Consider the following 100,159-nt stretch of genomic DNA (forward strand, 5'->3'; position numbering starts at 1 on the left):
AAGGAACAGAATGTAGAACCAAAAAATAAAACATTTTCGAGTATCCACATATTAGAAATGATAAACCAAACCTTTGATTTTGTGAATATTCCATTGCATCAATCTGCTTAGCCTGACGGCTATGCCCTGAAGGGGCGGCATATTTGTGGAGTGTAGCAAACCTGGAAAAAAAGTGGCATAGAGAAAAGAAATGTCATTTAACCATCTTTTATCTGACTCAAAAGAAAAATAGCTTTTTGCAATCGCTTAATTAAAGTGAGTTAGATGTTTGCATATAAGGCAGTCCTTCCTATAAACATTACAAGACGAGCAGATTAGCCAATAATCTCTCTTCTGCCTTCTGTCTCGCAATCTTCTGTCTGTGGTTACATTTATATAAAAATAGCCCTATTTATTGTTTCATAATTCACTACATTTATAGTTCAGACAGGAAATATTGTTAATCTTATTTTTCTGAGTTATGAAGGAAATTATTTCTACAACTAAGGCACCTCAGGCCATTGGCCCCTACAGTCAGGCAACCATTGCCGGTAATATGGTTTTCATTTCCGGACAAGTACCCATTGATCCCGCATTGGGGAAACTGGTTGATGGGGACATTAAAGACCAGACGGAACGGGTTATGAAAAATTTACAAGCCATTCTTTCAGAGGCCGGATGTGATTTTTCGAATGTTGTGAAAACCACCTGTTTACTGAGCGACATCAATAACTTCAAAGCCATGAATGAGGTTTATGGCAAATATTTCCCCGAAAATCCTCCTGCCAGAGCAGCTTTTGCTGTTAAGGATCTGCCTTTGGGAGCATTGGTGGAAATTGAAGCCGTGGCTGTAAGGAAATAAATCCCTTTTGGACACAGCAACAAGATAAAACAATCAAAAGACCTGCAAAGAAGATAAATAAACGTTACCTTTAAGGAAACAGAAAATATCTCACATGCAAGTAACGGTAAACAGAAAAAACTTAGTATTTAACCCTGACCCGAGCAGGGTTATTGCCCGTTTTTTGTTTACTGGTGAAGAGAGGGCATTAAATACCATCCAGTCCATCCTGGCAATGTCAGAAAAACAAGTGTTATTGACATTAAATCAAACGCTTAGAGACTATTCTATGCGTCACAGAAACATTTCCAGAATTTTTGAGAAACACTTTAATAAAATTGCAAACCTTATCAAATCACTGGATAAAAATCCGGATGAAATAGATTACTCAAAAAAAATCCTTATAGGCTCCTATTTTACCATGGAGTACTCCATTGAATCGGCTGCATTTTTTAATCCATCAATGGTAGAGCATCCTGACCAGACTGATATAAAACCTGGCTGCAAAAGAGTTATAATCAGCTTTCGGGCCACCGGAGAGGGACACATATCATCTATTGTGTTCAGAACCGGAATCCTTGATAAATCCAACAACCTCACAGTGGAATCTATTGGTGATATGCTGGAAGAAGCAGAACATATCAGACGGCATGTTTATGATAAAAAATCCTTTAATCACAAACTGGAAGAAATGCAGGAGATTCACGGCCTTATTCCTCCTGCTTTAATATTAGATAAACTCCCCGAAAAATTCACTTATGGTGAATTGCGAAAATGTATTTACGAGTCCAGAAAATCAGTCCATTTAACTTCTGATAAAGAATTCCTTTTTAACCAACTTACATGGTTGGCCTCCTCTCATTATGAATTACAGTTTTCGCTGGATACCAATATTTCAGAAAGGGTTATTTTCCCTGTTTCTGTCAATGAAAAAAATGGAATTGAAGATGCTCGTTTTGTAAAATTCACGGATGAGGACAACAATACCATCTACTACGCCACTTACACCGCGTATGATGGAACAACAATTCTTCCAAAGCTGCTTGAGACTGAGGATTTCTACCATTTCAGAATAAGACCTTTACATGGTGAAATAGCACAAAACAAAGGAATGGCTCTTTTCCCCAGAAAAGTAAATGGCAAATATGCCATGCTTTGCCGGCTGGATGGGTTTAACAACTACATTGCATACTCGGAGAACATTACCGTTTGGCGAGAGGCCAACATCCTCCAGCAGCCCCAATACCCCTGGGAGCTTATCCAGATTGGAAATTGTGGCTCCCCCATTGAAACAGAAGAGGGGTGGCTGGTCATTACTCATGGCGTGGGGCCCATGCGCGAATATTCATTAGGAGCAGCCTTGTTTGACCTTGATAATCCTGAAAAAGAAATAGGAAGATCAAAAACTCCGCTTTTAATCCCAAATACGGAAGAAAGAGAAGGTTATGTTCCTAATGTAGTATATTCCTGTGGTTCAATGATACATAACGATGAGTTGATTATACCTTATGCTATGTCCGATTATTCATCCACTTATGCTTCTGTAAATTTGAAAGAACTCATTAGCGAGGTAAAAAATTCATAATTGTTTTTTCTAACTATTATGTGCAGCTTTCTTTGCCATAAGAAATGACGCTAGCCCTCTCTGTTTCTACTGCCATTAATCTTCTCTTCATTTGCTACTGACTCCTGAGTAGCGAAACCTGCTTTACCAAATCTATGTGTGAAAGATGTAACTTATTATCATAGAAATGTAATACTCCTGAAATAGGATAGACTTATTTTTACAAGACACAATAGTCCGTCAAATTTTGTAACGAGCTTTTAATTAAATATTTATACACTGAAGGCTCTTTGTGTTAACACCTAATTTATCAGCGCATTGTGTTTTATCTTAAAGCTAATATCTAACGATCTATTGATTCAACGAACCAACCAATAAAAAATAATATCATGAAAAACTTACTTTATATCATTGCCGCTTTGCTCATGGTAATTTGGGGAATACTATTCTGGGGTTTACATTCTTCAGGCCCTGTTCATCTTATTCTTGCTGTGGCAGGAGTCGTTGTACTGGTCAGGGTTATTTTCAACAAACAACTGACTCACAAAAAAATCAAGGTTCGGTAGCGTTAGGCTATCAAAGAAAAAAAAACCAAAGACCCAATTCCGCTGTGAAGTAGAGAAAAAAATATTAACTGAAAAATAATTTTAAAGAGGTAATCCCAGCTATCATATGGGCAATCTTTTCCAGAAAGGATAGTAGAACTTATACCCGGTTGTATGTTAACAAAAAGGAAAAAGACTATTGTCGTAATAGTAGCTCACCCCGATGATGAAACACTTTGGAGTGGGGGAACAATCTTAAGTCATCCAAAATGTGATTGGTTTATTGTTTCCCTGTGCCGTGGTAAAGATCCGGAGCGTTCCGCTAAATTTTTCAAAGCATTGGAGGCATTAAATGCGGTGGGCATCATGGGAGACCTCGACGATGGCCCTGAACAGCAACCATTAGATTTACAAGCGGTTGAGAAAGCTATTCTTAATTTGTTACCGTTGAAACATTTCGATATGATTATTTCCCACAGCCCGTCAGGTGAATATACAAAACATCTCCGCCATGAAGAAATTGGCCGGGCCGTAATTAAATTATGGCATTCCAATCAAATCGCTGCCAATTGTTTGTGGGCATTCGCATATGATGATGAAAATAAAAAGTATTTACCTAAAATAATTGAAAAAGCCTCGGTAATTACCAATTTTTCCCATCAAATATGGACAAAAAAATATAATATCATTACCAAAATTTATGGTTTTGAGGATGATAGCTGGGAAGCACAAACCACTCCAAAAACAGAAGCGTTTTGGCAGTTCGGTAAACCTTCAGAAGCCATGAGTTTGCTCAAAACAGTGAAGTAGAAACATCCGCCAGCGACGAAAAAAATTTGATAGTATTTCGACACTAAAAACGCAACCCGTATTTTATCGTTTCAGTAAAAAATCAAAATCTATGAAAGTACTTGTTCTGTATGATTATCCGCCATCCCCCGGAGGTCTGGCCACGCAGGGCGATTTGCTTTACAAAGGGCTGCTTGAAATGGGGGTTGATGTTCATGCTGCACATTTTGAATCGGCACAGGAAAAATAATGGTATTATCGATGGTTTAAGCCCGACGCTGTGGTTGGAATAGGCTACTGGGGACATACGCCACAACTGGTGCTTCACCCTCAGCGCTACGGTATAAAAGCCGTTCCCTGGCTGGTAGCCGACGGATTTATTGCCAACTATCAGGAAATTTTGAATGCCTTACCGCTTATTCTGGTTACATCTAACTGGGTAAAGGAAATGTATGTGCGCGATGGGATTAATCCGGATATCATTGAAGTACTACCGGTAGGCTGCGATACCGATTCTTTTAAGCCCTTCAGTAAGGACGATCCAAAAATACTTGCAGTAAGAGAAGCGTTGGGAGTTTCTCCCGATCAGCTCATGGTACTCACCGTGGGAGGTGATGCTGCTTCAAAGGGGGCACAGGAAGTAATGCAGGCACTTGCCATAATAGATACTAATGCACCCGATTGGAAATATGTTTGCAAAGTTTGGCCTCAACCCCGCACCAAAGCACAAAATCTGGCCGATCTGGAATTGGCAGAGCGGCTGGGAATTGAGAAGAATGTCACCTATGCAACCAACACCATCTCCCGCACTTTTATGCCTTACCTTATGGGAGCATGCGATATTTATGCAGCCCCCGCCAGACTGGAAGGTTTTGGAATGCCTCAGGTTGAAGCCGGTGCATGTGAAAAACCCGTAATTGGCTTAAAAGCCATGGGAATGCTTGATACATTAGTACATAAAGAAAACCGCCCTGCTTGCTAAAGTTGCCCGTAAAATCGTCGTTAATGAAGTTATTATCGGTGAGGAATCAGGATTCGAAGAAAAACACAAGATGTTGTTTAAGACACCCCGCATTGTTGATTACCGGGCCAATGTACAGGATATAGCAAAACATTTGATGACGCTAATGAATGATAGTGCTTTAAGATTGAGTATGGGAAAAGCGGGAAGAAAAAGGGTGGTGAAAAAATTCGATTACCGAACTGTTGCCAAACGTTTCATTCAAATTGTAAGTGAAAGACTGGAGATTGATTGAAAAAATACCAGAATTAAGGCTATCAAAGAAGATTGATCTATGTTATGTTAAAAAACAATCAAGTAGAGATCGATGACGCGCGTAACGCAGCGATAAAGGTTCTGTTACATAATGCGCATGGCCCGTTTCATGGCCTTCCACGAACAGCAGGTTGGGGATATCCCGAACCCTATACCCGTGATTTGATGTTTGCTCTTTTGGGCATCGCGGTTTCGGGAAAGCAAGAGCTCATGAACAGTATGCGTAATGTATTGCTGGCACTGGCGAAAAATCAAACCAGGCATGGACATATTCCATCATTGGTGCATGATGCCAGAGATTTGGGGGCCAGTGATACAACCCCATTGTTTTTACTGGGGATTGGTATTTTCAGGAAAATTACAAATGAGAAAAAATTCCTGCAGCAAGCCACAGAAAAAGCCTTGCAATGGATGGAATATCAAAGTCCTTCGGATCGCTTTTTGGTTGCCCAACAACCTACCAGCGACTGGCGTGATGAACAATGGGTAACCGGTTATGGTTTTTTTGTTAACACTTTGACTTATAGCTACCTACGCTTGCTTAACCAAGACGAAAGAGCAGACCAATTGAAACACGACATGGGAAGATTCACCATTACCAACGGCATTATGCACAAACATGTACATGAAGGGCTTGTGGTTAAGTACAAGCCCTACTATGCATTTTGGTCATATAAAATTTTCAGCAGTGAACGTTTCGACCTTCTGGGAAACAGCCTGGCTATTTTGTCTGGATTGGCTTCACCAACCAGGGCAAATGAAATGGTAACATGGATAGAAGAAGAGTGTATCAATATGCGCAAAAATGAAGAACTTGCCAGTGATTTGCCTCCCAATTTCTTCCCCTATATCAACCCCCTTGATCCCGACTGGCATGAACGATACGAACAATACAACAAACCCGGTGAATATCATAACGGAGGTATCTGGCCATTTATCTGCGGGTTGTATATTGCAGCCCTTATTGCAGCAAAAAGATATAGGTTGGCAGAGAAAAAGCTAATTGCTCTTACCCAAACAATAAAACTTTCAAAAAGCAAATCACTGAAATTCGGATTTAATGAATGGATAAGAGCCCAGGATGGAATGCCCATGGGCCAGGACTGGCAAACATGGAGCGCCGCCTTGTATTTGTATGCTGCCAAATGTGTTGAAACAAAAAAAGCACTTTTTTTTGATGATGCATCCATCAATTCCGGCATTTGACTCATTCATCCAATGGTTTCATGCGCCAGATGCATGATTCTTGGGATGTATAGAAAACAACTTCAACAAATTTGCAAAATATCCTACTCATAGTGGCTCCGGTCATAAACATCCCGTACACAAAATATTGATGACTCTGGAAACTTTTAAACCTCTTCATAAGTGTGAATTATGTAAGATAAAAAAACAATCATGTAACGAGTTCCAGATTCCTTATCTGTAAGTTTATAAAATTGTGCATCAGATATTTTATCTCTCCCCCATAAGCAGGAATGCATTAATCGAACAAGGATGACGCCGGGAGAAAAAATATCGATAAAGATCCCAGAAGACCTCCTTTGATTCCGGAGCATAAAAGGTTATTGGGTTTTGAACTAACAACAGCCACGTTGCAACCGGAATACCCTTAAGCCGGTACCGCAGTTACATTGTAATTAAACTAACAACTATCAAAATGAAAGCAATTGAAAAAATTAAAGCAAACGTTGCTATACTTTTGTGCCTGTCCTTATTAATGATAAGCGCACTCAGTTATGCTCAACAAACAAAGAGCACTTTGTTTAAGAAAGCCGACAAGGCAATGCTTGATGCAAAATTTGCACGGGCTGACCTTCTGGTTCCGGATGAATACAATAAAGGAATTGAATACTACAGGCAGGCTGAAAAACATTTTGCCGACCAAAAAAGCGTTGAAAAGATTGAAGAATCACTTGTTGAAGCTGTAAACCACTTTAACCGGTCTGCAACCTTTAGTGTTTCAGCCAAATCGGTATTTGCCAGTTCACTCGATGCTCGTTCCGATGCATTATCGGCAGGAGCTGACAGAAGTGCAAAAAAAATGTGGAAAGAGGCTGAAGACGTTTTTAACAGAGCAGCCAGAGAACTGGAAAAAGGTGACCGGGATGACTCGTACAAGTATTCGACCGAAGCAGTTGAACTGTACCGGAAAGCAGAATTAACTTCTATAAAAACCGACTTGCTTGACGAAACCCGCGTTTTGCTGGAAAAGGCAGATGACAATAACGTTGATCGCAATGCTCCGAAAACCTTGAAAAAGGCTGAAACGTTGCTGGCTGAAACTGAAAGAGAACTGGAAACAAACAGGTATGATATGGACTATCCTCGTACGCTGGCCAAGCAAGCCAAATATGAGTCCCAACATGCTATCGCACTTGATAAAACCATATCTGAAATTGATGACAGAGATATGAAAATGGAAGATGTCATCCTGCAATATGAATTACCACTAGTCCGGATTGCTGAAAAAGCCGGTTTTGTAGCTCAGTTTCATAATGGAATCGAAAAACCTGAACAGGAAATCATCGGATATATTTCGGAGTTGCAACTTGACAACCAAATGATTATTGCCGAAAATATAGCTATAAAAAATGAAATCAAAAACCTGAAAACGACTGTCGAATTATTGAAAAGTGAAAACTTAGCACTCAATACCGAATTCAATGAGGAAATCGACAAGCGTACAGATGAAATGAAATCGCAAATGATGGAGTTTGAAAACGAAAAGGCGAAACTTGACGCTAAAATAGATAAACAAACAAAACTAAATCAACAGTTTGAGAACGTCTATCTGATATTTGACAAATCAGAGGCATCGGTATTTCGATCTGGAGATGAAATCGTTATAAGGCTGCATGGGTTTGGTTTTGAAACCGGCAAATCGGAAATAACTCCAACAAATTTTGACTTGTTAACCAAAGTGCAGAACGCAATTAAAATTTTTCCGGAAAGTAGCGTAATTGTGGAAGGATATACCGATTCATTCGGAGGAGATGCCTCCAATTTAATGCTTTCCCAGAAGCGGTCAGATGCGGTCACCCAATATTTGAATGCCAATTCAGATATCGAAGAAATCAGTAGAATCAGTTCTGTAGGTTATGGAGAAATAAACCCTGTGGCCAATAATGAAACTGCAGAAGGAAGAAGACAAAACAGACGAATTGACATAAAGATTCTGCCAGAAATGTAAGAAAAAAAGCCATAGGGGTAACTCTGAAAAAAACAGGTTTCTCCTATGGCTTTTGTAGCTAATGTTGCTCTTTCCTCCTTAAAAAAAAACAATGGGATGAGAATTTTGAACAGGGGAAGGAGAGATATTTAAGAAGTAACGAATATTATCTAAATTTTTTAACCATTTCTGCATTAACAATCATTATCGTCATCATTGGTGTTGGAGTTTTACTTTGGCTGATTAACCGATTCATACCCATGCAACCCACAATTAAAGGGGTTTTGAATGTCGTTGTCATTCTCATTTTAATAATTTGGTTATTGAACGTTTTTGGAATTCTTGAAAGTTTGCAAATTATTAGAATTTAGCAGCGGTTTTATGAAATGGTAAATGTGGGAAGAAATTACACTCACAACAAAATAATCCTCATTATGACTAATCAACAAAATAAACTCGATAATTTACGGCAAGCAGCCGAGTTGTTGTTAAAAACGAAAGTAGCAGTTTCAGATCCACCTCTTTCCGAATCTGCCTCCCTGAAAATCCTTCATGAGCTGGAAGTACATCAGCTGGAACTGGAAATTCAAAATGAGGAACTGATAATCGCCAGGGAGAAAGCCGAAGAAAGCGAAAGACTGAAATCATCATTTCTGGCCAACATGAGCCATGAAATCAGGACACCTATGAATGGCATCCTGGGGTTTACTGAAGTATTAAGAAATTTCAAGTTGGACGAAAATGAACGATATTACTATTTAGATATTATTGAAAAAAGCGGAACGCGTATGCTCAATATCATTAACGATATTTTAAGTATTTCAAAAATAGAATCTCAGCAAACTGAAGTCTCTAATTCCGAGGTAAATGTAAACGAGCAGGTGGAGGATATTTATCATTTTTTCAAACTGGAAGCCGAACAAAAAAAACTAAAATTATCTTTCCATACTGAACTTCCCACAAACAAAGCATTTTTCTTGACAGATAGAGAAAAAGTCTACGAAGTGCTTACCAACCTGGTGAAAAATGCAATAAAATTCACCCAAACTGGCTCAGTTGATTTTGGGGTCTCTCTCAAAGGAGAATTTATAGAATTTTATGTCCGGGACAGCGGTCCCGGTATCCAGTCAAAACAGCAAGAGAGCATATTTGGCCGATTTATGCAAGGCAGCAGGAATTTAAACCAAATCCAAGAGGGGGCAGGCCTGGGATTATCCATTTCAAAGGCTTACATTGAGATGCTGGGAGGAAAGATTCACGTTGAGAATAACTCCGCACATAATGGTGATAATACGGGGGCCACCTTCTTTTTTACAATTCCCGCCACTCCGGTAAAGAATAAAAAAGCTGTAAATTCGGTCAATAAACAAGAAAAGACAGTGGTTAGCAAAAAACCTTATGTTTTGGTAGTTGAAAATGATGAAATATCGAGAATGCTGCTTTTTACCATGATTGAAGATATTAGTAAAGAAATTTATACAGCTACAACCGGAGTTGAAGCAGTTGATATATGTCGGAAAAATCCGGAAATCGATCTGGTGCTGATGGATATAAAAATGCCTGAGATGGATGGCTATAAAGCCACGCAAAATATTCGTAAATTCAACAGGGACATAACAATAATTGCTCAAACTGCCCATGCCCTGTTAGGTGACAGAGAGAAAGCCATTGCTGCAGGTTGCAATAATTATATTTCCAAACCTATACACAGCGCAAGTTTAAGAAAAATGATAATCGATTGTCTTTCAGAGAAAAATAAACTCTAAAACGCATTAGCCGTTAACCACAGAACCATGAAAAATTCACTTTACTCATTGCTTTGTTTCTGAATATTGCATGGGCCATCGGGTGTCTGGGATACAACAGCGGAGGACTCATTCACATTTTGTTCGTAATCGCTGTTATTGAAATGATTTTAAGATTTATTCAGAACAGAAAATCCTACTTACTGTGACCGTAAATGAAATAAATATTCCTTTCTACGTAAAAGCGATTCTGGTTATAATGGGGCTACTGGCCTTTTTCTTTACACTTTATATTGCTCAAAGCATTATAATACCACTTGTCTTTGCAACCATCCTGGGCATAGTACTCCTTCCGGCATTAAACCTGATAATCAAGCTGAAAGTTCACCGGGTGGTGGCCATCGCAAGTGTGATGTTCCTCACTTTTTCAATCATTGCTTTGTTTGGAATACTCCTATATTCTCAGGCAAGTCGATTCACAGAATCATTACCCAAACTGGTTGATAAGTTCACCCAAATACTCAATCAGCTCGTCTTCTGGATATCCGGTTACTTTGATATTAGCGCCTATGAAATTACCCAATGGATTACAAAAACAAAAAACGAACTCATTGGGAGTGCAGAAATCGGGCAAACATTAGTAAGTGTCGGCAGCATACTGGCTTTTTTGTTTTTGATTCCGGTATATGTATTTATGATTTTATTTTACCAGCCATTGCTCGTTGAATTTTTGCACCGACTGTTTGGAGAAAACAACAGAGACAAAGTGAGCGAAATCATTAGCCAAATTAAAACCCTTATTCAACGTTACCTCCTCGGATTGTTATTTGAGGTAATAATCATTTCATTTTTATATACGATTGGCCTCCTGGTTTTGGGCATTGAATATGCTTTAATTCTTGGGATATTAGGGGCTTTGCTCAATTTAATACCTTACCTGGGTTCGATCATTGCTGCTTCTATGCCAATGATAATTGCTATTGTAACTAAGCCATCCCCATGGTTTGCAGTTTTGGTTTTAGCGCTTTATATTTTCATTCAGTTTATTGATAACAATTTTATAGTTCCCAAAATAGTTGCCTCAAAGGTAAAACTTAACGCGTTGGCTTCCATTATTGCGGTTATTACATTTGGTGCCTTGTGGGGCATCCCGGGTATGTTGGTTGCTATTCCTCTGGCGGCAATTGCAAAACTTATTTTTGACCAAATCAAACCATTACAACCATGGGGGTTTTTATTGGGCGATAATCGACCCGATTCATAAATGAGTTCGATCATTATCTAAAAAACTTCTGAAAGGGAAAACCGAAATATATTCGTGTACCAATCAACGCAATATATGTGAATAATGTAACTCTTATCAGGAATTCTGTAAAACAATCAATAATAAACTCTCCTACCTTTATTCTGTGGAAAAGAAGACACCATTTAAAAAAGTGACAATAAGCCCCCTCGTTGTAAAAGAGCAGGTAATAAGACTTGGTGAAAAAACATATAAAAAAACTCAGGAGGCCAATGTTTTTTTCGTCGGGATAGGTGATTTCATTTTGTTTTTCTGGCAAACAATAAAAGAGACTTTTTCTCTTAGTTTTGAATTTAACGAATTCCTTCGTCAGTGCTTCCAAATAGGAAATAAGACTTTGCCGCTTATTTCAGTAACGGGCCTAATCATGGGAGGTGTGCTCACAATACAATCTCGCCCTGTTTTAGCCGATTTTGGAGCTTTATCCCTACTTCCCGGAATGGTTGCTTCATCAATAATACGGGAAATGGGCCCGGTTATTACTGCGTTAATATGTGCTGGCAAAATAGGATCCGGCATGGGGGCCGAGCTGGGGTCAATGAAAGTATCGGAACAGATTGATGCTATGGAAGTCTCTTCCACTCATCCCATTCGTTTTTTAGTGGTTACAAGGGTTTTGGCTGCTACGTTAATGATACCAATATTGGTTTTGTATGCCGATGCTCTTGGAATTATGGGAAGCTGGGCTGCTGCAAACATCAAAGGGAGTGTTTCATTTGTGCTGTTTTTTAATCAGGCATTCAGGGCGATCGATTTTATAGATTTTTTCCCTGCTCTGATTAAAACGTTCTTTTTCGGCGCTGCCATTGGCCTTATGGGGTGTTATAAGGGCTATTCTGCCGGACAGGGAACAAAGAGTGTAGGCATTGCAGCCAATTCAGCCGTTGTACTTTCTTCCCTGCTGGTGATTATTATTGACCTGATTGCTGTTCAGATTACCGATATGCTTTTATAGAAAGAAATAGTAAATGACAAACAATAAACCCGTAACACCGGAAAGTCAAAATACTTTTAATTCGGTTATTGAGATCAATAATCTTAGTAAAGGTTTTGCTGAACAGCAGGTGCTAAAGAACTTGTCGTTAGAGCTTCATAATGGTGAAAATCTGGTAATACTTGGGAAATCAGGCTCCGGGAAATCGGTTCTTATAAAATGTATTGTTCGTTTGCTTAACTCCGATTATGGAACCATAAAGGTATTAGGGGAAAACGTAAATGAATTAAAAAGTAAGGGCCTGGCAGCGTTGAGGAAGAAAATTGGCTTCCTTTTTCAAAGTGGCGCCCTTTATGACTCTATGACCATTAAACAAAATCTTGAATTTCCTTTAATCAGAATAAAAAAAAAGCTGACTAAAATGGAAAGGAACAAAAAAATAGAAGAGGTTTTGGAAAATGTAGGATTGGCCAATACGCTGGATAAAATGCCATCCGAACTTTCGGGGGGCATGCAGAAAAGAGCCAGTCTGGCGCGTACCATCATCGTGGACCCTTTGATTATGCTCTACGATGAACCCACAACCGGCCTTGATCCTGTTACTTCAGACGGCATAAGCGCATTGATTAACGATATTCAAAAAAAATACAAAACATCATCTATTATTATCACACACGATATTGAATGTGCCCGCGCAACTGCCGACCGAATTATCATGTTAAAGGACGGCGAGGTTTACCTGGAAGGAACCATTGATGATTTTGAAAATTCAACCGATGAGTTAATCCAGTCTTTTTTTAAGGAATAAAAGATAAACAATGGAAAATCATACACCACGTTTTAAAGCAAGATTAGGTATTTTTATTGTCCTGGGAATGGCCATTTTTGTAATTGCCATTTTCATCATTGGAAAACAACAAAATTTATTTAATCCGGTATTTAAAATCACCACCAGGTTCTATAATGTAAGCGGGCTTCAGGTTGGAAACAATATACGCTTTTCAGGTATTAATGTCGGCATTGTTGATAACATCAGAATAACCAATGATTCAACGGTGCAGGTCGATATGCTTATCCGAAAAGATGTGCAGCAATTTATAAAGGCCGACAGTTATGCCAGTATTGGTTCTGAAGGAATTATTGGCGACCGGATCATAATTATTACACAGGGAAGCACAAACGCCCCCTTGGCCAAAGATGGACAAGAGATTTTATCCCAAGAACCATTTGAAACCGATGACATCATGAAGAGTTTAAAAATCAGTGCAGAAAGTGCCGAAGTTATTACATTTCAACTTGCCGAAATAATGACCAATATTAACCGTGGAGAAGGAATGCTTGGAAGATTGATAAAAGATTCGGTAATTGCAGAAAATGTGAATATGACCATTGAAAATTTCAGAAAAAGTTCTGAAGGATTGGATGAAACGATTGAAGTTACAAAAGAAAATGTCTTTGCTTTTATGGAGAGCTTACAACAAACTGTTGCCAAAACTGAAGTTGCATCCAATCAGCTCGGAGAAATAATGATGAAAATTAATAATGGACAAGGAGCTATTGGAATGTTGATTCAGGATACATCTATTGTAAATAATATTGATGAAACCATTATTAATCTTAAAGAAAGCAGCATTCGTCTCAATGAAAACATGGAGGCGCTCAAACATAATTTCCTCTTCAGAGGATATTTCAGGCGACAGGCCAGGGAAAAAGAAAAAATGCAAGTAAAAACCGATACGGTTATACCTTTAAAGAACAAGTAGTTGAAAGAAAAAAAGACCAAAGAGACTAATAACTCAATGGACAAAGCTTCTGATATTAAATCCGGTAAGTTTCCCATTGTTGGCATTGGCGCCTCGGCTGGAGGACTGGAAGCATTGGAGCAGTTCTTGAAAAATGTTCCTGAAAAAAGCGGAATGGCCTATGTTGTTGTGCAACATCTGGATCCGACACAAAAAGGAATGCTTCCTGAGTTGCTACAGCGAATATCAGGCATGCAGGTGTTTCAGGCCGAAGACCTGATGCCGGTAGAGCCTGATCGCGTCTATGTGATTCCGCCAAACAAAAATATTTCCATCTTCAAAAGGGTACTCCACCTGTTTGAACCTGTCGAAAACCGTGGACTTCGTCTTCCGGTAGATTTTTTTCTGCGTTCGCTGGCCGATGACTGTAAAGAGAATGCGGTGGGAATTATTCTCTCCGGAATGGGCTCCGATGGATGCATCGGAATCCGGGCAATTAAAGAAAATAACGGAGTTGTTTTGGTACAGAAACCCGAAACGGCCAAGTTTGACAGTATGCCGCGTCATGCAATCGATTCAGGACTGGTTGATATCATTGCTCCTCCGGAAAAACTGGTCCGCGAAATCATTCATTTCCTAAATCAAATACCTGAAGGCAAACCAACCCGCCACACTGCAATAAAAGATCATAGCGCCTTTGAAAAAATTATCATTTTGCTGAGAACACAAACAGGCAATGATTTTTCTCTCTATAAAAAGAATACAATCTATCGACGCATTGAAAGAAGAATGAGCATCCATAAAATTGATAAAATAGTTTCGTATGTCCACTTTTTACAGGAAAATCCAAAAGAAATACACATCCTTTTTAAAGAGTTAATGATTGGTGTAACAAAATTCTTTCGGGACACACCGGTTTGGAAGCACTTACAGGAAAAGGCGTTTCCGGCTCTTATAGACCAAATGAAACCCAATTCGCAACTGAGAGCTTGGATCCCCGGATGCTCAACCGGAGAAGAAGCCTATTCGCTTGCCATATTGTTTAAAGAGGTTTTGGAGAAAACTAACCCACATGCCGGAATATCATTACAGATTTTTGCCACCGATATCGATAGTGATGCTGTTGATACTGCCCGTAAAGGCTTATTTACAGATAGAATTTCTTCCGATGTTTCTCCCAAAAGACTAAACCGTTTTTTCACCAAAACAGAAGAGGGCTATCGCATTAGCACAGAGATAAGAGAAATGGTTGTGTTTGCTCAACACAACATCATAATGCATCCCCCCTTTACCAATATTCATTTCATTTCATGCCGGAATCTTTTAATATACATGGACTCTGAGCTTCAAAAAAAACTATTGGGCTTGTTTTATTACAGCCTTAATAAGGAAGGGCTTTTGCTTCTTGGTACTTCTGAAACCCTTGGTACACAAAACCATCTATTCAGACCGGTGGACAGCAGTCTGAAAATTTTCAAGCGCTCCGGCACCAACCTCAATCCGCTATTAATGGATTTTTCATCTTCTTTTGCCCGGCCTGCAACAGGTTATTTTGAAGACACCAAACCCGAAAGACCAGTTATGAACATTCAAACACACGCCGATCAACTTTTACTAAGCCAGTTTGCGCCAGCCGGTGTGTTGGTTAACGATAATGGCGACATCCTGTACATTAGCGGACGAACAGGTAAATATCTGGAACCGGCCGTGGGCAAAGCCAACCTCAATATTTTTGCCATGCTGCGACCGGGTTTTCAGAATGACTTCGTTATGGCCTTTCGTAAAGCGGTAATGAAGAAAGAGGCAGTGGCATTACATCATGTAAAGACAAGCACCAACGAAGGCTTAATAACATTAAATGTCACTATCCACTGGATTCAAAAACCTGAGCTTTTATATGGCAAACTGATGATCATTTTTTCTGAAGTTGCACTTCCTGCTGAAATAGCTCCACAAAAGAAGAAAGTAAATGAAAAAGCAGCCAGTGCCAGGGAAAAAGAACTTGAGCAAGAGCTGCAACATACCCGTGAGCAAATGCAAAACATAATGGAAGAGATGCAAACATCGCAGGAAGAGCTTAAATCTACCAACGAAGAGTTGCAATCTACCAATGAAGAGCTACAGTCGACCAATGAAGAACTCATGACCTCGAAGGAAGAAATGCAAAGCCTCAATGAGGAGCTTCAGACGGTTAATGCCGAATTGATGGCCAAAGTGGAGGACTATTCCCGGGTCAATAACGATATGAAGAACCTGCTCAACAGCACCGATATTGCAACTTTATTTTTGGATAAAGAACTCAATATCCGCCGATACACGAACCAGACAACCAAGATATTTAAACTCATAAAAAGCGACATTGGAAGGCCATTTACCGATCAGGTTTCACAACTTATTTACCCTAACCTGGCTGAAGATGCACAGGAAGTATTGAGAACCCTCATTTATGTTGAGAAACAGATTCCAACCAAGGATGGAAGATGGTTTTCTATTCGTATCATGCCCTACCGGACTCTGGACGATCGAATTGACGGACTGGTAATAACGTTTATTGATATTTCGGAACTGAAACTGGTAGAAGAAAAATTACTTACAATGAATCAGGAAAACCAGCTGCTTATTGACACTTCGTCCAGCGTAATTCTAAAATTGTCAGCCGATTGTAAAATTTTGGAGTTTAATTCAGCAGCCGAAACCTTTTTCAATACGAAACGCGAGAAGGTAAAGGGTCATAGTTTTTTGGAACAATTCATTCCGGAGAATTCACGCCAAAAAACAGAGAAAAAATTGGCCGATCTATTGGCCAAACCGGGAAGTAACAATCTTCAAGTCAGGGTAATTGCAGCCGGAAAGAAAGAAGTGGATGCAGTATGTTCGATGAACGTATTATTCAATCGTTCTGAATTATCCTCAGCAATAATTACAATCACACAAAAACAAGAAAGCTATGACAAGTGATGAAACAGATTTCAGGGATTCAGGCAAACTGAGGGAGAAAGCAGAAGAGCAACTGAAAAAGAACCAAAAAACAGCTTATGCATTGTCTATAGAAGCCGATGCAGGTAAACTTCTGCACGAGTTACAGGTGCACCAGATTGAATTGGAGATGCAAAATGAAGAATTGCAGCAGGCTTATGAAACTGCAGAAAAAGCCCTGAGAAAATATACCATGCTGTTTGATTTATCCCCCATGGGGTATTTCTCCCTCAATCCTGATGGTGTTATCTGCGATTTAAATTTCACAGGGGCCGATATGCTTAACGAGCGGCGTTTTTCCTTAGTTAACAGCAATTTCAAACTTTTTATTACCGAAGACTCAAAGACTGTATTTACTGATTTTTTCAAAAGAGTATATACCAGTAATGCAAAAGAATCATGCCAGGTAATGCTTGGCTATGACAATAAATCTCTTTGCAGGGTATATATGGAAGGGGTTGTTACCGAAGATGAACAAAACTGCCTTTTGTCAGTGGTGGATATTTCTAAGTTTTCAAGAGATTAAGTGATTATTGCATATAATCTCTTGCAGGAAAACATCAACGACTGTGTTATTATCATTTTGATCCATCCTGAAACAAACCATCTTATGATTCATACCCAAGCAAAACGCAATCCTCACAATCCAGGTACAGAAATTTAAACATAACCTGAAAACCTGAAAAGAAATATAATTTTGTATGATAGCTGCGATTACCATTGATCCGGTTCTTTCCAAATTTGTAATTCTCTCCCTGATTATTCTAGTGGTAGGTTTTCTGATGCGGATTATTAAACAACCGTCCATCGTAACTTACCTTATTGTGGGGGTGTTGGTTGGACCATTTGGATTAAAAATTATCGCCGATGAAATCCTGATTACCGATCTGGGTTCTCTGGGACTTGTGCTGCTTTTATTTTTTGTTGGCATGGAAATCCATTTGCCCAACCTGGTTACAAACTGGAAAGTATCTGTTATTGGTACTTTCGTTCAAATTGTGGTGAGCATCATTATCGTTTGGTTTCTGGGGCAAATATTTGAATGGCAAATCAATCAGGTCATTATGCTGGGGTTTGTCATAAGCTTAAGCAGCACCGCAGTGGTAGTTAAACTTTTACAGGAAAGAAATGAGCTATTTTCAAGAGCAGGGCAAAATGTTTTAGGTGTACTTATTGCCCAGGATATACTTATTGTGCCGATGCTGATAATACTTAGTTACCTGGGAGGTGATAAACCCGGAGCGGCAGAAATGCTAAAACAAATAGCGGGAGGAATACTGATTATTGGCATAATCTTGTACATCCTTAAGAAGAAAGAAATTAAGCTGCCTTTCAAGAAATACATCGAAAGGGATCACGAAGTGCAGGTTTTTGTCGCATTTTCTTTGTGCTTTGGTTTCTCCATCATAACAGCATTATTTGGTTTGTCGTCTGCCCTCGGGGCATTTATTGCCGGAATCATCTTATCTGCCACAAAATCTACCGCCTGGGTGCATCACAGCCTTCATGCATTTAAGACCATGTTCCTGGCTTTGTTTTTTGTTTCAGTAGGAATGTTGATCGATTTGCAGTTTTTAAAAGAAAATGCAATTATTATAAGTTCTCTTGTACTTATGGTTTTTGTTGTCAACAATACCATTAACATACTAATAATGCGTATCTTTTGCAAAGACTGGAAGATAAGTGTTTACGCAGGTGCCCTGCTGTCACAAATTGGTGAGTTCAGTTTTATCCTGGGATCCACGGGCTATTATTCCGGTATAATTGATTTTCGAGACTATAAACTGGTAATAAGCATTATCGCCATAACCTTATTTCTTAGTCCCTTTTGGATAAATCTAAGCAGAAAAATGATGAAAATTTAACCGGAAAAAGGACATTTTCTTTTTCGGGATTAGTTATTTCGGGGATAGAGCCGTCCGCCAAACAAACCTTAACTAAAATCATGAAATTCTTCATAAGCCTGCAATACAGTTAAATGAGAGATTAAATACGCCAGAGAACTTTCCGCACCCTGATTGCGATTTACTCCATAAACTTCAAAACCGTCACAGCACCCCTGAGTTTCAAAATCGTACAAGCTCAACCGCAAATCGTTTTCACCCAAAAACCATAAGAAAGAGGTGTAAAGCTTATTCAGAAACTCTTTGTCTTTGGTTACATGAAAAGCCTGATGATACATTAACACCATTGCCATAGCATCTACAGGCTGTTGTGCAAACACTGAACGCTCTCCGTCCTTTTTGTACCACTTCTCGTTTCCGATAACAGACAGGTAATTCTCTTTGAGAGTATGATCTGTAAGAAACTGCATAGATTTCATGGCCACTTCCAATACTTTTTCTTCGTTCAGGATTTCGGCTGAATGCAGCAGGGCCAAAGGCAACATTCCGTTGTCGTAGGCAAGTAGTGATTCGAACCATTGCCAGTCCGGCGACTGGTTATCGTCGAATTGTTGAATCAGCTTATGAGCCATGTTTCGAAGTCGTTCTGTCATGGAGTCATCTCCAGGACTGGTTCTCAGGTAATAACAAATTCCGATCATCGTATTGGCAATACTCCTGATGGATTTCAATTTTTCGAAATTGGGAGCAGCATTGAAAAACATCAGACGGCCGGTTTGGTAATAGGCATCATTTGGAGCGTTGCCCAATAAATAACCGAGGGCCCAGATGGTACGACCGAAAGAATCTTCAGAGCCTACTTCATCAAGGTAATCTCTGCTAAAGCTCAGAAAATTCCTGAATGTTCCATCCTTATTTTGCATATAATGGATATAACTTAAATAAACCGGCGATAATTCAAGAGACCGAAAATCTTTGATTTGCCGGTAAGCCATCAAAACCATCAGCAGTGCCCTGGCATTGTCATCCAGACAATAGCCTTCTTTCAGGTTGGGAATTCCAAACTTTGCATGCTGAATAATACCGGTATCATCTGTCAGCCTGTTTATATGCGCTAAAGAAAAGGGAGGAAGAATAAGCAAATCCAATATGGTATCCTTTCTCTCCAATTCTAAAGTTCCCTGCAATACCGCTTGTTTCGCTGCAGCAAGGTATTTTTCCCCGGTTTTGGGCCATGTTATGTTTCGGCCATATTCACCGGCTCTCGCTTTCAATTTTTTTAATTCCGCAGGATTGTCCAAAAGCTCTGTTAATATCGAACTAAGCTCGTCCGAATTCCCGAAACTGAAGAGCCTTCCTCTTCCCTCTGCCAGCAATTCAGCTGCATGCCAGTATGGAGTTGATATTACTGCCGACCCCACTCCTACTGCATAAGCAAGTGTTCCACTGGTAATTTGAGCCTCATGCAAATACGGGGTAATATATATATCCGTAGCCGACAAGTATTTAAATAAGTCTTTAACATCTAAAAACTCATTCAAAAAGAATACATTTTTATCCAGCTGAAGGGTTTTAACCAGGCGCATTAAGTAGATGCGATATTCTTCACCTGAATGTCTCAACACATTGGGGTGCGTTTTCCCCAAAATCATATAGAATACATTGGGGTATTTTTCTATAACCCCGGGCAAAGCTTTGATTACCGTCTCTATGCCCTTGTTGCGACCGATAAAACCAAAAGTTGTAAGTACATTTTTGTGCTCAAGCTTAAATTCTTTCTTTGACTTTTCTGCACTGAACCGTAAGTCAGGTACACCATGGTCAATGAAGGCAATTCGCTCCTCCGGAACATCATAAATATTAACTAAAAAGTCAATGGCCTTATGGCTCATCACCACAATTTTGCCGGCCATTTTGCAAATTTCCTGCAAAACGGCCTTTTCATTATATGAGGGTGATTTCAGGATTGTATGCAGCGTAACAATCAGAGGTATTTCTAACCGATGCAGTAAAGGAAGAATATATACTCCGTTTTGTCCGCCAAAAATGCCAAATTCATGTTCAAGAATGCAAACTTCAGCACCACTATGATTAATGAACTTCACCGCCTGAATATAATCTTCCTGATGTTCCTGCCTGATGGTCAGTTTTACCTCTTCGGGATAGTCATAAACATTGGAAAAATCGTTCAATGCCACCACAAATCCGTCATTGGTATTCTCTTTTCGGCCATTTACTGAAATCATCGAATTAAAAAGATCATGAGTAAAGGTTCCGATTCCACATTCGCGCGGTGGATATGTTCCGAGAAAAGCTATCTTCATTTTCTAATAGTTTAGTAATTTTATTTTAATCATGATACAGAAAATAAATCTCTGAATCATTTACATTCCTGTTTCTCCCGAAGCCCGTAAACAGTCCTGAAATGGTAGCCATAGACTGCAAAAGTGATGGCATCCGCAAACAATCCGGGTTTCTTAAACAGAGTCCAGAACAGTAATTTCCAAAATTCAATCCTACCTTTGTTTAGTATACCAATGATGTACATCGACTTCAGGAAGGCACTTATCAGTGAGAAGTTTATCCTCTTTGCCATTTTAGAGTTTTGTTGATAATTTACGAACATTTGCCTGACTCTATGATAGTAAGGCTCGGGGGCATAGATATTCCTGATTATTTGTTTATAACCTCTTATTAATTCGCCATAATCCATTTTAGGAATAAAATTCATCGATGAATCCGTATTGTTCCCCGATGCCTCGGTGGTCAACCTTTTTTCGGTCTCCAACCGTTTATATAACTTTGTGTTTTTGGGTGCATTCAACAGTCCTACCATAGCTGAAACAATACCACTTTTCTGAATAAACTCAACCTGCCGCTGAAAAACACTGGGCGTATCACTGTCAAAACCAATAATAAAGCCTCCGGAAACCTGAAGCCCGTTATTCTGAATGTTTTTCACACTTTGCAGCAGATTACGATTTTTATTCTGAACTTTATGACAGGCATGGAGCGATTCTTCATCCGGAGTTTCTATTCCGATAAAAGTAGATGTTAACCCCGTTTCAACCATCAGCGACATCAATTCCGTATCGTCTGCAAGATCAATAGAACTCTGAATATTAAACACAAAGGGATATTTGTGGCTTTGCATCCACCTCTTAATGGAGGGAAGTAAATTTGATTTTATCTCACTTTTATTGCCGATAAAATTATCATCTACAATGGAAACCGATCCACGCCACTTAAGACGGTACAACTCATCCAATTCCTTAATGATCTGGTCAGAATCCTTCATTCTTACCTTATGTCCAAGAAGCGATGTTATTTCACAAAAATCACATGAAAACGGACACCCTCGTGAAACCTGAATGTTCATAAAAACATACTTTTTCATCTGCAATAACGAAAAATCCGGAATGGGTGAAAGAGAAAGATTTGCAAATTGATCGGTTTTATAAACCTTAGCAGGAGTTCCATTTAACAAATCATCGAGAAATAATGGTAACGTTATTTCAGCCTCATTTAACACAAAATGGTCTATTATAGGATAGTTATTATACTCCTGCGTAAAAAGGGGGCCTCCGGCTACCATTTTAGTCCCTTGCTCCTTACATTTAAGCATTATGTCTTTCACCGATTTCTTCTGAATATACATGGCACTGATAAAAACATAATCTGCCCATTTAATATCAGCAGTCTCAAGTTCGGAAACATTCAGGTCGACCAGCTTTTTCTGCCACTCCCGGGGGAGCATTGCCGATACTGTAATTAATCCAAGAGGTGGAACCGCTGCTTTTTTCGAAATAAACTTAAGGGCATGTTTGAAGCTCCAAAAAGAATCAGGATATAACGGATATACCAATAGTATTTTCATAAAAGATCTATTTTTATCTGTCAATCAACTTCCATTTCCCAAACTGACAAAGGACTGCCAAAACAACTCCGAGACAAAAAAATTACAGGCGGTTTAAAGGATACTTTTAAAAGCAATTAGGGAGAGGATAATACAACCGGAAGATCTCGTGAAATATACCATGTAGTTGAACAATAATATCAGCTATCTGATTAAATACGGTTATATCTCGTTGCACAACCACTTAATGGAGGAGGTTACAAACACCTGCACTCTACCCCTGAATAACCCCATTTCATTAACCGGGATTTTTATTCAATATGGTTAAAAAGAACCTGTAAAAATACTGCAATGAATTTTCTATAAATTACGGCAATCAGAGAGCTATTACTATTACATAATTCCTGCTAAAGATTACATTATTCACACATCCTCAAGAGTATCCCGACTCCTGTTTTTGAGATTTTTGAAGCCGGACGGGGTTAAACCCGTTATTTTTTTAAATTGATTCGACAGGTGTGCTACACTGCTATAATGCATTTTAAAAGCAATTTCGGAAAGATTAAGGTCGTCATAAACAATCAATTCCTTTACTCTTTCAATCCTGTGTTTCAGATAAAATTTTTCAATGGTGGTATGCTTTACCTCCGAAAACAGATTAGCCAGATAGGTGTAATCGTAGTTCAGTTGATCTTGTAAGTAATCGGAAAGATTTACCTTTAATTGTTCATCTTGGTTATGAACCAGTTCAATAATGGTAATTGCTGTTTTCTCTACAAGAATATCTTTCCTGCTTTTCATCAATTCAAGCCCGGCCTTTCTTAAGGAGCTATCTAATTTTTTTAATTTTTCTTCAGGCACTTCTCCTTTAGTATTTGCTTCACCAATTTTCACCTCGTAATAATCCTGTCCGATTTTATCCAGTTCACTCTTAACAACCATCTGGCAACGAGTGCAGACCATATTCTTGATATATATTTTCATTGGCCACAGAAATTTCTTCTTTAATCAACCTGCCTGGATAATTAATTAAAGATACGATTTTTGTGCTGCTAATATCAATCTGATTTTAATAGTGTTTCCCGCGGCATTTCAAAGACATCAAGTCCATAAAGAGAAGTTGGCTACTTACAGAACCCGTAATTGACCTGCTCAGTCACATTTGTAATATGACTGGATCTGGGAAACGGATTTTCAATCCATGACTAAAGAGGGTGTCCAAAAAGCCAAGGTATTTATTGGCCTGAGCATCTAAAAATTTTAAAGATTTTGACAGAGAGATCCTTCACTACGTTCAGGATGAAAAAATACTCGTGTTTTCAGACTTTTTGAACATCTCCCTCCAATAAAGAAATGCCTCAGCTAAGCTGGATTTGTAATTCGGCCGGCCGTCATTTGCGAATTTTTAATCCGCATTGTATACAATCTCAGATATTATTATCACCCTCAAAATTCAGCAATTGGATAATTAACTACATTTTAACAAAACGTCCTGCAAATGCAGAACCATTTACTTCTAACCGAATCACATAAACACCAGGAACCAATGAGGAAACATCCAATTCATTGCAAACACCCTCATAAGTTTTTGATTTCCCTTTACCGGCTATATTGGTAATAACTGCATACCCGCCATCAAATCTGTCACCTACATTAATTTTCAAAACATTCCTGACAGGATTTGGAGATATAATCAGTTTCCTGACTTTTAGATCATCCCTCACACTATTGATTACGGGATTGAACAACCACAAATAGGCCGCTTCAAAATCACTTGCCCAGGTAGCCTCGTTGTGACCACCCCCTGAAATCACTTTAGACGAAACATTTTGGAACCCCTGGGTATTCAAATTATTGTCCATGTCATTCATTGGGCCAATGTATTGCTGCCCTTCATTTTCTCCCGCATTTTGGTAGAAGCGGATATCATGCTGAAAACCGGTCTGTATAAGGTAATTATTGAGAACATCTGTTTTGGCCCAATAAGCCGGGGAAAAAAGACCTGCTTTGCTGAATACATTCTGGTATTTCAAAGCCCCGTATAATGAGATCACACCGCCAAAAGAGCTACCCATTATGCCTGTATTATCGCGGTCTGAAAGCGTCCTGTAGTTGGAATCAATAAAAGGCTTTAGTGTTTCTACTATAAAATCGATATAGGCATCTCCGTCACCACCCGGAAACCCCAGATATTCTTCTGCCCGGTACTGACTGTTATCAATACCCACCACTATGGGTACCTGGTATCCCTGGTCTGCCAGTTCATCGAGTGTGTCGTCAACTTTCCATTCTCCGGCAAAGGCTAAAGACGAATCGAAGAGATTCTGACCATCATGCATATAAAGTACCGGGTAGTTTTTATTACTGGTGCCATAGTCTGGTGGAAGATATAAAGAAATACGGCGATATCTATTAAGCTGAGGCATATAGAAGTCATCGGCCATCACCATTACATTATCCGATACAATTGACGGTTCAGGGGGATTATCGGCCCACATTTCAACAGTGACTAAAACGGTTTCGCCATTTCCAAAAGAGAATGTCCGGTTTGCTATTTCCTCCCCATTGGCACCTTTCTCCACACTCGGCCAGTTGCCACGGGTAAATTTATATTCTATCACATCGCCATTTGAGAAGCCTTCAAGAGTAATTTCCCATTTATCATTGGCATTTTTGTGAAGCATATAATTCGTGTCACCCGGATTCCATCCGTTAAAAGAACCGGCAATATAAATATTATCCCCAGCGGGAGTATTCGATGGTTGAGAGTCAATTACAAAGGTAACCTGCGCTTGCATAGATATGAAAACCATGCAAAACATTAAAGTAAAAATTTTTCTCATGACGGGACTTTTCAGTTAAACTTGTTTGGTTGCTATGAAGGTATCAGTATTTTTCCAAAAAATTCATTTTTCACTTTATTTCAGACCAATAAATCTCTTTCATCACCTCTATTTTTTGGGGATCCTGCAGAAGTGACTGGTCAGAAAACATCATAATGCCAGATGAGGGCTGCCTGGCTCCTTCCATCATAACCTGCCGGAATTCATTGGCAGTGATAACCCCCGGACTATTATGGGCCTGAACAATTGGCCAGATCAGTGGGGCATTATTTTCACCTGCATTGGTAAGATCCCCCAGCCATTTCACATATTCCCCACCCCATTCGACTGGTCTTCCTTTCATTTTGTGAAAAAGCATCGGCGATAAAACATCGGCAAGTTTGGCAAGTTCTGCCACATCGATTCCAAGATTACGGTATAGTGCCGAATCGTGGTCTGCCGGATACCACGAAGCATAGAAGACGCCTAATAAAGCCTCCGGTTGTTTCTTTTTCACTATTTCCCGCATATCTTTAACCCAGCCATTTAACACGCCGTTTCTCCAGCTTCTCCATTCATCATCAGCATTATTCAGTATCCATGCGGCTTTTTCCGGAATACGGGAACCGGGAATGTCATGTCCCAGATTTTTTTCAAACCTATCCGTACACCTGTTGCAAAAACAGGTCAACGGTAATATAGGATCAGATGTTTCAAACTGTGCATGCCAGTGCAGATAATCCAGAAATATGCCATCCACATCAAATTCACTAAGAATATCATTAAGTTGGTTGACCCTGTAAGTCTTAAATCCCGGATCAGTTGGACAGATGCCCATAAACCAGTCTGCCGGTGGTTCTTGTTCCCCCTTTTCATTGATGGGCCATGCTTCAGGATTATCCTTAAGATAATTTTTTCCGTTAAGCGCAGGAAATTCTACATAAACACGGCAGCCCTGCTTTCGGGCGGTATCATAAAACTCCCTGGTTAAGGAAATACTCCTAACAAAAACCGCATTCATCCCCAGGGAATCGAATGAGTAACCAGCATCTAAAAGTGTTCCCGGATTGCCATAGACACCTTTAATAAAGGGAAGTGAATCGTTTTGCGCTACCACTGAAGTGCATGAGAACACGAATACAGCCAACACAAGAATAAAAATAATTTTCATGTCCTTTGCCTTTTAGAGGATTTGACCAGACACATACAAAATCAAGCAACTTTCTTAAATAGAGGCATGTGTTGTCAAATATAATGTATTTTTCTAAAATGAAAAGAAGGACTAAAAATTCTCAGGACACTTTTTTAATAATCTAAATGTTGATATTGTTTGATAAAGCTTGGGCGAAATCAAATCAAAAAATCATGTTGGTTCCCTTTTAATATATTTCTATTTAAAACAAATTATTAGTAGCAAGAATAATCACTGCCAGAATTAATACAGCAATACCCCAGTTAAGGTTATACCTTGCTTTTCTTGATGCCTTCTGCCATTCCCCACGGAATATGCCCCACAGGTTTCCTACTACAATTGAAAGCGCCACCAACAATGGCCAACCTACTACAAGTCCCAATTCCCCTAAAGTGGATGCTCCAATGCCATAAGCATAAAAGCTTCCGATCCACATGAGAGACATGCCTAAAATTAAGCTCCAATTCATGTTTTTATGATGGTTAAGCAAATCAGCTAATTGCCTATCCTTGATCATGATATACAAACAATACGCCATATTAACAATCCCCCCCATTGTAAAAAATAAAGACCAGATTACATTACCCGCAATGGTCTGGTCAACCCCCTGCTCTATGGCAATTGCTGTGATGTCCTTACTGAATGCAGCTCCAAGGTTGGGTAAACAAGAAGTAATGCCTGAAATAATGGCAATGGTAAGCCCTTTGGAGGTATAACTTTTAATCTTGGCTTCCTTTTCTTTTTGCGAAGAAGCTTGGGCGCAAAATATAATTCCAATAACCGAAACAATGGCACCAAGCAGTATTAGTAACCCTTTTAGTTCGAAAAAGACCGAGGGGGCAAAAACCAATGCAGGGACAAGCGTTCCGGTTATGGCATTAATGCCCATAATAATAGGGTAACCAAGGGCCATACCCAGCATGTGCATGGCCTTTCCAAAAAGTATAGCACCAATTCCCCAAAGGAACCCAAATAAAGAAACAAGCAAAATTAGATTTAGTGGGATCAATACTATTATTTCAATAATACCATCAATTGTAAGTAAGGCAAATGCCCAATTCACCAACACCATTGCCAATAATGAAAAGGCGAACCAATTATGGCCCCATGCCCACTTTTTGGTATAGGTCATCGGCAAAAAAAAGGAGCCTTGTAACAAACCTGCAAGGACTACAATTAACAATCCTGATAGAAATTCCATGGGAGATAGTGTTTATTGCAATTGTTTAATCTTTTCTTAAAGAAAAAAGGGCTGTGCCAGATATTGCAACTGGCACAGCCCAGTACATATTAATTATACCCGGGATTTTGGGTTATATTGGGATTTAAATCAATTTCTGATTGAGGTATGGGTAACAAGTAATTGCGTTCCGGATTAAAGTCTCGTTGTTCTACAATGATACGATCTCCTTCCCAGGTAACTTCTCCGGTGGTGTGATCGACGGATCCCAACCTGGTTCCTAAAACCGGTCCATTCAATGCTTCTTCACCGATATCCCAGCGTTTAATATCAAAATACCGCAATCCTTCAAATGCGAGTTCTATACGTCGTTCATTACGTACAACTTCTTCTGTAAGATTTACTTTTGGAGGCATATCTACACTATTCCTGGAACGTATCATATTAATGTATTCCAATGCTTTGTCTTGGTCTTTCCCTGTATACAGGGCGCACTCAGCAAAAGTCAGGTACATTTCAGCCAGGCGGAAAACCATAAAATCTCCCGATTGGTTCCAGGCATCGGTATATGGTTCCACGTATTTTCGCACGGGCATGCGGGTGGGGCAGTTAATCGGGGCACTACTTTTGTCGGGGCCACTAAAGGGATCGAAATAATCCCCGTAATAGGGGGCTCCCGGGTATAAAATCGTCATGGCCAGCCGGGGGTCCTTATTTTCAAAAGGTTTATCTTCATTAAAAGGAGTTCCGTCAATGGATTCATAGGCCTTTACCAAATCCCATGATGCTTGAAGAGCTGCCCAACCTCCCTGTGAATTTGGCAAACAGGTAAGGGAAGCAATATTATTGTATTTGTCCGGAACGAACTGAATACTTAAAATGGCTTCTTTGTTGCTGCCTTCGCTTTCTTCCAGGAATAACTTGTCATAACCATTTTGGAATAATTTATAACATGACATGTCAATAACTTTTGCAGCAGCCTCCTGAGCCTTTTCATATTCTCCCAGGTATAACTTAAACCGCGCTTTGAGTGCCAATGCAGCACCTTTAGTAACGTGTCCCTTAGAATCGATTACATTTTGAATTGGTAAGGCTTCTCCCGAAATTATAGCATCCAATTCATCAAAGATAAACTTAGTAACTTCTTCCTTCGGAGTTCTGGATAAAGCGGCCTTATTGATATCGGTAATTACCTCGGTAACTAAAGGCATATCTCCGTAGTGAATGACCTTATTGAAATAATCATAAGCTCTTAAAAAGCGAACTTCCGCTTTATACCTTGCTTTTTTGGCTTCATCCATCTCTATGTTGTCAATACGTGCCAAAAAATCATTGTACTTTCGAATTCGGTAGTAGGTAAACCATTTACCTGAATTACCGTCTGTCCATGTTCCCGTTCCATCAGTAGGTGTTAAGGAACCATTGCCAAGTTTTTTGGCGCCGTAATTGTATTGTTCATATCCATTATCAGAGGCACCGTCAAAAAACAGGATGTTACTCCAGCCTTCCCATCCTCTGTAACAGCCCGTTAAAGCAAGGTCTGCATCTTTTTCAGATTTCCAGAATGTTGCTTCCGACATGTCCCCGTTTGGTGCCAGGTCAAGATAATCATCATTACATCCTACAGCAAGCAATGTAACTATTAGTGTATATATAATTTTTTTCATGAGTATTGTTTTTTAAGCTAAAATGTATTTAATGAAGAGCTTAGTAATCGCTATGCCTGAATTAGCTCAAACCAAATTTTACCAGTCCTTCGTATTTCCATTTGACTTAATTTTGTTAATTATTAAATTACCATGTGGGTAAAAACCTCTCTTCTACTCAAATTAGAATGTGACATCAATTCCAAAAAGGAAAGTACTTACCTGTGGATAAGAATAACCAGCATAGCCGCTACTTACTTCCGGATCTGCATCATCCGAAAAGTTTGTAATGGTGAGTAGGTTTTGTCCGTTAAAGTAAATCCGTGCTTTCTTTACTATATTTTTGGTAATTGATTCCGGGAGGGTATAACCGATAGTAATGTTTTTCATTCTCAGATAATCAGAGCGCATGACACTAAAAGTACTTAAGGCTGAATTAATTGCATAACCATTGGGAAGTATTCGTGGGTAATAGCCTTCATTTACGACCCTCCCGTTTTCAACGATGGTCCGGTCCAGATGTTTTTCCTGAGCATTAGCACCATCTATTAATCCCCACATCAACTCCCGGTTAAAAGTACGGTACACATCGGCTGCTCCCTGGAAAAGGGCGTTAAAGTCAAAGTTTTTGTAATCAGCCTGCAGGGTAAACCCATAGGTATATTTGGGCTGCATGGTTCCGATTACGATTTTATCCTCTGAATCGATAACTCCGTCATTATTCTGATCTTTATACCTGAGATCGCCTGCTTTTTCCTGACCAGTTCGATTGGGTAACTCAGCAGCTTCCTGGTCGGTCTGAAATTTACCAATATATTCATAGCCGTAATAGGCTTCCCAGGGATCACCTTCTCTTCTGATTAATCCTCCGGTTGAAGGATTGGGATAAGTTACAACTTCATTTTTGTTATAAGTTCCATAGGCAGTAATACCATAGTTAAGTGCACCAAAATTACCGTTATGGGACATTTGTAATTCAACACCTTTATTGCTCATGGCACCTATATTAGAGACAGGTGCACTGAGACCATAAGGTGATGCAACAGGTATTCTGGTAAGGATATCCTCTGTAAGGCGGTCATAATAATCAAAACCCATGGTGAAGAGACCGTCAAATGCAGCGGCATCAAAACCCACATTCCATTCTGTGGTTGTTTCCCAGGAAATATTGGGGTTGTTGGCCGTTGTTTGAGCGGCACCATCCTGCATGGCATTTCCAAAGGGATACCCTTGTCCGGCACTGATCGTACTCAAATATTGGTAACTAGCGGTTCTGTGGTTTCCCAATTGCCCCCAGGATCCGCGAAGTTTCAAATTATAAAGCCAGTCTGCACTGGCCAGAAAAGATTCTTCCGAGACTCTCCATCCGGCACTAAAAGCTGGGAAAAAGGCTTCTCTGGCATCGGGCGCAAATTTAGAAGATGCATCCCGTCTTAACGTGGATTCCAGGAGATATTTCCCCATGTAATCGTAATTAAATCGTCCGAAATAGGATCCTAAAGCGGTTTCTTCAGACCAACCTTCTGCATTCATCCCTTCCGTTGAACCTGCATTCAGGTCAGTTAATGCATTTGAAGGGAAATTTTTACGGTATCCTTTTGTGGTATGGGAGGCATATTCCTCTTTAGATGCTCCAATCATGCCCTTTACAGAATGGTTGTTGAACTTTTTTTCATACGTCAGGGTTCCCTGCAAAGTTGTTGTAATTGTTCTTCCCAGATAATCTTCTTTGGAATTGGGGCCTTGTTCAATTCCTCCGGCATAAGTGATACTTTTTACGTGAGTTCTTCCATCATCGATGGAATAATCCACTCCTGCCATTGTTTTAAAGGAAAGCCCTTCTGCCAGAAACATTTCTAAAAAAGTACTACCTAAGGCATGTGAGTACATGGAAACCCCTTGTCCGCCAGCTTCAATCCATGCGATGGGGTTCCCATCCACATGTGATTTAATAAATTGACCTTCCCCATTTTTATTGGCTATTCCGTTAGGAATTCTGTTGGCTTGCCGGAAAAACTGATCAACGCCAATCCCAACAAACGGATTTGTGGGTTGCACGATTTCCCGGCGTGACAAGCTTGAATTAATGCCAAATTTCAACCAGCTTGAGAGGTCACTATCAAAATTTATTCTGGCAGTGTAGCGGTCCTGATTGGTGTTTTTTACCAGTCCTTTTTGATTGTAATAACCCAAAGAAATCATGTACCGGGATGTTTTACTACCTCCTCTGATACTCAAATTGTGGTTATGTGTAAACCCGGAACCTTGAAGTAATAAATCGAGCCAATCGGTATTAGGGGCTTGCCCTAATCTGAATGCTTCTATTTCTTCATCTGAATATTGAGGTGATTTCCCTTCATTAGCCAATCCCTCGTTTAATAACTTGGCGTATTCATAGGAGGAAAGATGGTGGGGTAAATTAATTGGTTCCTGAAATCCAACATAGCCGTTGTAATTGAGTTCAGGCTCTCCCTTTTTCCCTCTTTTGGTTGTAATCAGAATCACTCCATTAGCCGCACGAGTACCGTAAATTGATGCAGCAGAAGCGTCTTTAAGAGTTGTGATACTTTCAATATCTGCCGGATTTACGTCGCTCATTGTGGATTCAAGTCCGTCTACCAAAACCATTGGGTCAGAGTTGTTCATGGTACCCACTCCCCGAATCCGTATTGTAATTCCTTCCTTTCCAGGCTGACCAGTGTTTTGGGTAATGGTAACTCCAGGCATACGCCCCTGCAATAAACTGGCTACATTATTGGCAGGCTGACCTTTAAGTTCATCTTCTTCAACTGAACTCAAAGCACCTGTTAAATTCAATTTTTTCTGCGAACCATAGCCCACAGCAACCACCTCATCAAGACCAATGGCATCATTTTCAAGATTTACATCAATTACTCTTTGTTCACCTATAGGAATTTCCCTGGTTTTCATCCCTACAAATGAGAAAACGATGGTTTTTGCTTTGGAGGTTACATCCAAAGTGTACTTTCCGCTGCTATCGGTGATAGTTCCGATTGTTGTTCCCTTGATAAATACAGAAACTCCAGGCAATGTATTACCTGTTTCGGCCTCAGTGACAGTTCCGGTAAGGGTTATAGGCTGAGCATGTAGGAAGCATGTTCCTGCGAAAAACACCAGGAATGTCAAAAGGACTTTCCTGAGAATTTTGCTTTTCGATTCTTGATTTTTTTTCATAAGTTTGATTGTTTATGTTTAACAATTGCCATTTTTTGGCAGTTAACTGAACTGCATGATGTTGCAAGCATCATGTCTGTTTTTATCACCGGCAAATGTTCGTGCATTTGCCGGTTTTTTTATGGATTCTTTTTTTTGTACCTTTTTCAGCTTGAAGCACCTGTTGTTTGACACCCCTCAAAAACGAGTAAGAATTGTTAATCTTTTTTATATTAATTTCAGGTTTAAAAGTAATGGTTTTGGTACTCAGCATTGATGAACTATTTTCTCCTATAACTGAACTATATTTTCCAACAACAATTTTTTAGGGGTAAAATATGTACAGTTTAGAGGTCTTTGGAATGCTGTGTTTTTAGGGGTGTTGTCCTTTTTTATGATGCATTCAGCTTTTGAAGACACCTGCTTTCACCCCCCGGTCTCCTGGTTGAATTTTAAAAAGCCTACCACTTAAAGGGTGTTCTTTAATTTTTTTTTCGGACAGGCCCTCCCGCGCAGTTGTGATGTATAATGTTTTCATATCCTTGTCTCCAAATGCGCAGGAAGTAACATTTGGGGCAGGCACTTCAACCTTTTGTATTGGGATCCCGTTTTCAGGATCCCATTGGATTACAGCGCCGCCGCCCCAGTGAGCTACCCACAGCAGGCCTTCTGAATCAATAGTCATCCCATCAGGAGCTCCAAGTGATTGTGAAACATTAACTGCTTTTCTGCGATTGGAAAGATTTCCGGTTTCCGGGTCATAGTCATAAGCGAAAACGGCATACTCAGGAGTGTCGATGTAATACATGGTTTTACCATCGGCCGACCAGGCTATACCGTTGGAGATGGTAATATCAGATTGTTTACGAATAAGTTTTAGGTCTTCATATAAGTAAAGATTTCCAGCTCCTTTAATTACGTCTTTATTCATCGTTCCCACCCAGAAGCGTCCCTGCGGATCGCATTTGCCATCATTGAACCGGTTATTATCCATTTCAGGAGGATATTGTGTCAGCTGAATTAATTGGCCATTCTGCTCCATCGCCCAGATCCCTGTTTCCAGTGCGACTAGTACAACAAATTTTCCTATTGCCGGCACAACGGTTCCAATCATGCTCCCCATATTAAAGGTGGAGTTTTGACTTTTTCCAGGGTCATAACGATGAAGTTTTTTTCCTGTAATATCTATCCAATAAAGGACATTTTCATTGCAATGCCATATCGCCCCTTCTCCAAGGGTTGCTCCGGGGGCATTCTGAACAACATTGATTTTTCCTTCCATTATCACCTTTAAATTTGCAGGCATGCAAAGCCCAAAGAAAACTTAGATGCCTTCAGAAATTAAAAACTTATTCTTAATGTTTTTAGCTGTCCTGCAGAAGAGCAGACCTGCCTCCGTCAATCAGATAAGTACTTCCCGTAGCAAAAGCTGCATACTCACTGGAGAGGAATGCGCACCACCCACCAATTTCTTCCGGGGTGCCCAGTTTGCCTGCAGGATGCATGTTTACAGTTCTTTGACGCTCAGCTGAGGCATTCGGGAAAGATTCAAACCATTTATTATTGCCAGGGGTATCTATAAACCCGGGAGCAAGCCCTAATACTCTGACCGAAGGCCCCCATTCAATGGAAAGAGATCTGACAAGTCCGGTGAGTGCGGTCTTTGTAACGTTGTAAGGAAAACAACCAGGGATGGAGGCATAGGCATGATTTGAACACATAACAATGAAAGTACCAGTATTAGCTTCCAGGTGTTTTTGTGTATAGTTGGCCAGTCTCCAATGAGAAGCCAGATTTAATTCATGATTGTAGGTCCATTCTTCCTCTGTACAGCTCGATGCCCCTTTAAAGACATTCATCCCGGCATTGGAAACCACAATGTCAATTCGTTTAAATTCCCGGGCAACGTTATCAACAAAGGTTTTCAGTTGCTCTTTTGAAGTAACATCTACACTTTCGTAGTAGGATTTTTGTCCTGATTTATTGACACTTTCAAAAAAGGCCTCTGCTTCAGGTGTTTTTGCGGATTCTTTGGCACATCCGGCTATATGGCAACCGGCTTTGGCCAGCATTTTGGCCACTCCGGCACCAATTCCGCTGGAAACACCCGTGACCAGGGCGACTTTATCGGTTAGATCTATTGTTAGCATGTTTGATATTTTTTGGATTAAATAAAGTACAATTGGGAAAATCTTAAAAAGCAACCTAAAAAAACATTAGGGGAATCAGATATAAAACGCTTTTTTAGGGGTGCGAATACCAGGATGCTTCTCCATTTCTAATTCAATTAGATCCACTCCGAGGCCTGGTCTTTCGGAGAGAACCAGACAACCGTCTTGAATATCCATCGGGTGACTAATTATTTCATCGCGCCAAGGAACATCATTGAATATAAATTCCTGCCGGAAAAAATTGGGCACCGCTGCGCATACTTGAGCACTTGCCAGTGTAGACAACGGTCCATTGGGATTGTGTGGAGCCAGCAAAACATTGAATATTTCAGCCATGGTCGCCATTCGTTTCATCTCCGAAGGTCCTCCACAGCGGGTGATATCCGGCATGATCACATCTACAACATGTTTCTCCAGCAAGTCACGAATCCCATGCCGGGTGTAATGCCGTTCTCCTACACAGATAGAGACTTTCGGATCAATACGTTCACGAAAAGCCCGCAAGGTATTGGCATTCTCAGGTCCTGCAGGTTCCTCATACCAGGTAATGTCCAGCTGGGCTAATCTTTCGGCCATGGTCACTGCTGTTTTGTAGTTGAGCATGGCATGGGTTTCGATCATCATATCCGCATCGGGACCAATTGCTTCACGCACCGCCTCACTAACTTTAAAGGCCCTGTCCTGCTGAGCCTTAGACAACCCCAGATCGACATTAAGATCTTCACCGTAAAGATAGTTTACATGGGCAAACGGATCAAATTTTACACCTTTAAAGCCTGCGTCCATCACTTTTCGAGCTTGCCTGGCGTAATCCTCTGCATTGTGACCGCCTCCGGTAAACCAATAATTGGCGTATAATCTGATTTTTGTCCGGAATGCCCCGCCTAGTAACTCATACATAGGCACTCCAAGTTTTTTTGCTTTTAAGTCCAGCAAGGCCATGTCGATACCCGAAATGGCACACATGCTGGCTCCAAAGGGGCCCACCCAGTTCAGATCACGGTACAATTTAGTCCAGATAAAATCGGTCCGCATGGGATCCAGACCAATTATCCTTTGGCCTGCTTCAATAGCTGCGGCTTCGACAATTTGACTCCCTGGCCAGTTAGTGGCTTCACCTACTCCTGTTACACCTTCATCTGTATATATTTTAAGGAGGGTCCAGTTGTACTTTACTCCCTCAACTAACCAAACTTTTACATCTGTTATTTTCATCAATATTATTTTTTGTTTTTAGGGGTCTTATGAAATTTTTCTTACGGGCAAAAAATGTTCTTCATTTTGAACAGATATTTAAACCGTTGTTCTTTACTCGCTTCATTTCTTTTTGGGGAAAGGTAGCCTAACCTCAAATGTGGACAAATTGGGTTAAAGATTTTTAGGATGTTGGGCTATCAGGGTAGCCCTATTTTACATGATTCCAAATTTATTCCAGGCATCCACAGCACTCATTCCATCCTGAATAGCCTTTAGCACGGTCTTTTCGCCCCGTGCCTTTTCAAGTGCTTTCATAAACACTTCCTCTTCTGCCTCCTGTGGTACCACACATACACCATCTATATCTCCGAGGATGATATCCCCGGATTTGATACGTACCCCATTCATCTCAATGGGCACCCGATAATCAATCACCTTTCCCCGAGGCGCCTGATCCTGAGCATAGGGACCATAAGAGAAAACCGGTAATGCAACATCGTAAATACCCTCCGTATCGCGTGAATAACCATTTACCACCGCCCCCATTCCGCCACACATTTTAATGCGGGTAAGCATTAGTTCTCCCATCAATGCATAATTTGGGGAGGAGCCCGAGCATATATATATTTCACCGGGTTTAATGTCGTCAAGGGCTTCGAGCATTAATCCAAATGGTTTATTCATTAAAGCGTTCTGAGAGTTTGGGGTGAGTTCTTCAAAGCAATCCGCTTCAAGAACTGTCATGGCTCTTCCTACTACATTCATATTTTCCTTCAATGGTCGGATTTGTGGAGGTAAAAACTGATGCTGGAAGCCCATTTTATCCATAATATCTCCAACTACGGCTGTGTATAACTCTTTTCTGATAAAGTCGAAAAGTTCATTGTCGTTTTTCCAGTATTTATTCATTACTTGTCATTATTTCAATTTTTACAGTACCTTGAATGCGATCTCCTTTTTTCAATGGTCGGTCCCATTGTTTGGCATGACTTCTGAAAAAACGCTCTGCACCCGGATTGTCATACTCAGCAATCAGAAGGTTTGAGCCTCCGGTTTGCATCCAACATCGAATATGCTGAAGTCCTGCTCCCTTAAGTCTTATTCCGGATTTTGACGCATTAAGAAGACTCGCTTGAAAAATATTTCTTTTTGTAGAACGAAAATCATTGGTGCCATAACTGGTTTGATCATTTTTCCAGCTCCAGGAGGGGCTTTGGGCAGGGCCCGCCAGACCGCATTCGGGGTTTTGGTTAAATGCAGAAGCCATTCCCTTGTTTCTGCCAATATGATTCTCCGGGTAGACCGACCACAATCCATCTCTTTTCCAGCTTAAAGATTGTAATTCTTCTGCCAGACTAAGTCGAATACCCCATTGACGAGGATTTAAGGCTTCTGTTATGACATAATCGTAAACAATAGTCATAAGTCCTGATGGAAAAATGGTGATCACCATTTTTCCATTGGCCTTATCGTATGATTCAGTGATATTAATTCGAACCTGTTCTTTAGATCTGTCAACGGTGAATGATTGAATATTCCGGTGGCCTGCACCAGGTGAAAAAAGTTCAAATTCTGGTGTATCTTTGGTCATCTGAATGCCGTCACCTTCTCCGGTTAACGGAATCAGCATCAATTCCGGCAGATCTTTTAGAATTTGATCACCGTTTTTATCCAAGATGGAAAGGCCACCATCTTCTATTTTAAGAGAAAAGTTGTTGCTCTCTGTTATTTGGTCTTTTGATTTGAATTTGGTGTTATTCTTTTGAGTCCACAATATTTCCGGCTTATTTGAGGAAAACAGGTATTGATCAACAGGAGTATCTCCATCCTTGAACACATCGATTGTCAGCTGCTCCAGTTCTTCTCTGATCAAAGGGAGCTGGAATTCTTTTGTTTTGCCGGCTTCCAGAGAGATATTCAGGATGCCGCTTTTTTCAGCGTTTTTCCATTGAATTTTACATTCACTAAGGTTAGAAAACAGGTAACGGTTTTCCACCTGAAGCCTAACCGGCTCCTTCTGATTTCCGGAAAGTAAATGAATTTTAACAGGAGAATAAACTTTCTTCATGTGCCAGAATTCCGGTTTTTTTCGGCGCCAACCATCAACTGGCCCCCAGGTTCCATAACCTACAGGTTTTCCTGATGGGAGGAAGAAGGTATCATCAATTCCTGCCCAAAGAGCACCACCTAAGACGGCTTCGGTTTGGTGCATCTTTTCCCACATCATCATAAAGCCTTCCCCCCAGAAATCACGCACCCCGGGATCGGTTATTAGTTCAATACGGTTGTAGGCATTTAGGTGACAGTATTCATCAAAGGTGATTGGGCGTTTTTGTTTGGCATATTTTGCCGGACCATCAGGTCCGCAATAATGATCGTTGTTAATCTCAAGATAGCCATTATCCATGTTTTCCGACCACATGCTAAACACCCTTGGACGCGAGGGATCGGCCGTCTTTACCAAATCGGCGGATTGTTTGTATAATTCTTCAAAGTTATGTGACTCATTGGCTAAAGACCACATAAGAATACTTGGATGTGATTTGTCCCGTTCAATCATCTCCAAGGTAGGTTGGAGAATTGCTTCAAAGTAGTTGCTGTCGTTAACAGGGCCCTCGTGAGCCCAACAAAAAGGAGCTTCTTCCTCCACAAACATGCCCAATTCATCACAGGCATCTAAAAGTTTCTGATTGGGAGGGTAGTGTGAAGTACGAATGTAATTAACATTGCCTTCTTTGAATAGTTTTACATCATTATACCAAATATTTCCGGTTAATGAACGGCCACGCTGGGGGTGAACTTCATGTCGGCAAACCCCTTTTAGTTTTATGGGGTGATTATTCACAAATACTTTGTTTTTGCGGACTTCAATTTGTCTAAAACCAAAGCGCTTTGAGATTTTAGTTTGTTCTTTGCCATTGGTTTTAACAGAACAATTCAGATGATATAAATTGGGGTGTTCGGGATCCCACTTGGCCGGATTTTTTACTTTCAACTTTACAGTTACGGCATTGTTCCCGGGTGACGCAAAGATCTCAGCCCGCTTTTCTCCTTTAAGGGGAACCATGTTGTTTTCAGCATCAGTGAGTGAAAAATTGAGGGTTGCCCGCTGATCATTGCGGCTCTCGTTCGAAAGTTTAAGGTCAGCAATTATGGTAGCATCTTCATAGTTTTCGTCAAAAACCGTTTGCACATGAAAAGAGGCAAGGTTTACCTCAGAAAGTGCCACCAGTGAAATAGGGCGGGTTATACCCCCCAATGGATGTACTGCATATTGAGATGCCGATGAGAGAGTGTCAGCCAGGCTCTCACTGCGAACGGCCAAAGCAATGGTGTTTGTTCCCCTCTTTAAGGCGTCGGTTACATCTATTTCGAAAGCGGTAAACCCTCCAAGATGGTTGCCAACTTTTTGTCCGTTAATCCATATTTTACAATCGCTGTATACGGCTTCGCATTTAAGTTTAACTCTGTAACCATCCCAGGAATCGGGAAGTTCAAATTGTCTGTGGTAACCAGCATATTTACCCGTGTCCACTTGAAACCCCTGCATAACCCATTCTCCGGGCACTTCAATTTCACTCCAGTGGTGAGCACTTTTTTTCTTCCAAAAGGCTTGTTCTGGTGAGGCATTGAAATGCCAGCTTCCATTGAGATCAACTTTTCGTTTCTCAATTCCTTGAACTTTCTTTGGTAGCGGGCTCCAGCGAATTGTCTCAGTTTTTTTGCGATCAAAAGAATATTGAGCCTTGACCATTGAGGTGCTTACCAGCAAAATGACTAACAGCTTTATGATTTTCATTTTAAAAAGTTTTTGTCTGGTTAATTTTTATTTTTTTACTAACTGAAGCTTGACAGAGGATTTAAACGTACTGCCTTCTTCAAGTTTTTCTCGTTCATCACTATAGTGCCCCCCAAAGAAGAGATCTCCTCCTCCTGTTGAATAGCCGGCTACTAAAAAACTGATATTATTGGAGCCATTGACAAAGGATCTGAAAGCTTGTTCGCCATTCGACAAAACGGTAATTCCCCTGCCATTTGAATTTGATAAAGCTGCCCAATAAACATTTTCCCTGGTTGCCCTGAAATCATTTGTTCCCAGTTCAATAGCATCAAATCGCCAGTCATTTACCGGTTTTTTGCTATAAGCTTCCTGATGCAAGGCTTTTTCTCCAAAAGGAAGGGCAGTGCCGTTTGTTCGTCCTATGTGGTTTTCAGGATACCAGCTCCAAAGGCCGCGTCGGTACCATTGAAGTTTATGAGAACTCCGGGGCACAGAAAAAACCAGCCCCCATTGTCTGGGATTCATTTCTATTTTTGAGGTCATTTGGTAATCCACTAAAAGCTGACCATTGTTCGTAAATGAAAAATTAATTTGACCTTCTGCCTGATAAAAATTCACCTTTACTGATACCTTTACGGAGTCGTTTTTTTGATACCATTTGACCTCTTTCACTTTTTTCCCTGAACAAACGGAGTTGTGAAGAGGGATTTCAAGACTATGTTCGGTATTGCATGGACCTGTTTTCAACTCAAGCATCATTAATTCAGTTCCTCCATTAAGCACACTTTCTCCATTCACCTTTGCGCCCGAAACAATACCGGATTTGAGATCGAAGTCCCAGCTAAAATCCTGCCCCTTAATGGTTAGTTGATCATTATGCTCATTTACGTCCAAATTAGAGGAAGTCATTTTCTGGAAGGGAAAATCATCCCGTTTTACATCACCAATTTCGATAGCGCAAGCTTCCACTTCTATATTTTGCGGAGATACGAAACGTAGGGTAAGAATCTTTCCGTTCATATCCTCAATTTGTGGATGAATACTCAGAATTCCACATTTTTTGGGCGGCAAATTCATTTCGGAAATGCCTTTTTCTTTTCCAATTTCCCAATGAATTTGACATTCATTTAAGTTTGTGAAGTCAAACCGGTTTTCCACCTGCAACCTAATGGGCTCGCCTTGTGAGGGAACAGGAATTTGGCGACTGTGAATTTTAACAGGGGAATAACTCTTTTTCATATGATAATACTCGGGTTTCCTGCGCCGCCAGCCGTCTATTGGTCCCCATTCTCCATAGCCTACGGCGCGGCCGTCGGGCAAGTAAAAGACGTCATCAATTCCCGACCAGATGGCACCTCCAACACAGCCTCTGCTGTGATACATGTTTTCCCACATTTTTCGGAATCCTCTCCCCCAGGCATCACGCACCCCCGGATCAGTTTTGATTTCTTGTCGATTGTAGGTATTCAGATGTGCATATTCCCCAAACAAAAGAGGCCTTTCAAAATCTTCAGCAACCCGAGGGCCTGAGGTACCTGGGTAATGAATATTGGCTACCGGCATTTTTTTACTGCCATGATTGTTGAACGCTCCATAAGCCTGGTCATGAAAAGTGGTGGGCCGTGTAGGATCTTCTTTGGCATAAAAGTCTGCCAATTTTGACCAGTTGTTGGTCCACATGGATTCATTAGCCATTGACCATAGGATTATACTGGGATGGTTTTTGAAAAAAGCCAAATTTGCGCTGGCAATTTCTTCAAAATAGTCATAAAAAGACGACTCTTTGGGGCTATTTTCTATCCAATGCTTGTTTGCATGGTGTCCTACCCAACTAATTGGATTCTCAAGTTCAACGTACAAACCCAAACTGTCGCACCACTCAATAAATTCCTTTGACGGTGGATAATGAGAAGTTCGAATATAATTAACATTGCCCTGCTTGAATATTTTGGCATCTTGTTTCCACAATTCCGGTGTAAGGCTTCTGCCCCGGAGGGGATGTACTTCATGCCGGTTTACTCCTTTTAATTTGACCGGAACACCATTTACAAAAAGTTGGTTTCCCACTACCTTTATTTCTCGAAACCCAACATTTTTCACTATGGTTTCAGAACCACCTAAAGAATTCAGTGTGATTTCAACTTTATATAAATTAGGATGTTCAGCATCCCATTTCAGAGGATTGTTTACCGGCAGTGAAAATTGAATGTCTTGTTGCTTTTTGCCATTCAAAATAATACTTTTCCGATTTCCAGGCAATTTAACACTCTCTCCATCAGGATCAAATAAACGCAAGCTCACTTCAGCTTTGTTAATCCTTGCGTCGTTTTGTAGATTGGCCGAAAGCTTTAATTCAGCATCCTGGTATTGTTCATCTAAAGACGTTTCTATTGATAGATCAGACAGATGCAGTTCCGGAACGGCATACAAGTATATTTTTCTTAAGATACCCCCTAATTGATGAGCGGCATATTGAGTACCTGACATAAGAGTGTCTGCCATTGTCTCTGCAGTTACCGAAACAGTAATTCTATTGCTTTTACTGATTTTAAGAGCGGAGCTGACCTCTTTTTCAAAAGCAACCAAAGGCCCTGTATGAGAACCAACACTTTTACCATTAATGACTAAATCAGCTTTACTGAAAACAGCATCACAGCGCAGGAAAATCTTGCTGTTTTTCCATGTAGAGGGTACGGTAAAGGTGCGGGAATAAGTTCCGGCTTCTCCATCCTTTACCTGGAATCCTTGCATGGTCCATTCACCTGGAACCTGAATTAGAGACCAGTCCTCTGCCTCAGCCTTGACCTCAGCGGGAAATCCCATATAAGACGAATGAAAATGCCATTCACCGGTTAAGTCCAGTGTTCCAGGGCTAACAGATGAGCTGTTTGGAACAACAGTCATTTGTCCCTTACATACGGAAAGCATCACCCAAAGTAGCAACAAATAGGATATTCTTCGTTTTGTATTCATGGTATTTGAAATTTAACTTATCAATTTAATTCCTGATTGTATTACAAGCGGCTGCTTGTCATCTTTATCCTTTAATGATTATCAATTATGTGTTTCAAAATTACAGTGTTTTGAAATAAATCATTTGAATCATTTTATCTTTGAATTGAACTAAATTTGCCAAGATTGGGATAAATGAGTAAATTTTATTCAATTTGAGTTTTAAGAATGAACAGACTTAAGTATTTAAAGGATTATCATGCAAGCAAAATATCATAAACTCACGAAACAATTACATCAGTCGATTGCCATCCGAAAGGATACCCGAATGGCTTTTTTCGATCATTGGCATTATCACTCTGAGCTTGAATTGGTTTATATACTACAAGGAAAAGGCACTCGTTTTATAGGTGACGATATTTCTCCTTTTAATAGCGGGGATCTGGTTCTTTTAGGTGCTGGATTGCCACATGTTTGGAAAAGTGATGACGTTTATTTTGAGAGCAATTCCAAAAATAAGGTAAGCGCCATTGTTCTGCATTTTGGGGCTAATTTCATGGGAGAGAACCTGTGGGAATTGCCTGAGATGAGCTCCATAAAAGAACTATTTCAAATTTCTCCAAGGGGTGTTTGTTATCATTTACCGGAGGGACATACCGTAAAAATGCAACTAAAGAAAATGCTTAATCAGTCTCCTTTTACCCGATTATTGAGTTTGCTCTCCATTTTAAATAAACTTGCCAGGATAGATAAAAGATCAGTTTTGTCAGGAATTCCCTTTGCCGAACATTATCAAAAACATCAATCTAACCGAATTGATAAAATTTATGACTATATACTTTCTAATTTTGACAATGACATAAAACTGGAAGACCTTGCTCTAAAGGCTAACATGACTCCTGCGTCTCTCTGTCGGTTTTTTAAGCAAAAAACCCGCAAATCCATAAGTGAATGCATCAATGAAGTTCGGATTGGTTTTGCCTGTAAGTTATTGATTGAAGACAATTTTTCCATCTCTGAAATTTGTTTTCGTTGTGGTTATAATAACCTTTCCTACTTTAACCGGCAGTTTAAAAATATTATTGGATTAACTCCTGGAAATTATCAGAAAAAGAAGAGTTTGTTTGAAGAGACAAAAAGTAAGGACTAGTATTTGCACAGGCATGCAGATTTAAATTCTGTCCTAAACATACTATTATCACCATAATTAAATTAAACTGATTAGATTTTTTGGGCCAAACTAAATAAACTCCAGATTAAAGGAAATAGCTCTTATCAAAACAGCTCTTTTTCTTATTGTTTCAGATTCAAATCTCCTCCACTCCTGCTTCGTAACAGCGTCGTAACAGCTGCACTATAAAGTCATATTAAATTCATTATAAAGTCGTATTAAAGTCGTATTAAATTCAGTTTTTATTGAATTTAGTTTGACTTTGTAATGACTTATTAATAACTTGAAAACTAATTTGTAGTGGGCTTGCCACGAAGTTGTCACGAACCTGATCAGAAACTGGCAGGTGACAAAGCATTTTGAGAAAGAAAAATATTAAATAACCTAACAAACTAAACAATGGCACGACTAAAACAAGGCATTAACGGTCCAGGACAGGGAAGAGTTGGCAATGTTATTATGTATGAAATGTATGGTAAAACCTACCTCCGCTCCCGCCCGAACCGGTACAAAGACAAAAAATCGGAAAAACAACTGGCACAGCGTCAGCGGCTCACACTGGCACAAAACCTGGTACGGTATCTCAATCACCTGATACGCATCACCATGAAAGACATTTCAACGGGACGATCCACCTACCACACAGCTGTTTCAATGAACCTTAAAGAAGCCATTGAGGGCAATTATCCCGATCAATTTATCAATCCGGAAAAAGTTGTTCTCAGCAAAGGAGACCTTACCACCCCCGAAACTGTGAGTTTCAAAAAGACCGATGAAGGAATCCTTGTGGAGTGGTCTGCCGAAAACAAGAGGGTTGGCTCCAATCACCCATCTGACAATTTAATCTGGTGCATGAAGGACTTAGAGTTATTGGTCCATGGAGATTATCAGATCACCACCATAAAAAGACACCAGGGAAAGGCTTTATTGCTCACTCCCATCTCCCGGGAACCGGTGGAACTATGGATCATGTTCCGCAGTGCAGACGAAACGATGATAAGTGACACCAAATGGGTGGGAACGATTGATTAATTAACCGGTTGGCTTGTAATATTAGCATTGAAAAGAATTTGAACAGAGTTAGTTCCTCTGCTGTTATGGTCTGAGAATAATCATTAAGATAAAGCGTTTTGGGGTTCTACCCCAGTATTAAGTATACCTGAATTCTTAAGTCTGGCAAACAATTAAGGACGGGTCTGGTTATTAAAAGGTCAATACAGCAACTTACGATTAAAAAAACTATGAGAAAATTTTTCAAAGTCGTCCTTTGGGTCTTTATTGTAATTTTAATTCTGGCCGGAGGCATTGCCTACTATGTAAATGAACAAATAGGGAGCATTGATTCTCTGGAGGAGCGAAATGCCAAATATGCCGGGTTAAGTTATTACTCTGCAGAAAAGGGAGAATTTATCAGCCCAGAAAAGCTTCCTTTTTTTCCGGAAAAAGTCACAGGAGGTGATCCCGGCTTTGCAAGGTTTTTAAAAACCTCCCCATATGCTCCGAAACATACACTCCCCAAGAATAAATTATCCAAAAGTGATTTTTCAGAAATCCCTTCTGATTTTGCAACTTATTGGTTGGGGCACTCCACAGTGATTCTTGAACTGGATGGAAAGCGGATCTTATTCGATCCGGTTTTCAAGAACGCAGGACCCCTACCAATCATAACCAGAAGGTATGATGAGTCCCCCCTTCCGAGGGAAGAACTACCGGAGATTGATTTGGTCATCCTCACACACGACCATTACGATCATCTGGAAACGGCCACCATAAAATTTCTTGCAAAAAAAGATGTAGATTTCATTGTTCCATTGGGCGTAGGTGCCAGACTGCAAGGTTGGGGTGTTTCTCCAAACAACATCACAGAATTAGGCTGGGAAGAGGAAACGATTTATAAATCCTTAAAAATAACGGCCCTTCCGGGCATTCACTACTCAGGAAGAAGCAATTCAGACCGTAACCAAACCCTCTGGGCATCTTATGCCATTAAAGGTAAGGATAAAAACATCTTTTCCAGTGGGGATACTGGTTACGGTAAGCACCTGAAAGAAATTGGAGACCAATACGGTCCTTTTGATATGGCATTTGTGGAAATAGATGGTTGGAACAATGGGTGGCCATTGACCCACCTGTTTCCCGATGAGGCTATTCAATTATGTAAAGATGTGAATACAAAACTGATGCTCCCAACTCATTGGGGCACTTTTGATTTAGCTCTGCATCCCTGGAAGGAATCGATTCAAATGGTAGCTGACAAGGCAGAAGAAAATGATATTGAGCTGGTCACTCCCCTAATGGGTGAAAAAGTAATTCCCGGGGTGACTCCAACATCTAATTGGTGGGAGACTGCTTATGGGGAGTAGTAAAAAAGCCACCCTTTAAAGGATGGCTTTTCCCGAGGAGAAGTGAGGGAAATGAACTTCAAGCTCTAAAACCTTCACTTTCAATACTTTATTTTAGCAAAAAGGCAAGTCCACTGGAAATCCACCAGGATTATGTTAATTATACCTCTTATGTTCACTTCGAAATGAACTCTATTTCACTTCAAATATACGTTTTTTTTCAAAAAAGGATTCGAACCTAAATTGAGAAAATATGTCAAGTTTTTTGTGCAAAAAACTTGACATGATTTAAGTGGATTTATTAAGTCAATTTCATCACTTAATCAAATTGAGTTATCTCCTTTCTATGATGAATTATGGCGTGATCTTTTATAATTTAATATCACTATTATCCGGAGAAACTTATTTCTTGAAAAAAGATTGCTTCCCCGAAGGGTTCCCGAATAGGCGGGACAGGCTCAATTGCTACCAATGACAGATTTTTGTAATAAGCAAGAAGCTAACCCCGGGTTTTCCACCCGGGGTTATTCAAATTGGCCCCTTTCAGGGACCTACCAGTTCTGTCATGTACGCCTTATGCCCCAAAATTTAATTGGGGTAGCCACTCGCAATGACACCGTTCTACAGGCTTCAACCCTCAAAATCCTGCAATGTCCAGTCATTGCGAACGCAGTGAAGCAATCTCATTTTTTTAACCAAACACCACTACCAATGATTTAATATAGAATAAGATATCGCTATATACTAAAAATAGTACATGCTTATATACTAAATATGGTCCGCGATTTAATTTGAAAATACGGGCACCCCTGCCAGGGCTTAGATTGTTTATTTCCTGTGTATCATATTTTTCTTTTTTCCTTGTTCTTTTTGGCATTGCCCCAAAAATAACCAAAAAGGTCTAGTCCGCTTTATCCTATCTGCCCGCCAAAGCCAAAATTTCCGGCCATTACGCAAGGCCTTGAAAGTCGCCCATTTTGGCTTCCCGCCATCCGCCGGCCCGGAAAGCGGACAGGCCACCGCGCCTTTTAAATACTGAGATGCTTAACTATTTTGAAAAATTCTTTTAGAACAAAAATATATAGACTAAAAATGGTACATGCTTATAGACTAAATTTGATACGCGATTTAATTTGAAAAATACGGGCACCCCTGCCGGGGCTTGGGTTGTTTATTTCCTGTGTATCGTATGTTACCATACGGTCGCCCTTGCCAGGGCTCTATAAAATGTATTGGCTATTTTTTCTAAATAATTCATTCCCTTTTTTTAAAGGATACAAAAAAACCCTATTTTAAACTATCCCTTTTTTTCTTAAACGCTCTCTAATGCCTCAATATACCCCATAAGGTATAAACACCCATTTCAAAAATATTTTATATCCAATCGGGTATAAATTAAAAACATTTACTACTTTTATACCTCAAAAGGTATAAAACATGCAAAATCTCATACAATTTGTAAAACAACGCCGAAAGCAGCTTGGGCTTACTCAGCAGGATTTGGCTGAACGTGCCGGAGTGGGTTTGCGCTTTGTCCGTGACCTGGAACAAGGTAAAGAGACTTTGAGGATGGATAAAGTGAATGAAGTGCTGGCTTTGTTTGGTCATGAACTGGCCCCTGTTTCATCAAAAGAATTGAACGATGTATAGAAAAGGAAAAGTCTTTTACGAGAACTATTTTGCCGGTGTCATTGAAGAGACCGAAACAGGGTATCGTTTCTCTTACGATAAAGAGTATCTGTCAAAGGAAGATAAATGGCCAATCAGTAAGACTTTGCCGATATCTGAAAAGGCTTACTTGTCGAATACAATGTTTCCTTTCTTTGATGGGTTAATTCCGGAAGGTTGGTTGCTGGATGTGGCCGTAGATAACTGGAAGTTGAAAGCGAATGACCGAATGGGCCTGCTTTTAGCTTGCTGCAAAGTTTGTATTGGTGCTGTTTCTGTGATACCGTTTAATGAAGAGAATAATGAGTAACAAGTGTTTATATTGCTATCAACCCCTTAAGGAAAGTAATAGTGACTTTCATGCTAAATGCTCCAGGAAAATATTTGGGACTTCAAAGGCTCCTGTTCTGGACTACTCTTTGGATCAAATGCATGAATTGGCAAAAAAGGTAGTCCAAAGTCATGTGACAGTTCCGGGCGTGCAAGCCAAGTTGTCTTTTCATTTTGAACCCGCGAGAAACCGGGAGAATCGATTGACATTGGTGGGTGTTTTAGGAAATTACATCCTGAAGCCCCCTACTCCACAATTTACCAATCTGCCAGAAAATGAAGATTTAACCATGCATTTGGCCGGAATATTTAATATTAAGGTTGTCCCCCATTCTTTAATCAGGCTTAAATCAGGAGAACTGGCTTACATTACCAAACGGATTGATCGTGTTGGAGGAAAGAAACTGCCCATGGAGGATTTATGCCAGTTAAGCGAGCGATTAACTGAGGACAAATATAAAGGCTCCATGGAACAGGTTGGAAAGGTCATAATGCAGCATTCATCGAATCCATTGTTTGATGCACAGGTATTCTTTGAGCTGACGCTGTTTTCGTTCTTAACCGGAAATGCTGATATGCACCTGAAAAACTTCTCATTGATAGATTTAGAAAACGGACTAACTCAATTGGCTCCGGCTTACGATCTTTTATCCACCCGGCTGGTCATTTCAGAAAAAGATGATCCTGAAGAGTTGGCCTTAACATTAAATGGCAGAAAGCGCAAGCTTAAATCCGCTGATTTTATGCATTTGGCTGATAGTCTGAAAATAAACCGGAAGCAAATTGACAATATCTTCAAGAGGTTTAAAAATGCGATACCTAAAGTGCTGGATTTTATTGATGACTCTTTTTTACCTGAGGATAAAAAGGTTGAGTACCGGGAGTTAATTGAGACGAGGGCTAAGCGACTTTGGTCGTAAGGTTTACTCCACTTATTCAGGAAATCAAAATAGCCATCCACAAACTTTTGATATCCCTTGAAATATCCACCAATTCAAACTGCCAGTATAAGTACTAAACTATTTTCAACAAGGAAAAACTCAAACCAACCCCTCTTCCAATTGTCCTTTCCAGACAACAAACCCTTTTTTAACATCTGAATAATCATGAAATATCCTGTTGAAATTCTCAGGCTGATTTTCAATAAAGAATTGGCGCCCTTTATTACGGATGGTGTTTAGATCTTTATTAATGATGTTAAGATTTTCTTCCAAACGGCTCTTGTCAAAGTGCCAGATATAGGTTGCCTCTTCTGTGTCAAGCGTTTCCACAATTATGTGATATTTTTCTTTCCCATGGAGTAAGAATACAAAAGAAAAGGGAGAAAGCACAAATCTGATTTTAAGAATCTGTGACTGATGGTGCTTTAACAAATATCTAATCTGCCTGTAATGCTTAACAGATTCGTCTTTAAGTATCTCATTGAGAAGTTCTTCTTCAGAATTATATAGTTGGCTACCATTTTGGAGGTTATTTATATCCACAATATTAGGGTTATTTCGCTTTTTACCCCCAATTATCTCACGGTTTAAGAAGTGAAACTTAACGCTGTCAATTATTTCAGGATTTATACGGTCAATATCTGCTGAAGTGGCATTTTGAGCAATTAAGATCCCATCTTTATATTCAGCATAAATATCCGCTTCAAAATTTATTACCCCCAATTGCCTGGCAAAATAAGGCTTTAAGATGGAGAGTTCAGGCCTAATGGTGTCATTTTCGATAGAAAACTCTATTACTTCGCCGGTTTCTTTGTCGATGTAGTTGAAAAGAACACTTCCATAGTGAAATTCCAATTGATAAAATTTGAGTTTTATCCGTTCTCTGATTTCAGTATAAAGAGGTTTATTGTCTTGCTGGTCTTCAATATTGTCAAAGAGGGAGCGCTGCTTTTCCAGTTTTCTGTAATGCCAATTTTTGTTTTAGGTATTCCCAGGAAGCTTTGTATTCTGTCTATCCATTGTTCTGCAATTTGTTTTCGGTGTACCACGATCAAAGCAGGTTGCTTCTTTTCAGCAATAAGCTTTAAGCCAATAATAGTTTTCCCACTACCCGGCGGAGACACAATTATTCCAAAGTTTTTTTTAGCTGTTGCTGAAATCGCTTGCTCCTGGTGTTCTCTAAGTTGAATGTCACAGGAGAAATGGGCTTCTTTCAGTTCATTCCGGCTGTCAATAAATTCAAAATCAACTTTATTCTTGTTACAAAAGGTAATCAGCTTTCCGGCCATTCCCCGCGGTATTTTAATTTCATCGTCCTCTTCTTCAATGAAGTTAAAGTATCGGTCAATTTTGTATGTGCTTTTGCCAAGCTTCTTTTTTATGAAATATTCAGTGTTGGCAAAATTCAGTTCCTCTTTCAAATAGTTTATTAGGTCAGAGGTTAAACCGGAGCGATTCAGAATGACTTTATTGCTCAGCTTGATTTTTAATTTACGGCTATCTTCCTGTACTGATGGTTTAGAGGCTATTGGGGCGGATATATATTTAGAAAATTGTTGGTAAAACCTTTCTTCGGGCAGACGTTTTATGCTTTCTAAGTATTGCCATTGATTTTCAAATGCCTCAAAGGTATTTGCATCTATGAAACAGTTATTTCCCTGTTCTAATGTTAATTTATTGAATGGAAGAGCGATCAGGTTTCCAAACCCTTTTCCTGATAGATAATTCTGGTTTGGGAATAGTCTGTCAAAACTGGAATATTTATCGAATTCGGAAATGATGCCACATTCTTTGAGCAATCCAATAAATAATTTTCTTGAATCCTTAGCCGGAAGTGGCTTTTCATAGAAAATCCAAACATGAGCTCCTTGCCCTGACCGCGAACGCTCAATGCATGCCGGGATTCCGTTTTCATTGCATTTATTGTGGAACAGGTGGCATTCTTGCTTCCAGTTTTCTTTGTCAAAATCTGCAGCAATAAACCACGAGGTGTTATCTCCAGAAGAGGGTAAATTCCAATGAACTGCTTTCCTTCAAGGTGAAGTTTTATTTCATGTTGGGTGAGGGGGCTTCTTGTTTTGTCTTTAAATGTTGCTAAAGTACCACCACCAAATTTATGCTGCATGTAGGCATAAGGGTCATAACTATACGCAGGCATATAACCTTTCTTGTTGCCTTTTTCCCAGCGAATGGCTAATACATATTCACGACACCTGAAGAATTGCTTTATAAGTTCAATATGGTGCTTTAGGTCGCTCAAAATTGTTGTAAAACTTTATTCAATAGATCGTTAGATTTTTAGATATTAGATGTAAGATGATTCGTACAATCTTGATATTCTGTATTTTAACAAACAAAAACCTATAAATACAAATTACTGGCTTGCAGCGCATTGCAAAAGTTTAACGGAGTATTGTTATTGATAGCAAAGAAAATAATAATCTGTGATTATTCATTCGAATAAGAATAGAATTAGGTCTTAATTTCCTCCATTTGGAGTAAATTCTTTTAAGAGTGAATGGCAAACAAAATAAAAAGCGCAGGAAACAGATTCCACATGCCTCCTGCGCTTAAAAGATCATATCCGTAACAGAATCAATACCTCCCCGCAAGTTTCAACATATTCTTTTTAATCAGATTTTCAGTCGTACGGGCATAACGTTGTGTCATTTTGATGTTGGAGTAAAAATCATTTTTATATTTTGAGTACTCCAACAGGACGATATTTAATTTTCACACACCAATGAAACTGATTTTCTGAATATTGATTATATTGTATTTTGAAAATATTTAAATACTTCATAAAACCTTTTTTAATTAAAAACAAACTAACCCTAATTCATGAACGAAAAATATCAAAACAAATACCGCATACCATCAGCCCGCCTGACAAATTGGGATTATGCTAGTAATGCCCCCTATTTTGTCACTATTTGCGCTAAAAATCGCAAACATTATTTTGGGGATATCGCAGCCTGTCAAATGCATCGATCGTCAATTGGCCAACTGGTCGAATTATTCTGGCATGAAATTCCCATTCATTTCCCTTTTGTGATTTTGGATGCATTTATTGTAATGCCCAACCACATTCATGGTATAATTATCATTGATAAAAATGGGGATAATGGTGGGAACGGTCTGAATGGGGATACGCGGGATACGGGGGATACCGTAGAGACGCCCAATTTGGGCGTCTCTACCACCAACCCGGAACGGTGCAATTCATCAGCGCAAACCGATGCGGCAACACAGAAATGGAAATCCGGAACATTGGGGGTAATATTGAATCAATTCAAACGAATATGCACAATAAATGCCCGTAAAACAGATCCGGATTTTGGATGGCAATCCCGTTTTTATGATCATATCATACGTAACGATGCCTCTTTTAATAGAATTCGAAATTACATACTGACTAATCCTCAAAATTGGAAGAACGACAAGTTTTATGGATAATATGAAGAGGCGCACAATGTGATTCGTTTTTTGGCATGTGGCCTGTTTTTTAGCCCTTTTGGCACTTGTTTTTAGCGGAGAATGAGGGATTATTCGCGCCCAAAAGGCCACAATCGCAACCTGCTCATGGTTACAGAGTAATTCGAACCCATGCCCACCTGTCGTTCGAACCCTCTCTCTCTAACGTAAAAAAGCCACCCTTTAAAGGATGGCTTTTCCAGCGGAGAGTGAGGGATTCGAACCCTCGAAACCCTTTTGAGGTTTACACACTTTCCAGGCGTGCGCCTTCGACCACTCGGCCAACTCTCCAAATTTTGCACGGGAGGAGAGGCTCGAACTCCCGACACCTGGTTTTGGAGACCAGTGCTCTACCAACTGAGCTACACCCGTGTATTTTGGCGTTTGTGCGGTGCAAAAATATAACTTTGAAGCAGACAAACCAACGTTTTTCAGGTATATTTTTTCACCCTGACGCCAAAGTTTTGACAATCAACTTTTTTAACCCTAAATTTAGAAAACCCTTTTAGGCACTTGTTTTGCATGGATAACGGTGTTAATTTCGCAACTCAATTTGTAACAGCATACCTAAACAACAATTTAATCCGCTCTCACGGGAAACAACACCTGAAGTAGATTAATAGTTTTGAAGGCATTAGAGCAGTAAAAACCTAAAAAAGGCCGCCGATTTTTTGTTCAAGCAACCTGACCAATGACTTGATAAAGGCTTTGGGATTTATTTAAATGGAAAGAAAAAGATAGAAAGATGAGAATAAGAAAAATTTTTGCCCCGGTAATATTAATTGCTGTGCTAGCGAGTTGTAATCCATTAAAACAAATGCAAACCCATCAAAACTCCATGAAAGAGTCCTTTGATGCCGGAAATCACAACCAGGTTTTAATGGCATTCAATCAGCTTGAGAATTACCATGAAACGAAAGAGTCTTCTGTTAGTTTGGATTACATTAAAATGGCTGCCAAATCGGCTCTGGAAGTTGAAAAATACACTCAGGCAGAAGAATTACTAAAAAAATGGAAGTCTAAATCAGACGATTTTGAGGCCGTTAAATTACTGGGCGAGGTATATCAAAAAACGGGAAAGAACGACAAAGAATACAACCTGTGGAGTGAGAATTTCGATAGAATTGAATCGGAAGAGATGAAGAAAGAAATTGGGTCCAGACTCTTTGCCATCGAAATGGAGAAAAAAGAGTATAACAAGGCGCTGGATCGTGCACGCAAAATGCCACCTATGTCTGATCCCAAAATTGTTTTTCTACGTGTTCAGGCTCTTGAAGCCACAGACCAAACAGATGAGGCCCGGGAAGTTAATAATGCCTTGTTGAAAAAGAATCCGGAGTTCAAGCCTGCACTGGAATGGAAAGCTGGTGATATTTATGAACGTGCAGAAAAATGGTACAAAGCTGAAATGAGTGAATACAATAAGAATCCTGAATACACCGCTTACGTTTACTTAAAGAGGGAACTTAAGAAAATCTCCTCTATGTATCGTCAAAGCAGGGATATCTTTGAGAAATTGCATCAGGAAAAACCAGGGAATGAAAAGTACATAAAATACCTGAAGAATATTTATCTAAGACTCGAAATGCGGGAAGAAGCTACAAAAATGGATATGCTTCTAAAAAATCAGAGGTGATTTTTTAGTGAATAGTTATAGTTTGAAGTAATTAGTTGAAGAGCTAATAAAGCAAAAGAAAAAAGGCCCTTTTCCCTAGGTTTGGAAAATGGCCTTTTTCTCTAATTTACTACTAATTATCTATCATTTAAAAGCCAATCAAATCATAATCCTGCCTAGCCAATACCATAATCCTTACCATACTTTTCTACCACAAAATCAATATCCTTATCGCCACGTCCACTTAAATTGACAAGGATGGATGTCTGTGGATTCTTTTTAGCGAGTTTCAATGCATAGGCAACAGCATGTGAACTTTCCAGTGCCGGAATAATACCTTCCAAACGACTTAGTTCAAAAAAGGCATCGATGGTTTCCTTATCCGTTACCATATCGTAATTGACACGTCCCATGTCTTTTAACATACTATGCTCCGGACCAACACCCGGGTAATCTAATCCGCTGGCAACGGAATAAACCGGACTGGGCTCTCCATTTTCATCCTGAAGAAGGTAGCACTTGAATCCGTGAATGGTTCCGGGCTTACCCTGCATCATGGTAGCAGCATGGTCTCCGGTTTTCATGGAAAGTCCTCCAGGCTCAACACCATAGAGGTCAATACTTTCATTTTCAATGAAACCACCAAAAATTCCCATCGCGTTACTACCTCCACCAACACAGGCCACAACACTGTCGGGCATTTCTCCTGTCATTTCATAAAACTGTTCTTTTGACTCCACTCCTACTACTTTTTGAAAATCACGAACCATCATAGGAAAAGGATGTGGTCCGACCACCGACCCAATACAGTAAATTGAATTTTCAGGATCTTTCACATAAGCTTCAAAAGCAGAATCAACAGCTTCTTTAAGCGTCTTAAGACCTTTTGAGACAGGAACAACTTTAGCTCCCAGAATATCCATTCTCACTACATTGGGGTGTTCTTTGGCAATATCAACCTCTCCCATATGAATCTCACATTCGAGACCAAAATAGGCAGCTGCTGTGGCCAGTGCCACTCCATGCTGACCAGCTCCGGTTTCTGCAATCAGTTTTTTCTTACCCATATACTTTGCCAAAAGAGCCTCCCCCATACAATGGTTCAATTTGTGTGCCCCACTATGGTTCAGGTCTTCTCTTTTCAGATATATGCGCCCCCCGTATTTATCTGAAAGCCGGTTACAATAGTAAACCGGAGTAGGACGGCCCTGGTAGTGTTTCCGGATACTTCTGAGTTCTGAAATAAAATTGTGTGATTTACTGATAGCATAATAGGCTTCAGTAATCTTTTTCATCTCTTCTTCAATTACCGGGGGTAAAAAAGCCCCTCCGTACTCTTTATAGAAGCCATCCTTGGAAGGATATTGCTTAAAATAACTTTGTGCCATAATCAATCGGTATTTACTGGATTAAAACTCAATGTTTGAACTTATATTTTTAAAATCTATGAAATAAAAAAAAACCGCAGGTGGTAAAGCCTGCGGTTTTGTGATATTATCGTTGCACACGAATGACGGCTTGTCCCACTTGTTAGTAGTCAAGTTTGCGCCACCAAATATGTATTTGAATGCTCTTCATATATTGATTTAATGTTAAAATCATGTGCAAGATATTAATTTGATTCAAAAAATCAAAATTGAGCTATAGTCCATTTTAAAACTCAGGCCCCTCAATTAATTCAAACTCAGGATCAGGACCATCAGATATACACTGAAAGTCAAAAGTATACTTACCTCGACTCAGGTCATTCTCATAAGTATCTACAGTCACAATATAATGTACATCCACTCCATTAACCTGAGTCACGGCATCCGGATACTTTTCCTGCAAGAGTACCTCAACGGCTTCAGTAAGTCTTTCATAAGAAAGATCCACAGCTTCTTCAGTTGAGAGACCTGCAAATCCTGGAATATCATTCTCTGTCCGATTAGAGATACGAAGATCAAAGTTCTCAAAATAAGCATCGGCGCCAAAGTAATATTCAGCGGTACCATATGAGTTAACGTAAGAACTTTCAAGGTCTCTGCTTACATAGTCAACAACCATCTGGTAGTCGTCAGTAGTCATCGTAAATACGACAGTAGGATCAAATACCCACTTAGTTCCATTGTGCACAAATTGCTCTGTACGTTCAATGATTCTTGAAGTATTTAACCAGGTAGTGCCATTGTAAATATATTCGCTGGCTTTTAGTTTCGTAGAGCCTGCATAATACATATAGGCTACCACAACACTCTCTCCTTCCTGAGCAAATGGAAGATTTAGTGAAATTAACTGCGGTATATAATTATCCGGATTATCACTACTTGAAAAATTATTATAATCTCCCGGATCCCCCATAGCATCGTAATCCTCAGCTTGGATTAAATATACTCCGTCTTCAAAAGTATCGCCTGCTTCGACATCAAATTTCTGCCACCCGTCCTGATATTCGAAAACATCTGAATAGTAAGAATATTGTGGAATAGGTGTTTTAGATACTTTTATCCAATCAATTTCCCAGGTTGCAGCTTCACTTGTCGTAGAATTATAATTAAAAGCAATCGTAATATTCTCACCAGCCCAGTCGGATAAATTGACAGCTTCAGATTCCACAAAGCCCCATGAATCACCTTCTGGCTTTTCTTCAACCGTTATTTCGGTCCAGGATGCTGCTTCAATATCACCAGCATAATCAGATGAAACCATTACTTTAAGATTAGCCCAGTCATCTAAATAGTTGGCGGCTTGTCTTATTGTCATGTAAGCAGATGTTTGACCAGACAAATCTATTACAGATGAAACCAGCCAATCATTATTAGTGTTTGCTCCTCCGGAGAAACCACTGATTTTTGCATATTCATCATCATTGTAGTCATCTAGTTCCCATGACTGCTCTCCATCGAGACTGACAGTTTCAAAGTCTCCAAAGTCTCCATCAAAGTGTTCTTCAAAGAACAGCTCAGGGGGAGCTTCAACATCTACGTCTGAAACTCTATAGGAAACATATGCCAGTGAACCGTTTGGTTTATCGGGGAATTGACTATCCATAATAGTTGATGCATTGCCTTCAGCCGGGAAAGAAGGTGAAAAAGCATCAATGAATCCTAAAGAGGCATCGACACTAACATAGTCAGATGAAGATAATTCATAATTGATCATGTAGTTGTCAACATAATCAGGAATTGGCTGCGTATAATTAAATGTCACCTTTGCACTTGAACTTTCCTTAAGTGCAATGTATTCCTCACTAAGAAATCCAGGGATATAATCAGCAGCCATATACTCCTCGCTAAAGGACATATATTCATCGATAAATTCAGCGGCATCATTGTTGCCCATTTTTTCTGCGATTTCAGAGAGAGAGCTGTAATCGGCATCCTCCAGGGTAATCTCTATATCCTCGCTATAAGCCCCCTGCTCTTCATCCAGATCGTTGTAAACATCCTCCATTGGCTCACAGCCCCATAAAAGGAACAAGGAAGACGCCATAATATATAATAACTTTTTCATGATCTTTTTCTTTTTATTCGCTTGCATTAAAATTTGATTTTAAGACCGGTTGACCAGGTTGTTCCAAAGCCATAATATACCAAAGCTGTTTCTGCATTGTGCTTATCACCGTCTCTTGCATCAGCAATATATTCTGTATTCAGCAGGTTGTTTACCTTTCCATAAAGAGAAGCATCCAGCGAACCAATGTTAAAGTCGTACTTCAGATTCATGTCAACGGTATTATAATCAGGCAATTGCCATGAATCGGTTTTTTCGTTCTCTTTGGTTCTATTAGTGGGATCAAACTCGGCATAATTTTTTCCATAGTAATTGACATCGGCGCCAAGCTTCAAGCCAGGAAATATTTCATAATCAACCCGCAGTGCAGATGTTATCTGAGCGGAGTTACCCACATGAACGCCTCCAATATAAGCACTGTAACTATCAATCAAATCATTATTATCATCAAACAATGAAAAGTCAATGTCATCTTCCCAGGTCCAGTCCCCCCAGGAGAACATTCCTTTTATGTAAAGCTCAGGAATTGGTTTCCAGAAAATTTCAGATTCAATACCGGTATGCAAGGCATTAATTCCAGGGATATTGGCAGTTTCATTATTAAAAGAGCGAACCAATCCTTTGTCTTGCCAATTGGTCCAGTAACCATTAATTTTTGCACTGAAATTAGGTAATGAAAAACCATAACCTACATCAAAAGATAATACCTTCTCATACTTTGCACCATCATTTATTTCATTGGTATAATTTAGGAAAATAGTAGAAAAGTATGGTGCACGGGTAAAGTAACCACCGTTCACGAAAAAGTTATGCTCTTCTGTTGCATTGTAGTTCGCGCCTAGTTTAACACTCCAGGGAGTAAAGTTCACCCAGTCAGACTTTTGATTATCGGGCTCATATTGGAAGTAATCTATTCTTTGGTAACTTTTTTGTGAAACTGAAGCCGTCAAAAAAGCTGAGTAATTGGCTCCAACATATTCCATCTGTCCAAATAATCCTCCCCAGGCCACAACACCGTCGTTGTGGTAAGCGTATTTATCCCCTTCTTTAAGTGGTGTACTTTCCGGACGGTTAATGCTTTCATCATCAAGGAAATATTCGCCTCCAAGAAGGTCTGTGATTTCTTTGTAGTGTTCTCCGATGTAGTAACGGCCATCGAAACCTCCGGTAATATTAATATTTCCCAACTCTTTGTTCATGGTTGAAAGGAGACCATACCATTGATGCTGGTTAACACTCATTCCAACAAAGGCTTTGGATCCGGTTAACGATTCGCCGTTTCTTCGGGCTGCCTCTTCAAAATCAAGAAGTCCGTCAGGTGTTTGAAGGGTTATATTAGTCGGTTCTCCTGTATCATAATCAATATTCAACCAGTCGCCGTTTTCGCCATCTACGCGGCGTCCGCCACCTTGTGATACAGAGGCATAAAGGGCAGTAGAAATGATGGTATTTTTATCAATATTCCAATAATGGTTCAGTGAAAGCTGTGGTTTATGGTATTCATTGTAACCATATCCGCCACCATATATTTTCCCGTCGCGAATACCATAACTCAGGTTGCGGCGGATGCCATCAGGATCATCTCTGTAGGCCTGAATCTTTGAAGCCGTTCCACGCTGATTGTGCCACTGTGGAGCGCCAAAAGCAGTAAATGAGATACGATGCTGATCGTTGATTATTTTTGAAACGTTCATAAAATAAGTCCAGGCATCAAAACTGGTCCCGTTGATATATCCATCACCATAAGTATGTGTACCCATCAAAGAAACAGACCAATTGTTCTCCATTAAGCCAGTTGAAGCATTGACCGATTGCTTGCGGTAGCCGTTATTTCCAACAGCACTGTAAAAAGAACCGCCTTTTGCAACATCAGTACTATTGGTAAGTATGTTGATAGTTCCTCCAACTGAACTTAAAGCCAGTTTGGAAGCACCTAGTCCACGCTGCACCTGCATTGTTTTTGTAACATCAGAAAGTCCGGACCAGTTAGACCAGTATACGCGGCCGTTTTCCATGTCATTTACCGGAACACCATTGATCAATACACCAATGTTGTTGGTATCAAAACCGCGCAGGTAAATCCTTGAGTCGCCAAATCCACCACTGCCGCGGGTAGCATACACCGAAGGTGTGGATTTCAAAATCTGTGGAAATTCCAGCGACCCCAGTTTCTCGTCGATGGTGGCCGGTTGGATGGTTGATAATGCCACAGGTGTTTCTTTGTCCCTTGCAAACGAGGTGAGTACCAAAACTTCATTAAGACCTACCACATTAGATTTCATTGAGATGGTTCCCATATCCAGCCCGTCATTGCCCGGGTTGATAGTTTCTTTGTGGTCACCATAGCCAAGGTATTTGAACAAAAGGGTTTGTTGCTTTTGTTCCACAGGCAGCTCAAAACTACCATTCAGGTTGGTTACTGTACCTTTACTGGTACCTTCTACCACAATAGCTGCTCCAATAAGCGGCTCTTGCGTGTCTTTGTCAATGACCTTACCAGTGACGGTAACCTGGCCATTCAATCCTGCAGAAACAAATAGCAGAATTGTCATTAGAAATAAGAAACTCATTTTTCTCATAAGTAACAAATCATGTTAAAGGTTGCTTTTTACGATTTATTTAGATCAGGATCAATTCAGGTGTATTTCGAATGTCTTAAATACCAATACAATAAATTAAAATACCGGGAATATCAATATGACATAGCTCATTTACGTTTACAAAAATGCAAAAAACCGACCAAGTGGTCGGTGTTTTTTTTATTAACCTTGTGTTAATTTCGATAAGCCCACTTAATTTTGTGATACTCCATTCCAATAAAGGTCAAATGCCAGCTTAAATTTTTCATCAAAACATTTTAGCGGATCTTGAAAGCTCAGAAAATAATTGGCAGCAGCTCTTGTAAAGGAAAAGTCAAAAAACGTAATCATTTCGGGGGGATAAGCTTTTAGCATACCCATATCAACCTTCTTCATGGTGTTTTGGAGAGGAGCCTGGAGCGTTTCATCCACCTTGCCCACTACCTTCTTTATATAAGGACTGGTTTCAAAAATGACGATGTAATTAAATTTTTCCGGATGCGTAATAAACCATTTAACGATTTCGCTAAAAACAGAAAATGAGTATTCACGTGCAGTTTCATTACAATATTCGGTGACACATTCCCTTTCAACTTCAAACATCAATGTTTTATACAACTCAACAATGAGATCTTCCTTCCGCTTAAAATAATGGTAAAAGGTTCCTTTGGCAATTCCCACAGCGGCAATAAGATCATTTACTGATGCTGAAAACCCTTTTTTCACAAACAGCCGGATGGCTTGTTTGTAGATTTTATCCCTGGTGCAAAGTTTGGGCATTAGTTCTTATTTACTTTTTCCTCCAAATGTATGTAATTCTTGAATGGTGAATGTGTAGTTAACATTAATTTTCGAAAATGGATTAAATGCAGTTGTTTAAACCAAAATAAAATAATGGAACATATTACCGGTAGCAAAAGATCAAAAAAAAAGCCGGTTCCATTCAGGAACCGGCTTTTAAAAGTATATCGTTGAAAAACATGCTATTTTTCAATTTCTTTCCATACCAGGGCACTGGCTCCAACAATAGCAGCGTCGCCAAGCTTCAGTTTGGAAGGAAGAATTTTAATTTTGTCTTTAAAAATAGGCAGCAAATGGCGATTCATACTTTCATAAGTAGGCTTAAAAATATAATCTCCGGCTGCAGTAGGTCCACCAAACAAGAAAATAGCTTCAGGTGCCAGATGGTGAACAGTATCTGCTAATCCCTGACCCAGATAATGCCCGGTTTTTTCAAATACTTCAAGAGCAATTTTGTCACCTTTCTCAGCAGCTTCATAAATCATTTTTGATGTCAGTTCTTTGAATGATTTATCAGCCAGAACACTGTCTTCTGCATTGTAATGAGCTATTAGCTCAAAAGCAGTACGTTTCATTCCGGGTGCTGAGCAATAAGCTTCAAGGTGCCCCAGTGCCCCACAGCCACAAACTCTTCCTCCGGGAATAAGGGTGGTATGCCCACACTCTCCGGCAAAGCCATCATGACCATAGACCAGATCGCCATTGACGATAACGCCGCTACCGACGCCGGTACCAAGAGTAAACATGACGAAATTTTTCATATTCTGTGCCCCGCCATAAACCATCTCACCTATAGCAGCTGCATTGGCGTCATTGGTCAATGCAATAGCATAAGATTCAGGGAAGTTCTTTTTCAGGCCTTCAACAATATTGACAACACCTTTAAAAGACAAATTTGGAGCATATTCAATGGTACCGTTGTAATAGTTACCATTAGGGGCGCCAACTCCAATACCAAGAATATCCGTATCCTCATTCATCAGCTTAAGAGATTTAATCAACTCTTTAATCTCTCCGGAGAGGTCGGTCATATACTTGTCAAAATCGCCATGCTTTGGTGTGTCAATTGTGCGATTAACCATAACATTACCATCCTGATCAACCGCACCAATAACAGTATTGGTACCACCAATATCAATACCTATTGCAATTTTTTTCATAACAACACTCTTTTACGTTAACAGAGCCGGAGGAGAAAGTCCTTCCGGCTCATTATATTAAGTCACTTTTTTTAAGCTGTTCGAATTGCATGTCCCTTTACAGCATAGAAGAAGATATAAAGGTAACAAATGGCCGGAACAACAAATGCCCAGGTGTAACCAACTGCATCAGCAATACCCCCCATTAATGGGGGAATAACTGCTCCACCTACAACAAGGGAGTTGATGATTCCGGATGCAGATGCCATCTCTTCTCCATCAAGGTCTTTAACCGCCAATGAGAAAATATTGGGGAACATAATTGAGTTGAAAAGACCGATTGAAATAATGGTCCACAATGCAACCTGGCCGGTAGTAAATGTGGTTATAAGGGCCAGCGAAGCTGCAACAATGGCAAAAACGCCCAAAGTACGGGCAGCTTTTCCTGATCCAATTTGCATAATGATGAAGTTTACCAATGCAACGATCATAAAGGTTAGTCCCGCGTTGAAATTCCAGGAATCGAATGTGTAATCTGTGGCAGTCACGAAAGCACCTGAAACAAAAGCAAGACCAAGTACAAGAAGTACCATTCCATATTTCTTCGCTTTACTCTTCATATCAGAGAACATTATCGCTCCAAAGAAACGACCAATCATTGCTCCACCCCAATATATAGCAGCATAAGTAGAGGCGACTTCCGGGTCAATACCTCCGGAATTTTTGAGATAGTTTACAATAAGGCCTGCATTACCTACTTCAGCACCTACATAAGCAAATATGGCAAAGGCCCCGAGGATAACGTGGGGATAAGACCATACGCTTTTTTTCGCACCTTCTTTCTTTTCTGAAACCAAAACAGGAAGTTTAATTGCAAATAGGATAACTGCAACGGCAATTACAACAATTGCCATGGTTATAAAAGGCAGCGGTACTCTTTCAGCGGCTGCATAACCATACTCTTTTGCAGTCATCATGGTTTCACTCAAACCTCTGAAAATAGCTACTGAAATAATCCATGGTGCAATCATTGTTGCAATGGAATTCAACGCCTGTGTCAGGTTTAATCGACTTGAAGCAGAACTTTCTGGCCCAAGAGCTGTCACATAAGGATTGGCGGCTACCTGCAGGAAAACAACTCCTGCGGCAAGTATAAAGGTTGCCACTAAAAACATCGGAAAGGATGGAATTTTTGCAGCAGGCCAAAAAATCAAACTACCAATACCCATTAACAAAAGCCCCAAAATAACGGTCCACTTGTATCCAACTCTGGCCACAAGCTTTCCGGATGGTATTGATAAAATAGGATAAGAAATAAAAAATGCGGAAGATAATAATTGGGCTCCCCACTCTGGCAAACCAAAAATCGCCTTAACCGGCGCTGTCATTGTCACAATAAACGTTGTGGCAAATCCAAAAATAAAAAAGACGGCACCGAAAACCCCCATGCCAAGTCCGTAATTACTGTTTTTCTGTTCCATAGAATAAGTCGTTTAAGTTGTGTGTGATCTAATCGAATGCAATAATACCGCAAATTTGCTTTTTTTACAAAACTTAACAGCACTAAATTACCCATATGTTCCATTAATTTATTGCAAAAGTATTTCATTCTTTTGAAAAAAATTACATTTCACACCTCAATCATCTGTGAATTAATCACATTCGACTTTCTATTTAAAAAACTCTATTTCCCGCACAAAAAAAGGGTTACCGTGAAAAGCAACCCTGAAATAAGAAACTGTTTAAGTTTTAAATTGGAAGTCGCTTTTAGTTTTCATGACAAAAAAATCAACTCCAAACTCAAAATTTAAACAGTCTCTTAAAAAATGGAAACCCAGATTAAATATTATTCTGTAGTCCCATATTTATAATCTACTTCGATTTCAGAAAATGGGGCAGCATAAAAACCCTGATTCGGAAATTTAAGATTTAAAGAATCTTCCCCTTCTACTTGCAAGCTTTCAAGATAGAAACTCATTAAACCACGATAGCGGGAAAGTGCATCATCCCCTCTTGCATCATGCCTGATTTGCAAGTTCACTTCATTAGGACTATCAGGTTGCTCCAAAGGATCTTTCACTAAATTAAAGTAGTGTACTTCATCGGTTCCATAAAAAGAAAAATCAATATTCAGAAATCCACCGGAAACCCATACATCATTGATAGAAAGCTGATCTGTGCCAATGGTATCACGATTTTCTTCATTCAATTCAATAATCTCCTTCAGTACCACGTCCTGGATACTATAAACATCTACCAAATAATCATATGAATCACCCTCTTCTCCGCGCTCATTCACAGAGTACTTGACCATAACCCTTGTATCCGCCTCAAATTCATAATTTTCAGGAAAAGTGGCAAACTCCAGAGTAAGTTCGGAATCCGTGACCACCTGCATTTGATCGGCATCACCCACTTTGGTCATTCCCAGTTCGAAATATTGGACCGGTGTGGTATCATTGTCATCGTCAAGACAGCCGGTAAAAAACAACCCCAAAGCGCCAATAATCAGCGCAAAAAACATTCTTCTCATAATTCTTTTCTCCCAAAATAATTAAACAATAAAACTTAGCTATTTTCAGCAAAACAGCTTTGATAAAATTCAAGAACCATTTGCCGTTTAATCTTTAGATGAAAAAGAAAAATTTTGGTTGCGTTGGAATAGTAAAAAAAATTATTTCTCCAGGTAGGTAACCTCAAGATCAACTACCCATGGTGTATAATCATAATTACCCGTCCACAATCTGGAGGAAATAAATGCTCTGGCCTTTGACCCATAAGTCATATTTTTTATTGCCTCATCAACTCCCGGATATATATTATTGTAAATATCAGGATTGCCGGCGATATAAATTTTAGGACTGGGGTCTCCATAATTATTATAACTTTCAAATAGAAAAGGCACCCCCAGGCTGTCTCGGACAATTTCATAGTAAATACATCGAAATCCCACTTTCTTCCCCACTTTCACAGAATCCCCGGTTCCTTCCTGAGTCTCAAAAAAGGCGAACCCATTGGTTCTCAAATCGTCAATAGAATCTCCAAGCTGTGCCAGACTATCTTTTTCTTCATTGAAGTATTCTTCCATAAGCGCTTGCTCTTCCTGTAACAATTCCTTAGTATTGATACGATAGCCTTCATCACAGGCATTAATCATTACACTTCCGGCAAGGACCGCAAGAATCAGCAGTATGTTAATCGAAATATTTTTCATTGATAAAATTATTTTATGAACCAATAATAGGTGGAAATTGTCTGTTTGTATTTAAAAAGCTACAAAATAAATTAATTTTACCGGTGTGCACAACACCGCATGTCAGATTAATCAATTGTTTTTCACATCAAGAACTGTCACTTCATAAAGGATAATTGCCCGTGAGGGTATTTGATCATCATCACCAATAAGCCCGTGAGCAAGATGAGGAGGCATTATAAAACGTGCTTTTGCCCCGGGTTTCAACAATAAAACACCCTCTTCCAATCCTGATTCAACACCTCCCTGCCCTACCAAAAACTCTTTGGGACCCGATTCATCGGATGAATAACAAACCGTTCCATCCAGCAGTTTTATCTCATAATCGAGGGTAACAACCTGTCCTTTCTTTACCTTATCTCCTTCACCTTCTGCTTCAATGCCATACCATAGCCCGGTACCGGTAGTTTCCATTTCAAGATTATGCTCTTTTACATATTGCTCTATTTTTTTCTGCTCCCGCTCTACCAATGAACGATTAATCTTAATATAGGTCTCCAGGGGAATCTGCCCCTGATTTTCTTTTTTCCCATCACGATTTTGTGAACCTGAGCAACTGGACATCGCGGTCATCAGAACCAGTAATATTACTTTGGGCAACGTTGAATAAATATTCATGACTCCCGGATTTGGTTAATAAAATCAGGCAATGTTTTTTTGAAGTGTTCTATTGCCCCTCTCAGTGTTCCATTCCATTCTCCCCCGGCAGCTTTGGCATGTCCGCCTCCCGAAAAGTACTTCTCTGAATACAGGTTAACGGGAGTATTATCTCTGGAGCGAAATGAAACTTTCACAAACTTTTCTCTTTCCTTTTCGGTAAACATTGCTGAAATCTCCACTCCTTTAATACCTAAAGGATAATTAACAAATCCTTCCGTATCGCCAGGCTTGTAATTATGATTGTCCAAATCATCCTTTGAAATAGCAATATAAGCTGCCTCTAAATCATTCATCAATTCCATTTTATTACAAAGAACGTGCCCAAGCAAACGCATCCTTGTTAAAGAATTACTCTGAAATAATTGTTTGTGGATTTTGTCCTTGTCAATACCTTTGCCTACCAGTTCCCCCACAACCATATAGGTTCTGGGATGGGATGAATTATAACTTAAAGATCCCGTATCAGTAATAATACCTGAATAAAAACTTTCGGCTGAAAACTCATCAACATTATCCTGCCAGTTCAAGCTTTTGATAATATGATATGAAAGTTCACAAGTGGATGAAACCCCGATTTCTGAAAAAATTAAATCAGCCACACCCCACACTGGATCGGGATGATGATCAATAAGCACCCTGGTAGTATTCAGGGTACTAACAATGTCGGCCAAACTACCACATCTTTGGAGATTGTTAAAATCCATTAGAAACAGCAAGTCAGAATGTTTCAGAGCCTCCTTCGATTTTTGAGGGTCATTTTCATGAACCACAATTTCATTGGCTCCTTTCATCCATTGCAAATTATCCGGTACTGCATCCGGAACCACAACCGTGGCATTCAGACCTTTATTTTTGAAGAGATTCCACCATCCAAGGATGCTTCCTATTGCATCCCCATCAGAATTTTTATGGGGAATCAAAACAATGGATTCCGATTTTAAAATAAGCTCTCCCAACCGGGATATCTGCGATTCATTAAATATCATTGGCTCTTTTTCTAAAAAGGCAAAGGTAATAAATTACCCTCCCTAAGGAAAAATTCTTATTTTTAATAACGTATCCTGACCTTTATGTAATCATAGGCGACATTGAGTTTTTATAATACTTCGTCTGGATTTCATAAGAGTCTGAAAATTATTTGCTTGAAGTAACCAATCATCTATTATTTTTTAAATCAGATTAAAAATAGTTTTATGGAAAAAGGAAAAATCACCCTCACAATGATTAAACCAACTGCCGTTAAAGAACACCATGTTGGTGATATTCTTGCACATATTGAACATGCAGGCTTCAAAATCATAGGACTTAAAATGACTCAAATGCCCAAAGAAAAGGCAATGGTTTTTTACGAAGTTCATAAAGACAAATTCTTTTTTGATGAACTTGTCAACTTCATGAAATCCGGTCCTGTAGTAGTAGCTATTTTGGAAAAAGAAAATGCTGTAAAGGATTTCCGGGAATTAATAGGTTCAACGGATCCGGCTGAAGCAGAAGAAGGCACTATAAGGAAACTTTTTGCTAAAGACAAAACCCACAATGCCATTCATGGCTCTGATAGCGATGAAAATGCCGTTAAAGAAGCCTGGTTTTTCTTTAGTGAAATGGATCAATTCAGGTATTAATGGCTCAAACACACCTAAATTGGCTATTTATCCTACTTAAGGCAAAAAATGATTTTTAAACCAGGGAAGGCATTTATGCAGAAAACAGAAATCTGAGACATAAAGCCTTTAGGCCAACATAGAAGCTTTGTACAAAAAAAAACTGCTTCACAACGATTTGGAAGCAGTCTTTCTTAGAGTTTTGTATTCTAAAGATTAATTTCCGGCTAAGCGCTTATTAATCTCTTCGATGGTAGCTTTAGCATTGCTGTTGTCCGGATCATACTTCAATGCTTTTTCAAACCAGGGCTTAGCTTTTTTGAAAGCTTCATTTGCTTTGGCATTGATCTCATCATACTGCGATGGGTCAGCATTTTGGGCCGAAGCCAAAATTTGAGAAGCCTCATTGTAAGGTTCTGATCCCTTTTTTAGATAGTAAGTGACAAGCATTTTCTTCATATGGCCAACATACTTACTTGAGCTGTACTCTTCAATGGCATCACCCAGGAATGCTTCCATTTCCTCTTCTTTGTCCTGCTTTTTCAGGGAATAAGCGATATAGTAAGTTGCAATATCACCACGGAAACCCTGTTCTTTTGACATTTTGTAATACTTGATAGCTTTGTCATAGTTTTCGATACGACGGGCACAAGTAGCCATATTGTATACCAATGCATCTTCAACAGGCTCTTCTTCACTCCAATTTGCCAACGCCTCTTCATAAAGTTCAAGGGCTTTTTGATAATCTTTGCTTCTCAAAGCTTCATTTCCCTCGTTCTTATAATCGGCAGCTGATTTATCCTGGGCAAAAACACTACCCGCCAGCGCAAACAACACAAAACTAACTGTCAATAAATACTTCATAACGCGATCAAATTAAATGTTTGGTTATTCTAATTTCTTTTTATGGCTGTAAAAATAGCCCTTTTGATAAAACTAAGAAACAAAAAACAGGCCAAACCTTAAAATTCTTTAAATTTATATTGTTTTTACAATTGTAAAAGATATTCCTTCAAAGAATTATAGGAATTACCCATGGATTCTTTGGTTTTGGCTGAATCAAAATTCGCCTGAAAATCCTGCTTTAGTTTTTGGGCTACGCCCGGTAAAACGTCTTCCACGATCTCGATAAACTTTATTGGATGAGCTGTAGACACAAAGAAACCATGCTCTTCGCCCCACAATTCACGTTTCAATCCAAGGTATCCGGCAGCTGAATGTGGATCTAATAAATAATTAAAATCGTTGTAAACTGATTTTATGGTCTCTCTTATTTCATCATCCGTAACAACATTGGCAGAGAGTAATTTTTTCAATTCCTCAAGATTGTTTTGAAACAATGCATACATGCGGGGAAAGTTACTTGGATCTCCCACATCCATTGCATTGGCGAGGGTTACAATCGTTTGTCTGGGATCATAATCACCAGACTCCAGAAACCTGGGAACTACGTCATTTGCATTGGTAGCTGCAACAAAACGCTTCACACGCAACCCCATTCTGTTGGCCATAATAGCGGCCGTTATATTACCAAAATTACCACTGGGCACGCAAACAACCGGTGCTGTTCCGTTATTTTGTTGCATTGATCGGGCAACCCCCTGAAAATAATAAACCATCTGTGGAAGCAAGCGTCCTAAATTAATGGAGTTCGCTGATGTTATAGAAACCTGTTCCCGAAGTGATCTGTCATTAAATGCCTGTTTCACTAACCGCTGACAATCATCAAAAGCTCCCTCAATTGCAATGGCATGTATATTATGTCCCAAAGTGGTCATTTGATTCTCCTGATAAGGACTGATTTTACCTTCAGGATAAAGCACCACAACTTCAATTCCGGGAACTTTGTGAAACCCGTGAGCAACTGCTCCACCTGTATCTCCTGAGGTAGCAGTCAAGACAACCATTTTATCATTTTCTACCGGATGCAAATGACTCATTAACCGGGAAAGAAACCGGGCACCTACATCTTTAAATGCTTGAGTTGGCCCGTGGAATAGTTCCAGTACATTGATTTTATCATGAACACTGACAAGCGGAATCGGAAAAGAAAAAGTTTCCTGAACCATCTTTGTAAGAACAGTATCATCGAGATTTTCATGAACATAGGGCCGCAAAACTGAAAAAGCCATTTCGGGCAATGTCAATTCAGGCAAGGCTGACAAAAAATCTTCCTGTAAACGAGGAATTTCCACAGGCATAAAGAGACTGCCATCATCTGCCAAGCCTTTAAATACGCCCTCGGGCAACGAAACAACCTGTTCTTCCTGACCTAAACTTTTATATTGCATAATTTGTAATTATTTCCTTTTTAAAGCAAAAAGATGATTTTCACATAGCCTCTTTTCTGAAAACCTCACCCAATTGAGTTAGCTAAATAATTTTTCTAAAACTCCACCATCAGATAAAGTTCCCATTGCCCCATTCTTTACAGATTCTTCATCAAAAGAATCCACTCCATCCGCTTCCAAGCCAGGCTTAACAATAAAGAAGGGCACCGGATCGGAGGTATGAGTCCTTAATTCGCAGGGAGTTGGATGATCAGGTAACAAAGCAATAGCTACTTCCTCATCCAACTGATTTAACCCTTCTAAAAGAGGCTTTAGTAATCTTTGGTCGAAATCTTCTACCACTTTCTTTTTCAAATCTTTGTCTCCTTCATGGCCAGCTTCATCGGCGGCCTCAACATGCAAAAAAACAAAATCCACTTTTTTGAGAGCCTCCACAGCTGCAGCTGCTTTACCTTCATAATTGGTATCAAACAGGCCTGTGGCACCCTCTACATGGATACTTTCCAAACCAGCCATTCCACCAATGCCATGAATTAGGTCTACGGCAGAAATAACGGCACCTGATTTAATGCCCCAGCGTTCTTTAAAGGAAGGAAATCCCCCAGCTTTGCCAGGTGACCAGGGCCAAATAGCATTGGCAGCAGCCAATCCCTGTTCTCTACGCCTTTTATTAACCGGGTGCTTATCCAGTATTTCTATAGATTTTTTTATAAGTGACTGAAGTCTGTCAACAGTTTCAGATCCGCCCGCTTTCCCTGAGGGTAGTAAACCTTCAAAAGGCTCACCCGGGTAATCATGGGGAGGTTTACATTCAATTTCTTCAGAACCGTTTTCCATCATCATAAGATTCCGGTAGCTAACGCCCTGATGAAATTTAACACCCTCGGAGGTCAATTCATTGTTAAGTGCTTTAATCAATTCACCTGCTTCTTCATTAGAAATATGACCACCTGAATGATTGACCAATTTTCCACCTTCAATAGTCACCAAGTTACATCTAAAAACCAGCTCATTGGGCTCAGATGGAACATTAAGGGCCGCTGCCTCTAAAACACCTCTTCCGGGAAAATATTCACGCGGATCAAGTCCCAAAATATTCATATTTGCAATCTCGCTGCCGGGATGCATCCCGTCGGGAATGGACTTTAGAAGTCCTGCCTGTCCCCTCTTGCAAAGACTATCCATCACAGGCTTCTTTGCCACCATTAATGGTGTTTTATTGTCCCATTCCGAAATTGGATTATCGGCCATTCCATCAGCCAAAACAACGATATACTTCATCTGAAATTTCTTTTTTCAAAAATAAGGCATAAGGGTTGAAAAACATTTTATTGCCTCAAATAAATTTCTCTCCAACCAAAAAATATCCGATAATTGAATCATTCAAGTGTAATCGAAAATAGCTCATATATTAAGGAAGCTGTTTGAAAAAAATGTACCTTTTTTTCAAACAGCCTCAACGTCTTATGAATGGTTCTATTTATCTTCAATTATACCAGCGGAATATTGTTTTCACTACAAACCTTCCGCATTTCTTCGGGCCACAAACTTGATTGGATTTCTCCGATGTGCGCTTTGCGGAGGAAATACATGCACAAACGAGACTGTCCAATACCACCACCTATACTCAAAGGCAACTCTCCATCTAATAAACGACGATGGAAAAGAAGCTGTTTTCTTTCAGTACAATCTTTCAATTCAAGCTGGCGCTCGAGAGCTTCTCTGTCGACTCTGATGCCCATGGAAGAAATCTCAAAAGCCCCATTAAGAACCGGGTTCCAGAGAAGAATATCTCCATTCAATCCTTCCTGCCCATTTGCTTCGGGTGTACTCCAATCATCGTAATCCGGAGCTCTCCCGTCATGTTCTTCTCCATTAGATAATTTTCCACCTATTCCGATTAAAAAGACTGCACCATATTTTTTACATATGGCGTCCTCTCTCTGTTTTGGCGTAAGATCGGGATACATTTGCAACAGATCTTCACTGTGGATAAAATGAATATTTTCAGGCAAATGTGGTGTTAAGACAGGATATTTCTCATATAGAATAAATTCAGTCCTTTTCAGCACCTCATAAATACGTTCCACATTTTTTTTCAGGAATTCCACATTTCTATCTTCTTTAACCATATGTCGTTCCCAATCCCACTGATCTACGTAGATGGAGTGCGTATTATCCATAATTTCGTCGGGTCGAATGGCATTCATGTCGGTATAAATACCATACCCCGGTTCAATGTCGTAATCAGCCAAAACCATTCTTTTCCATTTGGCCAAACTATGCACAATTTCAGCTTCTCTGTCACCCAGATCTTTAACCGGAAATGCAACAGGTCTTTCGATTCCGTTAAGGTCATCGTTAATACCTGTTCCTTTCAAAACAAACAAAGGAGCAGTAACTCTTCTTAATTTTAATTCAGACGAAAGTCCTGATTGAAAAAACTCCTTAATGATTGTAATGGCATGTTCTGTTTGCTTTAAACCCAGTAAGGGCTTGTAATTTGCGGGAAGAATTAAATTATCTGTCATAACTACAGTAAATCAAGAATAACTTTTGTTTGCTCTTACAAAACTACGCCCTATAATTACAATTAAAAAATTTTTACACACATTTTTTTTCATATTATCACGCTACAGACAAACATTATTGACTAATTGAAAGCTGCGCGTGATTCACTGTTGTCTATCCAAAAGTGATAAAGAATTTTGTTTTACGCCTTTCAAAATTCAATAAAAGGTTTTGGTATTTATTTATCTTTGTCCCCACAAAAACTCAGTCCTTCAACGCGAAGAACATCAGATACAGTTTGATGCAACATTCCTACAGTCAAAATATTTACCGTCTTTATATCATTAAGATTGCCAAATGGTTTATGTTGACCATGCCAATCATCATGCTCTTTTATAAAGACATGGGCTTAACCAATGAAGAGGCATTTCAACTTAAAGCCATTTACAGCATTAGCATCGTAATTTTCGAGGTACCGTCGGGCTATTTAGCAGACATTCTGGGTCGAAAGGTAACATTGATTATTGGAGCTTTTCTGGGGACTCTGGGTTTTGTTTTTTATTCATTTGGAGAGGGATTCTGGATGTTTCTGGCCGCAGAGTTAACCCTGGGAATAGGGCAAAGTTTTGTTTCAGGGGCTGATTCAGCAATGCTCTTTGATTCGTTAAAGGCAGATGGCAAAAGCAATAAATATTTAAAGTACGAAGGCATCAATTTCTCTGTTGGAAATTATTCAGAAGCCTTAGCAGGATTAGCCGGAGGCGCTCTGGCTGAAATCAGTCTTCATTTACCTTTTTACTTTCAGACCGGTATAGCCTTTTTAGGCATTCCGGCCGCCATCACTTTATTAGAACCACCGGTAAAATCAAGCCGAAAGAAACCACGCTTTAAAGATATTCTAAATGTGGTACATTATGCACTGGTGAAAAACAACAAATTAAGATGGAATTTGATCTACTCCTCGATAATTGGAACCTCGACCCTCACTATGGCCTGGGTTTATCAGTTGAAACTGCATGAGTTCGGTTTTTCCGAATTATTCATTGGAGGCACTGCAACCGTATTAAATTTACTTGTAGGTACTGTAACGCTGTTCTCCTCAAAGCTAAAAAACAACATGGGGAGTCGAGTAACTGTCTTAAGCACAAGCCTTCTAATCACTGGTGGATTTATACTGGCCGGCCTTTCTTCAGATGCCTTGTTTTTTCTCCCTGTTCTTGGAATATTCTACATGGCCAGGGGCATTGCAACTCCGGTTCTAAAAGATTATATCAATCAAATAACCCCCTCTGAAATCCGGGCTACCGTTTTGTCTGTGAGAAGCCTGCTCATTAGGGGCATATTCGCGATTGTTGCACCATTATTCGGCTGGCTAAGCGATGAATTATCTCTTTCTCAGGCATTATGGATCATTGGACTTGTGTTTTTTACATTGTCACTATCAACAGTTACCTTGTTCCTGAGAACTTTAAAAGTACGCCATTGATATTACAAGTCTATTTCAAGTCCATCCTGCCCCAGAAAAACATTTGGCGGCAATTTTTCCGAGGTTTCTGCATGAAGGCCAATATTATGACTCATGTGGGTAATGTATGCTTTTTCAGGATTGATTTGCTCAATCATCACGAGTGCCTGCTCCAGGTTGAAATGCGAAATATGGTTTTTTATCCGCAAACCATTTATCACCAAAACTTTTGATCCTTTAAGCTTTTCAATACTCTCATCCGGAATATAACTGGCATCAGTAATGTACGAAAAATTCCGGATTCTGAAGCCCAAAACCGGCATCTTGTGATGATAAACTCTTATTGGTAATATCTCTTCGCCAAAAAGCGGGAAAGGCCGGCGCTCAATTTTATTTAGCACTAATTCAGGTGCTCCGGGATACTTTTCATCCATTGCTTTAAAAGCATAGGAGAATTCGTTTTTAAGGGCATTCAACGTTGGTTCTTCGCCATAAAGATTTACTGCCTGCCGGTTGATCCAGTTAAAAGCACGTACATCGTCCAATCCGGCAGTGTGGTCTTTATGTTCATGAGTAAATAAAATCGCGTCCAGTTTTTTCGTCTGCGAAGCCAGCATTTGTTGCCGAAAATCAGGTCCGGCATCAACAACAATCACATGATTGCCCATCTCAATTTTAACGGACGACCGTAAACGTTTATCTCTGGGATCTTTAGATTTGCATACTTTACAATCACAGGCAATCATGGGAACTCCCATTGATGTGCCTGTTCCCAAAAGTGTAACTTTCAAAGTTTTTGTTTTTTAATAAGAATTCAACAAAGTTCTGTAAAAATAGTAAGTCCTGCCCACCCTTCCAAAATCAAAATCGAGGTTGGAGAGGGAGTTATCCCTTTTTACCTCTAAACCAAATCTTGTTTTTAATGTTTAGTTAAATAAAAAGAACAAACTATGAAGATTAAAACATTTTTATTTTCCGTCCTTTTCATTCTGCCTCTTGCATTCGCCTCTGCCCAATCCGGTTTTTACGATTTCACAGTAAAAACACTGGCTGGTGAAGATTTTGACTTGGCAGCCCTTGAGGGTAAAAAAGTAATGGTCGTCAACACTGCCAGCAAATGCGGCCTCACCCCTCAATATGAACAACTTCAGGCTATTTATGAGCAGTACGGAGGAGATAACTTCGTCATTATTGGCTTTCCGGCCAACAACTTCATGAACCAGGAACCTGGTACTGCCGAAGAAATCAGGGAATTTTGCTCAGTGAATTATGGAGTTACCTTTCCTATGATGGCCAAAGTCAGTGTAAAAGGTGACGATCAACACCCACTTTATCAATGGTTAACCCAGAAAGAAAAAAACGGGTACAAAGACAGTAAAGTGCAGTGGAACTTCCAAAAGTACCTGATAAGTCCAGATGGTGAACTTCAGAAAGTGGTACCTCCGAAAATAAAACCAGACAATTCGGAGATAATATCCTGGATTACTGACGAGCAATAACAAAATTTCATACAAGCAATCAGAGTCAGGCCTTCAAGGTTTGCTAAATTTCTCTGATTGAAAAACGAAGGATTTTTCTAATTTTACCGAAATCAACATTTGATTCTGGTTAAAAACAATTGAAATCCTTCGTTTTTTTATGTCTCAACTCAATATATACAGAGCATCTGCAGGTTCGGGAAAAACCTTTACCCTCACCCGGGAGTTTATTAGGTTACTTTTTCGTGAACCTTTTGATTACCGACATATTCTGGCTGTAACATTTACCAATAAAGCCACTGCCGAAATGCGACAACGCATTCTGCAAAAGCTATTTGAACTGGGTTACACCACCGACAAAAAACCGGATTACCTGGAAGAGCTAATGAAGGAGCTTGAGTTTTCAGAATCTCAGGTAAGAACAAGAGCCCAGTTAATATTACGCCTTCTACTCCACGATTTTTCTCGTTTTTCGGTAAGCACAATTGATAGTTTTTTTCAACAGATTATCAGAGCTTTTGCTCGTGATGCCGGACTGCAGCTTGGTTTTCGTACCGAATTGGATCATCAGTCCATTATGGTACAAGCCATTGACCGCGTAGTTCTGGAAATGGATATGAAAGGTCATGAAACCCTGAAAAAGTGGTTACTAGACTTCGCTGAAAAGAAAATTCTTGAGGGCAAAAGCTGGAATATCAACAGAGAGATAAGTTCTTTTTCAGAGGAAATTTTCAAAGAAGCTTATCAATCTGTAGCGGGCTCTTTATCGGAAAAACTGGCCGATCGGAAATTCATGAGCCGCTACCTCTCTCAGCTTCATGCTATAATTAGGGACTATGAAAAGCAACTCCAACAGATTGGAGAAGATGGATTGGCCATCATTCAAAAATGGGATCTGGATATTTCCAAGCATTTCAATAACGGAAGCCGGAGTAAAGTCCTGTTATTTAAAAAGATGGCTAACCAGGAAAAGTACAACGAAGAACAGGTCTATGCACTTCACAATAATGTGGAAACATGGCAAAAGAAAAGCAATCCAGAACATATAAATATAGCCATTGAAGGAGCATTTAATGATGGACTGAACCAGTTATTGGGACAAATAATTGACTTGTTTGGAAAAGAAAAGCATGATTATCTAACGGCCAAAGCAATAATCAGGAATTTTTATACTTTAGGAATTATCAATGATGTGAACCAGAAGATTCTGGAAGTCTCCCGTGAGCAGAATGTTTTTCTATTGGCAGGCACCAACCATCTGCTTACCAGAATCATTCGCAAAGATGAAGCTCCTTTTATTTACGAAAGAACCGGAACTCGTTATTCCCATTACATGATTGACGAGTTTCAGGATACTTCCTCTTTGCAATATGCCAATTTCCGTCCACTAATCAACAACAGTCTTGCGGAGGATCAGTTTGCTATGTTGGTAGGAGATGTAAAGCAATCAATTTACCGTTGGCGCAACTCTGACTGGACACTTCTGGCTGAAAAAGTAGAGAATGACTTTAGCACCTTTGGCTCAAATGTCCAAACACTTGATACTAACTGGCGAAGCAGTGCCAATGTCATAGCATTTAACAATAGTTTTTTTGAGCATGCATCAAAAGCATTACAAGCCCAACTGCTGCATAGAATGCCCGAAAATCTTGAAGCCGGAGCAAATGGTGTTGATCACAAAATAATGGAGGCCTATCATGATGTTATTCAGAAACCAGCACCTAACAAATCCTCTGATGGAGGGAATGTCAGGTTTTCTTTTCTTGAAGCCGCCAACAAAGATGAATTCCGGGAAACCGCACTAAAAGCTGCGGTTGATCAGATAGGACATATATTGAATAATGGCTACTCCCCCTCCGATATTTGTGTTTTAGTCAGAAAAAAAGACGAAGGCATAGCCATCACAAACGCCTTGTTGTCCGGGGAATACCATCCGCATGGCACTCCCCTTCCGGTTATCAGTAATGAGACGTTGCGTTTAAACAGCTCACCGGCAGTTTTATTTATCATCAATCATTTAAAATTCATTATATCTCCTGATGACAAAGTTCTTGAGGCTTTTATTCGTCTTCATTGGGAGCGTTCCCGAAGGGAAGCTGAAGAGGCAGAATTTAATGCTTCGGAAGTTTTTCATAATGCTGAAACCGCCTCGTCCTGGGAAGAACATCTTGGATTTTTGAAAAACCGTCAGCAATTACCTCTTTACGATCTTGCTGATGAACTGGTAAGACTTCTTCCAGAAAGCATAAGATCTGAGCAGGGCATTTATCTGCAAGCTTTACTAAACAGCATAAACAATTTTTCTTCACAGGAAACAGCCGACTTAAGCTTGTTTCTGGATCAATGGGAAAAAAGAGGACAATTTGATACCGTAATGGTTCCTGAAAGTCAGGAGGCCATCAGAGTTATGACTATCCACAAATCCAAAGGACTGGAGTTCAAAGCTGTAGTATTGCCATTTTGCAACTGGGACCTGGATGCCAACAAGGTTCAAAACTTATTATGGTGCCAGCCCCGAAAAGCACCATTTAATGAGTTGGATCTGGTGCCGGTAAACTATGAAAAATCTTTGCTTGATTCTCATTTTGTCAATGAATATCTGGAAGAACTAATGCATCAGTATATCGACAATCTGAATTTGCTTTATGTAGCATTTACAAGAGCTGAGCAAGTTCTTTGTGCATTTTGCCAAAGAAAGAAAAAAGAACCGGTCGAACTGGCAACCGTTTCGGATTTGCTTTGGTTTCATTTTGAGGCAAGAGAATCAGATCAAAACGAGTTACCGGGAGAATGGGACGGAGTTACATATAATTATACTCTTGGAAATTTTGGAACTATTAATCAAAAGAAAACTTCCAAAACCCCAAATGGCTCAGCCAACCGGTTTACTTCTACCAGAAATCTTCCAACAATGGAGACTTTTGCGTTCAGAGATCGTGTAGCCATCCACCTTGAGAGTGGTGAATATTTTGAAGAAGCAGGAACCGAAAGCGGCTCGACTTATGGAAAAGTTATGCATCATGCATTTGAACTCATTTCTCACAAGAGTGACTTGAATGATGCATTAAAAACGTTGTGGTTTGAAGGTAAAATTGATGAGAAGGAACAAACCGAATTAAAGGAAAAGATGGAAAAATGGTTGAGTCACCCTGAAGTTGAAGATTGGTTTAACGGGACCTATAAAGTGCTTTCAGAAGTAGCCATTTTACATCAAAACATTCGTCGTCCTGACCGGGTAATGATAAATAAAAATAAAACCATTGTTGTTGATTATAAATTTGGAAAAGCAGAATCGGCTAAACACCAACAACAGGTTAAAGGATATATGAATAAGATTAAAGAGATGGGCTATCCCAATGTGAAAGGTTTTATTTGGTATGTTTCACAAGAGGAAGTGGTACGCGTGGATAATGAAATTGTGCAGGGAACTCTGTTTTGATTGCTTCCCGGAAGTTATCCCTAACGCGCATATTTGCCGCTCAGCTCTGCTGCTTTAATTACAAAGAATCGGCGTTTTTTTTAGCTCAGGATTAGTAAACCTATCTTAAAAACAAGCAAGACACGAAATAACAGCATGACCAACATTTAAAACAACGATGGATTACAAATCCACTACTAAATGATGCGGATTGCAAATCCGCATCAGCCAGGAGTTTGGGCAAAGGTGGATTATAAATCCCCTTCAGCCTGATCATCAAAAAATATACATCAATTCATATCATCAAAAACGGCGGATCAAAGTCCGCCGCTAACATAAACAATTGTTTCTACATTCAGAAAACTTAATCTAAATCCAGAAAATCTTTGAGTTTATTTTTTACTTCATCCACTTTTTTCTTGACTTCCGGATCTTTCATGATTTCATCTACTGCTTCTTTGGCCTTTTTCTCCAATTCTTCTGCAGCCTGATTCTTAAAATCTTCGTCGAGGCGGAATTTTAATTTCGGATCCTGAACCGTACCCTGTACCAGAATGTCAACCATTATATCCTTAGTAGAAGAAGGTAAAGCGGTTCCTAAAAGACCGGCAACATTACCCAATTCATTTTTACTGACGGGCATTTTAATAATGTAATCAAGACTCTGATCGAGCCCCTGGGTTCCTGATATGGTCAGTTGTTTTCCATAAATACCGGCAGTAAACGGATCAATAATAACATTCCCGTTTTTAAGGGTAAAATTAATGGAAAGGTCTTCGGCTCGTGCTTTTTTGTATTTATCGTTGTTGAGCATACTTGCCATCGCACTTTGAACTTTTGCCCCGGAGATCTCAACCCCCTGAGAATTGAGCAGGCCGCCTCCATTCACAGAACTCAGTATTGGTGACATATCATTGGCAATCATACTTGTGAAATCCAATTTTGTAGTGACAGTTCCAACGGCTTTCCGGGCAATTGGCATCATTGAATCGATCATGCTAAAAGAATTGGCTGCCTTATGCACATCAATGGTATTCAATGCCATGTTAAAATCCACATAAGGTCTGAGAGTATCGGCAGTATTATATTCACCACTGATGACCATGCCTCCGTCCAGCATATCCGATCTCAATCCATCCAGAATAACGCGACCATCTTTTATGGTAATCCCCCCACTCATATTGGTCATCACTAGTTTGTCATAAACAAGTCGATCAATTTCACTATTCAATGAAAACTGAAGATTCTTAGGAACAATGACCAGCTCCATATCTGTTGTGTCAGTTTCCACTTTTGCTGAATCCTCATCCCCCGCCAAACGCATTAATTCATTTGTGTCTATTAATTTGGACTTATGATTCAGCCGACCTTCAAGTGTTCCATCTTTCATGACATACGAAAGATAGTTTTCCACTCTCCCACTGAGTGAAAAATCGCTGGAGCCAAAGGAACTGTTAAACGTTTCCAATGCCATAAAACGGGGTGTAATTTGCAAATCGGCTTCACTGATGGCAAATCCTGCCGGCATATCAAATGTGCTAAAGAGAAAGTCCCTGATGGTGACATCCCCGTTGGCTTCAATTTCATCATAAAGCTCTTTCTCAACCATCTCATAATCCCCGTCAATGGTCATATTGGCAGTTATCACCCCTTTCATACTGATACTATCCATGGGAACTGCTTCCTGCAATGATGCCAGGTCAATGACGCCATTGATTTGTCCTTTGTAGGTTGCGTTAGATACCGGAGTTCCCACCCAAAGGGATGCATCAAATGGATTCTCACCCAATTGAAAATGAAATTTATTTATGTCAGTCACTGTTGAATCCATTGAACCTCCGGGATTCTCAACATTAGCAGTAATTTGAATATCCCGGATAGATTTGGGTAAATCGGGATATTGAATAAGCCCGTCTTTTACATCCAAAAGCAGGTTAAAAGCAGGGAGATGATCCGTATCAATGTAAGTTCCTTTTGCCGTGGCTTCGAGTCCCAATGTTCCTTCTGTGGTAAGATCTTCAAAATCCTGAAGGTAGGTCTCGGGAACCATAGACAGGAGGGTCTTAAAACTGGTTTCTTTAGCTGCCAGAGAAAGATCCAGTTCATAGCCTTCTTCAAGCATCCCCAAGGTTCCATCAAAACCAAGAGCCAGGTCGTTTAAGCGGAATTCATTCTCCCTGAAGGAGAAAATCATGTTCTCCAAATCGGCTCCAATAATGGCATCCAAAGATACAAAAGCATCCTTCAGATATCTGACTCCTTCCATTGACAGGTTCAATCGTTCTATAGATGATTTAACATCAATATTGGTAGCTTTTTGAGACAAATCACCTTCCATCTCTACATCAAGATCATCTACAGTTGTTGAAAAGGCCATCGTTTGATCGGAAAATCCAACTTTTGCATCGCGGATTTCAAACAATTCTAATTGCACCGAAAAATCGGAAGCAGCAGAGGCAGTCTCTTCCTCCAACTCTTCATCTTCAGATTCGGGAACAATATCCCAGTTAGCAACAGAATCCTTATTTACTTTAAGCCACACTTCCGGTTCATCCAGCAATACCGAATTAATTTGGATACCGTCACCTCCTATTGCACTCCACAAATCAACGCTTGCTGCAAAATTTCCGATATGCATAAGTGTATCGCCTTCAAAAGGAGCTTTATTAACCACGGTAAGTCCGTTCAGGCCCATCGAAAGGTTTGGGAAATACCGGAACATACTCAGATTAAACTCATCAAACGAGACCGTAGCATTAACATTTTCATTGATTACTTCAGTAACTTTTTTCTCAATCCTGCCTTTAAACAGTGATGGCACCACCAATAATAGCAGGAGAATAAGAGCAGTAAGGCCCAACACAATCTGAAAAAATCGTTTCATAGAGTTCGTATTTTTGAATAATTATATCAGTTTTATCTTCTCCAAATTTAAGAAAACAAAACCAATTGTCAGGGAGAAAGACCGATGAAACAGGCTTCAGCGACAAATAAACCTGCTCAATATCTTAACAATCAGAAAAGGACTGTGTTTACTTCAACACCAGAGGAATATCCCTGATCAGTTCAAACAGCTGATGGAATACATTATTCTTCAAGACTCTCCTCCTCCATCAATACCATACGTCCGATATTGGTAGCATGACTGTTAATCATACGCAGAAGATTCAATAGTTCGATGTGTACCTTACTTGATTCAACCGAATGACTTTTGGGGGCAAGGAGTCTCTTGTAATGATGCATCTCCATTTCATAGGCCATTAATGCATATTTTCTGTATTTGCGCTTCATCTTCATGGCCTTTTCGGGCTGCCAGTCCTCTAGCAAATGCAAAGCCCTGGATAGTTGCTTAATACATCTTTCGTGATAATCTTTTAACTCCATTTCTCCTTCCGCTGAAAAAACGATGGTGTTATCAAGCCACTTCTCAGCTTGCCGGGCAATATTGACTGAAACAATATCTGCTATTTGTTCCAGCTCATTTACAACATGCAAAAACCGGTAAATATCATCTGACCATTCCTCTGAAGTTTCTTTTTCATTTAATCTAACAAGAAATCTGTTGATCTCTTCCCGGTATCCGTCAACCTGCTTTTCATTATCGCGTAATTGATCAATCATTTTGGCTTTGCGGTCAAAAAAAGGCACCAGTGAATGTTCCACCATCTGAAGTACTAATTCCCCCATGTCCCGGACTTCTCGTTTCAGAAAGGGCAGTGCAATCCCGGGTGAGTCGACCAATTCAGGCTTCAGATAGTTTAAATGGAAATCTTTTTTTCCCTTTTCCGGCAGTATCTTTTTGACTGCGTTCCCGACTGCACTGGTAAAGGGGACAAAAAGCAAAGTCATTACCACATTAAAAACAGTGTGCGCATTGGCTAAAAAACGGCCCTCTGATACATCGGGCCCTGATATCCATGATGTGGCTTCTTCCCATAAGCCTAAAAACCAGATCATAATACCAACACCTGCTACCCTGAACAACATATTTGCAAAAGCTAATCTTTTTCCACTCAGTGTAGAGTTTATAGATGCCAGTAATGCAGTTACGGTAGTGCCAATATTGGTTCCCAGGATGAGAGGCAAAGCTCCCCCTAAGTCGATAAGACCATTGGCTGTAAGCGTCATAACAATACCTATAAACGCCGCACTGCTTTGAATAAGGGCAGTAAAAACGGTTCCAACCAACACGGCTAGCAACGGGTTATCCAGATAATCCAACCAATAAAGGAAAGCCTCAATTTCCCGTAATGGTTCCATGCCTGAAGACATCAGATCCATCCCATAAAAAAGCACCCCAAGTCCTAATACAATTTTTCCCGCATACGACCATTGACGTTTGCCAAAGGCTTTGAAAAAGAAACCAATTCCTACAAAACCTAAAGCATAGGTTCCTATTTTAAAAGCAATCAACTGAGCAGTAATAGTGGTACCAATCCCGGTCCCTAACATTACTGCCAATGTTTGGGTGAAACTTAAAAGGGCTGCATCAACAAAACCAACCATCACCACAGAAGCTGCACTGCTGCTCTGAAAGAGGAGTGTTAGAAGAATCCCAAACAGAACCCCTCCCGCCTTTGAAGAAGTAAACTTTTCCAAAATCATACGCATTTTTCGGCCTGCCAGGCTCTTCATCCCCGAGCTCAATTGATCCATTCCCATCAGGAAAAGACCGAGACCACCTAATAACTGTATGATAATATGAAGGTAATTCATGAAATTATATTTTGGCTTTCGGTTCTTATCTTATTAAAGATAATAATTGGCACCAAAGCAGAATGAACCCCCAATAGTGTTAATAGGAGTTTCTTATTTAAAGATGTAAAAGTAAAATTAGAAAACCAACAAAAGGCAAGTGCTGTTTTATGGTTTAGGTGAATCAACTTCTTCTATCCGCACTTCAATAACACCTACACTTAGTGGAGCAATCTGCTTAAAAGCAGCTCTGGACAGATCTAAAATTCTGTCATCAGCATAGGGACCCCGGTCGTTCACTTTAACAACAACCGTGTTGCCGTTTTCAATATTCTCAACTTTCAAAAATGTTCCAAAAGGCAAAGTACGATGAGCAGCTGTCAAGCTATCCTGCTTATAAATCTCTCCGCCGGAGGTAAGATTTCCCTCCAAGGAGGATGCATAATACGAGGCTGCTCCTGTTTCAGTATAAGGTGGTTCACCATCCTGAAAGAAAAGGACCAAAGCCATCACCAGTAACAGCATAATAGTCAATTGTCTTTTAGAAAGCTTCATGTATACTCTAATAAAATTTAACTAGTCAGGGAGCACTGAAAAACGCTTATTTTACTAGCTGTTAAAACTTTAAGCCATCTCAACAAATACTTAAGTGTAAGGTTATTTCACAATATACTCGAATTTCTTTGTACTTGATAAAAATGGCTAATCAAAAGAACAAAATTTACCACACCTCCTCAATCTCAAAGTATTTGAATAAGCCTTCGATTGGGCGGCTTGAAAATTCTGACCTTTTGACTTGTTCTGCAGCTCCTAGTGTGATATTTATTAAATTGGTTTACTTGAATTTTATGTGATTTTTTTCTTTATGCAAGGCGGGGTTTGCTAAGCATAGCCTTAGCTATGGTTAAAAGCCCCAACGAAGCAGAAAGGAAAAAAGCGCCTGAAATTAGTGTATGAATTTAGTAATTGTCACACTAGTTAAGTGATTTTTCAATCTCATCCTGTAACAACGCCACGATTTCCTCGGTTGTATAATTTTTAGGTTCCACCGGGTTGAGTACAGTATATGTGATTTTTTGCCCAAATTGCAGAGGGAAATTCCCCTTTTTCATGAGACGGCTATGTCCGCTTATTGCAAATGGTACAACAACACTTGAAGGTGCAGCTCTCAAAATAGTTTGAATACCTGCTGTTTTAAAAGGCTTAACATGACCAGTTACACTTCGTGTTCCTTCGGGGAATATACAGGCAGCATAATTGTTCTTCTCAATCAATCGCCCCAGTTTAAAAATTTCCTTAACAGCCTGCGATCCATTTCTCCTGTCTATCAAGGCCGATTTCCCATGCTTCAAATTATATGAAATGCTAAACAGATTGCGTGATAATTCAATTTTTGAAATAAATTTAGGATAATATTTTCGAAATGCCCACCCAACTGCAGGAATATCATACATACTTTGGTGATTGGAAACAATAACAACAGGCCTGTCTTTTGGCAATTTCTCAAGCCCTTCAAAGCGAACACTTGCACCCATAATATACAAGCTTCTCACTAATAACCAATTCAACAAATCAACCGATCTGCGGCGTGCATGCTCACCAAAAACATGTAGTGCTACAACCTGAACCGGGTAAAAGAACACGATAAGAAAAAATGTGTATAAATGGAAAATGGGAGAAAAAATGTACCCTAAAATGTTATTCATGAGTATTGAAGCTTATTCTGGTAAAATTAAAAACTAACAAGATTTATGAAATGAGGAATTTAGTCCTCGAAGGCATAAAGATCGTAATCTTCAGCATCAGTGATTTTAACATTGTAAAAATGGCCTATATGAAGCTCTTTGTTTGAAGAGATCAAAACTTCAGGATCCACTTCCGGAGAATCAAATTCGCTGCGGCCCACATAATAATCTTTCTCTTTACGGTCAATAATAACCTTGAGGGTCTTTCCGATTTTGCCTTCATTGAGTTCGCGCGAAATCTCCTGCTGAATTTCCATTATTTGGTTAGCACGTTCCTGCTTAACCTCTTGAGGAATATCGTCCTCATAATTTTTCCAGGCAAAAGTATCCTCTTCATGTGAATATGGAAAAACACCGAGACGCTCGAATTTGGCAGAAGCCACAAAATCCATCAACTCTTTAAAATCCTCTTCTGTTTCTCCCGGGTGACCTGTTATCATGGTAGTGCGCAAATGAATTCCGGGCACTTTTTCACGCATCTCTTTGATCAGTTTAATGGTATCTTCGCTGGAAACATGGCGGCGCATTTTATTCAGCATATTGTCTGAAATATGTTGAAGAGCAATATCCATATAAGCACAAACTTTAGAATTGTTTGCGATCACATCCATTACATCCATTGGGAAACCTGCCGGATAAGCATAATGTAGTCTGACCCACTCGATTCCTTCTATTTCGGCTAGTTGCTCAACAAGAGGGGCGAGCATTTGCTTTTTGTACAAATCAACTCCGTAATATGAAAGATCCTGAGCTATTACCTGCAACTCCTTAACACCCTTAGCTGCCAGCGCTCTGGCTTCGGCAACCAGTTCCTCTATGGGTTTGGAAGTATGAGCGCCCGTTATTATGGGAATTGCACAGTAAGAACACTTTCTATTACAACCTTCAGAAACTTTGAGATAAGCATAATGTGCGGGAGTAGTGAGTGACCGTTCATTCACCAAATCAGGCCTGTATGTACTTCCTAAGTCTGAAATTAAGCCTTTCCAGTCAAACTTTCCGTAGAACTTATCCACTTCTGGCATCTCATTGCCAAGTTGTTCCAAATAGCGCTCAGATAAACAGCCCATTACATACAACTTATTGATGCGTCCGTCTTTTTTAGCTTCGGCAAAATCAAGAATGGTATCAATACTTTCTTCTTTGGCATCTCCTATGAAACCACAAGTATTGATAATAACGATTTCTCCTTTAGGATCGGCTGAGTCATGTTCTACGCTAAATCCTCCTGCCTCAAATTGTCTGATCAAAAATTCTGAATCCACCAGGTTTTTAGAACACCCCAGTGTTATAACATCCACTCGCCTCATTACTACAAATTAGATTGAAAGATTTCAAGATGAAAGATTTAAGATGTAAAGTATTCTCTTTAAAAGCACCTTTGTCTGTTCTCTCAATAATCTATTTTATTTATTGCCGTCAAATTGATAGTTGGTATATGATACCGACCTGCCGAAGTTTCATTATTCGCCGAAAAGGGAATCTACAAACTCTTCACGATTGAAAACCTGAAGATCTTCAATGCCCTCACCAATGCCAATATATTTTACAGGGACCTTTAATTGATCAGAAACACCAATCACCACCCCTCCCTTGGCGGTACCATCAAGTTTAGTAATAGCCATTGATGACACCTCAGTTGCTTTTGTAAATTGTTTGGCTTGCTCAAAAGCATTCTGTCCAGTGGATCCATCCAAAATAAGAAGAATTTCATGAGGCGCATCCGGAACAAGCTTCTGCATTACATTTTTCACCTTGGTAAGCTCGTTCATCAGGTTAACCTTATTGTGTAACCTTCCTGCAGTATCAACAATTACCACATCGGCATCTTTAGAGATAGCTGAAGAAAGTGTATCATATGCCACCGAAGCGGGATCGGACCCCATCTTTTGTTTCACCAATGGTACATCAACTCGCTCTGCCCAAATCTCAAGCTGCTCAATTGCTGCCGCGCGAAAAGTATCGGCAGCTCCAAGAACAACTTTTTTGCCTGCAGCCTTAAATTTATGGGCCAGTTTTCCGATTGTGGTAGTTTTTCCAACTCCGTTAACACCAACTACCATAATAACATATGGCTTTTTGTCTTTCGGAAGCTCAAAATCACCCACCTGATTATCTTCATTCTCTGCCAACAATGCAGCGATTTCTTCTCTGAGAATGACATTTAATTCACTGGTATTGACATAACGATCGCGGGCAACACGCTCTTCAATCCTTTCAATAATGCGGATGGTGGTATCCACACCAACGTCTGAGGTAATAAGAACTTCTTCAAGGCTGTCAAGGACATCATCGTCCACCTTGGTTTTACCAACCACAGCCCTGGTCATTTTCTTAAAGACACTTTCTTTTGTTTTGGCCAGACCTTTATCCAGGTTTTCTTTTTTGGCCTTATTAAAACCACCGAATAATCCCATGATAATATATTAGATTCAATTTGGCTGAAGGATAATTCCTCCTTTTTATGCCGTTTTATTTAGAAAGGCCAAAGATAATCAATAGTTTCGATATTTATAAACAGAACCTTCGTGCAAATTCCATCAACAAGAAAGCACAACACTCTGAAATACAAACACCAATAAAACAACAACTTAACTCAATTCAAGAGCACCCCACCGATAAAAAATACAAATCCAACTTTTTCGGTTAATTGTATTTTTGCATAAGAGCAATAATTTTTGACGGTTCCCAACTATCCTAAAAGCGAGATAAGAACCCCGGCAGCAACAGCTGATCCAATAACCCCTGAGATATTTGAGGCCATGCAATATTGAAGAAGATGATTGCTACCATCATGTTTTAACCCCAATTCATTGGCAACCCTTGAAGCCATTGGCACTGCACTTAAGCCTGTAGCCCCAATAAGCGGATTGATCTTTTTCTTTGAAAATAAATTATAAACCTTTACGGCTGTAATGCCACCAGCTATGGAGATGGCAAAAGCCAGAAATCCCCCAACAATTATCCCCAATGTTTTTAAGTCAAGAAAAACTTCGGCGGTCATGGTTGCACCAACAGAAAGCCCAAGAAATATGGTTGCTGTATTCATAATCGGTCCGGTGGCGGCATCTGACAAGCGCTGAGTCGCAGTTCCGATTTCTTTTATAAGATTTCCAAACAATAACATCCCTAAAAGAGGGACTGATGAAGGCACCAAAATTGCCACGACCACCCCTAAAACAATGGGAAAAATGATCTTTACGGCTTTAATATTTTTTATCTTATACTTTGGAGGATACAGCTTGTCCTGTTTCTTCATATGTATCCCGAATTCTTTCTTGCTAATAAACCTGTTGGCTACCAGTGGAACAATAACAGGCACCAGCGCCATATACGAATAGGCAGCAATGGCAATAGGTCCCAGAAGGTGAGGCGCCAACATAATGGTTGTATAAATGGCGGTAGGCCCGTCTGCTCCCCCTATTATCCCCAGCGATCCCGCTTCTTTGGGTGTGAATCCGAGTGCCATGGCCCCAAAAAACACCCCGAATATTCCTATTTGAGCAGCAGCACCGAAAAAAGCCAGTCTTAAATTTCTCAACATGGGCCCAAAATCAGTCAGGGCCCCTACCCCCATAAAAATGATGGGTGGCAAAAATCCGGTTTTTATCAGGGAATAATAGATGAAATTCATGATCCCGTATTCACTGGCAATTTCAAACAAATTCAGGTACCTGTGATCGGGTAATTCCACCATTTCAGCTGCAACCACTCCCATGTTGCCTCCGGGAAGATTGGCTAAAATGACGCCAAAGCCAATGGGCACTAAAAGCAAAGGTTCGTATTTTTTTACAATACCAAGATATAAAAGCAAAGCGCCAATAACTATCATAAGAAGCACCCCGGGGTTATCGCCAATAGGCCCCAGGGCTGTCATATCGTACAATTGTTTAAAAACTTCCATTAAGCAAAAGAGTCAATAGATTTGGGGATTAAAAAATTTCCCCATCCAGACAAAGACAGGGAAAAGATTAATTGTCACAGGAAATCAAAGAACGACAACCAATTCATCATCTTCTTCAACATCACTGCCATTTTCTTTCAAAATTTTCTTTACAACACCTTCCTTATCAAACCGCACGGCATTATAGGTTTTCATGGCCTCAATGTAACCAACTATATCGCCCTCTTTAATCCTATCTCCTTCTTTAATTGGCTTTTCACCAGCTTCTTTAGTAAAATAAAACTTACCTTCTAAAGGAGATACAACAGGCTCTCCTTTGCCATTTAACCCGTTTCCATTCGGTGACTCAGAGTTGGAGGAATTTGTTTCAGAAAAACGTGTACCATCCTCTTCTCCATCACAAAAAACAGTGACTTCAAAATCCTCACCATTAACATTAATATTCATTTTCGAAGATGCACATCCACAATTGTCCGATGTTTCATCCTCTATCCCGGCAGCATCCAAGGATTTTTGAGCATTGCGTTTCTCCTGCAAATCCGCTTCAAAGGCTGCCTTTGCTTTGCCCGACTTGTAATTTCTGTATTGCTCGGGATGCATGGCAAGCTCCATAAGCTCTTCGTCATCTTCACCATAGTCCCAACCATTTTCATCCATTTCTTTCCTGAAGCTATCAAGAGCATCTGGATAAGGCTCCTGGGGATGTCCGGTAAAGAATTCCTTCCCTTCTTTTTCAGCCAGTTCTATAATTTCGGGAGCCAATTTACCAGGAACCTGGCCGCTTTTCCCTAATATCATATCCCAGATATTGTCTGCAATCATACTCCACCTTTCTCTGCCCTTTTCCATTTGCAGAATATTCATCAGGGCCAGATTCTTAACATACTGACTAAAAGGCGTAACCAGTGGCGGATAACCCAGTTTTGGCCAAATGTATTCTACTTCTTCAAAAAGCTTAATAAGCAACTCATCCTGAGACAATTCAGGCTCATCCCTCTTAACCTTCCACTTATTCAAACTGGTCAGATTGGCATCCAGATCGGCCATCAAACTGCCCATCATGCCACCAGGCAAACCGGGGCCTATAAGAAGGGAATTCATCTGCCGGTTCTTGGGATTAATGTAATGTCCCAAAAAGTCATCAATAAACTCCTGAGTAAGTTTTCTTACCTTCATATAAGCTTTCATATTGATATCGGGAACATTAAAGCCATCATCTTTCAACATAGCATGTATCGTCAGCAAATCTGCATGACCAGTCCCCCACGAAAGAGGCTCCATTGCAACGTCCACGTAATCAACACCCGCCCTGGCCGCTTCTAAAAGTGTAGCAACAGAGAACCCCGGGCCAGAGTGCCCATGATATTGGAGTGGAATATCCTGATGGTTCTCCCGGATACCTTTAACAATTTTCCCAAGCCAGGCTGGCCGGGCGATTCCGGCCATATCTTTCAGGCATATTTCGTCGGCTCCAGCTTTAATTAACTGTTCAGCAAGATCTACATAATATTCGACTGTATGAATTTCGGAATAAGTCAGACTCATCGCTGCCTGAGCGATCATACCGCCCTCTTTGGCATATTTGATGGAGTCAATAATATTCCGGGGATCATTCAGTCCGTCAAAAGAACGGGCAATGTCTGTTCCTTGCTTCTTCTTAACCTTGAACATCAACTTTCGCACATCCGCCGGCACAGGAGACATTCTAATGCCGTTAAGAGCCCTTTCAAGCATATGGGTTTGAATGCCCGCCTCATTAAAAGGTTGAGTCCATGCTCTGACAGCTTTATTGGGGTTCTCTCCGAACAAAAGGTTGATCTGCTCAAAGCCACCGCCATTGGTTTCAACCCTGTCAAAACAGCCCATTTCAATTATTGCCGAAGCAACTCTCTCTAATTGATCTCTGCGCGGAACAAACTTTCCTGCAGACTGCCACATATCTCTATATAAAAGTGAAAACCCGATCTTTCTTCCCATAACGACTATCCCCAGATTATTTTCGATTTATTTTTACTATTCTTCCTTTACCCCCTGATACCTTTTTAACAGCAGCTACTATGGCCGCCATTTTGGTGGAATCAATATCGCTATTACCATTGTGCTTATTATTGGTAGTTTCAAATTCCGGGAAAAACCGGTTGGTAAAAAAAATGATGCCGTTACCAATTAAAACCACAAATAATAAAACTGAAAAAACAGTAAGCATCCCCACCCCTAAAAGTATCAATGCCTGATTAAATCCCTCCTCCATCTTACAATTTCGTTTTCATTCTATAATTTAATAACAACCTTTTTGATTGAAGTATCACAATATTACATGAATATTTTTAAATTATTAACACAAGCAGCCAAACGCCCCCTGCAAACAACGAATCAACCCCCGTTATCTACCTGATTTCATTTTAATTAAACTGATTTGTTAAAGACAAGTGTCTTTAACGCCATTTTTCTTTAATCATTAACCAACTATTTTATTGATGAATCATCGATATCTAAAATAAGTCAAAAAACATGGTATTTGATCCTAAAATTGTAAATTTGTCATAAACCAATAACAAACTGTAACTTGAAAGAGTTGTATGAAATTTTCCGAATCGAGGAAGGAGTCCCTCTTTTCCTGGAGGACCACCTAAACAGGCTCTTCCGAGGCGCTCAAAAATCGAACATCAACCTCAATATTAATCCACTAAAAATTAAAAAATACATTTATAATTATATTTCTCACGATTCAATTGCTGAGGGAAACTTCCGGCTATCTTTCTATTTTGATGAAACTCAGCTGGATGTAAAAGAGTTTAGAGGCCAATCTATTAAACCTTCTTATCCTCCTACTCACCTGTATCAATCAGGCATTGAATGCTCACTAATGCATGCTGAACGCATTCACCCAGAAACCAAGATTGCCAATACTGAGCTCAGAAATCAGGCAGATGAACGAATAAGCAACAATCATCTTTTTGAAGTTATTCTTGTAAATCGTGATGGGAGAATAACAGAAGGCAGTAGAAGTAATGTGTTTTTCATTAAAGATAAAAAACTCATAACTGCTCCTGATGATTGTGTTTTACCGGGAGTTGTAAGAAAAAAAACGATTGAATTGGCAAAAGAACTGGCTATTCCTATCGATTACAAGTGTCTGGATGCTAAAAAGGAATTACCAATGATGGATGGTGCTTTCATAACAGGCACTTCTCCAAGAATTTTACCAATAAGAGAGATTGATCATTTAAAGTTTGACCCAAACAATGAAGTTCTTCAATTATTAATCAGTAAATTGAAAGAAAAAATCTCAAACTACATAAAGGAAAACAAAAAATGACACCAACCTACGAAAAAGCTCTGGATTTATTTAAGCGCTACAATCAAAGCGAAAGCCTCCAAAAGCATGCCATTGCCGTTAAAGGCGTAATGGAGTATTTTGCGGCAAAACATAATGAAGACCCTGGAAAATGGGGAATCATAGGATTGATTCATGATCTGGATTATGAGAAATATCCCGATCAGCATTGTACAATGACCCGGAAAATAATGGAAGAAGAAGGATGGCCTGAAGATTACATTCGTGCTATTGTAAGCCATGGATGGGGCATTTGCAGTGACACAAAGCCAGAGCATGTCATGGAAAAAGTCCTTTATGCCACTGATGAATTAACAGGTTTAATTGTTACATCTGTTCTTGTCAGACCGGACAAAAACCTCCATGAACTCAAAGTAAAGTCTGTCATGAAGAAATGGAAAGACAAGCGCTTTGCTGCCGGGGTAGACCGAAATATCATTCTTAAAGGCGCAGAAATGCTGGACGTGGAAATCAGAAACCTCGTTGAGGAGACGATAGAAGCTATGAAAAAAGTTGCACCGGAATTGGGTCTTAATGGGCAATCACTTAAGGAATGAATATATTATAAAAAAACACAGGCAAGATTCAAACCATGTCTGTGTTTTTTTTACTCTCCCTTAAGCACTATTTCGAAAATTCCTTTACTGCCTCATACATAGCCAAAACATTTTGAACTGGAGTTTCCACTTTTAATTTATGCGATGGTCCAAGAATAAACCCACCACCCGGGGTCATTACTTCCAAAAGTTCTCTAACCCCTTCTTTGACTTCATCAGGCTTAGCTTTTCTCAACAGCAATTCTTCATCCAAGGCACCTGAAAAGGTAATCATTTGTCCAAAATCCTTTTTCAGCCCATCGGGAGACATTCCCTGGGCCCTTGTTTGTATAGGATCCAGAACATCGGCTCCAAGTGAGATAAACTCAGGAACCAGCTTCCTTACACCACCACAACTATGCATATAAAACTTAACACCAAGTTTGCGAGGTATTTCAACGAATTTCTCAATGGCCGGCCTGCAGTAATCATTCCAGGCATCTTTACTGATAATTAAACCACTTTGAGCGCCAAAATCGTCTGCAATCCTGATTAAATCAACCCGATCACCTGTAACAGCAAAAAACTTTTCAATAAAATCCACATAAAACCCGGTGACTTTATCCACCAAAACTTTAAAAAAACGGGGATTATAAACCATTACATCCAAAAAGGAATCACGTCCAATGAGTCGTTGAATAATCCTAAAAAGCCCCGGAGAGGAATAACCCGGGGCAGTCATTATGGCATAATCCTTATACATTTCACATTGCTGGTCCAGAGAATCGAAGTCAAATAGATCGGTAGTAGGCCAGGGATAGTCTTCCAAATAGCTGATATCAGAAATGCCCTGCAAAGGAAATTTGGTTGCTTCCCAATATTTGAGGTCACCATGTCCTACCAAATCGTACTCCACGCCCCAAATATCTTTTTTGTGTCCTTTCTTTATATTGATTAAACCGGGACCTTTATAATAAGGTTCAACCCATCTAAAATCAATATCCAGATGCTCAAGCATCTGATCTTTATCAGAAAATCCCAACTGTTTAACCATTTTTTCGGTAAACTCGGGCACGGCCCAATAAAAAAAAGGTACCCGGTCGGGTTCTTCATGATTTAACGCCTTTAATACACGCTCTTTGTGGTTCATAAATGATACTTTTAGGTCTCATTCAATTATCATTTATTGTTTTTTAAGCCAAAAAACAGTGCAAGGTAAATAAAAATGTTAGAATCCATCAAAATCCATTAAAGAACTTGACTTCTTATGTAAATATTGTTAAAAATAAAAAACAATAAATGTAAGTTGCTAAAAAATGGAGCTTTCGTCAAGTCTTAACGCATTCTAAAACCACAAAATCAGGAATTTTAAGCAGACTAAAAGCCCACTGGTTGAATAGTATAACTATAAGTGTACTCCTTTTGAGTCAATCTGTATTGTTCATGCGTCCAGGCCCCCCAGCTATTATCTCCTCCCAGGCCCATTTGCTTCATATCTATATCAACTGATGTAAGATCTCTTGGTTTTACATCGGTTGTATGCCTATGCTCATCGGGATGATTAATCTTACGGCCTTCCCCATCCATTGGTGACTCAAAATCTTCAAGAATATTATGATGGGCAGACACTTCAAGAAGCTGGTGTCCCTTAAACAGTAAACCATCACCTTCTTTATTGGTAATGCTCATCCATCTGACATCTGTTTTGTTCCCATTCTCCTGGGGGCGAAGATATGGCCAATATTGGTCAGAAACACTTCCGGCATAAACGTCTACAAACGCAGCACTTTTCCTGTCCTGATAAGACTCCTGAGGACCACGTCCATACCATTTCATTTGATCAAACTCCCGTGGCATAACCAAAGTCATTCCCATTCTTGGAATTTCAGGAAGATCATCCTCCATTTTGAAATGATGAGTCACCTCAATTTGACCATCCCCATGGATTTTATATTCCACAACAGCTTCTCCTATGATGTTGGTTGTACTATCCCGGAGATCATAGGTAAAAGTCAGTAATTTTCCGGGGAGAAGATGTTTTACGTCAAAATCGGATAATTCACAATATTTTGAAGTATTTCTCCACATACCCGACCTGCCAGGTAATCCATTACCAAAGTCATTATCGGTTGGAGCTCGCCAGTAAGAAGGTTCAGGACCCCGAATTAATAGTTCTTTCCCCTGGTATGAGTAACTGGTCATGATGCCTTTTGTCAAATCAAAGTTTATTTCAAAACCGTCACCTGAAAATACTCCAATAGCTCCATCCGGTGTACGGGCATACTCAATTTCTTTGCTGGATTGATACTCTTCCGGCTCCCGGCTTGAAAAAGGCAATTTAAATTGCTCTTTGGCCACAGCGGTACCTTGTTTAAGAATTCCCCATTCAGTTTTTAAGCGGGCATAAATGTTAAAGAAATATTCCTTGTTCTCCTCTGGTGCAAAGTCTATTTCAACCTGATAGACATTTGATTCTCCGGGAGCTAATGAAACGGCTTCCCATTTCCCGGTTTTTATGGTATCTCCTTCAGATTTTATCACCCACTCAAAATCAAACTTTTCAGTATCTATAAAAGAATATTGGTTTTCAATGCTAATAAGCCCAATGTTAAGGTTTACAGGTTTAAATTTCAGATGCTGATAAACTTTTTTGACTTCTTCGAGAGCCGGTTGGGGCTTTCGATCCGGATCAACGAGTCCGTTCAGACAAAAATTCCCATCTGAGGGAACCGTGTCAGGTCCAAAATCTCCTCCATAGGCAAAAAATTCTTCTCCCTTTTTGTTCGTTGTGAGTAATCCCTGGTCTACCCAGTCCCAAATAAAACCTCCCTGCATAAGGTCTTTATCTTCAATTAAATCCCAATAATCCTGAAGATTACCAACACTATTGCCCATTGCATGGGCATATTCACACTGAATTAAAGGTTTACTGCCATCCTCACGGGCATAGTGCTCCATGTGTTCGATTTGGGCATACATAGGCGCAAAAATATCTGTATTCCTTCCGCCATGAGCCTGCTCATATTGTACCGGACGGGTATCATCAGCGGATTTAAGATAGTCGTAAGTAGCATTAAAATTAATTCCATCACCCGCTTCATTTCCAAGAGACCAAATAATTATACTGGGTTGGTTTTTATCTCTTTCAAACATATTCCTGGTCCTAAACAAATGTGCTTCCTTCCAATTTCCATCCTTAGCCAGAGACTCTTCACCATACCCCATACCATGCGACTCAATGTTGGCCTCATCAATGACATAAAGACCATATTTATTACAGAGTTCATAAAACCGCTCGGGCTGTGGATAATGAGAGGTCCGAACAGCATTAATATTATGACTCTTCATCAACTTAATGTCTTTCAACATGGTTGCCTCATCTACAACATGGCCCGTAGCGGGATGATGCTCATGAAGATTGACTCCTTTCAAATAAACATATTCGCCATTAACAAACAGCTGATTGCCATCAATTTTCACATTCCTGAACCCAACATCCTGAGAAAGCACTTCCAAAATATTATTGTCCTCATTCCTCAGTACGATTTGAAGTTTGTAAAGATCAGGGGTTTCTGCAGACCACCTTTTCACTGAAGAAACTGTTGAAGTCCATTTCACCGGGCTATCCACCACTGCATCAATAAAACTATCAACAATTTTTCCCTTGTATAATAAATTGGCTTCAACTACAACCGGGTTGTCTACTGATACTTTAACAACATCCACTTCTAATGAAAACAATCCGGCTTTCATATTTTTTGTAAGATCGGCAATCACTTTAAAATCTCTAACATGCTGCTGGTTCCGGGCCATCAGAAAAACACTGCGTGTAATTCCGCCAAGCCTCCAAAAATCCTGGTCCTCAAGGTAACTTCCATCACTCCATTTGTAAACTTCAACAGCCACAGTGTTTTTCCCCGGTTTCAAGTAAGAAGTAATATTAAATTCAGCAGGTGTTTTACTATCCTGGCTGTATCCTACTTTTTCTTCGTTTACCCAAACATACATGGCGGAACTTACTGCCCCGAAATGAAGGAAAATCTCTTTCCCCTTCCATTCATCGGGGACAGTAAAAGTTCTTTTATAAGACCCAACAGGATTGTAATGATCCTGAATCTCAGGTGGAGTTTTGGCATGAGGATATTGAACATTAGTGTAAATGGGATAATCGTAACCTTCCATTTCCCAATTGGATGGTACATTAATGGTTCCCCAATCTCTGGTATCAAAATCGTTCTTAAAAAAGTAATAGGGTCTCCCATCCGGATTCTCCGACAAATGAAACAACCATTTGCCGTTAAGGGATTTCACCAATGAAGAGCTCCATACGCTGTCTCCTCTAGCTTTTTCCATATTCAAAAAAGGCACATACCATGCCCTGGGTTGCTCCCTGTTTATCGAGTTAACCATTGGGTTTTCCCAATCTCGGGGCGATTTCTCTTCATACGGAACACCCTCATAATCTTTATACCTGGTACAGCTTTGCATTATCAGACTAAATAAAACAAGGAAGGGGATCAAATACTTCATTCTTAAAAATTTGAAATAAAATACAACAACATTCAATACATGCAGGCAAGAAATTGGGATATTATTGATACCAAAGGTATTCAAACAGTATTTGACTACAAATAAAAACATTCAATAATTGGCTAAAAAGACCATTTATTCTATTTTTAAACCCTAATTACTTTCAAAAAACAACACCAAATGAAATTTTTTAAACCGTTTATTTTTGCTGCAACAGGCATCCTTGCCTTGTCGGCATGCAGTACAAAAGGCCCCGGGAAAGAAAACCGGCGAGCTGTTTTTTCACCCGAGAATATGGACACAACTGTATCTCCTGGTGAAAATTTTTATCAATACGCCAACGGCGGGTGGATTGAAAATCATCCTTTACCAGATGACAAAAGCCGATATGGTGCTTTTGATATGCTGGCTGAAGAGAATCGTGAAAAAGTGCGCACCATTATTGAAGAAGCTTCTGAGATGGAAGCCAAAGATGGAAGTGTTGCCCAGCAAATTGGAGATTTTTTCGCAACAGGAATGGATTCAATGGCCATTGAAAAGGCCGGACTTGCTCCGCTTAAAGATCAATTTCAATTGATTGCACAGGTGAAAGATCCAAAATCGCTGGTAAAGGTTACGGCGGAGTTGCACAAGCAGCAAATTGCCCCGTTTTTCTACCTCTACAGCTCTCCTGATAAAAAGAACAGTGAGATGGTCATCACCAATTTCTATCAGGGAGGTCTTGGCCTGCCAGACAGGGATTATTATTTCGATGATAGCGAACGTGGAGAAAACCTCCGAACAGCTTATAAAAAATATCTCACCACCCTTTTTACCCTTAAGGGCGAAACAAAAGAGAAGGCCGGTGAGATTGCCAGTGAAGTTTTTGAGTTGGAGAAAAGAATGGCCAAAGCCTCAAACACCCGGTTAGAAAACCGAAATCCTCAAAAAACATATAATCCAACCAACATTGAAGGATTGGCAGAAATGGCCCCTGGTTTTGATTGGAACCTTTATTTTAATACCGTCGGCCTATCTGATCCGGGTAAAATAAATGTGGGACAACCTGATTTTATGGCTAATGTGGCCGCCATGGCAAAAAAGGTAAGTCCGGAACAATGGCATTCTTATTTAAATGCCACCGTTTTGAGAAGAATGGCTCCTTACCTTCCACATGGTTTTGTTGATGCTTCATTTGAGATGTATGGAAAGACCCTAAGTGGGCAGCCAAGCAAGGAGCCACGCTGGAAACGCGTTCTGAATACCACAAACGGTGCTTTAGGTGAGGCAGTAGGTCAACTTTATGTAGAGAAATACTTCCCTCCTGAAGCCAAAGAGCGTATGCTTGAGTTGGTTGGGAATCTGAAAAAATCATTTGCCCGGCGAATTGACCAATTAGATTGGATGAGTGACAGCACAAAAGAGGAAGCTCACAAAAAATTAAAAGCAATCAATGTTAAGATTGGTTATCCCGACAAGTGGAGAGATTACAGCGACCTTGAGGTATCAAACGATAGTTATGCCGAAAATGTACTTCGTTCCAATCGACTCGATTTTGTTTATGATCTTAACAAAATTGGGAAACCCGTAGATGAAGATGAATGGCACATGTATCCACAAACCGTGAATGCCTATTACAACCCTTTAGCTAATGAGATAGTGTTCCCTGCCGCCATTCTTCAGCCACCTTTCTTCTATGCGTATGGCGACGATGCTGTTAACTATGGTGCCATCGGGATGGTCATTGGGCATGAGATGACCCATGGATTTGACGACCAGGGGCGCCAGTTTGACAAAGATGGAAACATGAATGACTGGTGGTCACCTTCAGATGCAGAGAAATTCGACAAAAGAGCTCAGGTTCTTGTGGATCGTTATGACAAATTCACTGTTCTTGACACTGTTAAAGCTGATGGAGAGCTCACTCTTGGTGAAAACATTGCAGATTTGGGGGGTCTGAATATTACCTATCAGGCCTACAAAATGAGCCTTGAAGGTGAACCTGAACCTGAGAAACTGGATGGCTTTACCGATGATCAGCGTTTCTTCCTGGCTTATGCACGGGTATGGGCTCAAAACATCAGGAACGAAGAAATTCTTCGCCGCACCAAAGAGGATGTTCATTCATTAGGCAAATGGCGTGTTAATGGCCCGCTTCCTAACATGGAAACCTTTGTTGAAGCCTTTGATATTGAAGAATCGGGAGAAATGTATTTGGATCCTGAAAAAAGAGCTTCTATCTGGTAAAAAAATTAAGATTGAGAGATCTTCACAATAGATCGTTAGTCCCGATGCTTTCGGGATAGATATTAGATTTAAGTAACCCAGCTGCGCGGAAGCTGGAGGCTGTAAACTTTCGACTATAAGAGATTTTGATTCTTTTTGCGGCATATTTAACAATAGATCGTTAGACTTTTAGATAAAAGTAGCCCAGCCGCGCGGAAGCCGGAAGCTGGAGGCTGGAAGTTAGAAGTTAGAAGCTGGAAACTTTCGAAGTTAAGAAATTTTGATTCTTTTTGCGGC

Annotated in this window: 76 protein-coding genes, 2 tRNA genes and 1 pseudogene; 34 read left to right on the forward strand and 45 right to left on the reverse strand. The window is 39.8% G+C overall.

What is annotated here, in order from left to right; genetic code table 11:
* The first annotated feature begins 460 nt into the window (after positions 1–460).
* The 19 genes from DDZ16_RS15960 to DDZ16_RS16040 all read left to right on the forward strand — a co-directional run bounded on the left by DDZ16_RS15960 (position 461) and on the right by DDZ16_RS16040 (position 18,731).
* Positions 461–841: a RidA family protein gene (locus tag DDZ16_RS15960; protein WP_109265493.1), complete on the forward strand. Its 381-nt coding sequence runs from the start codon at positions 461–463 to the stop codon at positions 839–841.
* 94 nt (positions 842–935) lie between these two features.
* Positions 936–2,405 carry a glycoside hydrolase family 130 protein gene (locus DDZ16_RS15965; protein ID WP_109265494.1) on the forward strand — a complete coding sequence of 490 codons (1,470 nt, stop codon included), beginning with the start codon at positions 936–938 and terminating at the stop codon, positions 2,403–2,405.
* 368 nt (positions 2,406–2,773) lie between these two features.
* On the forward strand, positions 2,774–2,950 hold the full coding sequence (locus DDZ16_RS20870; RefSeq protein WP_198416738.1) for a hypothetical protein: 177 nt from the start codon (positions 2,774–2,776) through the stop codon (positions 2,948–2,950).
* Between the two features lie 153 nt (positions 2,951–3,103).
* Complete coding sequence (locus DDZ16_RS15970) at positions 3,104–3,739, forward strand: PIG-L family deacetylase (RefSeq protein ID WP_109265495.1); 636 nt, start codon at positions 3,104–3,106, stop codon at positions 3,737–3,739.
* A 91-nt stretch (positions 3,740–3,830) separates the two neighbouring features.
* The gene (locus tag DDZ16_RS20875; protein WP_198416739.1) at positions 3,831–3,968 is read left to right on the forward strand and encodes a hypothetical protein; all 138 of its coding nucleotides are present in this window, start codon (positions 3,831–3,833) and stop codon (positions 3,966–3,968) included.
* Positions 3,969–3,998: 30 nt separating this feature from the next.
* The gene (locus DDZ16_RS20880; RefSeq protein ID WP_198416740.1) at positions 3,999–4,700 is read left to right on the forward strand and encodes a glycosyltransferase family 4 protein; all 702 of its coding nucleotides are present in this window, start codon (positions 3,999–4,001) and stop codon (positions 4,698–4,700) included.
* A gap of 34 nt (positions 4,701–4,734) precedes the next feature.
* Positions 4,735–4,974 carry a glycosyltransferase gene (locus DDZ16_RS20885; protein ID WP_449405534.1) on the forward strand — a complete coding sequence of 80 codons (240 nt, stop codon included), beginning with the start codon at positions 4,735–4,737 and terminating at the stop codon, positions 4,972–4,974.
* Positions 4,975–5,018: 44 nt separating this feature from the next.
* Positions 5,019–6,200 (forward strand): glycoside hydrolase 100 family protein, encoded by a 1,182-nt coding sequence (locus DDZ16_RS15980; protein WP_109265496.1) that lies wholly within the window; start codon positions 5,019–5,021, stop codon positions 6,198–6,200.
* 454 nt (positions 6,201–6,654) lie between these two features.
* Positions 6,655–8,187 carry an OmpA family protein gene (locus tag DDZ16_RS15990; protein WP_109265498.1) on the forward strand — a complete coding sequence of 511 codons (1,533 nt, stop codon included), beginning with the start codon at positions 6,655–6,657 and terminating at the stop codon, positions 8,185–8,187.
* Positions 8,188–8,372: 185 nt separating this feature from the next.
* On the forward strand, positions 8,373–8,537 hold the full coding sequence (locus DDZ16_RS21135; protein WP_394340326.1) for a Thivi_2564 family membrane protein: 165 nt from the start codon (positions 8,373–8,375) through the stop codon (positions 8,535–8,537).
* Positions 8,538–8,600: 63 nt separating this feature from the next.
* The gene (locus DDZ16_RS16000; protein ID WP_158275692.1) at positions 8,601–9,932 is read left to right on the forward strand and encodes a hybrid sensor histidine kinase/response regulator; all 1,332 of its coding nucleotides are present in this window, start codon (positions 8,601–8,603) and stop codon (positions 9,930–9,932) included.
* Between the two features lie 53 nt (positions 9,933–9,985).
* Positions 9,986–10,120: a lmo0937 family membrane protein gene (locus DDZ16_RS16005; RefSeq protein ID WP_232526772.1), complete on the forward strand. Its 135-nt coding sequence runs from the start codon at positions 9,986–9,988 to the stop codon at positions 10,118–10,120.
* Positions 10,117–11,175 carry an AI-2E family transporter gene (locus DDZ16_RS16010; protein WP_198416742.1) on the forward strand — a complete coding sequence of 353 codons (1,059 nt, stop codon included), beginning with the start codon at positions 10,117–10,119 and terminating at the stop codon, positions 11,173–11,175. Before DDZ16_RS16005 ends, DDZ16_RS16010 begins: the two co-directional genes overlap by 4 nt.
* A gap of 145 nt (positions 11,176–11,320) precedes the next feature.
* Positions 11,321–12,169, forward strand: a complete 849-nt coding sequence (locus tag DDZ16_RS16015) for an MlaE family ABC transporter permease (RefSeq protein ID WP_232526774.1) — start codon at positions 11,321–11,323, stop codon at positions 12,167–12,169.
* 13 nt (positions 12,170–12,182) lie between these two features.
* Positions 12,183–12,956 carry an ABC transporter ATP-binding protein gene (locus DDZ16_RS16020; protein WP_109265502.1) on the forward strand — a complete coding sequence of 258 codons (774 nt, stop codon included), beginning with the start codon at positions 12,183–12,185 and terminating at the stop codon, positions 12,954–12,956.
* Positions 12,957–12,966: 10 nt separating this feature from the next.
* Positions 12,967–13,911 carry an MlaD family protein gene (locus DDZ16_RS16025; protein ID WP_109265503.1) on the forward strand — a complete coding sequence of 315 codons (945 nt, stop codon included), beginning with the start codon at positions 12,967–12,969 and terminating at the stop codon, positions 13,909–13,911.
* The gene (locus tag DDZ16_RS16030) at positions 13,912–16,848 is read left to right on the forward strand and encodes a chemotaxis protein CheB (protein WP_232526777.1); all 2,937 of its coding nucleotides are present in this window, start codon (positions 13,912–13,914) and stop codon (positions 16,846–16,848) included.
* A complete protein-coding gene (locus DDZ16_RS16035) occupies positions 16,838–17,392 on the forward strand; it encodes a hypothetical protein (RefSeq protein ID WP_109265504.1) in 555 nt (184 codons plus the stop codon). The genes DDZ16_RS16030 and DDZ16_RS16035 overlap by 11 nt, the downstream gene beginning before the upstream one ends.
* A gap of 175 nt (positions 17,393–17,567) precedes the next feature.
* A complete protein-coding gene (locus DDZ16_RS16040; protein ID WP_109265505.1) occupies positions 17,568–18,731 on the forward strand; it encodes a cation:proton antiporter domain-containing protein in 1,164 nt (387 codons plus the stop codon).
* A gap of 68 nt (positions 18,732–18,799) precedes the next feature.
* Here DDZ16_RS16040 and DDZ16_RS16045 read toward each other — a convergent pair whose 3' ends face one another.
* The 14 genes from DDZ16_RS16045 to DDZ16_RS16110 form a co-directional block, all read right to left on the reverse strand.
* Positions 18,800–21,034 carry a glycosyltransferase family 4 protein gene (locus tag DDZ16_RS16045; protein ID WP_109265506.1) on the reverse strand — a complete coding sequence of 745 codons (2,235 nt, stop codon included), beginning with the start codon at positions 21,032–21,034 and terminating at the stop codon, positions 18,800–18,802.
* 56 nt (positions 21,035–21,090) lie between these two features.
* Complete coding sequence (locus DDZ16_RS16050; protein WP_109265507.1) at positions 21,091–22,587, reverse strand: B12-binding domain-containing radical SAM protein; 1,497 nt, start codon at positions 22,585–22,587, stop codon at positions 21,091–21,093.
* 402 nt (positions 22,588–22,989) lie between these two features.
* Positions 22,990–23,550, reverse strand: coding sequence for a helix-turn-helix domain-containing protein (locus DDZ16_RS16055; RefSeq protein WP_109265508.1), 561 nt, complete (start codon positions 23,548–23,550; stop codon positions 22,990–22,992).
* 488 nt (positions 23,551–24,038) lie between these two features.
* Positions 24,039–25,409, reverse strand: a complete 1,371-nt coding sequence (locus DDZ16_RS16060) for an alpha/beta hydrolase-fold protein (RefSeq protein WP_109265509.1) — start codon at positions 25,407–25,409, stop codon at positions 24,039–24,041.
* Positions 25,410–25,479: 70 nt separating this feature from the next.
* Complete coding sequence (locus tag DDZ16_RS16065; RefSeq protein ID WP_109265510.1) at positions 25,480–26,559, reverse strand: glycoside hydrolase family 10 protein; 1,080 nt, start codon at positions 26,557–26,559, stop codon at positions 25,480–25,482.
* A 223-nt stretch (positions 26,560–26,782) separates the two neighbouring features.
* The gene (locus DDZ16_RS16070; RefSeq protein WP_109265511.1) at positions 26,783–27,781 is read right to left on the reverse strand and encodes an L-rhamnose/proton symporter RhaT; all 999 of its coding nucleotides are present in this window, start codon (positions 27,779–27,781) and stop codon (positions 26,783–26,785) included.
* Between the two features lie 89 nt (positions 27,782–27,870).
* On the reverse strand, positions 27,871–29,427 hold the full coding sequence (locus DDZ16_RS16075; RefSeq protein ID WP_109265512.1) for a RagB/SusD family nutrient uptake outer membrane protein: 1,557 nt from the start codon (positions 29,425–29,427) through the stop codon (positions 27,871–27,873).
* A gap of 162 nt (positions 29,428–29,589) precedes the next feature.
* A complete protein-coding gene (locus DDZ16_RS16080) occupies positions 29,590–32,601 on the reverse strand; it encodes a SusC/RagA family TonB-linked outer membrane protein (protein ID WP_109265513.1) in 3,012 nt (1,003 codons plus the stop codon).
* Between the two features lie 382 nt (positions 32,602–32,983).
* Entirely contained in the window at positions 32,984–33,862 is an 879-nt protein-coding gene (locus tag DDZ16_RS16085; RefSeq protein WP_232526779.1) for an SMP-30/gluconolactonase/LRE family protein, read from the reverse strand.
* A gap of 82 nt (positions 33,863–33,944) precedes the next feature.
* The gene (locus tag DDZ16_RS16090) at positions 33,945–34,730 is read right to left on the reverse strand and encodes an SDR family NAD(P)-dependent oxidoreductase (protein ID WP_109265515.1); all 786 of its coding nucleotides are present in this window, start codon (positions 34,728–34,730) and stop codon (positions 33,945–33,947) included.
* Positions 34,731–34,805: 75 nt separating this feature from the next.
* Positions 34,806–35,966 (reverse strand): mandelate racemase/muconate lactonizing enzyme family protein, encoded by a 1,161-nt coding sequence (locus DDZ16_RS16095; RefSeq protein WP_109265516.1) that lies wholly within the window; start codon positions 35,964–35,966, stop codon positions 34,806–34,808.
* A gap of 195 nt (positions 35,967–36,161) precedes the next feature.
* Positions 36,162–36,857 (reverse strand): RraA family protein, encoded by a 696-nt coding sequence (locus DDZ16_RS16100; RefSeq protein ID WP_109265517.1) that lies wholly within the window; start codon positions 36,855–36,857, stop codon positions 36,162–36,164.
* On the reverse strand, positions 36,850–39,747 hold the full coding sequence (locus DDZ16_RS16105; RefSeq protein WP_109265518.1) for a glycoside hydrolase family 2 protein: 2,898 nt from the start codon (positions 39,745–39,747) through the stop codon (positions 36,850–36,852). The genes DDZ16_RS16100 and DDZ16_RS16105 overlap by 8 nt, the downstream gene beginning before the upstream one ends.
* Before the next feature lie 27 nt (positions 39,748–39,774).
* Positions 39,775–42,702: a glycoside hydrolase family 2 protein gene (locus DDZ16_RS16110; RefSeq protein WP_109265519.1), complete on the reverse strand. Its 2,928-nt coding sequence runs from the start codon at positions 42,700–42,702 to the stop codon at positions 39,775–39,777.
* Between the two features lie 238 nt (positions 42,703–42,940).
* Here DDZ16_RS16110 and DDZ16_RS16115 point away from each other — a divergent pair, with 238 nt between their 5' ends.
* The 6 genes from DDZ16_RS16115 to DDZ16_RS16145 all read left to right on the forward strand — a co-directional run bounded on the left by DDZ16_RS16115 (position 42,941) and on the right by DDZ16_RS16145 (position 49,112).
* Positions 42,941–43,831: an AraC family transcriptional regulator gene (locus DDZ16_RS16115; RefSeq protein ID WP_109265520.1), complete on the forward strand. Its 891-nt coding sequence runs from the start codon at positions 42,941–42,943 to the stop codon at positions 43,829–43,831.
* Positions 43,832–44,251: 420 nt separating this feature from the next.
* Entirely contained in the window at positions 44,252–44,884 is a 633-nt protein-coding gene (locus DDZ16_RS16120; RefSeq protein ID WP_109265521.1) for a DUF6266 family protein, read from the forward strand.
* A gap of 209 nt (positions 44,885–45,093) precedes the next feature.
* Positions 45,094–46,215 carry an MBL fold metallo-hydrolase gene (locus tag DDZ16_RS16125; RefSeq protein WP_109265522.1) on the forward strand — a complete coding sequence of 374 codons (1,122 nt, stop codon included), beginning with the start codon at positions 45,094–45,096 and terminating at the stop codon, positions 46,213–46,215.
* 1,416 nt (positions 46,216–47,631) lie between these two features.
* On the forward strand, positions 47,632–47,844 hold the full coding sequence (locus DDZ16_RS16135; RefSeq protein ID WP_109265524.1) for a helix-turn-helix transcriptional regulator: 213 nt from the start codon (positions 47,632–47,634) through the stop codon (positions 47,842–47,844).
* Positions 47,837–48,172: a HipA N-terminal domain-containing protein gene (locus DDZ16_RS16140; RefSeq protein WP_109265525.1), complete on the forward strand. Its 336-nt coding sequence runs from the start codon at positions 47,837–47,839 to the stop codon at positions 48,170–48,172. The genes DDZ16_RS16135 and DDZ16_RS16140 overlap by 8 nt, the downstream gene beginning before the upstream one ends.
* Positions 48,165–49,112, forward strand: coding sequence for a HipA domain-containing protein (locus DDZ16_RS16145; protein ID WP_109265526.1), 948 nt, complete (start codon positions 48,165–48,167; stop codon positions 49,110–49,112). Before DDZ16_RS16140 ends, DDZ16_RS16145 begins: the two co-directional genes overlap by 8 nt.
* A gap of 120 nt (positions 49,113–49,232) precedes the next feature.
* Here DDZ16_RS16145 and DDZ16_RS20890 read toward each other — a convergent pair whose 3' ends face one another.
* The 3 genes and pseudogenes from DDZ16_RS20890 to DDZ16_RS20900 all read right to left on the reverse strand — a co-directional run.
* Positions 49,233–49,988: a hypothetical protein gene (locus DDZ16_RS20890; protein WP_198416743.1), complete on the reverse strand. Its 756-nt coding sequence runs from the start codon at positions 49,986–49,988 to the stop codon at positions 49,233–49,235.
* A 17-nt stretch (positions 49,989–50,005) separates the two neighbouring features.
* The gene (locus DDZ16_RS21140; protein WP_394340327.1) at positions 50,006–50,422 is read right to left on the reverse strand and encodes a DEAD/DEAH box helicase; all 417 of its coding nucleotides are present in this window, start codon (positions 50,420–50,422) and stop codon (positions 50,006–50,008) included.
* Between the two features lie 333 nt (positions 50,423–50,755).
* Positions 50,756–51,393 (reverse strand): annotated as a pseudogene (locus DDZ16_RS20900) (TOTE conflict system archaeo-eukaryotic primase domain-containing protein); the annotation flags it as partial.
* A 581-nt stretch (positions 51,394–51,974) separates the two neighbouring features.
* On the opposite strand from DDZ16_RS20900, the gene DDZ16_RS16155 reads away from it, so the two are divergent.
* Positions 51,975–52,589 carry a transposase gene (locus tag DDZ16_RS16155; RefSeq protein WP_109265527.1) on the forward strand — a complete coding sequence of 205 codons (615 nt, stop codon included), beginning with the start codon at positions 51,975–51,977 and terminating at the stop codon, positions 52,587–52,589.
* Positions 52,590–52,810: 221 nt separating this feature from the next.
* Here the strand turns inward: DDZ16_RS16155 and DDZ16_RS16160 are convergent.
* Both DDZ16_RS16160 and DDZ16_RS16165 read right to left on the reverse strand, forming a co-directional pair.
* Positions 52,811–52,898, reverse strand: a tRNA-Ser gene (locus DDZ16_RS16160).
* A gap of 8 nt (positions 52,899–52,906) precedes the next feature.
* Positions 52,907–52,979: transfer RNA gene (locus DDZ16_RS16165), tRNA-Trp, on the reverse strand.
* 373 nt (positions 52,980–53,352) lie between these two features.
* Between DDZ16_RS16165 and DDZ16_RS16170 the strand changes: the two genes are divergently transcribed.
* Positions 53,353–54,243, forward strand: a complete 891-nt coding sequence (locus tag DDZ16_RS16170) for a tetratricopeptide repeat protein (protein WP_109265528.1) — start codon at positions 53,353–53,355, stop codon at positions 54,241–54,243.
* 155 nt (positions 54,244–54,398) lie between these two features.
* Here DDZ16_RS16170 and trpB read toward each other — a convergent pair whose 3' ends face one another.
* From trpB to DDZ16_RS16225, 10 genes are all read right to left on the reverse strand, one after another.
* On the reverse strand, positions 54,399–55,610 hold the full coding sequence (trpB, locus tag DDZ16_RS16175; RefSeq protein ID WP_109265529.1) for a tryptophan synthase subunit beta: 1,212 nt from the start codon (positions 55,608–55,610) through the stop codon (positions 54,399–54,401).
* Positions 55,611–55,875: 265 nt separating this feature from the next.
* Complete coding sequence (locus DDZ16_RS16180; protein WP_109265564.1) at positions 55,876–57,714, reverse strand: choice-of-anchor J domain-containing protein; 1,839 nt, start codon at positions 57,712–57,714, stop codon at positions 55,876–55,878.
* 26 nt (positions 57,715–57,740) lie between these two features.
* Positions 57,741–60,284 (reverse strand): TonB-dependent receptor, encoded by a 2,544-nt coding sequence (locus DDZ16_RS16185; protein WP_232526781.1) that lies wholly within the window; start codon positions 60,282–60,284, stop codon positions 57,741–57,743.
* 222 nt (positions 60,285–60,506) lie between these two features.
* A complete protein-coding gene (locus DDZ16_RS16190; RefSeq protein WP_109265531.1) occupies positions 60,507–61,073 on the reverse strand; it encodes a TetR/AcrR family transcriptional regulator in 567 nt (188 codons plus the stop codon).
* Positions 61,074–61,276: 203 nt separating this feature from the next.
* Complete coding sequence (locus DDZ16_RS16195; RefSeq protein WP_109265532.1) at positions 61,277–62,254, reverse strand: ROK family protein; 978 nt, start codon at positions 62,252–62,254, stop codon at positions 61,277–61,279.
* Positions 62,255–62,325: 71 nt separating this feature from the next.
* Positions 62,326–63,714: an MFS transporter gene (locus tag DDZ16_RS16200; protein ID WP_109265533.1), complete on the reverse strand. Its 1,389-nt coding sequence runs from the start codon at positions 63,712–63,714 to the stop codon at positions 62,326–62,328.
* A 365-nt stretch (positions 63,715–64,079) separates the two neighbouring features.
* Complete coding sequence (locus DDZ16_RS16210) at positions 64,080–64,766, reverse strand: NigD1/NigD2 family lipoprotein (protein WP_109265535.1); 687 nt, start codon at positions 64,764–64,766, stop codon at positions 64,080–64,082.
* Between the two features lie 141 nt (positions 64,767–64,907).
* A complete protein-coding gene (locus DDZ16_RS16215) occupies positions 64,908–65,447 on the reverse strand; it encodes a hypothetical protein (protein WP_109265536.1) in 540 nt (179 codons plus the stop codon).
* 111 nt (positions 65,448–65,558) lie between these two features.
* Positions 65,559–66,104: an FKBP-type peptidyl-prolyl cis-trans isomerase gene (locus DDZ16_RS16220; RefSeq protein ID WP_109265537.1), complete on the reverse strand. Its 546-nt coding sequence runs from the start codon at positions 66,102–66,104 to the stop codon at positions 65,559–65,561.
* Positions 66,101–67,132, reverse strand: a complete 1,032-nt coding sequence (locus tag DDZ16_RS16225; protein ID WP_109265538.1) for a DHH family phosphoesterase — start codon at positions 67,130–67,132, stop codon at positions 66,101–66,103. The genes DDZ16_RS16220 and DDZ16_RS16225 overlap by 4 nt, the downstream gene beginning before the upstream one ends.
* Before the next feature lie 207 nt (positions 67,133–67,339).
* Here DDZ16_RS16225 and ndk point away from each other — a divergent pair, with 207 nt between their 5' ends.
* Entirely contained in the window at positions 67,340–67,768 is a 429-nt protein-coding gene (gene ndk, locus DDZ16_RS16230) for a nucleoside-diphosphate kinase (RefSeq protein ID WP_109265539.1), read from the forward strand.
* A gap of 195 nt (positions 67,769–67,963) precedes the next feature.
* Here ndk and DDZ16_RS16235 read toward each other — a convergent pair whose 3' ends face one another.
* The 4 genes from DDZ16_RS16235 to asnA form a co-directional block, all read right to left on the reverse strand.
* Complete coding sequence (locus DDZ16_RS16235; protein ID WP_109265540.1) at positions 67,964–68,611, reverse strand: tetratricopeptide repeat protein; 648 nt, start codon at positions 68,609–68,611, stop codon at positions 67,964–67,966.
* A 125-nt stretch (positions 68,612–68,736) separates the two neighbouring features.
* Entirely contained in the window at positions 68,737–70,038 is a 1,302-nt protein-coding gene (gene thrC, locus DDZ16_RS16240; protein WP_109265541.1) for a threonine synthase, read from the reverse strand.
* A gap of 78 nt (positions 70,039–70,116) precedes the next feature.
* On the reverse strand, positions 70,117–71,319 hold the full coding sequence (locus DDZ16_RS16245; protein ID WP_109265542.1) for a cofactor-independent phosphoglycerate mutase: 1,203 nt from the start codon (positions 71,317–71,319) through the stop codon (positions 70,117–70,119).
* 209 nt (positions 71,320–71,528) lie between these two features.
* Complete coding sequence (asnA, locus tag DDZ16_RS16250; protein ID WP_109265543.1) at positions 71,529–72,569, reverse strand: aspartate--ammonia ligase; 1,041 nt, start codon at positions 72,567–72,569, stop codon at positions 71,529–71,531.
* A gap of 281 nt (positions 72,570–72,850) precedes the next feature.
* Here asnA and DDZ16_RS16255 point away from each other — a divergent pair, with 281 nt between their 5' ends.
* Positions 72,851–74,035 carry an MFS transporter gene (locus DDZ16_RS16255; RefSeq protein WP_109265544.1) on the forward strand — a complete coding sequence of 395 codons (1,185 nt, stop codon included), beginning with the start codon at positions 72,851–72,853 and terminating at the stop codon, positions 74,033–74,035.
* 2 nt (positions 74,036–74,037) lie between these two features.
* On the opposite strand, the gene DDZ16_RS16260 is transcribed toward DDZ16_RS16255, so the two are convergent.
* Positions 74,038–74,805 carry an MBL fold metallo-hydrolase gene (locus tag DDZ16_RS16260; protein ID WP_109265545.1) on the reverse strand — a complete coding sequence of 256 codons (768 nt, stop codon included), beginning with the start codon at positions 74,803–74,805 and terminating at the stop codon, positions 74,038–74,040.
* A gap of 159 nt (positions 74,806–74,964) precedes the next feature.
* Here DDZ16_RS16260 and DDZ16_RS16265 point away from each other — a divergent pair, with 159 nt between their 5' ends.
* Positions 74,965–75,513, forward strand: a complete 549-nt coding sequence (locus tag DDZ16_RS16265) for a glutathione peroxidase (RefSeq protein ID WP_109265546.1) — start codon at positions 74,965–74,967, stop codon at positions 75,511–75,513.
* A gap of 139 nt (positions 75,514–75,652) precedes the next feature.
* Complete coding sequence (locus tag DDZ16_RS16270; RefSeq protein ID WP_109265547.1) at positions 75,653–78,931, forward strand: UvrD-helicase domain-containing protein; 3,279 nt, start codon at positions 75,653–75,655, stop codon at positions 78,929–78,931.
* Positions 78,932–79,274: 343 nt separating this feature from the next.
* Here the strand turns inward: DDZ16_RS16270 and DDZ16_RS16275 are convergent, their stop codons facing one another.
* The 9 genes from DDZ16_RS16275 to DDZ16_RS16315 all read right to left on the reverse strand — a co-directional run bounded on the left by DDZ16_RS16275 (position 79,275) and on the right by DDZ16_RS16315 (position 91,505).
* Positions 79,275–81,794 carry an AsmA-like C-terminal region-containing protein gene (locus DDZ16_RS16275; protein WP_109265548.1) on the reverse strand — a complete coding sequence of 840 codons (2,520 nt, stop codon included), beginning with the start codon at positions 81,792–81,794 and terminating at the stop codon, positions 79,275–79,277.
* Between the two features lie 203 nt (positions 81,795–81,997).
* Positions 81,998–83,626 (reverse strand): Na/Pi cotransporter family protein, encoded by a 1,629-nt coding sequence (locus DDZ16_RS16280; protein ID WP_109265549.1) that lies wholly within the window; start codon positions 83,624–83,626, stop codon positions 81,998–82,000.
* A gap of 147 nt (positions 83,627–83,773) precedes the next feature.
* The gene (locus tag DDZ16_RS16285; protein ID WP_109265550.1) at positions 83,774–84,160 is read right to left on the reverse strand and encodes a septal ring lytic transglycosylase RlpA family protein; all 387 of its coding nucleotides are present in this window, start codon (positions 84,158–84,160) and stop codon (positions 83,774–83,776) included.
* A 419-nt stretch (positions 84,161–84,579) separates the two neighbouring features.
* Entirely contained in the window at positions 84,580–85,311 is a 732-nt protein-coding gene (locus DDZ16_RS16290) for a lysophospholipid acyltransferase family protein (RefSeq protein ID WP_109265551.1), read from the reverse strand.
* Between the two features lie 59 nt (positions 85,312–85,370).
* On the reverse strand, positions 85,371–86,660 hold the full coding sequence (gene rimO / locus DDZ16_RS16295) for a 30S ribosomal protein S12 methylthiotransferase RimO (protein WP_109265552.1): 1,290 nt from the start codon (positions 86,658–86,660) through the stop codon (positions 85,371–85,373).
* Positions 86,661–86,813: 153 nt separating this feature from the next.
* Positions 86,814–87,767 carry a signal recognition particle-docking protein FtsY gene (gene ftsY / locus DDZ16_RS16300; RefSeq protein WP_109265553.1) on the reverse strand — a complete coding sequence of 318 codons (954 nt, stop codon included), beginning with the start codon at positions 87,765–87,767 and terminating at the stop codon, positions 86,814–86,816.
* A gap of 275 nt (positions 87,768–88,042) precedes the next feature.
* On the reverse strand, positions 88,043–89,254 hold the full coding sequence (locus DDZ16_RS16305; RefSeq protein WP_109265554.1) for a sodium ion-translocating decarboxylase subunit beta: 1,212 nt from the start codon (positions 89,252–89,254) through the stop codon (positions 88,043–88,045).
* Between the two features lie 84 nt (positions 89,255–89,338).
* Complete coding sequence (locus DDZ16_RS16310; RefSeq protein WP_109265555.1) at positions 89,339–91,231, reverse strand: biotin/lipoyl-containing protein; 1,893 nt, start codon at positions 91,229–91,231, stop codon at positions 89,339–89,341.
* 16 nt (positions 91,232–91,247) lie between these two features.
* Positions 91,248–91,505, reverse strand: a complete 258-nt coding sequence (locus DDZ16_RS16315) for an OadG family protein (protein ID WP_109265556.1) — start codon at positions 91,503–91,505, stop codon at positions 91,248–91,250.
* Between the two features lie 315 nt (positions 91,506–91,820).
* Between DDZ16_RS16315 and DDZ16_RS16320 the strand changes: the two genes are divergently transcribed.
* The gene (locus DDZ16_RS16320; protein ID WP_158275693.1) at positions 91,821–92,573 is read left to right on the forward strand and encodes an aminotransferase class IV; all 753 of its coding nucleotides are present in this window, start codon (positions 91,821–91,823) and stop codon (positions 92,571–92,573) included.
* Positions 92,570–93,148 (forward strand): hydrolase, encoded by a 579-nt coding sequence (locus DDZ16_RS16325; RefSeq protein WP_109265558.1) that lies wholly within the window; start codon positions 92,570–92,572, stop codon positions 93,146–93,148. Before DDZ16_RS16320 ends, DDZ16_RS16325 begins: the two co-directional genes overlap by 4 nt.
* A gap of 67 nt (positions 93,149–93,215) precedes the next feature.
* On the opposite strand, the gene DDZ16_RS16330 is transcribed toward DDZ16_RS16325, so the two are convergent.
* Both DDZ16_RS16330 and DDZ16_RS16335 read right to left on the reverse strand, forming a co-directional pair.
* Positions 93,216–94,277 (reverse strand): uroporphyrinogen decarboxylase family protein, encoded by a 1,062-nt coding sequence (locus tag DDZ16_RS16330; RefSeq protein ID WP_109265559.1) that lies wholly within the window; start codon positions 94,275–94,277, stop codon positions 93,216–93,218.
* Positions 94,278–94,504: 227 nt separating this feature from the next.
* Complete coding sequence (locus DDZ16_RS16335) at positions 94,505–97,657, reverse strand: glycoside hydrolase family 2 TIM barrel-domain containing protein (protein ID WP_109265565.1); 3,153 nt, start codon at positions 97,655–97,657, stop codon at positions 94,505–94,507.
* A 180-nt stretch (positions 97,658–97,837) separates the two neighbouring features.
* Here DDZ16_RS16335 and DDZ16_RS16340 point away from each other — a divergent pair, with 180 nt between their 5' ends.
* Positions 97,838–99,883 carry a M13 family metallopeptidase gene (locus DDZ16_RS16340; protein WP_109265560.1) on the forward strand — a complete coding sequence of 682 codons (2,046 nt, stop codon included), beginning with the start codon at positions 97,838–97,840 and terminating at the stop codon, positions 99,881–99,883.
* Positions 99,884–100,159 lie beyond the last annotated feature (276 nt).

The organism is Marinilabilia rubra (assembly GCF_003121985.1).
GTDB lineage: Bacteria > Bacteroidota > Bacteroidia > Bacteroidales > Marinilabiliaceae > Marinilabilia > Marinilabilia rubra.

What these genes read in the sequence shown, in the direction of transcription:
- DDZ16_RS15960 (WP_109265493.1), top strand. Translation starts at nt 461, where the DNA reads ATGAAGGAAATTATTTCTACAACTAAGGCACCTCAGGCCATTGGCCCC.
- DDZ16_RS15965 (WP_109265494.1), top strand. Translation starts at nt 936, where the DNA reads ATGCAAGTAACGGTAAACAGAAAAAACTTAGTATTTAACCCTGACCCG.
- DDZ16_RS20870 (WP_198416738.1), top strand. Translation starts at nt 2,774, where the DNA reads ATGAAAAACTTACTTTATATCATTGCCGCTTTGCTCATGGTAATTTGG.
- DDZ16_RS15970 (WP_109265495.1), top strand. Translation starts at nt 3,104, where the DNA reads ATGTTAACAAAAAGGAAAAAGACTATTGTCGTAATAGTAGCTCACCCC.
- DDZ16_RS20875 (WP_198416739.1), top strand. Translation starts at nt 3,831, where the DNA reads ATGAAAGTACTTGTTCTGTATGATTATCCGCCATCCCCCGGAGGTCTG.
- DDZ16_RS15980 (WP_109265496.1), top strand. Translation starts at nt 5,019, where the DNA reads ATGTTAAAAAACAATCAAGTAGAGATCGATGACGCGCGTAACGCAGCG.
- DDZ16_RS15990 (WP_109265498.1), top strand. Translation starts at nt 6,655, where the DNA reads ATGAAAGCAATTGAAAAAATTAAAGCAAACGTTGCTATACTTTTGTGC.
- DDZ16_RS16000 (WP_158275692.1), top strand. Translation starts at nt 8,601, where the DNA reads ATGACTAATCAACAAAATAAACTCGATAATTTACGGCAAGCAGCCGAG.
- DDZ16_RS16020 (WP_109265502.1), top strand. Translation starts at nt 12,183, where the DNA reads ATGACAAACAATAAACCCGTAACACCGGAAAGTCAAAATACTTTTAAT.
- DDZ16_RS16025 (WP_109265503.1), top strand. Translation starts at nt 12,967, where the DNA reads ATGGAAAATCATACACCACGTTTTAAAGCAAGATTAGGTATTTTTATT.
- DDZ16_RS16035 (WP_109265504.1), top strand. Translation starts at nt 16,838, where the DNA reads ATGACAAGTGATGAAACAGATTTCAGGGATTCAGGCAAACTGAGGGAG.
- DDZ16_RS16040 (WP_109265505.1), top strand. Translation starts at nt 17,568, where the DNA reads ATGATAGCTGCGATTACCATTGATCCGGTTCTTTCCAAATTTGTAATT.
- DDZ16_RS16045 (WP_109265506.1), bottom strand. Translation starts at nt 21,034, where the DNA reads ATGAAGATAGCTTTTCTCGGAACATATCCACCGCGCGAATGTGGAATC.
- DDZ16_RS16050 (WP_109265507.1), bottom strand. Translation starts at nt 22,587, where the DNA reads ATGAAAATACTATTGGTATATCCGTTATATCCTGATTCTTTTTGGAGC.
- DDZ16_RS16055 (WP_109265508.1), bottom strand. Translation starts at nt 23,550, where the DNA reads ATGAAAATATATATCAAGAATATGGTCTGCACTCGTTGCCAGATGGTT.
- DDZ16_RS16060 (WP_109265509.1), bottom strand. Translation starts at nt 25,409, where the DNA reads ATGAGAAAAATTTTTACTTTAATGTTTTGCATGGTTTTCATATCTATG.
- DDZ16_RS16065 (WP_109265510.1), bottom strand. Translation starts at nt 26,559, where the DNA reads ATGAAAATTATTTTTATTCTTGTGTTGGCTGTATTCGTGTTCTCATGC.
- DDZ16_RS16070 (WP_109265511.1), bottom strand. Translation starts at nt 27,781, where the DNA reads ATGGAATTTCTATCAGGATTGTTAATTGTAGTCCTTGCAGGTTTGTTA.
- DDZ16_RS16075 (WP_109265512.1), bottom strand. Translation starts at nt 29,427, where the DNA reads ATGAAAAAAATTATATATACACTAATAGTTACATTGCTTGCTGTAGGA.
- DDZ16_RS16080 (WP_109265513.1), bottom strand. Translation starts at nt 32,601, where the DNA reads ATGAAAAAAAATCAAGAATCGAAAAGCAAAATTCTCAGGAAAGTCCTT.
- DDZ16_RS16085 (WP_232526779.1), bottom strand. Translation starts at nt 33,862, where the DNA reads ATGGAAGGAAAAATCAATGTTGTTCAGAATGCCCCCGGAGCAACCCTT.
- DDZ16_RS16090 (WP_109265515.1), bottom strand. Translation starts at nt 34,730, where the DNA reads ATGCTAACAATAGATCTAACCGATAAAGTCGCCCTGGTCACGGGTGTT.
- DDZ16_RS16095 (WP_109265516.1), bottom strand. Translation starts at nt 35,966, where the DNA reads ATGAAAATAACAGATGTAAAAGTTTGGTTAGTTGAGGGAGTAAAGTAC.
- DDZ16_RS16100 (WP_109265517.1), bottom strand. Translation starts at nt 36,857, where the DNA reads ATGAATAAATACTGGAAAAACGACAATGAACTTTTCGACTTTATCAGA.
- DDZ16_RS16105 (WP_109265518.1), bottom strand. Translation starts at nt 39,747, where the DNA reads ATGAAAATCATAAAGCTGTTAGTCATTTTGCTGGTAAGCACCTCAATG.
- DDZ16_RS16110 (WP_109265519.1), bottom strand. Translation starts at nt 42,702, where the DNA reads ATGAATACAAAACGAAGAATATCCTATTTGTTGCTACTTTGGGTGATG.
- DDZ16_RS16115 (WP_109265520.1), top strand. Translation starts at nt 42,941, where the DNA reads ATGCAAGCAAAATATCATAAACTCACGAAACAATTACATCAGTCGATT.
- DDZ16_RS16120 (WP_109265521.1), top strand. Translation starts at nt 44,252, where the DNA reads ATGGCACGACTAAAACAAGGCATTAACGGTCCAGGACAGGGAAGAGTT.
- DDZ16_RS16125 (WP_109265522.1), top strand. Translation starts at nt 45,094, where the DNA reads ATGAGAAAATTTTTCAAAGTCGTCCTTTGGGTCTTTATTGTAATTTTA.
- DDZ16_RS16135 (WP_109265524.1), top strand. Translation starts at nt 47,632, where the DNA reads ATGCAAAATCTCATACAATTTGTAAAACAACGCCGAAAGCAGCTTGGG.
- DDZ16_RS16140 (WP_109265525.1), top strand. Translation starts at nt 47,837, where the DNA reads ATGTATAGAAAAGGAAAAGTCTTTTACGAGAACTATTTTGCCGGTGTC.
- DDZ16_RS16145 (WP_109265526.1), top strand. Translation starts at nt 48,165, where the DNA reads ATGAGTAACAAGTGTTTATATTGCTATCAACCCCTTAAGGAAAGTAAT.
- DDZ16_RS21140 (WP_394340327.1), bottom strand. Translation starts at nt 50,422, where the DNA reads ATGGCCGGAAAGCTGATTACCTTTTGTAACAAGAATAAAGTTGATTTT.
- DDZ16_RS16155 (WP_109265527.1), top strand. Translation starts at nt 51,975, where the DNA reads ATGAACGAAAAATATCAAAACAAATACCGCATACCATCAGCCCGCCTG.
- DDZ16_RS16170 (WP_109265528.1), top strand. Translation starts at nt 53,353, where the DNA reads ATGAGAATAAGAAAAATTTTTGCCCCGGTAATATTAATTGCTGTGCTA.
- trpB (WP_109265529.1), bottom strand. Translation starts at nt 55,610, where the DNA reads ATGGCACAAAGTTATTTTAAGCAATATCCTTCCAAGGATGGCTTCTAT.
- DDZ16_RS16180 (WP_109265564.1), bottom strand. Translation starts at nt 57,714, where the DNA reads ATGAAAAAGTTATTATATATTATGGCGTCTTCCTTGTTCCTTTTATGG.
- DDZ16_RS16185 (WP_232526781.1), bottom strand. Translation starts at nt 60,284, where the DNA reads ATGAGTTTCTTATTTCTAATGACAATTCTGCTATTTGTTTCTGCAGGA.
- DDZ16_RS16190 (WP_109265531.1), bottom strand. Translation starts at nt 61,073, where the DNA reads ATGCCCAAACTTTGCACCAGGGATAAAATCTACAAACAAGCCATCCGG.
- DDZ16_RS16195 (WP_109265532.1), bottom strand. Translation starts at nt 62,254, where the DNA reads ATGAAAAAAATTGCAATAGGTATTGATATTGGTGGTACCAATACTGTT.
- DDZ16_RS16200 (WP_109265533.1), bottom strand. Translation starts at nt 63,714, where the DNA reads ATGGAACAGAAAAACAGTAATTACGGACTTGGCATGGGGGTTTTCGGT.
- DDZ16_RS16210 (WP_109265535.1), bottom strand. Translation starts at nt 64,766, where the DNA reads ATGAGAAGAATGTTTTTTGCGCTGATTATTGGCGCTTTGGGGTTGTTT.
- DDZ16_RS16215 (WP_109265536.1), bottom strand. Translation starts at nt 65,447, where the DNA reads ATGAAAAATATTTCGATTAACATACTGCTGATTCTTGCGGTCCTTGCC.
- DDZ16_RS16220 (WP_109265537.1), bottom strand. Translation starts at nt 66,104, where the DNA reads ATGAATATTTATTCAACGTTGCCCAAAGTAATATTACTGGTTCTGATG.
- DDZ16_RS16225 (WP_109265538.1), bottom strand. Translation starts at nt 67,132, where the DNA reads ATGATATTTAATGAATCGCAGATATCCCGGTTGGGAGAGCTTATTTTA.
- ndk (WP_109265539.1), top strand. Translation starts at nt 67,340, where the DNA reads ATGGAAAAAGGAAAAATCACCCTCACAATGATTAAACCAACTGCCGTT.
- DDZ16_RS16235 (WP_109265540.1), bottom strand. Translation starts at nt 68,611, where the DNA reads ATGAAGTATTTATTGACAGTTAGTTTTGTGTTGTTTGCGCTGGCGGGT.
- thrC (WP_109265541.1), bottom strand. Translation starts at nt 70,038, where the DNA reads ATGCAATATAAAAGTTTAGGTCAGGAAGAACAGGTTGTTTCGTTGCCC.
- DDZ16_RS16245 (WP_109265542.1), bottom strand. Translation starts at nt 71,319, where the DNA reads ATGAAGTATATCGTTGTTTTGGCTGATGGAATGGCCGATAATCCAATT.
- asnA (WP_109265543.1), bottom strand. Translation starts at nt 72,569, where the DNA reads ATGACAGATAATTTAATTCTTCCCGCAAATTACAAGCCCTTACTGGGT.
- DDZ16_RS16255 (WP_109265544.1), top strand. Translation starts at nt 72,851, where the DNA reads ATGCAACATTCCTACAGTCAAAATATTTACCGTCTTTATATCATTAAG.
- DDZ16_RS16265 (WP_109265546.1), top strand. Translation starts at nt 74,965, where the DNA reads ATGAAGATTAAAACATTTTTATTTTCCGTCCTTTTCATTCTGCCTCTT.
- DDZ16_RS16270 (WP_109265547.1), top strand. Translation starts at nt 75,653, where the DNA reads ATGTCTCAACTCAATATATACAGAGCATCTGCAGGTTCGGGAAAAACC.
- DDZ16_RS16275 (WP_109265548.1), bottom strand. Translation starts at nt 81,794, where the DNA reads ATGAAACGATTTTTTCAGATTGTGTTGGGCCTTACTGCTCTTATTCTC.
- DDZ16_RS16280 (WP_109265549.1), bottom strand. Translation starts at nt 83,626, where the DNA reads ATGAATTACCTTCATATTATCATACAGTTATTAGGTGGTCTCGGTCTT.
- DDZ16_RS16285 (WP_109265550.1), bottom strand. Translation starts at nt 84,160, where the DNA reads ATGAAGCTTTCTAAAAGACAATTGACTATTATGCTGTTACTGGTGATG.
- DDZ16_RS16290 (WP_109265551.1), bottom strand. Translation starts at nt 85,311, where the DNA reads ATGAATAACATTTTAGGGTACATTTTTTCTCCCATTTTCCATTTATAC.
- rimO (WP_109265552.1), bottom strand. Translation starts at nt 86,660, where the DNA reads ATGAGGCGAGTGGATGTTATAACACTGGGGTGTTCTAAAAACCTGGTG.
- ftsY (WP_109265553.1), bottom strand. Translation starts at nt 87,767, where the DNA reads ATGGGATTATTCGGTGGTTTTAATAAGGCCAAAAAAGAAAACCTGGAT.
- DDZ16_RS16305 (WP_109265554.1), bottom strand. Translation starts at nt 89,254, where the DNA reads ATGGAAGTTTTTAAACAATTGTACGATATGACAGCCCTGGGGCCTATT.
- DDZ16_RS16310 (WP_109265555.1), bottom strand. Translation starts at nt 91,231, where the DNA reads ATGGGAAGAAAGATCGGGTTTTCACTTTTATATAGAGATATGTGGCAG.
- DDZ16_RS16315 (WP_109265556.1), bottom strand. Translation starts at nt 91,505, where the DNA reads ATGGAGGAGGGATTTAATCAGGCATTGATACTTTTAGGGGTGGGGATG.
- DDZ16_RS16325 (WP_109265558.1), top strand. Translation starts at nt 92,570, where the DNA reads ATGACACCAACCTACGAAAAAGCTCTGGATTTATTTAAGCGCTACAAT.
- DDZ16_RS16330 (WP_109265559.1), bottom strand. Translation starts at nt 94,277, where the DNA reads ATGAACCACAAAGAGCGTGTATTAAAGGCGTTAAATCATGAAGAACCC.
- DDZ16_RS16335 (WP_109265565.1), bottom strand. Translation starts at nt 97,657, where the DNA reads ATGAAGTATTTGATCCCCTTCCTTGTTTTATTTAGTCTGATAATGCAA.
- DDZ16_RS16340 (WP_109265560.1), top strand. Translation starts at nt 97,838, where the DNA reads ATGAAATTTTTTAAACCGTTTATTTTTGCTGCAACAGGCATCCTTGCC.